Annotated in this window: 97 protein-coding genes, 1 tRNA gene and 1 pseudogene (1 of these 99 only partly in view); 41 read left to right on the top strand and 58 right to left on the bottom strand. The window is 58.0% G+C overall.

Going from position 1 to position 115,343, the window contains the following annotated elements; genetic code table 11:
• Positions 1–286: the 3' portion of a response regulator gene (locus U6037_RS26665; protein WP_322845058.1), read on the top strand. Its footprint begins 161 nt before the window's first position; only the last 286 of its 447 coding nucleotides appear in the window; its start codon lies off the left edge, out of view; its stop codon occupies positions 284–286.
• Between the two features lie 323 nt (positions 287–609).
• On the opposite strand, the gene U6037_RS26660 is transcribed toward U6037_RS26665, so the two are convergent.
• Positions 610–2,787: a malate synthase G gene (locus tag U6037_RS26660; protein ID WP_322845057.1), complete on the bottom strand. Its 2,178-nt coding sequence runs from the start codon at positions 2,785–2,787 to the stop codon at positions 610–612.
• 453 nt (positions 2,788–3,240) lie between these two features.
• Here U6037_RS26660 and U6037_RS26655 point away from each other — a divergent pair, with 453 nt between their 5' ends.
• Positions 3,241–3,759 carry a glycine cleavage system protein R gene (locus tag U6037_RS26655; protein ID WP_322845056.1) on the top strand — a complete coding sequence of 173 codons (519 nt, stop codon included), beginning with the start codon at positions 3,241–3,243 and terminating at the stop codon, positions 3,757–3,759.
• A gap of 223 nt (positions 3,760–3,982) precedes the next feature.
• Here the strand turns inward: U6037_RS26655 and rarD are convergent, their stop codons facing one another.
• The 5 genes from rarD to U6037_RS26630 all read right to left on the bottom strand — a co-directional run bounded on the left by rarD (position 3,983) and on the right by U6037_RS26630 (position 9,877).
• Complete coding sequence (gene rarD / locus U6037_RS26650; RefSeq protein ID WP_093429936.1) at positions 3,983–4,870, bottom strand: EamA family transporter RarD; 888 nt, start codon at positions 4,868–4,870, stop codon at positions 3,983–3,985.
• A 206-nt stretch (positions 4,871–5,076) separates the two neighbouring features.
• Complete coding sequence (locus tag U6037_RS26645) at positions 5,077–6,051, bottom strand: serine/threonine protein kinase (protein WP_322845055.1); 975 nt, start codon at positions 6,049–6,051, stop codon at positions 5,077–5,079.
• Between the two features lie 166 nt (positions 6,052–6,217).
• The gene (locus U6037_RS26640) at positions 6,218–8,119 is read right to left on the bottom strand and encodes a PhoX family phosphatase (RefSeq protein WP_322845054.1); all 1,902 of its coding nucleotides are present in this window, start codon (positions 8,117–8,119) and stop codon (positions 6,218–6,220) included.
• Between the two features lie 70 nt (positions 8,120–8,189).
• Positions 8,190–8,954, bottom strand: a complete 765-nt coding sequence (locus U6037_RS26635) for a TOBE domain-containing protein (RefSeq protein WP_322845053.1) — start codon at positions 8,952–8,954, stop codon at positions 8,190–8,192.
• A gap of 188 nt (positions 8,955–9,142) precedes the next feature.
• On the bottom strand, positions 9,143–9,877 hold the full coding sequence (locus U6037_RS26630) for a ComF family protein (RefSeq protein WP_322845052.1): 735 nt from the start codon (positions 9,875–9,877) through the stop codon (positions 9,143–9,145).
• 91 nt (positions 9,878–9,968) lie between these two features.
• On the opposite strand from U6037_RS26630, the gene bioB reads away from it, so the two are divergent.
• The 11 genes from bioB (at position 9,969) to U6037_RS26575 (ending at position 24,803) form a co-directional block, all read left to right on the top strand.
• Complete coding sequence (bioB, locus tag U6037_RS26625; protein ID WP_180699336.1) at positions 9,969–11,024, top strand: biotin synthase BioB; 1,056 nt, start codon at positions 9,969–9,971, stop codon at positions 11,022–11,024.
• A gap of 171 nt (positions 11,025–11,195) precedes the next feature.
• Positions 11,196–12,374 (top strand): 8-amino-7-oxononanoate synthase, encoded by a 1,179-nt coding sequence (bioF, locus tag U6037_RS26620; protein ID WP_322845051.1) that lies wholly within the window; start codon positions 11,196–11,198, stop codon positions 12,372–12,374.
• The gene (locus tag U6037_RS26615) at positions 12,367–13,098 is read left to right on the top strand and encodes an alpha/beta fold hydrolase (protein WP_322845050.1); all 732 of its coding nucleotides are present in this window, start codon (positions 12,367–12,369) and stop codon (positions 13,096–13,098) included. The genes bioF and U6037_RS26615 overlap by 8 nt, the downstream gene beginning before the upstream one ends.
• Positions 13,091–13,900 (top strand): malonyl-ACP O-methyltransferase BioC, encoded by an 810-nt coding sequence (bioC, locus tag U6037_RS26610; protein ID WP_322845049.1) that lies wholly within the window; start codon positions 13,091–13,093, stop codon positions 13,898–13,900. The genes U6037_RS26615 and bioC overlap by 8 nt, the downstream gene beginning before the upstream one ends.
• A complete protein-coding gene (bioD, locus tag U6037_RS26605) occupies positions 13,897–14,577 on the top strand; it encodes a dethiobiotin synthase (protein WP_322845048.1) in 681 nt (226 codons plus the stop codon). Before bioC ends, bioD begins: the two co-directional genes overlap by 4 nt.
• 107 nt (positions 14,578–14,684) lie before the next feature.
• Positions 14,685–14,981 carry a pyrroloquinoline quinone biosynthesis protein PqqE gene (locus U6037_RS26600; RefSeq protein WP_242208972.1) on the top strand — a complete coding sequence of 99 codons (297 nt, stop codon included), beginning with the start codon at positions 14,685–14,687 and terminating at the stop codon, positions 14,979–14,981.
• A gap of 275 nt (positions 14,982–15,256) precedes the next feature.
• The gene (locus tag U6037_RS26595) at positions 15,257–17,062 is read left to right on the top strand and encodes a phenylacyl-CoA dehydrogenase (RefSeq protein WP_322845047.1); all 1,806 of its coding nucleotides are present in this window, start codon (positions 15,257–15,259) and stop codon (positions 17,060–17,062) included.
• 275 nt (positions 17,063–17,337) lie between these two features.
• A complete protein-coding gene (locus U6037_RS26590; RefSeq protein ID WP_322845046.1) occupies positions 17,338–19,440 on the top strand; it encodes a cytochrome-c peroxidase in 2,103 nt (700 codons plus the stop codon).
• A 197-nt stretch (positions 19,441–19,637) separates the two neighbouring features.
• The gene (locus tag U6037_RS26585) at positions 19,638–20,927 is read left to right on the top strand and encodes a GGDEF domain-containing protein (RefSeq protein ID WP_322845045.1); all 1,290 of its coding nucleotides are present in this window, start codon (positions 19,638–19,640) and stop codon (positions 20,925–20,927) included.
• Positions 20,928–21,017: 90 nt separating this feature from the next.
• On the top strand, positions 21,018–22,814 hold the full coding sequence (locus tag U6037_RS26580; protein ID WP_322845044.1) for an acyl-CoA dehydrogenase C-terminal domain-containing protein: 1,797 nt from the start codon (positions 21,018–21,020) through the stop codon (positions 22,812–22,814).
• 210 nt (positions 22,815–23,024) lie between these two features.
• Entirely contained in the window at positions 23,025–24,803 is a 1,779-nt protein-coding gene (locus U6037_RS26575; RefSeq protein ID WP_322845043.1) for an acyl-CoA dehydrogenase C-terminal domain-containing protein, read from the top strand.
• A gap of 227 nt (positions 24,804–25,030) precedes the next feature.
• Here the strand turns inward: U6037_RS26575 and U6037_RS26570 are convergent, their stop codons facing one another.
• On the bottom strand, positions 25,031–25,945 hold the full coding sequence (locus tag U6037_RS26570) for a LysR family transcriptional regulator (RefSeq protein ID WP_322845042.1): 915 nt from the start codon (positions 25,943–25,945) through the stop codon (positions 25,031–25,033).
• 169 nt (positions 25,946–26,114) lie between these two features.
• Here U6037_RS26570 and U6037_RS26565 point away from each other — a divergent pair, with 169 nt between their 5' ends.
• Together U6037_RS26565 and U6037_RS26560 are read left to right on the top strand one after the other, a co-directional pair.
• A complete protein-coding gene (locus U6037_RS26565) occupies positions 26,115–27,398 on the top strand; it encodes an aspartate aminotransferase family protein (protein WP_322845041.1) in 1,284 nt (427 codons plus the stop codon).
• Positions 27,399–27,592: 194 nt separating this feature from the next.
• On the top strand, positions 27,593–27,751 hold the full coding sequence (locus U6037_RS26560) for a YqaE/Pmp3 family membrane protein (protein WP_003228885.1): 159 nt from the start codon (positions 27,593–27,595) through the stop codon (positions 27,749–27,751).
• Positions 27,752–27,862: 111 nt separating this feature from the next.
• Here U6037_RS26560 and U6037_RS26555 read toward each other — a convergent pair whose 3' ends face one another.
• The 21 genes from U6037_RS26555 to U6037_RS26455 form a co-directional block, all read right to left on the bottom strand.
• Positions 27,863–29,674 carry a S9 family peptidase gene (locus tag U6037_RS26555; RefSeq protein ID WP_322845040.1) on the bottom strand — a complete coding sequence of 604 codons (1,812 nt, stop codon included), beginning with the start codon at positions 29,672–29,674 and terminating at the stop codon, positions 27,863–27,865.
• Positions 29,640–30,800 (bottom strand): pyrroloquinoline quinone biosynthesis protein PqqE, encoded by a 1,161-nt coding sequence (gene pqqE, locus U6037_RS26550; protein ID WP_416221693.1) that lies wholly within the window; start codon positions 30,798–30,800, stop codon positions 29,640–29,642. The genes U6037_RS26555 and pqqE overlap by 35 nt, the downstream gene beginning before the upstream one ends.
• Positions 30,772–31,047, bottom strand: a complete 276-nt coding sequence (gene pqqD, locus U6037_RS26545) for a pyrroloquinoline quinone biosynthesis peptide chaperone PqqD (protein WP_322845039.1) — start codon at positions 31,045–31,047, stop codon at positions 30,772–30,774. Before pqqD ends, pqqE begins: the two co-directional genes overlap by 29 nt.
• Positions 31,044–31,796 carry a pyrroloquinoline-quinone synthase PqqC gene (gene pqqC / locus U6037_RS26540; protein WP_322845038.1) on the bottom strand — a complete coding sequence of 251 codons (753 nt, stop codon included), beginning with the start codon at positions 31,794–31,796 and terminating at the stop codon, positions 31,044–31,046. The genes pqqD and pqqC overlap by 4 nt, the downstream gene beginning before the upstream one ends.
• Before the next feature lie 134 nt (positions 31,797–31,930).
• The gene (gene pqqB, locus U6037_RS26535; RefSeq protein WP_322845037.1) at positions 31,931–32,842 is read right to left on the bottom strand and encodes a pyrroloquinoline quinone biosynthesis protein PqqB; all 912 of its coding nucleotides are present in this window, start codon (positions 32,840–32,842) and stop codon (positions 31,931–31,933) included.
• Between the two features lie 81 nt (positions 32,843–32,923).
• A complete protein-coding gene (pqqA, locus tag U6037_RS26530; protein WP_003422658.1) occupies positions 32,924–32,998 on the bottom strand; it encodes a pyrroloquinoline quinone precursor peptide PqqA in 75 nt (24 codons plus the stop codon).
• 156 nt (positions 32,999–33,154) lie between these two features.
• Positions 33,155–35,569, bottom strand: coding sequence for a pyrroloquinoline quinone biosynthesis protein PqqF (gene pqqF / locus U6037_RS26525; RefSeq protein ID WP_322845036.1), 2,415 nt, complete (start codon positions 35,567–35,569; stop codon positions 33,155–33,157).
• Between the two features lie 38 nt (positions 35,570–35,607).
• Positions 35,608–36,402 carry a carbon-nitrogen hydrolase family protein gene (locus U6037_RS26520; protein WP_322845035.1) on the bottom strand — a complete coding sequence of 265 codons (795 nt, stop codon included), beginning with the start codon at positions 36,400–36,402 and terminating at the stop codon, positions 35,608–35,610.
• 12 nt (positions 36,403–36,414) lie between these two features.
• The gene (locus U6037_RS26515) at positions 36,415–38,097 is read right to left on the bottom strand and encodes a flavin monoamine oxidase family protein (protein ID WP_008085177.1); all 1,683 of its coding nucleotides are present in this window, start codon (positions 38,095–38,097) and stop codon (positions 36,415–36,417) included.
• A 224-nt stretch (positions 38,098–38,321) separates the two neighbouring features.
• Positions 38,322–38,783 (bottom strand): Lrp/AsnC family transcriptional regulator, encoded by a 462-nt coding sequence (locus U6037_RS26510; RefSeq protein WP_150651650.1) that lies wholly within the window; start codon positions 38,781–38,783, stop codon positions 38,322–38,324.
• Between the two features lie 144 nt (positions 38,784–38,927).
• Positions 38,928–39,737 carry a DUF3037 domain-containing protein gene (locus U6037_RS26505; protein ID WP_322845034.1) on the bottom strand — a complete coding sequence of 270 codons (810 nt, stop codon included), beginning with the start codon at positions 39,735–39,737 and terminating at the stop codon, positions 38,928–38,930.
• Positions 39,734–40,477 carry a HipA family kinase gene (locus tag U6037_RS26500; RefSeq protein ID WP_322845033.1) on the bottom strand — a complete coding sequence of 248 codons (744 nt, stop codon included), beginning with the start codon at positions 40,475–40,477 and terminating at the stop codon, positions 39,734–39,736. The genes U6037_RS26505 and U6037_RS26500 overlap by 4 nt, the downstream gene beginning before the upstream one ends.
• Positions 40,478–40,632: 155 nt before the next feature.
• The gene (locus tag U6037_RS26495) at positions 40,633–40,935 is read right to left on the bottom strand and encodes a DUF3077 domain-containing protein (RefSeq protein WP_322845032.1); all 303 of its coding nucleotides are present in this window, start codon (positions 40,933–40,935) and stop codon (positions 40,633–40,635) included.
• A 486-nt stretch (positions 40,936–41,421) separates the two neighbouring features.
• On the bottom strand, positions 41,422–42,510 hold the full coding sequence (locus tag U6037_RS26490; protein WP_322845031.1) for a DUF3396 domain-containing protein: 1,089 nt from the start codon (positions 42,508–42,510) through the stop codon (positions 41,422–41,424).
• A gap of 16 nt (positions 42,511–42,526) precedes the next feature.
• On the bottom strand, positions 42,527–43,225 hold the full coding sequence (locus U6037_RS26485) for a VRR-NUC domain-containing protein (protein WP_322845030.1): 699 nt from the start codon (positions 43,223–43,225) through the stop codon (positions 42,527–42,529).
• The gene (locus U6037_RS26480) at positions 43,218–43,730 is read right to left on the bottom strand and encodes a PAAR domain-containing protein (RefSeq protein WP_322845029.1); all 513 of its coding nucleotides are present in this window, start codon (positions 43,728–43,730) and stop codon (positions 43,218–43,220) included. The genes U6037_RS26485 and U6037_RS26480 overlap by 8 nt, the downstream gene beginning before the upstream one ends.
• A gap of 623 nt (positions 43,731–44,353) precedes the next feature.
• Complete coding sequence (locus U6037_RS26475; protein ID WP_322847365.1) at positions 44,354–44,572, bottom strand: restriction endonuclease; 219 nt, start codon at positions 44,570–44,572, stop codon at positions 44,354–44,356.
• Positions 44,573–44,699: 127 nt separating this feature from the next.
• The gene (locus U6037_RS26470; RefSeq protein WP_322845028.1) at positions 44,700–45,509 is read right to left on the bottom strand and encodes a hypothetical protein; all 810 of its coding nucleotides are present in this window, start codon (positions 45,507–45,509) and stop codon (positions 44,700–44,702) included.
• Entirely contained in the window at positions 45,509–47,092 is a 1,584-nt protein-coding gene (locus tag U6037_RS26465) for an AAA family ATPase (RefSeq protein WP_322845027.1), read from the bottom strand. Before U6037_RS26465 ends, U6037_RS26470 begins: the two co-directional genes overlap by 1 nt.
• A gap of 9 nt (positions 47,093–47,101) precedes the next feature.
• Positions 47,102–48,853, bottom strand: coding sequence for a restriction endonuclease subunit S (locus tag U6037_RS26460; RefSeq protein ID WP_322845026.1), 1,752 nt, complete (start codon positions 48,851–48,853; stop codon positions 47,102–47,104).
• The gene (locus U6037_RS26455; protein ID WP_322845025.1) at positions 48,846–50,393 is read right to left on the bottom strand and encodes an N-6 DNA methylase; all 1,548 of its coding nucleotides are present in this window, start codon (positions 50,391–50,393) and stop codon (positions 48,846–48,848) included. The genes U6037_RS26460 and U6037_RS26455 overlap by 8 nt, the downstream gene beginning before the upstream one ends.
• A gap of 835 nt (positions 50,394–51,228) precedes the next feature.
• Between U6037_RS26455 and U6037_RS26450 the strand changes: the two genes are divergently transcribed.
• Positions 51,229–51,594, top strand: a complete 366-nt coding sequence (locus U6037_RS26450) for a type IV secretion system protein (protein WP_322845024.1) — start codon at positions 51,229–51,231, stop codon at positions 51,592–51,594.
• 1,061 nt (positions 51,595–52,655) lie between these two features.
• The gene (locus tag U6037_RS26445) at positions 52,656–53,450 is read left to right on the top strand and encodes an HNH endonuclease signature motif containing protein (protein WP_322845023.1); all 795 of its coding nucleotides are present in this window, start codon (positions 52,656–52,658) and stop codon (positions 53,448–53,450) included.
• A 790-nt stretch (positions 53,451–54,240) separates the two neighbouring features.
• Here the strand turns inward: U6037_RS26445 and U6037_RS29590 are convergent.
• The 7 genes and pseudogenes from U6037_RS29590 to rpsU all read right to left on the bottom strand — a co-directional run bounded on the left by U6037_RS29590 (position 54,241) and on the right by rpsU (position 64,733).
• Entirely contained in the window at positions 54,241–54,534 is a 294-nt protein-coding gene (locus tag U6037_RS29590) for a helix-turn-helix domain-containing protein (RefSeq protein ID WP_416221692.1), read from the bottom strand.
• A 479-nt stretch (positions 54,535–55,013) separates the two neighbouring features.
• A pseudogene (locus U6037_RS26440) lies at positions 55,014–56,064 on the bottom strand (site-specific integrase).
• A 126-nt stretch (positions 56,065–56,190) separates the two neighbouring features.
• Positions 56,191–56,267: transfer RNA gene (locus tag U6037_RS26435), tRNA-Ile, on the bottom strand.
• A gap of 15 nt (positions 56,268–56,282) precedes the next feature.
• Complete coding sequence (locus tag U6037_RS26430; RefSeq protein WP_322845022.1) at positions 56,283–60,029, bottom strand: bifunctional diguanylate cyclase/phosphodiesterase; 3,747 nt, start codon at positions 60,027–60,029, stop codon at positions 56,283–56,285.
• Positions 60,030–60,155: 126 nt separating this feature from the next.
• Positions 60,156–62,000: an RNA polymerase sigma factor RpoD gene (gene rpoD / locus U6037_RS26425; protein WP_077574775.1), complete on the bottom strand. Its 1,845-nt coding sequence runs from the start codon at positions 61,998–62,000 to the stop codon at positions 60,156–60,158.
• Positions 62,001–62,067: 67 nt separating this feature from the next.
• Positions 62,068–64,032, bottom strand: a complete 1,965-nt coding sequence (gene dnaG, locus U6037_RS26420; RefSeq protein WP_322845021.1) for a DNA primase — start codon at positions 64,030–64,032, stop codon at positions 62,068–62,070.
• Positions 64,033–64,517: 485 nt separating this feature from the next.
• Positions 64,518–64,733 carry a 30S ribosomal protein S21 gene (gene rpsU, locus U6037_RS26415; protein ID WP_002551877.1) on the bottom strand — a complete coding sequence of 72 codons (216 nt, stop codon included), beginning with the start codon at positions 64,731–64,733 and terminating at the stop codon, positions 64,518–64,520.
• 199 nt (positions 64,734–64,932) lie between these two features.
• Here rpsU and tsaD point away from each other — a divergent pair, with 199 nt between their 5' ends.
• Positions 64,933–65,958, top strand: a complete 1,026-nt coding sequence (gene tsaD / locus U6037_RS26410) for a tRNA (adenosine(37)-N6)-threonylcarbamoyltransferase complex transferase subunit TsaD (RefSeq protein ID WP_322845020.1) — start codon at positions 64,933–64,935, stop codon at positions 65,956–65,958.
• Between the two features lie 23 nt (positions 65,959–65,981).
• On the opposite strand, the gene plsY is transcribed toward tsaD, so the two are convergent.
• Complete coding sequence (gene plsY, locus U6037_RS26405; RefSeq protein WP_016983146.1) at positions 65,982–66,551, bottom strand: glycerol-3-phosphate 1-O-acyltransferase PlsY; 570 nt, start codon at positions 66,549–66,551, stop codon at positions 65,982–65,984.
• A gap of 74 nt (positions 66,552–66,625) precedes the next feature.
• On the opposite strand from plsY, the gene folB reads away from it, so the two are divergent.
• Positions 66,626–66,982: a dihydroneopterin aldolase gene (folB, locus tag U6037_RS26400; RefSeq protein WP_064390789.1), complete on the top strand. Its 357-nt coding sequence runs from the start codon at positions 66,626–66,628 to the stop codon at positions 66,980–66,982.
• Positions 66,973–67,491: a 2-amino-4-hydroxy-6-hydroxymethyldihydropteridine diphosphokinase gene (gene folK, locus U6037_RS26395; protein WP_322845019.1), complete on the top strand. Its 519-nt coding sequence runs from the start codon at positions 66,973–66,975 to the stop codon at positions 67,489–67,491. The genes folB and folK overlap by 10 nt, the downstream gene beginning before the upstream one ends.
• Before the next feature lie 98 nt (positions 67,492–67,589).
• Here folK and U6037_RS26390 read toward each other — a convergent pair whose 3' ends face one another.
• The 11 genes from U6037_RS26390 to U6037_RS26340 all read right to left on the bottom strand — a co-directional run bounded on the left by U6037_RS26390 (position 67,590) and on the right by U6037_RS26340 (position 81,713).
• On the bottom strand, positions 67,590–68,819 hold the full coding sequence (locus U6037_RS26390) for a multifunctional CCA addition/repair protein (protein ID WP_322845018.1): 1,230 nt from the start codon (positions 68,817–68,819) through the stop codon (positions 67,590–67,592).
• Positions 68,820–68,882: 63 nt separating this feature from the next.
• Complete coding sequence (locus tag U6037_RS26385) at positions 68,883–70,445, bottom strand: SpoVR family protein (protein ID WP_322845017.1); 1,563 nt, start codon at positions 70,443–70,445, stop codon at positions 68,883–68,885.
• Positions 70,442–71,713 carry a YeaH/YhbH family protein gene (locus U6037_RS26380; protein WP_007910114.1) on the bottom strand — a complete coding sequence of 424 codons (1,272 nt, stop codon included), beginning with the start codon at positions 71,711–71,713 and terminating at the stop codon, positions 70,442–70,444. The genes U6037_RS26385 and U6037_RS26380 overlap by 4 nt, the downstream gene beginning before the upstream one ends.
• A gap of 121 nt (positions 71,714–71,834) precedes the next feature.
• The gene (locus U6037_RS26375; RefSeq protein WP_007910115.1) at positions 71,835–73,757 is read right to left on the bottom strand and encodes a PrkA family serine protein kinase; all 1,923 of its coding nucleotides are present in this window, start codon (positions 73,755–73,757) and stop codon (positions 71,835–71,837) included.
• Positions 73,758–74,054: 297 nt separating this feature from the next.
• Positions 74,055–74,384 carry a thiosulfate sulfurtransferase GlpE gene (glpE, locus tag U6037_RS26370; RefSeq protein ID WP_016983139.1) on the bottom strand — a complete coding sequence of 110 codons (330 nt, stop codon included), beginning with the start codon at positions 74,382–74,384 and terminating at the stop codon, positions 74,055–74,057.
• A gap of 33 nt (positions 74,385–74,417) precedes the next feature.
• Positions 74,418–75,299 (bottom strand): symmetrical bis(5'-nucleosyl)-tetraphosphatase, encoded by an 882-nt coding sequence (locus U6037_RS26365; RefSeq protein ID WP_322845016.1) that lies wholly within the window; start codon positions 75,297–75,299, stop codon positions 74,418–74,420.
• Positions 75,299–75,679 (bottom strand): Co2+/Mg2+ efflux protein ApaG, encoded by a 381-nt coding sequence (gene apaG / locus U6037_RS26360; protein ID WP_322845015.1) that lies wholly within the window; start codon positions 75,677–75,679, stop codon positions 75,299–75,301. Before apaG ends, U6037_RS26365 begins: the two co-directional genes overlap by 1 nt.
• A gap of 113 nt (positions 75,680–75,792) precedes the next feature.
• Positions 75,793–76,611: a 16S rRNA (adenine(1518)-N(6)/adenine(1519)-N(6))-dimethyltransferase RsmA gene (gene rsmA, locus U6037_RS26355; RefSeq protein ID WP_016983135.1), complete on the bottom strand. Its 819-nt coding sequence runs from the start codon at positions 76,609–76,611 to the stop codon at positions 75,793–75,795.
• Entirely contained in the window at positions 76,608–77,597 is a 990-nt protein-coding gene (pdxA, locus tag U6037_RS26350) for a 4-hydroxythreonine-4-phosphate dehydrogenase PdxA (RefSeq protein ID WP_322845014.1), read from the bottom strand. Before pdxA ends, rsmA begins: the two co-directional genes overlap by 4 nt.
• Positions 77,594–78,916: a peptidylprolyl isomerase SurA gene (gene surA / locus U6037_RS26345; RefSeq protein WP_322845013.1), complete on the bottom strand. Its 1,323-nt coding sequence runs from the start codon at positions 78,914–78,916 to the stop codon at positions 77,594–77,596. Before surA ends, pdxA begins: the two co-directional genes overlap by 4 nt.
• Positions 78,891–81,713, bottom strand: a complete 2,823-nt coding sequence (locus U6037_RS26340; RefSeq protein ID WP_322845012.1) for an LPS-assembly protein LptD — start codon at positions 81,711–81,713, stop codon at positions 78,891–78,893. Before U6037_RS26340 ends, surA begins: the two co-directional genes overlap by 26 nt.
• A gap of 130 nt (positions 81,714–81,843) precedes the next feature.
• On the opposite strand from U6037_RS26340, the gene U6037_RS26335 reads away from it, so the two are divergent.
• From U6037_RS26335 to U6037_RS26325, 3 genes are read left to right on the top strand one after another with little or no spacing between them, the layout of a single operon-like run.
• Entirely contained in the window at positions 81,844–82,863 is a 1,020-nt protein-coding gene (locus U6037_RS26335; protein WP_322845011.1) for an aminoglycoside phosphotransferase family protein, read from the top strand.
• The gene (gene murU / locus U6037_RS26330; RefSeq protein ID WP_322845010.1) at positions 82,860–83,531 is read left to right on the top strand and encodes an N-acetylmuramate alpha-1-phosphate uridylyltransferase MurU; all 672 of its coding nucleotides are present in this window, start codon (positions 82,860–82,862) and stop codon (positions 83,529–83,531) included. Before U6037_RS26335 ends, murU begins: the two co-directional genes overlap by 4 nt.
• Before the next feature lies 1 nt (position 83,532).
• Entirely contained in the window at positions 83,533–84,300 is a 768-nt protein-coding gene (locus U6037_RS26325) for a TerB family tellurite resistance protein (protein ID WP_322845009.1), read from the top strand.
• Between the two features lie 123 nt (positions 84,301–84,423).
• Here U6037_RS26325 and U6037_RS26320 read toward each other — a convergent pair whose 3' ends face one another.
• Entirely contained in the window at positions 84,424–85,413 is a 990-nt protein-coding gene (locus U6037_RS26320) for an alpha/beta hydrolase family protein (RefSeq protein WP_322845008.1), read from the bottom strand.
• A gap of 73 nt (positions 85,414–85,486) precedes the next feature.
• Between U6037_RS26320 and U6037_RS26315 the strand changes: the two genes are divergently transcribed.
• The 10 genes from U6037_RS26315 to trpE all read left to right on the top strand — a co-directional run bounded on the left by U6037_RS26315 (position 85,487) and on the right by trpE (position 98,063).
• A complete protein-coding gene (locus tag U6037_RS26315; protein WP_322845007.1) occupies positions 85,487–87,880 on the top strand; it encodes a PAS domain S-box protein in 2,394 nt (797 codons plus the stop codon).
• A 103-nt stretch (positions 87,881–87,983) separates the two neighbouring features.
• Positions 87,984–88,613, top strand: a complete 630-nt coding sequence (locus tag U6037_RS26310) for a response regulator transcription factor (protein WP_064119301.1) — start codon at positions 87,984–87,986, stop codon at positions 88,611–88,613.
• Positions 88,614–88,965: 352 nt separating this feature from the next.
• Positions 88,966–90,090 (top strand): ABC transporter ATP-binding protein, encoded by a 1,125-nt coding sequence (locus tag U6037_RS26305; RefSeq protein ID WP_322845006.1) that lies wholly within the window; start codon positions 88,966–88,968, stop codon positions 90,088–90,090.
• 48 nt (positions 90,091–90,138) lie between these two features.
• Complete coding sequence (locus U6037_RS26300; protein WP_322845005.1) at positions 90,139–91,182, top strand: ABC transporter substrate-binding protein; 1,044 nt, start codon at positions 90,139–90,141, stop codon at positions 91,180–91,182.
• A 180-nt stretch (positions 91,183–91,362) separates the two neighbouring features.
• Entirely contained in the window at positions 91,363–92,610 is a 1,248-nt protein-coding gene (locus U6037_RS26295) for an ABC transporter permease (RefSeq protein ID WP_322845004.1), read from the top strand.
• A 12-nt stretch (positions 92,611–92,622) separates the two neighbouring features.
• Positions 92,623–93,447, top strand: coding sequence for an ABC transporter permease (locus tag U6037_RS26290; protein WP_194935297.1), 825 nt, complete (start codon positions 92,623–92,625; stop codon positions 93,445–93,447).
• Between the two features lie 310 nt (positions 93,448–93,757).
• Positions 93,758–94,906 (top strand): iron-containing alcohol dehydrogenase, encoded by a 1,149-nt coding sequence (locus tag U6037_RS26285; RefSeq protein ID WP_322845003.1) that lies wholly within the window; start codon positions 93,758–93,760, stop codon positions 94,904–94,906.
• 114 nt (positions 94,907–95,020) lie between these two features.
• The gene (gene rpe / locus U6037_RS26280; RefSeq protein ID WP_007918813.1) at positions 95,021–95,695 is read left to right on the top strand and encodes a ribulose-phosphate 3-epimerase; all 675 of its coding nucleotides are present in this window, start codon (positions 95,021–95,023) and stop codon (positions 95,693–95,695) included.
• Positions 95,692–96,510, top strand: a complete 819-nt coding sequence (locus tag U6037_RS26275) for a phosphoglycolate phosphatase (RefSeq protein ID WP_322845002.1) — start codon at positions 95,692–95,694, stop codon at positions 96,508–96,510. Before rpe ends, U6037_RS26275 begins: the two co-directional genes overlap by 4 nt.
• Before the next feature lie 71 nt (positions 96,511–96,581).
• Positions 96,582–98,063, top strand: coding sequence for an anthranilate synthase component I (gene trpE / locus U6037_RS26270; RefSeq protein ID WP_322845001.1), 1,482 nt, complete (start codon positions 96,582–96,584; stop codon positions 98,061–98,063).
• A gap of 172 nt (positions 98,064–98,235) precedes the next feature.
• Here trpE and estP read toward each other — a convergent pair whose 3' ends face one another.
• Positions 98,236–100,143, bottom strand: coding sequence for an esterase EstP (gene estP / locus U6037_RS26265; RefSeq protein ID WP_322845000.1), 1,908 nt, complete (start codon positions 100,141–100,143; stop codon positions 98,236–98,238).
• A 408-nt stretch (positions 100,144–100,551) separates the two neighbouring features.
• Here estP and U6037_RS26260 point away from each other — a divergent pair, with 408 nt between their 5' ends.
• The 4 genes from U6037_RS26260 (at position 100,552) to U6037_RS26245 (ending at position 103,874) form a co-directional block, all read left to right on the top strand.
• Positions 100,552–101,145 carry an aminodeoxychorismate/anthranilate synthase component II gene (locus U6037_RS26260; RefSeq protein ID WP_322844999.1) on the top strand — a complete coding sequence of 198 codons (594 nt, stop codon included), beginning with the start codon at positions 100,552–100,554 and terminating at the stop codon, positions 101,143–101,145.
• A gap of 9 nt (positions 101,146–101,154) precedes the next feature.
• Positions 101,155–102,204, top strand: coding sequence for an anthranilate phosphoribosyltransferase (gene trpD, locus U6037_RS26255; protein WP_150693827.1), 1,050 nt, complete (start codon positions 101,155–101,157; stop codon positions 102,202–102,204).
• Positions 102,201–103,037 (top strand): indole-3-glycerol phosphate synthase TrpC, encoded by an 837-nt coding sequence (gene trpC / locus U6037_RS26250; RefSeq protein ID WP_316917193.1) that lies wholly within the window; start codon positions 102,201–102,203, stop codon positions 103,035–103,037. The genes trpD and trpC overlap by 4 nt, the downstream gene beginning before the upstream one ends.
• A gap of 135 nt (positions 103,038–103,172) precedes the next feature.
• On the top strand, positions 103,173–103,874 hold the full coding sequence (locus tag U6037_RS26245) for a lipoate--protein ligase family protein (RefSeq protein WP_322844998.1): 702 nt from the start codon (positions 103,173–103,175) through the stop codon (positions 103,872–103,874).
• 9 nt (positions 103,875–103,883) lie between these two features.
• On the opposite strand, the gene crp is transcribed toward U6037_RS26245, so the two are convergent.
• The gene (gene crp / locus U6037_RS26240; protein ID WP_008088598.1) at positions 103,884–104,528 is read right to left on the bottom strand and encodes a cAMP-activated global transcriptional regulator CRP; all 645 of its coding nucleotides are present in this window, start codon (positions 104,526–104,528) and stop codon (positions 103,884–103,886) included.
• A 236-nt stretch (positions 104,529–104,764) separates the two neighbouring features.
• Here crp and U6037_RS26235 point away from each other — a divergent pair, with 236 nt between their 5' ends.
• Positions 104,765–105,187, top strand: a complete 423-nt coding sequence (locus U6037_RS26235; protein ID WP_003228794.1) for an OsmC family protein — start codon at positions 104,765–104,767, stop codon at positions 105,185–105,187.
• A gap of 237 nt (positions 105,188–105,424) precedes the next feature.
• Positions 105,425–106,219 (top strand): adenosylmethionine decarboxylase, encoded by a 795-nt coding sequence (speD, locus tag U6037_RS26230; RefSeq protein WP_322844997.1) that lies wholly within the window; start codon positions 105,425–105,427, stop codon positions 106,217–106,219.
• 118 nt (positions 106,220–106,337) lie between these two features.
• Here speD and coq7 read toward each other — a convergent pair whose 3' ends face one another.
• From coq7 to hemJ, 6 genes are all read right to left on the bottom strand, one after another.
• The gene (coq7, locus tag U6037_RS26225; RefSeq protein ID WP_008077993.1) at positions 106,338–106,985 is read right to left on the bottom strand and encodes a 2-polyprenyl-3-methyl-6-methoxy-1,4-benzoquinone monooxygenase; all 648 of its coding nucleotides are present in this window, start codon (positions 106,983–106,985) and stop codon (positions 106,338–106,340) included.
• Between the two features lie 200 nt (positions 106,986–107,185).
• Positions 107,186–107,524, bottom strand: a complete 339-nt coding sequence (locus tag U6037_RS26220) for a histidine triad nucleotide-binding protein (RefSeq protein ID WP_127647765.1) — start codon at positions 107,522–107,524, stop codon at positions 107,186–107,188.
• Positions 107,525–107,605: 81 nt separating this feature from the next.
• A complete protein-coding gene (locus U6037_RS26215; RefSeq protein ID WP_322844996.1) occupies positions 107,606–108,394 on the bottom strand; it encodes an SDR family oxidoreductase in 789 nt (262 codons plus the stop codon).
• Between the two features lie 61 nt (positions 108,395–108,455).
• Positions 108,456–109,406, bottom strand: a complete 951-nt coding sequence (locus U6037_RS26210) for a DUF805 domain-containing protein (RefSeq protein ID WP_322844995.1) — start codon at positions 109,404–109,406, stop codon at positions 108,456–108,458.
• 78 nt (positions 109,407–109,484) lie between these two features.
• Entirely contained in the window at positions 109,485–110,453 is a 969-nt protein-coding gene (locus tag U6037_RS26205; RefSeq protein ID WP_322844994.1) for a nitronate monooxygenase family protein, read from the bottom strand.
• A 33-nt stretch (positions 110,454–110,486) separates the two neighbouring features.
• Positions 110,487–110,915, bottom strand: coding sequence for a protoporphyrinogen oxidase HemJ (gene hemJ / locus U6037_RS26200; protein WP_034155111.1), 429 nt, complete (start codon positions 110,913–110,915; stop codon positions 110,487–110,489).
• 134 nt (positions 110,916–111,049) lie between these two features.
• Here hemJ and argC point away from each other — a divergent pair, with 134 nt between their 5' ends.
• Together argC and erpA are read left to right on the top strand one after the other, a co-directional pair.
• A complete protein-coding gene (gene argC / locus U6037_RS26195; RefSeq protein WP_322844993.1) occupies positions 111,050–112,084 on the top strand; it encodes an N-acetyl-gamma-glutamyl-phosphate reductase in 1,035 nt (344 codons plus the stop codon).
• 168 nt (positions 112,085–112,252) lie between these two features.
• Complete coding sequence (gene erpA / locus U6037_RS26190; protein WP_008077999.1) at positions 112,253–112,603, top strand: iron-sulfur cluster insertion protein ErpA; 351 nt, start codon at positions 112,253–112,255, stop codon at positions 112,601–112,603.
• 75 nt (positions 112,604–112,678) lie between these two features.
• Here the strand turns inward: erpA and U6037_RS26185 are convergent, their stop codons facing one another.
• Together U6037_RS26185 and U6037_RS26180 are read right to left on the bottom strand one after the other, a co-directional pair.
• Complete coding sequence (locus U6037_RS26185; protein WP_322844992.1) at positions 112,679–113,770, bottom strand: anhydro-N-acetylmuramic acid kinase; 1,092 nt, start codon at positions 113,768–113,770, stop codon at positions 112,679–112,681.
• Between the two features lie 3 nt (positions 113,771–113,773).
• Positions 113,774–115,198 carry a peptidoglycan DD-metalloendopeptidase family protein gene (locus tag U6037_RS26180; RefSeq protein ID WP_322844991.1) on the bottom strand — a complete coding sequence of 475 codons (1,425 nt, stop codon included), beginning with the start codon at positions 115,196–115,198 and terminating at the stop codon, positions 113,774–113,776.
• Positions 115,199–115,343: the final 145 nt, after the last annotated feature.

Raw genomic sequence — 115,343 nt, 5'->3', positions numbered from 1 at the left:
GACTGCTGCCAGTGGTGAAACGGCGCTGAAGATGCTTGAAGAAAAGCCTTCGATCGGGCTGGTCATTACCGATCTGCGCATGGGCAATATCGATGGTCTGGATCTGATCCGTCAGGTGCGTGAGTCGGTGCGGGCGGCGATGCCAATCATCATTGTTTCCGGCGATGCCGATGTGAAGGATGCGATCGCGGCGATGCATTTGAGTGTGGTGGATTTTCTGCTCAAGCCGATTGATACGGGCAAGTTGTTGGCGCTGGTGAAACATGAATTGGGGATAGAACCTTAAGAGCCCCTCACCCTAACCCTCTCCCAGAGGGAGAGGGGACTGACCGAGGTGGATGTGCAAGATACGCCGACCTGAAACTCCTCAGTCGAACTCAGGTTTTGAAAAGCACCAAGATCTGCTCCCTTGCCCCTCTACCCTTGGCAATTCCTGAGTCGAGCTCAGATGTTGAAAAGCATACAGATCTGCTCCCTTTCCCCCTCGCCCCCTTGGGGGAGAGGGCTGGGGTGAGGGGGATGGATCGCAAGCCGACCACAAAACCCGACCCCGCCACAAACAAAAAAGCCCTGATCTCTCGACCAGGGCTTTTTCACATCAGCGCAAATTTACAGGCCGTTGGCAGCCTTGAACTCGCGACGACGACGGTGCAGCACCGGCTCGGTGTAACCGTTCGGCTGCTGGGTGCCTTCAACCACCAGTTCGACCGCCGCCTGGAAGGCGATGTTGCTGTCGAAGTTCGGGGCCAGCGGACGGTACAGCGGGTCGTTGGCGTTCTGACGATCCACCACCGGCGCCATGCGCTTGAGGCTTTCCATCACTTGCGCTTCGGTGACCACACCGTGGCGCAGCCAGTTGGCGATGTGCTGGCTGGAGATACGCAGCGTGGCACGGTCTTCCATCAGGCCGACGTCATTGATGTCCGGCACTTTCGAGCAACCCACGCCCTGGTCGATCCAGCGCACCACGTAACCGAGAATGCCCTGGGCGTTGTTGTCCAGTTCGTTCTTGATCTGCTCTGGCGTCCAGTTCGGGTTGACGGCCAACGGGATAGTCAGGATGTCGTCGACGGACGCGCGAGCACGTTTGGCCAGTTCGGCCTGACGGGCGAACACGTCAACCTTGTGGTAGTGCAGCGCGTGCAGCGCAGCAGCTGTTGGCGACGGAACCCAAGCGGTGTTGGCGCCGGCCAGCGGGTGGGCGATTTTCTGCTCGAGCATCGCGGCCATCAGATCCGGCATGGCCCACATGCCTTTACCGATTTGCGCGCGACCTTGCAGGCCGGTGCTCAGACCGATATCGACGTTCCAGTTTTCGTAGGCGCCGATCCACTTCTCAGCTTTCATGTCGGCCTTGCGCACAACCGGGCCGGCTTCCATGGAGGTGTGGATTTCGTCGCCGGTACGGTCGAGGAAACCGGTGTTGATGAACACCACGCGCTCGCTGGCCGCCTTGATGCAGGCCTTGAGGTTGACCGTGGTACGGCGTTCCTCGTCCATGATCCCGACTTTCAGCGTATTGCGCTTCAGGCCCAACACGTCTTCGATGCGACCGAACAACTCGTTGGTGAACGCCGCTTCTTCCGGGCCATGCATCTTCGGTTTAACGATGTAGACGGAACCTGTGCGGGTGTTGCGACGCGAGGTGTTGCCGTTGAGGTTGTGCATCGCCGCGAGGCAAGTGACCAGACCGTCGAGGATGCCTTCCGGCACTTCGTTACCGTCTTTGTCGAGGATCGCGTCGATGGTCATCAGGTGACCAACGTTACGCACGAACAGCAGCGAACGACCGTGCAACGTCACTTCACCGCCATTCGGCGCGGCGTAGGTCCGATCCGGGTTCATGGTGCGGGTGAACGTCTGACCGCCCTTGGATACGGATTCCGCGAGGTCGCCCTTCATCAGGCCGAGCCAGTTGCGGTAGATCACCACTTTGTCGTCAGCATCGACGGCGGCGACGGAGTCCTCGCAGTCCATGATGGTGGTCAGTGCCGCTTCCATCAGGATGTCTTTGACGCCGGCAGCGTCGGTCTGGCCAACCGGGGTGGTGGCGTCGACCTGGATTTCGAAATGCAGACCGTTGTGTTTCAGCAGGATCGCGATTGGCGCATTGGCGTCGCCCTGGAAACCGATCAGTTGTGCATCGTCGCGCAGGCCAGTGTTGCTGCCGCCCTTGAGGGTGACCAGCAATTTGCCGTCAGCGATTTTGTAGGCGGTCGAATCGACATGGGAGCCAGCAGCCAATGGCGCAGCTTCGTCGAGGAAGGCACGGGCGAAGGCGATGACTTTGTCGCCACGCACCTTGTTGTAGCCTTTGCCTTTTTCCGCGCCACCTTCTTCGCTGATCGCGTCGGTGCCGTAGAGGGCGTCATACAGCGAACCCCAGCGGGCGTTCGAGGCATTGAGAGCGAAGCGGGCGTTCATCACCGGCACAACGAGTTGCGGACCGGCGGTACGGGCGATTTCATCATCGACATTTTGCGTCGTTGCCTGGAAATCAGCCGCTTCTGGCAGCAGATAACCGATTTCTTGCAGGAAGGCTTTATAGGCCACGGCGTCGTGCGCCTGACCGTTGCGTTCCTGGTGCCAGGCATCAATGCGCGCCTGGAAGTCATCGCGTTTGGCGAGTAGGGCTTTGTTCTTCGGCGCCAGGTCATGAATGACCTTGTCGGCACCTTCCCAGAATTTTTCGGCGGTGAGGCCGGTACCGGGAATGGCTTCGTTGTTCACGAAGTCGAACAGGACTTTGGCGACCTGCAGGCCACCGACTTGAACGTGTTCAGTCATTGCTTGCCTCACTCTGCTCAGCTATTTCGCTTTTCAGCTCTTCAATTTGACAATGAAGCCTCTGGCCATTTAAACCACAAACCTGCCGACCAGTACATGCCATTGCTGGCGGCTGGGCTGGGACCAATCAACGGCTTGGGGCCTTGCTGACGGGGCTTTCAGGGTTGCGAATGTGCCTTGGGCAGACATCGATCCAGCGTTATGTAGTGCGCGCTGCGGCATACTACATGATGAGTTGCGCTTGTGAAAATCAGACTAATAACGTCGTTCTGCGACCTCATGACGCATTGCAGTCACGTCGCGGAACGGGATGTTCTCAAAAAACAGCTGGATTGTTCCAGTTAAATATAAAAAGTTGTACACGATTTGTCGTTTCGGGCGTCAGAGGCGCCTGACCATCCCTTGCCTATACTTGCTCTTCTATAACAAAAGTCGTGACAAGAGGGCTGCGCCATGGACCATCTCGTACTCACTGTTTTCGCCCCGGACAAGCCCGGACAGGTCGAGCGCATCGCCCAATGCATTGCCGAGCATGGCGGCAACTGGCTGGAAAGCCGCATGTCGCGGATGGCCGGGCAGTTCGCCGGGATTCTTCGGGTGGGCGTGCCGGCAGAGGCTTACGATGAATTAGTCGATGCCTTACATGCACTGTCGACTCATGGCATCCGCGTGCTGATCGCCGAAAGTGGTATCGAGCAGTCTTGCACCTGGAAACCGATCGCCATGGACCTGGTGGGTAATGATCGTCCGGGAATCGTGCGCGATATCACACGGTTGTTGAGCGAGCAGGGTGTGAATCTGGAAAGGCTGGTCACGGAAGTGCGTCCGGCGCCGATGAGCAGCGAGCCGTTGTTTCACGCCGAGGCGATTCTCGCGGTGCCGCTGACCTTGTCGCTCGACGTCTTGCAGTCGCGTCTGGAAACCCTGGCCGATGATCTGATGGTGGAACTGGTGTTACGCACAGACGTTTAAGCGCCGATCAGGTTATCCAGTTTAAACGTGCACCTGCCTGTGGATAACCTGTAGAGACACCCCGCAACGCGAGGCCCGCCGTGGCTTTGCAGCAGGTGATCAAAAAACCGCCAATATTCAGTGACTTGCACACAAACGGCGGGGATCACGCTGTGGATAACCTTGGGAAGGAACGATGCAGGCCACGAGAATCGTGGCCTGTGAAGGTTTGTGCGTTTTTTGATCAGCTGCGCCGACGCAAACTGATCACCGCATCGACGCTATAAACGGCCAGACCGGCCCAGATGAAGATAAACGCCACCAGTGTGCTGGACGATAGATGCTCACCGAACAGCAACACCGCTTGCAACAGCACCAGGGTCGGCGCCAGGTATTGCAGGAAGCCGATCGTGGTGTACGGCAAGTGACGCGTGGCGGCGTTGAAGCACACCAGCGGCACCAACGTGACCGGTCCGGCGGCCACCAGCCACCAGGCTTGCGAAGTCGTCCAGAACTCAGGCTGAGCGCTGGTTGCGGTCTGGTTGAACAGCAGCCAGGCGATGGCAATCGGCACCAGCATCCAGGTCTCCACTACCAGCCCCGGCAACGCCTTGACTGGCGCCTGTTTGCGGATCAGACCGTAAAAGCCGAACGTCAACGCCAGCACCAGCGACACCCACGGCAGACTGCCGACCTGCCACACCTGTTGCGCGACACCAACCGCTGCCAGACCGACCGCGAGCCACTGCATCCGGCGCAGGCGTTCGCCGAGAATCAACATCCCCAACAGCACGTTTACCAACGGGTTGATGTAATAACCGAGGCTCGCTTCGAGCATGCGTCCATTGTTTACCGACCATACGTAAGTCAGCCAATTGGCTGCGATCAGCGTTCCGCTCAAGGCAAGAATCGCCAGTCGCTTGGGATTGTCGAGCAGCTCGCGCAGCCAGCCCGGGTGTTTCCACACCATCAGCAGCAGCGCACCAAACAGCGCCGACCACAACACCCGATGGATGATGATCTCGACGGCCGGCACTTCGGCGATGGCTTTGAAGTAGATCGGGAACAGGCCCCAGATGATGTAGGCACTCAGGCCCAGAATGTACCCGCGACGCGGGTTGGCGGCTTGCATGCAGAATCCTTGCTCAGGCAGCTAACAAAGGAGGGATTGTAAGGAGGTTTGTCTACGAATGCCTTAGAGGATAGGTCGGGAAATTGTGAACACCGAACAACTGTAGGAGTGAGCCTGCTCGCGATAGCACTCTGACATTCAACATTTTCGTTGACTGATAAAACGCTATCGCGAGCAGGCTCACTCCTACAGAGGATGGAGGTGGATCAGAAGAGTTTCAGTGGTTCTTCGTTAAGCGCGGACAGTTGCTCACGCAACGCCAACACCTGATCGCCCCAATAACGCTCGGTGCCGAACCACGGAAAGCTGTGCGGGAACGCCGGATCATCCCAGCGCCGCGCCAGCCAGGCGCTGTAGTGCATCAGGCGCAGGGCGCGCAGCGGTTCGATCAGCGCCAGCTCACGCGGGTCGAAATCGTGGAACTCGTTGTAGCCATCCATCAATTCCGACAACTGCCCCAGGCATTCCTGACGATCACCGGCGAGCATCATCCAGATGTCCTGTACCGCCGGGCCCATGCGGCAGTCGTCGAGGTCGACGATGTGGAACATCTCATCGCGGCACATCATGTTGCCGGGGTGGCAATCGCCGTGCATGCGGATGTTCTGGTGCGGCGTGTTGGCGTAGGCATCTTCCACACGCTTGAGCAGGTCGCGGGCGACCGACTCGTAGGCCGGCAGCAGGCTTTTCGGAATGAAATTGCCTTCGAGCAAAGTGTTCAGCGAGGCGTGGCCGAAGTTCTGCACGGCGAGGGCTTCACGGTGTTCGAACGGCTTGGTCGCGCCAACCGCGTGAATCCGCCCGAGCAACTGGCCGAGGCGATACAGCTGATCAAGATTGCCCGGCTCTGGCGCACGGCCGCCACGACGGGGGAACAGGGTGAAGCGGAAACCTGCGTGCTCGTGCAGGGTTTCGCCGTTGTGGATCAACGGCGCCACGACGGGGATTTCGACGCCGGCCAGTTCGAAGGTGAACTTGTGCTCTTCGAGGATGGCTTCGTTGGTCCAGCGCTGCGGGCGGTAGAACTTGGCGATCAGCGGTTCGGAGTCTTCGATGCCGACCTGATAGACGCGGTTTTCGTAGCTGTTGAGCGCCAGAATGCGCGCATCGCTCAGGAACCCGATGCTTTCAACGGCATCAAGGACGAGGTCGGGTGTGAGGGTTTCAAACGGGTGGGCCATGCTGACTCCTGCGCGCAGCAGGCTGCCGCGTCCGGCCCAGCATGGTAGCGCAGATGGCAGCGGGGGAGTTGGTTGGTGTCTGTGCTGACGCCATCGCTGGCAAGCCAGCTCCCACATTTGGAATGCCATCCCTTGTGGGAGCGAGCCTGCTCGCGAAAGCGCTTTATCAGGCGCCGACGATCCCGCCATCCTCACGGGTAATCGCCATCACCGAAGACCGCGGCTTGCCATTCGGCAAATGCTCGGGGAAGGTCGAACCACCGTTCTCCCCCGGATGCTGTATCCCGACAAACAGGGTTTTCTGATCCGGCGAGAAACTGATCCCGGTGACTTCACAACCAATCGGCCCGACCATGAACCGGCGAATCTCACCGGTCTTCGGATCGGCGCAGAGCATCTGGTTATTGCCCATCCCGGCAAAATCCCCGGCATTGCTCGAGTCACCATCGGTGAGAATCCACAAGCGCCCAGCCTTGTCGAAGCCCAAGCCATCCGGGCTGTTGAACATGTTCTGCGGGGTGATGTTCTTTGAGCCGCCCTTCGGCGTCCCGGCGTGCACGCCCGGGTTGCCAGCGACCACAAACAGATCCCAGGCAAACGTCTTCGAAGCGTGATCGTCGCGGTCGGTGCGCCAGCGCAGGATCTGCCCGTAGACGTTCTTCTCGCGCGGGTTCGGCCCACCGACTGGTTGCCCGTCTTCGCCGCGTTTGGCGTTGTTGGTCAGGGTGCAATAAACCTGGCCGTCCTTGGGGCTGACGACGATCCATTCCGGGCGGTCCATGCGCGTTGCGCCAACAACGCTGGCGGCGAGGCGCGCATGGATCAGCACTTCGGCCTGATCGGCGAAACCGCTGCTGGCGTCGATACCGTTTTTGCCGTGGGTCAGCTCGATCCACTGGCCTTGGCCTTTCGGGTGATCGGGGTTGCTGTCGCCGTTGTCGAATTTCGCCACGTACAAGGTGCCGTGATCGAGGATGTCGCGGTTGGCCTTGGCGTTGCGGTGGTTGATGCGGTCGCGGCTGACGAATTTGTAGATGAATTCGCCACGCTCGTCGTCGCCCATGTACACCACGGCGCGGCCGTCATCGGTCTCGGCCAGTGCGGCGTTTTCATGCTTGAAGCGGCCCAGCGCTGTGCGTTTGACCGGGGTCGATTGCGGATCGAACGGATCGATCTCGACCACCCAGCCGTGACGGTTGAGTTCGTTGGGGTTTTTCGCCATGTCGAAACGCGGGTCGTACGGGTGCCAGTTGATTTCGCGGCTGGCGGCCGAGACACCGTAGCGCTTTTGCGCCGGGTCGAATTGCTGCTGGGCATTGCTGCTGCCGAAGCAGTCGGTGAAGTTTTCTTCACAGGTCAGGTAAGTGCCCCACGGGGTTTTGCCGTTGGCGCAGTTCTGGAAGGTGCCGAGGACTTTTTTACCGTGCTTGTCGGCAGCGGTCTTCATCAGATCGTGACCGGCCGCCGGGCCGCTGATGCGCAGCGGCGAGTTGCCGTGAATGCGGCGGTTGTAGCGCGAACCCTGAACGAACTGCCACTGACCGTTCTTGCGTTGCACTTCAATCACCGAAACGCCTTCGCAGGCCAGTGCCTTGCGCACGTCTTCGGCCGATTGCGGCATGCCGCCGTGCGGGTAGAGGTAGCGGTAGTTGGTGTATTCGTTGTTGATCGCCATCAACGCGCGGTTGCGGTCGTCGGGGAAGGCGAACAGGCTCATGCCGTCGTTGTTGTCGCCGAACTGCACTTCCTGTGCGGCAGCGGTGCCGTTACCGCTCGGGTCGAAAGCCGGGCCGTTTTTCTGCAATGGCTGGCCCCAACTGATCAGCACCGAAGACTTGTAGCCCTTGGGTAGGCTGATGACGTCGGTGGTCGCAGCGGGAATGCTCTCGAAACCGAGCAAGCGACTGTTACCGGCGCTGACGCCGGTGGCCAGCGCGCTGCGGCTCAACAGGCTGCCGCCGAGGAACATTGCCGCACCGCACAGCGCACCGGCGCCGATGAAACCACGACGGCTGAGGCCGACCATTTTTTCCAGGTCAGTGGATTGGTTTTCTTCTAATAGGCTCACATCAGGCTCCCTGCTTGGTTTTGGCAGCCACCTTAATGAGCGTCGATGACGCTTTCGTTGCAGCGCCTGATTACAGCGGCGTGCCGATCAGCACATTGGACGGCGAAAACTGCACCTGCACCGGTTGGTCCACGCTCAGCCCGCGCGTGCGCAAGTCCAGTGGTTCCGCCAGGGCGCAGAGGGTATGGCCGTTGGGCAAAGTAATGCGCACTTCGCTCGGGCCGTCCTCGGCATCAAGAATCGCTTCGATAGTGCCTTTGAGAAGATTGTGTCCAGACGTTACAGATTGCTCGGTGCTCAGCAATTCCAGCCAGCCGGCCTTGATCAACGCGACCACTTCGGTGCCGGCTTGCAGCTCCAGATGCACGGTGCTGTCGTGGGTGATCTGCGCGTCGAGGCACAGCCCTTCGGCTAGTTCGAGGCGGATCAGATCGTTGCGGCCCTGCGCTTCGATCGCCACGACTTTGCCGTGCAATTGATTGCGCGCGCTGGTTCTGAGCATCAACCGACCGAGCAGGTCGAGGTCGCTGGCGTCTTCGGCCGCTTCCAATACCTGCGCCTGCAAGGCTTGCAGCTTTTGATAAAGACGCAGGACGCGTTTGCCTTCGCTGGAGAGTTTCGCGCCACCGCCGCCCTTGCCACCGACGGCACGCTCGACCAGCGGTTTATGTGCGAGGTTGTTCAGCTCATCGATGGCATCCCACGCCGCTTTGTAACTCAGACCTGCGCTTTTCGCCGCGCGGGTGATCGAGCCCTGTTCGGCGATGTGTTGCAGCAGCGCGATGCGCTGCGGACGGCGGACGATGTGCTGGGACAGCAGGGAGGGCATGGACATGGATGGGTGCTTTTTAGCTGTGGCGGTGGAGGGTGAAGTTGGCCGCTTGTAACGCGAGAGTCAAGCCGAACCCAAATCCCTTGTAGGAGTGAGCCTGCTCGCGATTGCGGTGGATCAGTCAGGATAAATGTTGGCAATGATGACGCTATCGCGAGCAGGCTCACTCCTACAGGGGGATTTTGTTGGATTCAGCTTCCGGGTTTCGGCGTGCGCGCCAGGCAATAGACATCGACCCGCGCAGCGCCAGCGTCCATCAATAGACGCGCAAGCGCCTGCGCAGTTGCACCCGTCGTCAGCACATCATCGACCAGCGCCAGATGCCGGCCTTTCACCTGCGCGTCCGGCATTAGGTCGAAGGCTTTACGCAGATTGCGTTTACGCGATTTGGCGTCGAGATCCTGCTGTGCGTCGGTCTCCTTGACCCGCCGCAGAACCTGTTCTTCGCACGGCAGATCCAGCGACTGACTCAACCAACGCGCCAACATCGCAGCCTGGTTGAATCCCCGTTGGCGCAGACGTTTACCCGCCAGCGGCACCGGCAACAACGCATCGGGTCTGGGTAAGCCTTCATCGAAGCGATGTTGCAGGTATTGCCCGAGAACGTCGGCGATCAGGTGGCCAAACGGCCATTTCGCGTTGTGTTTAAACCGCGTAATCAAACTGTCGACCGGGAAGCCATAAAGCCATGGCACCACTACCAGTTCGAACGCTGGCGGCTCTAGCTGGCACTCGCCGCAGGTCAGGCCCGCTGCAGCTAACGGCAAAGCGCAGGTGACGCATTGATCGCCGAGCCACGGCAAATCTGTTTCGCAAGCCACGCAGATTGGCATTTCTGCTTCTGCCGGCTCATCGCAAAGCAAGCAGGATTGTACGTTATTTAAACAGATGTAAACCTGACCTTCGTGTCGTGGTTGACAGTGCATGACTCTTCCTTAAATATGCCGAACATCCGTGTCGCGCCTGTGGGTATTCCGTTCCCGCAGCCGCCAGCCAAGCATAACCAAGGAATTACCCATGAGCGCGAGCACCACCGCCACCCTGCGTCACGATTGGTCTCTGGCCGAAGTCAAAGCACTCTTCGTACAGCCATTCAACGACTTGCTGTTTCAGGCGCAAACGGTGCACCGCGCACATTTCAACGCCAACCGCGTGCAGGTCTCGACTCTGCTGTCGATCAAGACCGGCGCCTGCCCGGAAGACTGCAAGTACTGCCCGCAGTCCGGTCACTACAACACCGGCCTGGAAAAAGAAAAGCTGATGGAAGTGCAGAAGGTCCTCGAAGAGGCGGCACGCGCCAAGGCCATCGGTTCGACGCGTTTCTGCATGGGCGCGGCGTGGAAACATCCGTCGGCCAAAGACATGCCGTACGTGCTGAAAATGGTCGAAGGTGTTAAAGCTCTGGGCCTGGAAACCTGCATGACCCTGGGGCGTCTCGATCAGGATCAGACCGAAGCGCTGGCCAAGGCCGGCCTCGATTACTACAACCACAACCTCGACACTTCGCCTGAGTTCTACGGCAGCATCATCACCACCCGCACTTACAGCGAGCGCCTGCAAACGCTGGCCTACGTGCGTGAATCGGGGATGAAGATCTGCTCCGGCGGCATCCTCGGCATGGGCGAGTCGCTGGATGATCGCGCCAATCTGCTGATCCAGTTGGCCAACCTGCCGGAGCATCCGGAATCGGTGCCGATCAACATGCTGGTGAAAGTCGCCGGCACGCCACTGGAAAACGCCGAAGACATCGACCCGTTCGACTTCATCCGCATGCTCGCCGTCGCCCGTATCCTCATGCCGCAATCCCACGTGCGCCTGTCCGCTGGCCGCGAAGCGATGAATGAGCAGATGCAGGCCCTCGCCTTCTTCGCCGGTGCCAACTCGATTTTCTATGGCGACAAGTTGCTGACCACCGCCAACCCGCAGGCCGACAAGGACATGCAGCTGTTCGCGCGTCTGGGCATCCAGCCGGAGGCTCGTGAAGAGCATTCCGATGAAGTGCATCAGGCTGCGATCGAGCAGGCATTGGTAGAGCAGAAGAGTAGCGAGCAGTTCTACAACGCCGCCGTTTAAACCTGCGCGGATTCCTCTGAAGGAATGCAAAACCCCTTGTGGGAGCGAGCCTGCTCGCGAAAGCGGTGTTCCAGTCGACATTGATGTCGGATGTGAAGGCCTCTTCGCGAGCAAGCTCGCTCCCACAGGGATCGCGTTCACTTTGATATTTGTGATCTCACCGAGGCCTGCATGTCTTTCGATCTCGCCGCACGCCTTGCTGCCCGTCGTGCCGAAAACCTCTATCGCCAGCGCCCATTGCTCGAGTCCCCGCAGGGGCCGGAAGTGGTGGTCGACGGCCAACCGTTGCTCGCCTTCTGCAACAACGACTACCTCGGCCTGGCCAATCATCCGCAAGTGATCGAAGCCTGGCGCGCCGGTGCTGAGCGCTGGGGCGTTGGTGGCGGCGCGTCGCATCTGGTGATCGGCCACAGCGGCCCGCATCACGCACTGGAAGAAGCATTGGCCGACCTCACCGGACGCCCGCGTGCTTTGTTGTTCACCACCGGTTACATGGCCAATCTTGGCGCCGTTACGGCGCTGGTCGGGCAGGGCGATACGGTGCTGGAAGATCGCCTCAATCATGCCTCGTTGCTGGATGCCGGATTGTTGTCCGGCGCGCGATTCAATCGCTATCTGCATAACGACGCGGAAAGTCTGGCCAAGCGCCTGGAGAAAGCCACCGGCAATACGCTGGTGGTCACCGACGGCGTGTTCAGCATGGACGGCGATCTCGCTGATCTGCCGGCACTCGCCCGTGAAGCCAAGGCCAAAGGCGCGTGGTTGATGGTTGATGACGCTCACGGTTTCGGGCCGCTCGGTGCGAACGGTGGTGGCATCGTCGAGCACTTCGGTTTGAGTCAGGAGGATGTGCCGGTGTTGGTCGGCACCCTCGGTAAAGCCTTCGGCACCGCTGGCGCTTTCGTTGCAGGCAGCGAAGAACTGATCGAAAGCCTGATCCAGTTCGCCCGCCCGTACATCTACACCACCAGCCAGCCACCGGCGCTGGCCTGCGCGACCCTGAAAAGTCTCGAACTGCTACGCACCGAGCATTGGCGTCGGGATCATCTGCAAACTCTGATCCGTCAGTTCCGCCATGGCGCCGAGCAGATCGGGCTGGAACTGATGGACAGCTTTACGCCGATCCAGCCGATCATGATCGGCGATGCCGGGCGTGCAGTGCGGTTGTCGCAGATGCTGCGCGAGCGCGGCCTGATGGTCACCGCGATTCGTCCGCCGACCGTGCCTGCCGGCAGCGCTCGTTTGCGCGTGACCCTGACCGCTGCCCACAGCGAGGCGCAGGTGCAGCTATTGTTAGAGGGACTGGCCGATTGCTTTGCCCAACTGTCGTCGGAGCCAAGCCATGCGTAATCGCCTGATTCTGCTGCCCGGCTGGGGCCTCGGTGTTTCGCCGATGGAGCCCTTGGCTGCGGCGTTGCACGGTCTCGATGAACACCTGAAAGTCGATATCGAGCCGTTGCCGGAACTGGATTCCAGCGATCTGCAAGACTGGCTCGACGAACTTGATGAAAGCATTCCCCAAGACGTGTGGCTCGGTGGCTGGTCGCTGGGCGGCATGCTTGCGTCCGAATTGGCGGCACGGCGTGGCGAGCATTGCTGCGGTTTGCTGACGCTGGCGAGCAATCCTTCCTTCGTTGCCCATGAACAGTGGCCGAACGCGATGCCCGGCGAGACCTTCGATGCGTTTCTCGCCGGTTGCCAAGCCGATCCGCGCACAACTCTCAAACGGTTCTCGCTGCTTTGTGCTCAAGGTGCGCAGGATCCGCGCGGCTTGTCGCGATTGCTGTTGGGTGGCGCGCCGAATACCGCGCCGTCGGCGTTGATGGCGGGACTGGAACTGCTCGCACAACTGGACACCCGTGAAGCATTGCAGGCGTTTCGTGGCCCGCAGTTTCATTTGTTCGGCGGGCAGGACGGTCTGGTCCCGGCGGAAGCGGCGGGGGCGTTGTTCGCCCTGTTGCCGGATATCGAAATAGGTCTGATCGAACAGGCCTGTCATGCGTTTCTTCTGGAAGACCCCCACGGACTGGCGGGCGCGATCCAGGCTTTTTTACATGAGTGCGGTGATGACTGATTTGTCTCTATTGCTGCCTGGCGGCTTGCCTGACAAGCGTCAGGTCGCGGCCTCTTTTTCCCGTGCTGCAGCCAGTTACGACAGCGTCGCCGAGTTGCAACGTGATGTCGGTACACAGTTGCTGCAGCGCTTGCCGTTGGAATTTGTACCAGAGCGCTGGTTGGATCTTGGCTGTGGCACGGGTTATTTCACCCGCGCGTTAGCTTCGCGGTTTGTCGAAGGCCAGGGTGTGGCACTGGACATTGCCGAGGGCATGCTTGATCACGCGCGCCCGCTGGGCGGCGCTGAGTATTTCATTGCTGGCGATGCCGAGCGCCTGCCGTTGCAGGATTCGACTTGCGATCTGATCTTCTCCAGCCTCGCGGTGCAGTGGTGTGCGGACTTCGAGACAGTGCTCAGCGAAGCGTTTCGCGTGTTGAAGCCGGGTGGGATTTTTGCGTTTGCTAGTCTTTGTGCAGGGACATTGTTCGAGTTGCGCGACAGCTGGCGCCAGGTCGACGGGCTGGTGCACGTCAATCGCTTCCGCGAGTTCGCCCGCTATGAGCAATTGTCTGCGGCCAGTGGTTTGCGCACGCTGAGTCTGGAGAATCAGCCTCATGTGCTGCATTACCCGGATGTACGCAGCCTGACCCATGAATTGAAAGCTTTGGGTGCGCACAATCTGAATCCGGGGCGGCCGGGCGGTTTGACTGGGCGGGCGCGGATTCTCGGGCTGGTCGAAGCTTACGAGCAATTCCGTGAGTCGTCGGGATTGCCGGCGACTTATCAGGTGGTCTACGCCGTGTTGGAGAAACCCGTATGAGCGCAGCCTATTTCATCACCGGAACCGACACCGATGTCGGCAAGACCACGGTTGCCGCCGGGTTGCTGCATGCGGCGCGTTCTGCCGGGTTGAGTACAGCGGCGGGCAAACCGGTGGCGTCCGGTTGCGAAGTCACGCCCAAAGGGTTGCGCAATGCCGATGCGTTGGCGCTGTTGGCCGAATGCTCGTTGCCGCTGAGATATCAACAAGTCAATCCCGTGGCGTTCGAGCCTGCGATTGCTCCGCACCTGGCGGCGCGTGAAGCGGGTGTGGCGTTGACTGTGCAGTCGTTGCTGGCGCCGATGCGCGAGATTCTGGCGATGAATGCCGATTTCACCCTGATCGAGGGGGCGGGTGGCTGGCGCGTACCATTGGCCGATCAGGACAATCTCTCGGATTTGGCAATTGCCCTGAAACTGCCGGTGATTCTGGTGGTGGGCGTGCGCCTGGGCTGTATAAGTCATGCCTTGCTGACGGCCGAGGCGATTGCCCGGGACGGGCTGCAACTGGCCGGGTGGGTGGCGAATATCATCGATCCGAAGACTTCGCGGCTGGAGGAAAACCTCGCGACATTGGCCGAGCGAATTCCGGCGCCGTGCCTGGGGCGCGTGCCGAAGCTCAAGGCTTTGAGCGCAGAAGCGGTGGCGGATCATTTGCAACTGGATCTGCTCGACTAAGCTTTTCTCTATGGGCAGGCACTGTGCCATTAGTGTTTTTGACGGGTGTTTTTCTGGCGCCTCTGCTTCAATGGCGTCATTGATCCTTCCCAAGGATGAGAACTGTTATGGAAATCTCCGGTAACACAGCTTTTTATGCGGGTTTGAGCACCATTCAAACCGGGCAGAACCGCGTCGATCAGGCGGCCAGTCAGATCGCCAACAACACGATCGAGCGTTCGGTCACCAGCCAGTCTTCGGAAGCGCAGATTGATCGTCTGCGTGGTGTGGATCGTAGCCAGCAGATGGACCTGGGCAGTGACATGGTCCAGATGGCCCAAGGTAAATTCCAAGTGGAGCTGGGCGTGAAAGTAGCCAAGGCTTCCGACGAAGTGCTCGGTACGATCATCGACACCTTTGCCTGATTTATCGCCATCGCATCCCTGAACGCCGCGCCGTGTCGCGGCGTTTTTCGTTGTAAGTCCTTCTCCCTCAACTAATCTTTTATTCAGCGCCCGTGGCTCGTTCGAGCACATGGCGGTTTGCTGTGCCCGGCGTTTGAAAGGTGCGATGACGAACGGCAAAAGATCGACGCTTGACAAGATTTCGGCGTAAACGTATGTTTCAAACAACTGTTTGACCGTCACAACAAATCAACACGGTCGTTCATTCCCGGTTACATCAGCAGAGGTTTATCGCTATGCCTGACTACAAGGCCCCCTTGCGTGATATTCGCTTCGTTCGTGACGAACTGCTCGGCTACGAAGCGCACTATCAGAGCCTTCCGGCTTGCGCAGACGCAACTCCGGACATGGTTGACGCCATTCTCGAAGAAGGCGCCAAGTTTTGTGAGCAGGTACTGGCACCGCTGAACCGCGTGGGCGACCTCGAAGGTTGCACCTGGAGCGAGTCCGGCGTGAAAACCCCGACGGGCTTCAAAGAGGCTTACAAGCAATTCGTTGAAGGCGGCTGGCCGAGCCTGGCGCACGACGTTGAGCACGGCGGCCAAGGCCTGCCGGAGTCGCTGGGTCTGGCGGTGAGCGAGATGGTTGGCGAAGCCAACTGGTCGTGGGGCATGTACCCGGGCCTGTCGCACGGCGCGATGAACACCATCTCCGAGCACGGCACGCCAGAGCAGCAAGAAGCCTATCTGACCAAACTGGTTTCCGGCGAATGGACCGGCACCATGTGCCTGACCGAACCGCACTGCGGCACCGACCTGGGCATGCTGCGCACCAAGGCCGAACCTCAGGCTGATGGTTCCTACAAAGTCTCCGGCACCAAGATCTTCATCTCGGCCGGTGAACACGACATGGCCGACAACATCGTCCACATCGTGCTGGCTCGTCTGCCGGACGCACCGGCTGGCACCAAAGGCATCTCGCTGTTCATCGTTCCGAAATTCATGCCGAATGCTGATGGCACCGTCGGTGCACGCAACGCTGTGACTTGCGGTTCGCTGGAACACAAGATGGGCATCCACGGCAACGCCACTTGCGTGATGAACTTCGACGGCGCCACCGGTTTCCTGATCGGCCCTGCGAACAAAGGCCTGAACTGCATGTTCACCTTTATGAACACCGCACGTCTGGGTACTGCGCTGCAAGGTCTGGCCCACGCCGAAATCGGTTTCCAGGGCGGCCTGAAATACGCTCGCGATCGTCTGCAAATGCGCTCCCTGACTGGCCCGAAAGCGCCGGAAAAAGCCGCTGACCCGATCATCGTGCATCCTGACGTACGCCGCATGCTGCTGACCATGAAGGCATTCGCCGAAGGCAACCGTGCGATGGTGTACTTCACCGCCAAACAGGTCGACATCGTCAAATACGGTGTTGACGAAGAAGAGAAGAAGAAAGCCGACGCACTGCTGGCTTTCATGACCCCGATCGCCAAAGCGTTCATGACCGAAGTCGGTTTCGAATCCGCTAACCACGGCGTACAGATCTACGGCGGCCACGGCTTCATCGCCGAGTGGGGCATGGAGCAGAACGTTCGCGACAGCCGCATTTCGATGCTGTACGAAGGCACCACCGGTATCCAGGCACTCGACCTGCTGGGCCGTAAAGTGCTGATGACTCAAGGCGAGGCTCTGAAAGGCTTCACCAAGATCGTCCACAAGTTCTGCCAGAACAACGAAGGCAACGAAGCTGTTCAAGAGTTCGTCGCACCGCTGGCGGCAATCAACAAGGAATGGGGCGAGCTGACCATGAAGGTCGGTATGGCTGCGATGAAAGATCGCGAAGAAGTCGGCGCGGCTTCGGTGGATTACCTGATGTACTCCGGTTATGCCTGCCTGGCTTACTTCTGGGCCGACATGGCGCGTCTGGCTGCCGAGAAGTTGGCAGAAGGCACCGGCGACGCGGCGTTCTACACCGCCAAGCTGCAAACCGCGCGTTTCTACTTCCAGCGCATCCTGCCGCGTACCCGTACTCACGTGGCTACCATGCTGTCGGGCGCCAACAACCTGATGGACATGAAAGAAGAAGACTTCGCACTGGGCTACTAAGCCTTAAAGCGGTCGCTTGAAAAAAACCGCTGCTCCCTTGGGGGCAGCGGTTTTTTTTTGCGTTGGATTCAACCCCCAACTCTGGGGGCGATTCCCCAGCAGAAACGGTGATCTGACACGGCGCACTTCCCGCGTTTATTGATTCAAAATGTTTCCCGGAGGGATGGCCAATTAATTGCACTGCGCTGATTAACCGGCGCTCACGAGAAATCCTGTGCTGTTTCACGACGCCTCTCGCCCGGCGAACTCATAACAACAACGTCAGGGTGAAGCATATGAACATCTGTCGACTTGTCGGATTAACCCTCACACTTAGTGCGTGCGGCGCCATGGCGGCTGATCCTGTGGAAGTGGATCCGCCGGTGCCGGAAGTGCCGAGCCTGCAATCACTGCGCGGCATGGTTCCCCCCGACCCCTCTGGAACAGAAGGCGGGCGCAAGGTCGACTTGATGACCGACTACGTGCTCAATCGCTCCGCCGCAATCCTGTTGGGAAAGGCGCTGTTCTGGGACATGGAAGTTGGCAGCGACGGCGCCACGGCCTGTGCGTCCTGCCACTACCACGCCGGCGTCGATCACCGCATCACCAACCAGCTCAACCCCGGCCAGGCGCATACCAACGCCAACGTCGCCTCGATCTTCAACAAGCCCTTTGTCGCGTCGGACATTCCCGGCGATGTGGCGTCCTACGCAACGCTGTCCGGCGGCAAGGGCGGCCCGAACTACACGCTGAAGAAAACCGATTTCCCGACCCACGTGCTGAGCAATCCGCTGGAGCGCAATTCACCGATCGTGTATTCGACCGATGACGTGGTCGGCTCTCAAGGTGTATTCGATGCCAATTTCGTCAAACCCAATCAGCCGCGTTTCGACAAATGCACCCAGCAGCCCGACGGCATTTTCCAGGTCGGCGGCATCAACGTGCGCCGCAGCACCGGGCGCAACGCGCCGTCGGTGATCAACGCCGCGTTCAATGTGCGTAACTTCTGGGATGGCCGGGCCAACAACGTGTTCAACGGCTTCTCGCCGTTCGGCAATCGTGATCCTGATGCCGGGATTTACGTGACCAGCGAGCGCAGCACCGTGGCAAGCAAAGTCAGGCTGGCGCTGAACGATGCGTCTGCCGCTTCGCAAGCCGTGGGCCCGCCCGGCAGCGCAGTGGAGATGTCCTGCGGCGGCCGCACTTTCGCCGACATCGGCCGGCGCATGCTCGATCAGTTGATGCTCAAGCAACAGCGGATTTCCTCCAACGATTCCGTGCTCGCCCCCGTATCCGGCGCGAGACGCCCAACTTATCGCGAATTGATCAAAAACGCCTTCCAGCCACGCCTGTGGAACGCCACGCAAAATGTGCTGGTGGGCGGTGCGCCGTATACGCAGATGGAGGCCAACTTCCCGCTGTTCTTCGGGTTGGCGATTCAGATGTACGAATCCACCCTGATCTCCGATCAAGCGCCGATAGATGCCTATCTGCAAGGCGATTCAACCGCCATGAACGCGCAACAAATTCAGGGCATGAATCTGTTTCTCGGCAAGGGTAAATGTGTCGCCTGCCATGGCGGCGCGGAGCTGACCAATGCGGCCAGTCGCTTGTTGATGCACCCGCGTGAGCGCATCGAGCGCATGATCATGGCCGACAACCTCACCACGCTCTACGACAACGGTTTTTACAACACCGGCGTGCGCCCGACATCCGAAGACCTGGCGCTTGGCGGGTCAGATGCCTGGGGTAATCCGTGGTCATTCAGCCGTCAGTACAACAAGCTGTTGCAGGGCGGCAGCATTCCCGACCCGCTGGACGTCGATGTCTGTACCTTCGAGGCGCCGCTGAGCGCGGCGATTCCGTGCGACGCCACGCTCAAACCCAATGTCAACTTTCGCGATTCGGTCGACGGCGCTTTCAAGACGCCGACCCTGCGCAACATCGCGCTGACCGGGCCGTACTTCCACAACGGCAGCCGCGCCACGCTCAAACAGGTGATGGAGTTCTACAACCGTGGCGGCGACCGTCGTGGCGAGGACGCCAACAACACCAGCGGTTTCGAGCACCCTTCGGCGAATCAGCACAACACGTCGAACCTCGATCCGGACATGACCAACCTCAACCTGACTCCCGATGAGATCGACGCGTTGGTGAAATTCATGGAAGTCGGCCTGACCGATCCACGTGTGGCCTGGGAACGGGCGCCGTTCGATCATCCGTCACTGGTCATCCCGCAAGGCCATATCGGTGATGAAAATGCCGTGACCCAACGTCCGGCCAGCCCGAAAGTCACCACCCGCCAGGCAGCGGACGCTGCACTCAATCTCAAGCCCTATGGCGCCGAAGGGCGAAGCACGGCGGAGGGGCCACTACTGCCGTTCTACAACGATTTGTGAGGAATATTTCCAGGCCTGGCCATCAGTGATGGTGGCCAGATGGCAAGCCGGGCAAAAAACTTGGCAAATCGCTCAGATAGTCAGGTTTTCTGCCGTTAAAGAGACTGCGTGTGATCTGGATCACATTGTGTGTGCTTAACTGGCCACATTGCAGGCACAATGCCATCTCTTTGATATGACGGGTCGGAGCTTTACCCTTGCCGCGTTCTTCCGCTGTACGTTTCAGCCATTTCCTACCTTCACTGCTGTTGTTACTCGCGGGGTTGGCGGCTGCGTACGTCAAAGACCTCAGCGTGTTCTTCACTTCCCTGTTTAACGTGTTGCCGACGTTGGTGTTGTTGTTGGGCGGCGCTTATTGCGCGGTTTACCGACGTCAGCGTGAACTGTTTCTGATGCTCACGGTGTACATCGCCTACTTCTTGCTCGATACACAGACCGATTATTATCGCGACAACGGCAAGGTCCGCGAGGATGCTGCGGTGGTCTTCCACCTCGTCTGTTTATTGCTGCCGTTGTTGTTTGGCCTGTTCGCGGCGTGGCAGGAGCGCACGCACCTGTTTCAGGACATGGTTGCGCGCTTCGCGGTTTTGCTGGCTTTTGGCAGTGTGGCATTGGGCCTGGAGCAAAGTTATCCCCAGGCGTTGCTGATCTGGCTGTCGGAAATCCGCTGGCCTGCGCTGCACGGCGCGTGGATGAGTCTGATCCAGCTGTCCTACCCGGTGTTTATCTCGGCGTTCCTGCTGCTGGCCTGGCAGTACTGGCGCAATCCGCGTCCGCTGCATGCGGCGCAACTGGTCGGCCTGCTCGGCGTGTTCTGGATGCTGCCGAAAACCTTCATCCTGCCGTTCACCCTGAACATCATGTGCAGTCAGGTGATGTTGATGATTGCCGCAGCGGTTGCGCACGAGGCTTATCAAATGGCCTTCCGCGATGAGCTTACGGGTCTGCCGGGGCGCCGCGCGCTCAATGAACGTATGCAACGCCTCGGCCGCAACTACGTGCTGGCGATGAGCGACGTCGACCACTTCAAGAAATTCAACGACACCCACGGCCACGATGTCGGTGACCAGGTGCTGCGATTAGTCGCGAGCAAGCTTTCGAAAATCAGCGGTGGCGGTAGGGCATATCGCTATGGTGGTGAGGAATTTGCCCTGGTGTTCGCAGGCAAAACCCTTGAAGAGTGCATGCCGCATCTTGAGGTGATCCGCGAATCGATTGCTTCCTACAGCATTCAATTGCGCAATCAGGAGAACCGCCCGCAGGATGACCAGCAGGGTCGTCAGCGTCGTGCCGGCTCGGGTGCTTCCAGCGTATCGGTGACGGTGAGCATCGGCGTCGCTGAACGAGTGGAGCAGCGCAACCCGGAACAAGTGCTGAAGTCCGCCGACGAGGCGCTCTACGCCGCTAAAGGCGCGGGGCGTAACTGCGTGGTTGCATTCGGCCAGAACCGCCGCGGCGCGGTGCGCATGGACGCGGCCGCAGGTTGAGTGATGACGGCGCATTCAGCGTCTGCACAGTGATTGTGGGGCGTGGTGGCCGGCAGTAGGTTGAAGCAATCTGCTGACGGAGAAGCCACCATGCCTGAGTACAAAGCTCCCCTGCGCGACATGCGCTTTCTGATCGACCACGTCTTCGACTTCCACGCCAACTACGCCGCCCTCGGTGCGCACGACGCCAGCCCGGACATGATCAACGCGATCCTTGAAGAGGGCGCGAAGTTCTGCGAGAACGTTCTGGCGCCGCTCAATCGCAGCGGTGACGAAGAGGGCTGCCATTTCGACAACGGTGTGGTGACAACGCCTACAGGCTTCAAGCAAGCCTTCGCACAATATGTCGAGGGCGGCTGGCACGGTCTGGCCGCAGACCCGACCTACGGCGGCCAGGGCCTGCCGAGTTCGCTGGGGCTGGTGATCAGCGAAATGGTCGGCTCCAGCAACACCTCCTGGGGCATGTACCCGGGCCTGACCCACGGCGCGATGTCGGCGATCCACGCTCACGGCAGCGCCGAGCAAAAAGACACATATCTGAGCAAGCTCACCGCCGGTCAGTGGACCGGCACGATGTGCCTGACTGAAGCCCATTGCGGCACTGATCTGGGCATCATCAAGACCCGCGCCGTGCCTCAGGCCGACGGCAGCTACGCGGTTACCGGAAGCAAGATTTTCATCTCCGCCGGCGAGCACGACATGAGCGACAACATCATCCATCTGGTGTTGGCCAAACTGCCGGACGCGCCGGCCGGGACCAAAGGGATTTCGCTGTTTATCGTGCCGAAGTTCTTGCCGGATGCGGCGGGTGAAGCAGGCGAGCGCAACGGCGTTTCCTGCGGTTCGATCGAGCACAAAATGGGCATCAAGGCCTCGGCCACCTGCGTGCTCAACTTCGATGGCGCCAAGGGCTACCTGATCGGCGAGCCGAACAAGGGCCTCAACTGCATGTTCACCATGATGAACCACGCGCGGCTTGGTACCGGCATGCAGGGATTGTGTCTGGGTGAAGCGAGTTTCCAGGGCGCGATCAAATACGCCAACGACCGCTTGCAGATGCGCTCCCTGACCGGCGCCAAAGCCCCGGACAAAGCGGCCGACCCGATCATCGTCCACCCGGATGTGCGGCGCATGCTGCTGACCATGAAGGCCTTCAACGAAGGCAATCGGGCGCTGACCTATTTCACCGCGCAGTTGCTCGATGTAGCGCACCTGAGCAGCGATGCCGAAGCGCGTCAGGAGGCCGAAGATTTGTTGGCGTTCCTCACACCGATCTGCAAAGCGTTCATGACCGACACCGGGCTGGAAGTGACTAATCACGGTATGCAGGTGTTTGGCGGCCACGGCTTTATTCGCGAGTGGGGCATGGAGCAATTGGTGCGTGATTGCCGGATTGCGCCGATCTACGAAGGCACCAACGGCATTCAAGCGCTGGATCTGCTCGGACGCAAAGTGCTGGGCAGTCAGGGCAAGTTGCTGCGTGGCTTCACCAAAATCGTCCACAAGTTCTGCGCGGCCAATGCCGAGCACCCGCAACTGGGCAGTTTCGTTGCGCAGCTCAATGAGCTGAATCAGCAGTGGGGCGACCTGACCATGAAGGTCGGCATGGCGGCGATGAAGAATCCGGATGAAGTGGGCGCGGCGTCGGTGGATTACCTGATGTACGGCGGTTACATCATTCTCGGTTATTTGTGGTTGCGCATGGCGTTGGTGGCGCAGGCGCAACTGGAGGCGGGCGAGGGCGAGGCGGATTACCTGCGCGGGAAAATCGCGACGTGCGAGTTTTACTTCAAGCGCTTGTTACCGCGAACGGCTGCACATCGGGCGGCGATTGAGGCGGGGAGTAATTGTTTGATGAGCTTGCCTGCCGAAATGTTTGCGCTTTAAGGAAGATCAAAAGATCGCAGCCTGCGGCAGCTCCTACATGGGATCGCGTTTTACCTGTAGGAGCTGGAGCAGGCTGCGATTTTTTATGGTGACTAAAAATAACAAATCGGTCACCGGTTGACCCTATGTGTCGCAAAAGTTGTTGGGGTACACTCAGGCCCAGAAAACATCATTCCACGAATCACCTGTTTAGATCTTGCGAGGTTTGCCATGGCTGACTACAAAGCGCCGCTGCGCGATATGCGCTTCGTCCTCAATGAAGTGTTCGAGGTCGCCAAACTCTGGGCCGAACTGCCGGCGCTGGCCGAGACCGTCGACGCCGAAACTGTTGAAGCCATTCTCGAAGAGGCCGGCAAGGTCACCAGCAAAAGCATCGCGCCGCTGAGCCGCGCTGCTGACGAAGAAGGTTGCCATTGGGCTGACGGTGCCGTCACCACCCCGGCCGGTTTCCCACAGGCTTATCAGACGTATGCCGAAGGTGGCTGGGTCGGCGTTGGCGGTGATCCGGCCTACGGCGGCATGGGCATGCCCAAAGCCGTGTCGGCGCAGGTCGAAGAAATGGTCAACTCCGCCAGCCTGTCCTTCGGCCTGTACCCGATGCTGACCGCTGGCGCCTGTCTGTCGATCAACGCCCACGCCAGTGAAGAGCTGAAAGCCGCGTACCTGCCGAACATGTACGCCGGCGTCTGGGCAGGTTCCATGTGCCTGACCGAGCCGCACGCCGGCACCGACCTGGGGATCATTCGCACTAAGGCAGAGCCTCAGGCCGATGGTTCCTATAAGGTCAGCGGCACCAAGATCTTCATCACCGGTGGCGAACACGACCTCACCGAAAACATCATTCACCTGGTGCTGGCGAAACTGCCGGACGCCCCAGCGGGCCCGAAGGGCATCTCGCTGTTCCTCGTGCCGAAGTTCATGGTCAATGCCGATGGCAGCCTGGGCGCACGCAACCCGGCGACCTGCGGTTCGATCGAACACAAGATGGGCATCCAGGCGTCCGCGACCTGCGTGATGAACTTCGACGAAGCCGTCGGTTATCTGGTCGGCGAGCCGAACAAAGGCCTGGCCGCGATGTTCACCATGATGAACTACGAGCGTCTGGGCGTCGGCATTCAAGGCCTGGCGACTGGCGAGCGCTCGTACCAGAACGCCGTTGAATACGCCCGCGACCGTCTGCAAAGCCGTTCGCCGACTGGGGCGCAGAACAAAGACAAGGTCGCTGACCCGATCATCGTCCACCCGGACGTGCGTCGCATGCTGCTGACCATGAAAGCCTCGAACGAAGGCGGCCGTGCATTCTCCACTTACGTGGCGATGCAACTCGACACCGCCAAGTTCAGCGAAGACGCCACCGCCCGTAAGCGTGCGGAAGATCTGGTTGCGTTGCTGACACCGGTGGCCAAGGCATTTCTCACCGATCTCGGTCTGGAAACCACTGTGCACGGCCAGCAGATTTTCGGCGGCCACGGCTATATCCGCGAGTGGGGCCAGGAGCAATTGGTGCGTGACGTGCGCATCACCCAGATCTACGAAGGCACCAACGGCATTCAGGCGCTGGACCTGGTCGGGCGCAAGATTGTTGGCAGCGGCGGCGCGTTCTACAAGCTGTTCGCCGACGAGATTCGCCACTTCACCGCTACCGCCAGTGCGGATCTGGGCGAATTCACCAAACCGCTGAACGATGCCGTCGACACCCTCGACGAGCTGACGTCGTGGCTGCTGGATCGGGCGAAAAACAACCCGAACGAAATCGGCGCGGCTTCGGTCGAATATCTGCAAGCGTTTGGATACGTTTCCTACGCCTACATGTGGGCATTGATGGCCAAAGCTTCACTGGGCAAAGAAGCGCAAGACGATTTCTATGCCAGCAAGCTAGGCACCGCGCGCTTCTACTTCGCCCGTCTGCTGCCGCGAATTCACTCGTTGAGCGCGTCAGTGAAGGCCGGTAGCGAGTCGCTGTTCCTGCTGGATGCGGCGCAATTCTGATGCGATAGCGTCATGTAAGCATTCTCTTACATGACGTGCTGCTGTTCTCCCATATGCGTAGATTGGATCCACGGCTAATCTACATTTCATGGACGTCGCGCAGGAAGCGCAAAGCAACAACACGGACACGTAGGATTCTGCCAGGGTGGCGGAGTGAAATGGATGTCAGGGAAACAGTCTGCAAAGCCCCGCTTCGGCGGGGTTTTCTTTTGCCTGCAGAAAAGTATTCAGGCCAACGGATCAAGCGCTGGTTTCACCTCACGCTCCATCACTTCCTCCAGCAAAGTCCGCAGTAGCGCCAAAGAGGCCTGTTGGCGTTGCACATCGCGACACACCAGGCCGACCTTCAGCGGCACCCGTGGTTCGCTCAGGGGTTTCCACAGCAGATCCTGATTGTCGTACTCCTTCTGTGATCGCCCCGGCAGCACCGTAGCCAGTCTGGTGTGCGGCAGACTGTCGAGAATCCCCACCATATTGTTCAGTTCTGCTTGTACCTGCGGACGTCGCCCGAGGGCTGTCAGTTGCGCCTGCCAGATCTGGCGGATCTGAAACTCTTCGCCCAACAGCAACATCGGTAACTCGGCGGCCTGACGCATCGAGACTTTCTTGAATTCGCGCAACGGATGATCGGCCGGAATCACCAGTGTCAGTTCATCTTCGTACAACATCACGCCATGTAGGCCCGGTTGGCGTGGCGGTAAATAGCTGATGCCAATATCCAGCGAACCGTTGAGCAGACGTCGCTCGATCTCCAGTCCGGTCAATTCATAAATCTGCACCACCAGATGCGGCTGCGCCTTGCGCACGCGCTCAAGCATTTGCGGTACCAGACTGGTATGAACCGTTTGCAGTACGCCGATTGCCAGCGTGCGCAAGGCCTGGCCCTTGAAGTTACCTAACGCCTCGCGCGCCCGTTGCAGTCCGTCAAGCAGCGGCACCGCGTGGTTGTACAACGTGTGTGCGGCCAGGGTTGGCAGCAAGCGCTTGCTGCTGCGCTCGAACAGGGTGACGTCGAGGTTCTGTTCGAGTTGGCGGATCTGCTGTGACAACGCCGGTTGCGAGATCGACAGGCGTTCCGCCGCCCGGCCGACATGGCCTTCTTCGTAGACCGCGACGAAATAACGCAGTTGTTTAAAATCCATAAGTAATGCTTATCGAAAATGCTGGTAAATCGAAATGGCCCGAAGCCGTCAGTGAGCCTAGTCTAACCGCATTCACAAGGCTTACAGGGCCAGAAAGCGCGATGAATAGCGTTCGCTTCGATGGTGTTTACATAGGCAGTTCAGAAAACCTCGAACGAGGTTTTTTCCAATGAATCTGTTCAGTTTGCGGCGCCAGACGCCGAGTCTTGATGACCTCACTTTCGAGGCCAATCCTTCTGACCACAACGAAAATCTCAGCGCCGGGCGCCTGATGCCCAGCGTCGAGCGGCCACAGCAGGTGTTTGTCCGCGGGCAAGGTTCATGGCTGTGGGACAGCCACGATCGTGCATACCTCGACTTTTCCCAAGCCGGCGGCGCCAACAGCCTCGGCCACAGCCCTTCGGCGCTGGTCAAAGCCATCAGCAGTCAGGCGCAGGCGCTGATCAATCCCGGTTTCAATCTGCATAATCGCGGCATGCTCAGCCTCGCCGAGCGTCTGTGCGCCGCCACTTCCAGCGATCAGGCGTACTTGCTCAACAGCGGCAGCGAAGCCTGTGAAGCGGCGATCAAACTGGCGCGCAAGTGGGGGCAACTGCATCGCGGCGGCGCGTCGCGGATTATTGTCGCGAAGCAGGGGTGCCATGGCCGCAGTCTGGCAACGATTTCCGCCTCGGACAGCTGCAACCTGCACAACCGTTTCGCGCCGCTGTTGCCGGGTTTCGATCTGGTGCCGTTCAGCGACTTGCCGGCGCTACATGCGGCGGTCGATGCGCAGACCGTGGCGATCATGCTGGAGCCGATCCAGAGCGATGCTGGCGTTATTCCCGCCACCGAGCATTACCTCAAGGGTGTCGAGCGCCTGTGCCGTGAACTCGGCATTCTGCTGATCCTCGACGAAGTGCAGACCGGGATCGGCCGCTGCGGTACTTTGCTCGCCGAACAGTCCTACGGCGTACGCGCCGATATCGTCGTGCTCGGCAAAGGGCTTGGCGGCGGTGTGCCGTTGGCGGCGCTGCTGGCACGGGGCAAGGCTTGTTGTTTCGAGCCTGGCGAACTCGGCGGCACCCATCACGGCAACGCACTGATGACGGCGGCCGGACTGGTGGTGCTGGACAGCGTACAAGACCGCAGTTTTCTCCAGCAGGTCAACGACAACGGCCAGCACCTGCGCGAAGGCCTGGCTCGATTGGCGCACCGCTACGACCACGGCGAGTTGCGCGGACAAGGCCTGTTCTACGGACTGACCCTGTCGGACGATTCCGCCGACGCTGTGGTCCTCGCCGCCCTGCACGAAGGCCTGCTGCTCAGCGCCCCGCAAGCCAACTGCCTGCGGTTCACCCCGGCGCTCACCGTGAGCAAAAGCAACATCGACGAAATGCTCCTGCGCCTGGGCCGCGCCTTCTCTCGAGTGCGCACCGCACAACTGCAATGCCGCAAAGGGATTGCCGTCTGAGCTGAAGTTTCCTACCCGATTTCCAGAACCGTCTCGCGGTATAACGCACGCCCCACGCCTGATTCTTTTGGCGTGGGGCGTTTTTTTGTGGGGTGGTGGCGATCAAATGGCAGTTGCACTGAACCCTGACGAACGGCGCGGGTCGATTAGCTTGTATGGCTCAAGTGAGCCAACCCCCATTCAGGAGCTGCCCCATGGATTTCATTCGCATCATCATCGCTATTCTGTTGCCACCACTGGGCGTGTTTCTGCAGGTCGGGTTTGGCGGGGCGTTCTGGTTGAACATTCTGCTGACGTTGTGCGGGTATATTCCGGGGATCGTGCATGCGGTGTATATCATCGCCAAGCGCTGAGTCAGCGGCATAAACCTGTAGGAGCTGCGGCACGCTGCGATCTTTTGATTTTAATTCGAGGATCAGGATCAAAAGATCGCAGCGTGCCGCAGCTCCTACAGGAAGAGGGTTTCAGTCTGTAAATCCCATCACCCGCCGATAGAACTTCCACTCCTGCTCCAGCGCATGCGCCTGATTGGCCGCGCGGCGGAAGCCGTGGCGTTCGTCGGGGTAGTAATGCGCTTCGACCGGGATGCTGTTCTGCTCGAGTGCCGTGACCATGTCGCGGGTCTGTTGCGGGACAACGACAGCGTCCAGTTCACCCTGAAAAAAGATTACCGGCACCCGGATATTGCCCGCGTGCAGCAAGGGTGTGCGGGCGGCGTAGCGTTCGGCGTCCTGTTCGGGATCGCCGATCAGCCAGTCCAGATAATCACCCTCAAATTTGTGCGTTGCTCGAGCCAACGCAACCGGATCGCTAACGCCGTACAAACTTGCTCCAGCGCGGAAAACTTGTTTGAACGCCAGCGCACATAACGTGGTGTAGCCGCCTGCGCTGCCACCCCGAATAAATGCGCGCTCACCGTCGATCAAACCCTGCTCGGCGAGATAGCTCACCACCGCGCAAGCATCCTCGACATCCACTTCACCCCAGCTCAGGTACAAGGCCTGGCGATATTCCCGGCCATATCCGCTGCTGCCGCGATAGTTGAGATCAGCGACGGCGAAGCCACGTTGCGTCCAGTACTGAATGCGCGGATCAAGCATTGGATAGCAGGCCGATGTCGGGCCGCCGTGGATGAACACCACCAGCGGCGGTTTCGTCTCGCCGCTCATGGATGGATAGAAGAAGCCGTGAGCTTGGCCTGAACCACTTGGGTAGCGCAGTGTTTGCGGACGACTGATGCGCTCAGCAGGCAAGGGCGCCACGCCACCCACCAGCACGTTCACTTCTCGCGTGGTTCGATCAATGGCGATGACCGCCGAAGGACTGATCGGTGAGGCGGCGATGCAGTAGATAAATCGCTCATCCACAGCGAGATGACGGAAGCGGCTGTAGTCACCAGTGAAATCTGCGTCACCGAGCGTCAGGCGACCAAAACCACCTTCGCTCCAGCTCGCCAAAAACGAATTATCAACAGGCAGCCACGTGCAGCCACCCAGTTGCCACGGTGCTGGCGCGTGATCGGCTTGCGCAGCAGGTAATGGCTCCAAACCGTCGCAAGTCTCGGCCCACGGCTGCCAGAATCCACCACGATCGGTCAGGCAATAAAGGCGATTTTCGGCATCGAATCGTGGTTGTTGGATGGACTCTTCAAACTCGGCGCCGGCAACGCATCGCGGCGAACCAAAAGCGCCATTGGTCGAACGCTCAGCCACCATCATCCGTGTCGACGTCCACGGCTGATGTGGCCGGCTCCACTCGATCCAGGCCAAACGCTGGCGATCCACACTAAGGATTGGCGCCGCATAAAAATCCGCGCCTTCAGCCAATAAATGCCGCGTCCCGTCAGCCAGATCGATTGCTACGAGCCGATGCTGATCTTGCTGTTCTTCGACCGCCAGCACTTGGCCGAAAGCAAAATGCAGATCGCCATAACGGCACTCACCCGAGGTCAATGCTTCCGGCTCGCCACCGAGTTTCTGCCGATACAACTGCTGATCCGCCTCAGCGACGAAAACCACTCCATCCGGCGTCAGACAAAACGCGCCACCGCCATATTCGTAGACGCGACTGCGCACACTGAAACCATCCGGCGTCAGACATCTCGCCACCCCTTCGCGCCAATGCCAAATCCGGCACGCGGCATCTTCCGGGCGATATTCATTCCAGAACAGCCCATTGGCGCCGAGCTGCAACTCGGCGAAGTCCATGCCGGCAGCGACGGCTTGCGAGGCGCTGAAAGGCTCAGCCCTTGGCGATGAGGCGTGAGTTTCGTTCATTGCGAAAGGCCAATTGTTCGATGGTTTGAGTGGCTGTCTCGGCTTCTTCGCGGGCCTTGAGAATCACGCCGTGATGTTCGGATTTGCTGCACACCGGGTCAGCATTGCTCGCATCGCCGGTGAGCATGAACGCCTGGCAGCGGCAGCCGCCGAAGTCCTTTTCTTTTTCATCGCAGGAGCGGCACGGCTCGGGCATCCAGTCGTAACCGCGAAAGCGGTTGAAGCCGAACGAGTCATACCAGATGTGCTGCATGCTGTGATCGCGCACATTGGGAAACTGAACCGGCATCTGCCGGGCACCATGGCAGGGCAGGGCGGTGCCATCCGGCGTGACTGTCAGAAAGATACTGCCCCAGCCGTTCATGCAGGCTTTCGGGCGTTCTTCGTAATAATCCGGAGTAACGAAAATCAGCTTGCATGGATGCCCTTCGGCTTCCAGTTTCGCCCGATATTCGTTGGTGATGCGTTCGGCACGGACCAGTTGCTCTTTGGTCGGCAACAGGCCGACGCGATTGAGCTGGGCCCAACCGTAGAACTGGCAGGTGGCGAGTTCGACGAAGTCCGCCTCGAGCGCAATACACAGCTCAATGATGCGGTCGATCTTGTCGATGTTGTGCCGATGGGTGACGAAGTTCAGCACCATCGGATAACCGTGGGCTTTGACCGCACGGGCCATTTCCAGCTTCTGTGCGAAGGCCTTTTTCGAGCCGGCGAGCAGGTTGTTCACTTGCTCATCGCTGGCCTGGAAACTGATCTGGATGTGATCGAGGCCGGCTTTCTTGAAGTCGCTGATTTTCTGCTCGGTCAGGCCGATGCCGGAGGTGATCAGGTTGGTGTAGAAGCCCAACTGTCGTGCTTCATGAATCAGCTCGGCGAGATCCTGACGCACCAGCGGCTCGCCGCCGGAAAAACCCAGTTGCGCCGCGCCCATCTCCCGCGCCTCGCGGAACACCTTAATCCACTGCTCGGTGCTCAGCTCTTTGCCCTGCTCGGCGAAATCCAGTGGATTGGAGCAGTACGGGCATTGCAGCGGGCAGCGATACGTCAGCTCGGCGAGCAACCACAGCGGCAGGCCGACTTCAGGTTTTGCCGGCAGATCAGCCAAGGGTGATCCAGTGCTGTGCACGGGCAACCTCCATGAATTGCTCGATGTCGTCACCGAGCTCGGGCACGCCGGGGAACTGCTCGTCGAGTTTGGCGATGATCGCCGCGACATCGCGTTCGCCGTCGATCAAACCGCCGATCAACGCAGCGGTTTCGTTGAGTTTGATCATGCCTTCGGGGTAGAGCAGCACATGGCCTTTCTGCGCCGGCTCGTACTGGAAGCGGTAGCCGGGACGCCAGGTCGGGACTTGGCTGCGGTCGAAACTCATAAGGTGATTCCTTTATGCCAGACGCGTTGTTCGGTGACGCTGTGATACGGCGGGCGGTTCAATTCGTAGGCCATGCTCATGGCATCGAGCATGCTCCAAAGAATGTCCAGTTTGAACTGGAGAATTTCCAGCATGCGCTCCTGGCCTTCGCGCGTCTTGTAGTGCTCGAGCGTGATCGCCAGACCATGCTCGACATCACGCCGTGCCTGACCGAGGCGGGTGCGGAAGTATTCGTAACCGGCGGGGTCGATCCACGGGTAATGCTGCGGCCAGCTGTCGAGGCGCGATTGGTGGATCTGCGGCGCGAACAGTTCAGTCAGCGAGCTGCTGGCGGCTTCCTGCCAACTGGCGCGACGGGCGAAGTTGACGTAGGCGTCGACGGCGAAACGCACGCCGGGCAATACCAATTCCTGGGAGCGCAGTTGATCCGGATCGAGACCGACCGCTTGACCGAGACGCAGCCAGGCTTCGATGCCGCCGTCTTCGCCGGGAGCACCGTCGTGGTCGAGCAGGCGCTGAATCCATTCGCGGCGGATTTCGCGGTCCGGGCAGTTGGCGAGGATCGCCGCGTCTTTCAGGGGGATGTTCACCTGATAGTAGAAGCGGTTGGCGACCCAGCCCTGAATCTGCTCGCGAGTGGCGCGGCCTTCATACATCGTCACATGATAGGGGTGGTAGATGTGGTAGTAGGCGCCTTTGGCGCGCAGGGCCGCTTCGAATTCGGTGGGGGACATTGGCGTGTCAGTCATGTCTGTTCTCCGGGAACAACCGTTGGATTCTGTGGTGTCTGTCAGGACGTCATCGCTGGCAAGCCAGCTCCCACAGGTTTTGTGTACGCCACAGAACCTTGTGGGAGCTGCCTTGCCAGCGATGGGGCCATCCGCTACAGCACAATACTCATGCCATCGAACGCCACTTCAACATTACGCCGCGCCAGTTCGGCACGCTCCGGCGAATCCTCATCGAGAATCGGGTTGGTGTTGTTGATGTGGATAAGCACCTTGCGCTGCTCTGGCAGTTGTTCCAGCACTTCGAGCATGCCGCCAGGCCCGTTCTGCGCCAGATGGCCCATCTCACGACCGGTGCGAGTGCCGACGCCACGGCGCTGCATTTCATCGTCGTCCCACATCGTGCCGTCGACCAGCAGGCAATCGCTACCGGCCATGATCTCCAGCAGCGGCGCGTCAACCTTGCCCAGACCCGGCGCATAGAACAGCTTGCCGCCAGTCTTCAAGTCTTCAACGATCAAACCGATGTTGTCGCCCGGGTGCGGATCGAAGCGATGCGGCGAGTAGGGCGGCGCCGCGCTGCGCAATGGCAGCGGGGTGAAACGCAGGTTCGGGCACGCTGCCACAGTGAAGCTCTGATCGAGTTCGATGCGGTTCCAGTCCAGCCCGCCGTTCCAGTGGGTGAGCATCTTGAACAGCGGGAAACCGGTACTGAGGTCTTCATGAACCATGTCCGTGCACCAGACCTGATGCGGGCAGCCTTCGCGCAGGCTGAGCAGGCCGGTGGTGTGGTCGATCTGGCTGTCCATCAGAATGATCGCGCTGATGCCAGTGTCACGCAGGGCGCGGCCCGGTTGCATCGGGGCGAAGCTTTGCAACTGCGCGCGGATGTCCGGCGAGGCGTTGCACAGCACCCAGTTCACGCCGTCGTCGGAAATCGCGATGGACGATTGGGTGCGGGCCTTGGCATTCAGGCTGCCGTTGCGAAAGCCTGCGCAGTTGACGCAGTTGCAGTTCCACTGCGGAAAACCGCCGCCAGCGGCCGAACCCAGAATCTGGACGAACATGAACACTCCATCATTTCAACTCGGAAAATAAAACGCCCCGGCGAGCCGAGGCGTTGCACTGCAATTCTACGTAAGCAGAACTCAGCGGCTGGCGAAGTACATGGTGACTTCGAAGCCGATACGCAGGTCGGTGTAAGCAGGTTTTGTCCAGGACATGGTGTGTCTCCTCAGGGTGGGTGGGATAGCGCTGTCCATAGTTATAGTCCACGGCAGCGCAGAGATGTTCCAAGTAGTTAGGCTGCTATGTTACTCAAAATTTCCGGCTAAATGCCCGTGAATCTTTGAGAAAGCTCCTTGCAGCCTCGGTAATGATCAATTTGCCGCTTGCCACGGAGTTTCGGGCACCGGATCGCTTGCGAGACAGAGCCAGCCGCCGTCTGCGTTGATCAAACGCTGAGCAGCTGCGAGCAATGACTGGCGATCCAGTTTCAGGATGGCGGCGGGCAACTGCTCAAGATAATCCGACGAATGGCCCGCGAGTTTGGCCTGCCAGAGCAGTTCGGCGGCGTCTTTACTGGACAGATTGGCGTTGTCGAATTGATCGGCGAGGCTCTGGCGCTGTTGCTCGAAGCTCGACTCATTCATCTTTTCAATCAGCTTTGGCAGACTTTCGAAGAACTGCCGAATGTGGCCAAGCAGTTCCGCGGGTTGGGTGTTCGGGGATTGCACGCCGAACAGCATGGCCGTTTGGCCGTGAATCTGGCGCAGTGCGCTGAAGACCGCATAGCCCAATTGCAATTCGCCCCGCAGACGCTGATAGAACGGCGTCTGGCACACCTGCGCGAGCATTCGCCAAGCGGCTTCGTCGGCGATGTCGCGGTTGGCGGTCGGGCAGTACAGCAGGAAGGCGTGTTCGCTGGATGCGGTATCGATGTGGCTCCAGTGTTTTTGCGCAGCCACGGCTGTCGGCGCAGGCAACTGATTGTGCGGGCTCCCGGGAATACGGCTCAGGGCCAGGCCCATGGCGGATTGCGTTTGTGGGTTGAGCCCAAGGGCGAGGCCGTCCCAGCGTGAAGTTGTCCACAGGGGATTGGCTTCGCCGCCGGTTCTGGCTGATGGCAAAACATGTTCCGGCAACGCTTCGAGCAGTTGGCGAATGGGGATCAGAGGCGTTTGCGGCTCAGTAAGCGGTGAATCGGCGTCAACCTGTGTCAGACATTTCAGCGCGTGCTCGAGGACGCCGGGCATTGGCTCCTGCAGACCGGTGAGTTTCAGCAGCCATTGATTGCCAGTGGTGCTGAAAGTCAGCTCGACGCCGGCCTCATGCGCATCTTGCTGCGTTTGCCGAAGACTGCGCTGCAAGCGCAATTGCAGATCAGTGCTGGCGGCGGCCTGAACCTGCCAGCGCAGATAAATCGCACCTTCATCACTGTTGTCCGGCAACGCCGGGCTGAACTGCATCGGCGAACGCTCGCGACGACCGCGCGAACGATCCTGAGCGAACGTGCGCAAGCCACGGTGGGCGCTGGTCTGGCCGCGAATCAATCCGGCGTTTGCCAACGGTTCATTGGCTCGCAGGAACGGATTGGCTGTGGGCAGATGCCAGTGATCGCCGAAGTTATCCACAGTGCCGATTTCGCCGAGGATCTGTGTGAGGGCTGTTACGCCTGTCTCGGACAGGCCATTTTCCAATTGCTCACTGTCGAGCCGCGCCAGTTGCAGTGCGCCGCTGGCTTGCTGCTGGCGTTGCAGCAGGGCTGCGTATTCCTTGCGCAATGGCGTCCAATCTTGCTGAGCGAAGAAACTCAGCCAATCGAGCAGTTGTTCGCGAATGGCGTTAAACGATTCGGCAGGTGCGATGAATTCAAGATGCAGCAACGCTTGCCCGGCAAACTGATACACCGGTGTCGCTTTCAATTCATCCGCCAGATTTTGCACCTGTAACTGCGCCAGTAATCCACCGGGTTTGGCGCTGTTCAGCCAATGACAGAGAAACGCCAGAGCCTCGCTGGACGATTCAGGCAGGGCTTCAAACGCCAACAACAAATTGCCGCGTTGCTCATCGACCTGTTGATAACTTTTCACCGCTAACGGCAGGGGCATAGCCTGCGCAACGTTATCCCCAGCCGGTAAGGCTTGCGAAAATTGCTCAGCCAGTACTTTTAACTCTTCAAGACCCTGCGGCCCAACCAGGCTCAACGTCATTTGCCCGGTCCGATAAAACCGTTGGTGGAAATCTTTCAACGCCTGTTGAAACACGGGCTGCTCAATTTGCAGGCTGTCCCGATTCCCCGCATGAAACCCGCGCAACGGATGCTCAGCCGGTAACCCTCCAAACAAAGAAAACTGCTGTTGTGCAGCAGGATTCTGCGACCATGCGACAAATTCCGCCTGCAACACTTCCCGTTCCCGCAACTGATCCTCCAGATTCATGCGCGGTTTGGCGAGCATGTCTGACAGGCGCTCCAGCCCAGCACTGAACGAGCGTGTCGGCAGCTCAAAGAAAACTTCAGTGGTGCGTTCGCGGGTGCTGGCATTCACTTGGCCACCGTGACCTTGCACGTAAGCCATCAGCCCTTCATTCGTCGGAAAGCGCTCGGTGCCGAGAAACAGCAAATGCTCAAGAAAATGCGCCAGCCCCGGCCACGCCAGCGGCACGTCATGGCTACCGGCAGCCACCCGCAAGGCAGCGGCGCTGCGCTTCAGACCGGGCACATGACGCAGGGTCACGCGCAAGCCATTGGCCAGGGTTTCAGTGTGGGGACGGGGGTGAGTCGGCGCAGGCATGGGCACTTCCAGAACAGTGAAGTGCCAATGCTAGCGGATTAGCGCTGGTTGAGCGCGCCGTAAAGCTCCGGGCGGCGATCGCTGAGGTAGCGATTGGCGGCGCGGGAGTCGAGCATCAACTGTCGATCGAGTTCGCCGATGATCAGCGCTTCGTCGAGTCCGGCCTGGGCGATACGGCTGCCATCCGGCGCGGCGATGCTGCTTTGCCCGCAATAGTGGATGTCGCCTTCGCTGCCGCAATAGTTGGCGTAGGCTACGTAGCACTGGTTTTCGAAGGCGCGCGAACGCACGGTGACGTCAGCGACGAAATCAAACGGAATCATATTCGCCGTCGGCACCAGAATCAGCTCGGCGCCGGCGAGCGCCAGACGTCGGGTGTTTTCCGGAAACTCGAGGTCGTAGCAGATCAGGAAGCCGAGCTTCCAGCCGTTGAGTTCGACGATGGGGAAGTCATCATCACCCGGGCTGAACATCGAGCGATCCAGATCACCGAACAGATGCGTCTTGCGGTAATTGCACAGGCGCTCACCGTGCGAATCGATCAACTGCACGGCGTTGTAGATCTGCCCGTCGGCGGTGCGCTCAGGATAACCATACACAATCGCCAAACCGGCAGCCTTGGCGATCCGGCCGATCTGCTGCGCCCATTCTCCGTTGTAGACCTCGGCCAGTGTGCTGACCGCTTCGGCGCCAATGTTGTAGCCGGTCATGAACATCTCCGGCAGCACCAGCAGGTCGGCGCCCTTGGCCTCCATCGCCAATTGGTGCAGGCGTTGCAGGTTGGCGGCGGGGTCCAGGGGCAGTGGCGGACATTGGTAAAGGGCTACACGCATCAGGGATTCCTCTTACTCGGGCAGGGCGATAGGGCCGATGTCTTTGAACACATCACCCGGGCCCGGGTTCGCTTTATGTGTCGAACCACCGAAATGCTTCATGATTCCCCACACCGCGTTGAGCGAGGTCTGCACCGCACCTTCCACCCATGCCGGTGTCCACGAAACGTCGTCGCCGGCGATGAAAATCCCACGCTGCTCGGCGGGCATCTCGTCCTGCATGAAGTGCGCGTACATGCGCTGGTTGTAGCGGTAGTGGCCGGGCAGGGCGCCTTTGAAAGCACCGAGGAAGTATGGGTCAGCTTCCCACGACACGGTGATCGGGTCGCCGATGATTCGCGCGGCGATGTCGACTTTCGGGTAGATCTTTTTCAACGCATTCAACGCCAGCTCCACGCGTTTTTCCACCGGGTGCGGGAGCATCTTCAGCGCGTCGCTCATCCACGAGTAGGACAGGCAGATCACGCCCGGTTTGTCGTCGCCGTTGTCGAACAGATAGGTGCCACGGGTCAGGCGATCGGTGAGGGTCATGCTCATCAGGTCGCGGCCGGTCTCTGGATCTTTGTCCTTCCAGAACGGCCGGTCGACCATCACGAATGTTTTCGACGACTGCATGTAGCGCGTGCGGTCGAGGGCCATCCACATCTTCTGCGAGAACAGGGTTTCGTCGCATTCGATCTGCGTGGTCAGCAGCCAACTCTGGCATGTGGTCAGTACGGCAGCGTATTCGCGGGTGTCGCCGTTATTGTCGGTAACCGCGAAACGGCCATCCGGTGCGTGGGCAATTTTCTTCACGCCGGAACGCGGCGCGCCACGGTGCAGGGATTTCAGACTTGTGCCTTCAGGCCAATGCACGCAGCGCTCCGGCACATGCCGCCAGATGCCTTGCGGTACTTGCTCGACGCCGCCGACGACCAAGTGTTGGTGATCGTCGCAATTGGTCATCACCACGCGGAAGATTTCCAGCATCGAGTTAGGGAAATCCGAATCCCAGCCGCCGGTACCGAAACCGACCTGACCGAACACTTCGCGGTGATGGAACGACAGCTTGGCGAAGGCTTCCGAGGTGGCGACGAAATCGTAGAACGTGCGGTCGTCCCACAGCGGCACCAAGGTATTCCACAGCTCTTTCAGACGCGGCACATCGCGATCGCGAATGGCTTGCTGAATGTCGGCGAATTGCGATCCGGCCTCCAGCGCATCCGCCCAGGCGTCAGCCACCTCCTGGAACAGTGCAGGAAGATCCGCCAGTTTCTGTGCGTAATGGGTTTTGCCTTCCAGATCGATCACCGTGCTGCCGGAGGCTGGCGTCAGCGGGTTCGGGAAAGGTTTGGTTTCGAGGCCGAGCTTGTCGACATAGTGATAGAACGCGGTGGAAGACACCGGGAAACGCATGCCGCCCAGTTCCGCGACGATGCCGTCAGTGCCGTTGAAGGCCTGCGAGCGCAAACGACCGCCAAGCTTCGACGCCTCGTAAACCACCGGTTTCAGACCGAGCTTCATCAGCTCGTAAGCGGCCACCAGACCGGCGATGCCCGCGCCGACAATCGCCACTTCAGCGCCGTGGTTGTGCTCAGGAATTGTGCCGAGGCCGGCCGGATGTTCGATCCAGTCGTCAAAGGCGAACGGAAAGTCCGGGCCGAAAATGGTGACTGGTTTCTTGCCGTCTGCAGGATGGCGATTGTTCTTGTTCATGGCTGACCTTGCTGGCGACCCGACGCGGGATGCGCGTCTGAGTATAGGAAAAGATGCCAGCCATTCTAGGGAGCGTGGAACACGTTAATAAGACGCAAAGTGTCGTCGTTTTGCCAGATTAACGACCAATATGACGATTGGAGGCTGCACACCGACCAAAATTTGGGAGCGAGCCTGCTCGCTAAGAGGCCCTGAAAATTCACCCGAGAAGCCCGATCAAAATCTTAAACCGGCTGCCCCCGATCAATCTTGCTACTCAAAATGATCGATGTGGTCGTCTTCTCCACCCCATCCACACCACCAATCTGATCCAGCAACTGATCCAGTTGCTCCGGCGAATCGGTGCGCAGCCACGCCACATAATCAAACTCGCCACTCACCGCACACAACTGTTGCACCTGCGCCATCGCACTCAACCGCCGCACCACGTCCTTGCCGGAACGCGGTTGCACCTTGATCCCGACATAGGCTTGCAATCCGCCATCGACCACGCGTTGACCAAGTCGCACGCCATAACCGGTGATCACTTTGGCCTTCTCCAGACGTGCCAAACGTGAGGTCACGGTGGTGCGCGCAATGCCCAATTGCCGGGCGAGCATGGCCACACTTTCGCGGGCATTGATCTGCAGGGCGGCGATCAGCTGACGGTCGATTTCATCGAGCACGGGCGGGCGGATGTCGGGCAAGGGGCGGCTCCATGGGGCGCAGATCTTTGGGGGAGCATGTTACAGCGTCAACCACTTCGATATGAAAGCGGGTTTTCGTAATGTCGGTTGAACGCAGAACGAAAGAGCCGCGCAATCGCGCGGCTCATATATAGGGTAAAACGACTATTGAGCGTAGCGCTGTGCGAAGTCGGCAATTTTCTGTGTGGCCTCAAAGTCCACCAATTGTAGGCCGCGTGCCTCAATGCTTTGCTTGGCAATCTCGATAGCTTTGCGATGGCGAGATGACTCAGTCTCTGCAGGTGTAATGACGGGAATAAGCACATTTTTCAGCTGAATAATGCCTTCCTGCTCTGCTCGCACGAACTTCATCAGCCACTGGTCGCAGTGATCGAGTATCGCGCTGGGCTCTGATTGATCAAAAGCCAAAGGCTTGATAGCAGCCACGACCTTGTTGCGATGTACCAAGGGAAGATGCAGTTTGGTCAGGTCGCCGGTCAGCGTGTCATCCCGGAAACTACGAATTGATGCCTGCGAAAACATCTCCCGGATCTCTCTAACCATCACCTCCTCGCGACGCTCGCGGCCGATGCCTTGGCGATCAATGTAGCGGTTGAACAGCGTGGTGAGGGTGTCGTCGAGATTTTCCACAAGAATCGAGCGCATGGGGCTGAAGCGGATCATCGATTCCTTTGGCTCTGTCATGAATCGAAAGTGGTTAACGATCTGCGACTCTTGAGCGCCGGATGTCATGAGGCGAATGCTGTCCAATTCGGTTTGGGCTATTTCCATAGCCTTGGCGAAAAGGTTGCTGCACTCAAAGAAATGATTGACCCGTTTCAGGTTTTTACGAGCGAGCCTGTACTCCATACGGCCAATTGCGGGAGCCGAAAGAACAATGCCGACATTGGCAAACTCTTCGGTTTCCGCAAATGGCGCGAAGCGCACGATGCTGTAAAGACAGGTGTATTTCATTTCAGGACGCTCCAGAATTCGTCCGATTGGCAAAGCATCAGGTTGCTAAGTATTTCCTCAAGTAACTTTTCAAGTCCGGCTGCGCCGATGGAGTCACGCCACTCGGCAGGAATGTCTGAGCATAGGTCACTAAACCGTCCAGCAGTGTCATGCATACGCTGACCGTATTCAACTTTGTCGACCAGATCCAGTTGCCATGCTCGATTCTCGGGACCAAACACATGGCTCTCAGCGAACTTTTTAGCGTCCAGTGGCCATTTGAATGCCTGATTGTGATCGATCAGTTGTAGCTGGTTGTTGGTGCTACACATCAGAAGATTCGGACGCCCACCGAATGGCCCTAGCTGACGATCACCGTTACCTACCCAGTAATCAAAAATAAAGACTGCTTTTTGAAGGTTGCTCGGAACCTGCAGGGCCTGTGAGTAAAGCAAATCGGCGGCGTCGGCGATGTAGGCAAGCGCATAGCTGTCCCCAGGTCCGAGATCACTGCGAGCTTCCGGGTTGTAGCGCAACAACGCTGGATCGACATAGATACAGCCGTGCTCGGGGATTGGTAAACCGAATTGAGCAGCCAGGCGAGCACAGAGCAATTCGGCAATGCGTTCAGCGGGCGGCAGTTCCAATCCTTTGACCACATAGTGTCTGTCATTGTTTGCACGACACAGGAATGGGCGTGTGATGCCACCTTCCAGTCGACGAATGATCTCAACCGCTTCTATGTAGTTACCGACGGCCATTCATGGCTCCCTGATAAGTCCGCTTGTCAGACAATACTGGTCTGCCTATCGATGCACCATGCCTCGTTATTATTTCCGCGCGACATTGATTGGATAGCAATATTTGTAAACGTCGACGCCCCGATCTGTCGGGGCGCGTAATGAGGCAAGTGGCACTAATCCTTTGTTCGATCAGTGGTCGTAACGTCGTGATTGATGACCTTCACTACATCATCAATCACCGCTTTGCTCATTGCAGTCAGGAAATACGCGGCCCAGGCATGGCGGTCGGTGGCTTTGTCGTACGCTGCTTCTTCCGCGAAGGCTTTGACCAGAAACAGCAGGTCGGAAGCTTGGCTCAGTGCGCCGCCGATCGGGACGCCAGCACCGACGTGGAAGAGGGGTTGGTTGTTGCAATAAATGAAGGGGGTCAGGCCGATGGTTTTTAGATCTGAACTGGGCGGAGGTATTGCAGTCATGGTGTTACTCCTAATTTGATAGGACACCACATCCGTTTCCATGCGGATGGGTGACAGCTGTGCGCAGTTTGGAAACCGGGAAATTAGGAAACCGGCACGTCCGAAAACGTCCCGCGCACAGCCGTCATAACTCTGGATTGCAACGAGCAGACTTGCGATCACATAGGGCGATGTACTGTGGCGCTAATTTAACCGGGTTTCCAAGCCCGGCCGCTGATATGCAGCGACCTTAGGAGGGTAGCCCGGCTCAGAGCGGTGCAACACAATCACAAAGCACCCGAATGCGAGTTTCGGAGTTTGCCTACAAGGATTGCGGACGTCTTCTGATAAAACGATACCGTAAGTAAACAAAGCTAAACTTCGAATCGCCCAATCGAGCGCTCCTACTTGTTGCTTCTTACCCTTTAACCTCGGCAAACGCCTTTCGGAATTTGCGCATGTTTGTGTGTGTGCAGCGAGCGTCGGTTTTTCTCTGCGTGCAGACCGCTACAAGCGTTCTGCCAACGCATTCATAGAGTCCAGAGGCGGTTCGTCGCGCAGCAACTTGAGGCGCCAGTCTGTAATCGAACTGTCGTCAACATCCAGGCGTTTAAGCCACTGATCGGCTGACCATCCGACCAACCTCAACTCCCCCGCGTGACTGTTGCCATGCAGCGACTCGACAGACTCGTAGCGAACAGGTTTGAGCAGATGGTTTATCAGTACATATGGCGCTGGTCTCAGATCCTCGCCATCGCCGGCTATGTACGGGTGAGCGCCCGACTGGATGATCACACCTTCGTCGTAGGTATAAAACGCGAAATGGCTAGCGGGTAGCTGTGCTCGCAAAGCTTCCAGGCCGCCGGCTGACTCAAGGCGTTCATTATCTAAAAGTGTGAGCCAACTGACCGTTTTAATCTTGGCTTGCTTGAAGGTTTTACGACCCGACAGCAAGAATGCGGAGCCCACATCCAGACCCGGCATACGCGCGGCCATGAAAGCCTCAGTGGGCTGATTGTCATCCTGATTGCCGATCGACAGATTGAACGCATGGCCTGCGTAGCCTTGTTGTGGGTTCAGTCGTCGTGCGAATCCATGGAACAGCTTCAAGAAGCTCAGCGGATTTTGTTCCTGGAACAACAGCGGTACCGAAAACTCCAGTACACCGATATTGTTCCCCATGTTGGCTTGCCAGGCACGAGGTCCCAGAATGCTGAAAAGCCATGCGCTCGCATCTTTGGACTGTTTGCCGCTGGTGTAATGGAAGCTCAGGAAGTCGTTCTCTCCCATAGGTTCCATCATTTTGCGCAGCGTACGCGCCTGAGCGTAGGGCGTTACACGTTCTCCCTGAGGTGGGCTGTCACGTACGACCCACGTCAAATGATCCGCGGCCAATGCCTGGAACTCGTCGAAGCATTTGCACAGCGCCTCGCGAACCAAGGGAGTATGGGCATCCTTGATGTACAACGTTGCGCGTAAACAGAGAACAGCGCCGATATAGTCCCCGGGCCCGCCTTTCATCAGCAGACTGCCCGGTACTTCCAGTACATGGGGCTGCTTGATCAACTCTGCAGCCATGTCGAATGGTTGTTCCATTGTGTGCTCCATCAACTTAATACGCAGGCAGCATGGGTCGAGGGCTGCGTCCGCGGCTCACCACATACAAGATGGCGCTGGCGATCGCTGCTGCCCATCCCAGTTGCTCGACCGGGATTTTGGATGTCTGTTTTTTTTGACTGCAGTCACAGTCTTCAGGGCTCATTATCACGACCTTCTTTCCACTGCCTGCGATCCTTTCATAAGCTTGAGCTTGCTCGGGATCTTCCGGGTCCGGGGGGAACTTCATCTCCACCAGCACTTTGATATTGTCTTGGGTGGGTGCTCCCCTCGGGTTATTCAGGACGAGCACATCGGGTCGTCGAATCATGCCGCTGTTTTTCACGAACGGTGGATGCTTAGGATCTGCATCCCAGTACTTCTCGATCCAGCCCGGAATCCAGCCATGCGGGTTAGTGCCTGTCTGACTATCCAGAATCGGCACCGGAGGTTCTTTGGTCATGTCGTAACTGATTTCCGGTTTGTATGGACTTCTTCCTTGCAGAAGTTCGTCCAGCTCGCCCAAACGTTGCGCGACACAGGACTGCTTGAGGCTCTTGCCGTCCTTGCTGATGTTCGGCGTAGCGCTGCAGTGACACATCGCCGAGCAAAGTACTTCCCGGTCCTGCGGGTCGAGTTTGGGTTCCAGGACGCTGACAGGGTTCATCTGACCCTCTGGTTTCATGCCACCTTGGGATACGGACGGTTCAGTCATTGCTTTCACCCTGCACGAGGTCGATATGAAGGGTTTGCGGCGATTTGTCCTTGACCCAACGGGTCATACCCTCGGCATCCGTGGTGTCGAAGAAGCTGGTGCCGGAGGAGGACCAGACCTTGACCTTGCGGCCAGCCATGGGCTTGCCGGTTTCTTGGTTGATCAATTGAAAGCGCCCGGAGAATGGCGCGGGTAGCGACGGGATCGGGATGAAGGGTGCGGGAGTATGCGTGTTGCCGATGATGATCGTACTCGCGCCTTGAATGACCGGTGCACCGTGGTCGGTGACGCTGCCAAGCACAGCGGCGGGTTGGCCGTTGATCAAAACGGTGGAGCAGACCCCTGAAGCAATGTGGCCTCCGCAAGCGGTGGCGTCGTTCAGTCGTGCGGCCTGCAGGCCTTCGAACATCACGTCCGGGGAACCCGCAACGATTGGGTTGGTTGCATGTCCAGGCAAAGGGCAGGCGGTCGGATCTGTAACGCGTGCAGCAGGTTTACCACTCATTTTGCGAATCCTTGCAAAAGGGCGATTGCGGCGCAAAGCTCGGCAGGCCTCAAGTCCGGGTGCCGCTGGTGAGCCAGTCTCAGGTGTCGCGAAGCAACTACCGGTGCTGCGCGTTGGTTAAAGGCCGCCGTCATGTAAGCAGAAACCTTCGCCCTTTAGCAAATACCCTGGTCGATGGCCTTAGTGGATGGTGTTCGAAAGATGACTCGCCCAGGCAGGGATGAGGTGTCTGTCGCAGCAGCAGTGTCCAAGAGTGAACAGATTATGGACGGAACAAGCTATTCCGCGATTTGAGGATCCGCATTTTTTTCGCTTCAGATACGCAAAAGCCGCGCATTTGCGCGGCTTTCAGGTTTGGTGGGCCCACACGGACTTGAACCGTGGACCAAAGGATTATGAGTTGGCTTGTGAAGCTGCAAGCCTGGCGTAATCATACGTAAGCGAGGGGAAGTATAACAAGCTAAAAGTAGCGTGTTTATAGGGCTGAGCGTAGTTTTGCGAAAGTGGTGAAAACTGGGCACTGTACCGCTAGAGTACTTTTTTGTACCCGGCTGGGTAGCGAGAATGCTTCTGATAAAAGCCTGTCGACGACGAATTTCATTCACCATCAAAATAGTCACTATCTAGAGTAGCTTGATCTGTCTCGTGCTCATGCCGACCTCATGATCCATCATCAGGTTGACTAGGCGATTACCGTCAGCCAACACCATCCTTTCCACCGAGCGTGCGAAGCCGGTGGCTTGGCGGTGAAGTCCAAATAATACTCGTTTGGCCTTTTGACTTGCTAGCGCTCTATAGAACGCTTGCAGATCGGGGTGTCCTGCTGTGCCCCGTCTCTCCACTTTGTCCGCCGGCAGCACTGCCGGATTCTGGCAGATATAGGTAAAGCCTGCTTGTGTTAGCCTGCAGTATTTATGGTGGTCCTTCACCGATCTTCACAGTTAGAAAAAGAGCTTTATTGCTGCGATGTCAATCCAACTGCAAAATTTCTTTAACTTCGGTTAAATCGCGATGAGGTCTCAAATACACTACAGCTGCTCTTGATAACCTCTCGGTGTCACGGACCATCTTTCGTAAAGCCAATTTGGCTTGATGAACATTTTGGCCCTCTCGAATATTTGTAACTGCGCTTTCGACATCAATTCTTATTTTGTTTCTCGCCCTTACGATGCGGGTTTCATGCAGGTGGAAGATATCGATGGAGTTAAGGACCTTGCGAGTCTCATCGTCCGTGGCTTCTGGTTTTGGTTCTGGTTTTCCATCTCTGTCAAACCACAGAAGCTTCTCGTCGTCTGGATTGAAAGGATCTAGAAAATCTGGAATCTCATCGCGTAAGGCTTGGTCGTCAGCTGGAGTGAATGCTCTGCTCTCGGGATTGGCCAAGGGGAACATGCATGCTTTACCTCCTTTCGTTTCGTCAAATATGCGCCTGCTATTACAAAATGTGCAAGCGCATCGATAATTCTCCCAATCAAACGCCAACCACCAGTAGCCTTGGTGCTCCAGTTCGGTCTCTACCTTGTTTTTTGGGCGAAAGTGGTCCACAGGAATATCAGCACGGATATCTTCTGCTTCGCAGTACCAACATTTCCTTCTCAGTTTCTCTGGAAGTAGTTCGTAGAAAGAACGCCATATGTTGGAAGATGTTACTTTCTTTAGTATTTTCTTTCTTGTGGCTGAATCAGGCGCGTTGAGCAATTCATGCTTTGCCTGCTCAGCAGCATCTCGCCAAGATTGAGTTAAGCATTCTTCAATATCGTCTTTACAAATCCAACGCATTATTTTGCCTCGCTAGATTTATTATGATACTTTTTTCTTAGGTAATCCATGAAGTCAGGATCATCTGTAGATAGGTTAAAACCTAGTTCGGCTAATTCGGTATTCAGGCGTGCCAAGTACTCTAATTCTGTTTCGGCTGCTTGGCCTGGTTCTCGCTGAATGGATTCTTGAGATAGCGAGTCTTTGCTGGCAAGCTTATTGCGTGAGTCCAGTTTGCGTTGAGTTATGTCGTCAAGAGTTGTTTTAAGGCCGAACATGTCGCTGCGAAGAATTAGATTGATCCCCATTCCTCTAGGGCTTTCCTCTGGCTCTTTAGCATGAACTTGAGCATCTGCATCAGACCACATTACTTGTACTTGCTGTTTTTCAAGCTCGGCGATTGCTAGTGGGTGATGGGTCACCATCAACAAATGGCTAGTCTCGTGGTTAGGAACAAACTTGCGCAAGAAACTCAAATATTTTACCGCCCAAGATGGATTCAAATGGGTGTCAGGCTCGTCCAACAGGAAAAGGGAGTCTTTGCCGCCGGTAAATTTTAGTAGCCCTAGCACGGTTAATAACTGTTGCTCACCTTCGCTAAGTTCTCTGAAGGTAAGTGGTGTGTTACTGCGAGACACTTTAACACGAATGCTAACCTCCGAAATTATCTCTGACAGAAGAGTGCTTTCCAGCATCTTAAAAAGCTCGTCTGGAGTCAGATCTTTTGCAAACTCGCGCAGTGATTCAAGGTTTGGCAAAAACAGGTGAAGAAACTCATTGCGGATATTGTTTCCTGTTAGCGATGAGTTTTCCTGTCTTGTCACCTTTACTGGCGCTATTGTGAACTTAATAAGGTCATCTAAGAACCTACGAACTACACCTCTAGCTCCCCAAAACAGTTCACCCTTCTGCTTTGCCCATTCAGGTTGTCGCATGACAAAATGGATGCTGTCGAGGCCTTCAATACCTAAGTGTTCGCGTAAGAAATCTTTTTCGATACTGTCTTGTTGTGATAAAAAAAACGCCAATAATACAAATTGGCTGTGATGTGGTTTGGCGTAGAATAAAGGTCGAATTTCGCCTTTTAAATCTAACTCGTCCTTGAGTAACTTGCGGTAGAAATCGTTTCTATGCTTGCGGAAATACCTTTCTAAACGATCACTCGGGCCAGAATAATAGGCGAATACGTACTTTGGCAAGTAAGGGGCATTACTACTCTTGTCTCGTTTTACTTGGGAAAACGGTATGGACTCCCATTTGTTATTTGAGCCAAATATGTCGGCGGGTTCTTTGAGGTTTAACTCTCTGACTTGGATCTCGTATTGTTTGGCCAAACTTCCGCGAATAGGATCGGCGTCAATTTGGATTTCCTGCCAGCGTTCTGAGTTTTTCTGGCCCAATCGATAGGTAAGTATGTAAGAGAAAGGTGGACTTTCACCTAAGTCAAGGTTGCGAAAGATCGCGACTAGGGCTTCGAGTACATTGGATTTGCCCGAGCCATTGCATCCTACCACGACCGTCATCAGGTTGTGTTCATCAAAGTCCACAGTCACGTCTTCAAGGTTTTTGAATCGTGAGCGGATGTGAAGCTTGTCCACCTTCATCGGATTTCCTTATTTTTTATCACTTAAGATAAACCAGTCCTGATTGTTTTCATCTCGTGAAACTTTAACGATACTCTTCTGTTCAAGTGCGGCTCGGATATCGAGGAAAAACGATTCAAGCTGCTCTGTGGTGCTGTCGCTTGCATAGCCAGCGGCCGCCATTAACTGCTGCCCTGTTAATGGTTTTTTTGCGGTTTCAAGCGCTTTTGTTACGGTGATAGTTTCTTTGTTCATATGCCTTCCCGTGTTTTTGCCAGTGTTCAGCCTGCACTTTTTCGGTTTATTCGCATTTTCCTCGCGCGCAGTTTTTATACTTTTAAGTAGGGCGTCTAAAGAGTTGTTGCCGCTGATTAAGTCTGGGTTGGCGGTGCGCCAGTCGGCGGTGAGTTCACCACGGAACGCTTTACCTAAAGTGCTTTGGGTAAGTTTTTCTATATGGACCTGGGCGGCGGCGACCTTGTCTGCAATTTGATCCGAAAAAGCAATTAACTGTTCGACACGGCGTACGATTTCCTTTTGCTCTTTAAGTGGCGGTAAAGGGATGGGGAACCCTTTGAACATGGGGATATCGATTCGAAGTCGCGTTGCGCCAAAGGCTAATTTTTCAATTAGTTTTTTACATATTGGCGAATTGAAAAAGTACATCAAATATCTGGGTAAGGCAACGCGCTCGTCCACGTTCATTTTGATTACGTCGGGCGTAACCATAGCGGCACCAATACCATTTGGATAAAGGCAGGCCGTGCCCGGAGGATCGCCAAGTTTTGTGACAAGTAGCTCCCCGCCATAAACGCTATATTCTTGATGAAGCTTTTTCCAAACAGATTCATCCATAAATCCTGGCTTGTCTGTCTTGTAAAAACCTTCCCCTATATGTCGGAGAAATATTATCGGAACTCCCTCAGTTCGGAAGTCCTTAGCCTTGAAAATAGTACCAAACGGACCGGCACAAATAGCAGTACTAGAGTCTTCAGCAAGACGATGATTGTCTATCCAGCCCCAGCATTCCGGGATAGCATAGAGATCATCCCGCTCAAAAGAAAAATCAGCTTTCCGTATTTTCAGCTTGCCCTGCTTTAAGACCTCATTCACAGTAATCTGTTGTTCGGCGGTTTCATCGCTCGGATTTTGAACACGCCATTCTTCAGTCAGCCGCCCGGATATGGCAGCAGCGATGACGGATTGTCGAAAACGTTTGAGCAGTGTGGGGATGGCGCTGATGCGGGTTTTGATGGTGTCAATCTGGGTCAGCAGTTCGTCGAGCTTTTGGGCGATTTGGGTTTGTTCTCTTGCCGGTGCTAAGCGGAACGGCAGGGTTTTAGCTGTCGTCCCTGAAATCTCTTTGAACGTTGTTCCTGTGCCGAGGCTTTCGGCAATTTCCCGAATACTTTTTAAATAATAAAAAGCGTAACTAGGGTCGATACCTTCGGGGAAGGTAAAATTTTTGAACCCCTGATTTGTTGATACCTCATTGGCCGCTACTGCTACGTAGCCTATAGGTGCGCGGCTGCTGAACAGTAAGCTTCCTTTTGGTATTAGCTTGGCGGAGCAAGAGTCGTAACCTTTTTGCGATAGATCCCGAGAGCCTCTCGATATTTCTTTACGGTTATAACCACTTAGGTCCGCAGGCGTAAGCCAAGCAATTCCCTCGCCGGGAGGGGCAAAATTACTAGAATCATTTGCTCTAGGGGTGCCACCGGCAGTTACATCGGCGATTTCGCCGATTTCGAAATCGGCCCATCCGGATGGCAATTCACTCATCCCCATCACCCTGAACCACCACTAGGCCCATCACATCCGCCAACATGCGCTTCTGCGCCTCGACTTCCTCCGTAGCCCCGAGGGACTTCATCAACTTTTCCAGCTCATGCAGGGCCTCCGTTAGTTCGACCATGGCCTGGGCTGCCAGAACTTCTGGTGTATGGAGGTCGGCTGCATTGAGACTGTCGGCGCCCTTGAGCCAGCTGATATCCAACGAGTCGCCACGGGCAGCGATATCGGCGCGAGTAAAGACACGAAAGCGGCTGAGTTCGCCAATCCCTTCAACGTTCTCCGCACGCGGGCTGTTGCCGTTGGCATCGTCGCCGTAGCAGTCTTCGAAGGGTTTTAGGTGGTCAAGACCGAAAGGATTGCGCTTGCCAAAGCTAGGCATATTGCTGCGCAGGTCATAAACCCACACACGCTGTGTGCAACCTTCGTTTAGGCGTGGGTTTTTGGTGGTTCCCTTTTGGAAGAAAAGCACATTGGTCTTGACACCCTGGGCATAGAAAATGCCGGTTGGCAGGCGGAGAATCGTGTGCAGGTTGCATTTATCCATCAGATCGCGGCGTACATCGGCACCAACACCTGCTTCAAACAGTACGTTATCTGGTAGCACCACTGCAGCGCGGCCGCCGGGTTTTAGGCCTCGGTAAATATGCTGAAGAAAGGCTAGCTGCTTGTTGCTGGTTTTGTAGGTAAGGTCATCGCGGGTCGGGCCGCCACCCCCTTTGGCTGTGCCGAAGGGTGGGTTGGAGAGGATTACATCCACTTTAGGCAGGTTGGCGCCGGTCTGGCCAAGGGCGTTGCCTAAGAGCACCACGCCTTCCTTATCACCCTCCATACCGTGCAATAGGGTGTTCATCAACGCGAGGCGGCGGGTACCAGGAACCAACTCGACTCCCACAAATGCGCGGTTACGTTGAAAGGCTCGAGCTTTTTCGTCGAGGTTGCGGTGATCGTCGGTGTGGTTTTTGATATAGGCGTCGGATGCTATCAAGAAACCTGCGGTGCCAGCAGCTGGGTCTTGGATGATTTCACCGGGCTGGGGCTTGATGCAGTTGATGATGCTGTCTATCAACGGGCGCGGGGTGAAGTACTGACCGGCGCCGGACTTTGTTTCGCTGGCGTTCTTCTCCAGTAAGCCTTCGTAAAGATCGCCTAGGCCATCCTGGCGGGCACTGAACCAGTCAATGCTATCGAGACTCTTGATTAACTGCTCGAGGTGGCGCGGCTCTTTCAGGCGAGTCTGGGCATCTGCGTAGATCGCTGCGATTAGTGGATCAATATTTTTGCCCAAATCCAGCAGCATTTGCCTGTAATGGTTGAGTAGGGTAAGCCCCGATTTTCCAGATAAGTCCGGCCAGCGCGCTCCCTCTGGCAGCTTGTGGCAGAAGTCATCGTTGTTCTGAACTTGCTCGTATTCCATTTTGATAAACAGCAGCAGGACCAATTCGGTTACGTAGTCGCTGTAATTGATACCGTCGTCGCGTAGGACGTCGCAAAGATTCCAGAGTTTTTGGACGATGTCGCTGTTGTTCATGGTGACGCTCTAAAAAATGGAGGGGCGCCTCGGACGCGGTCGGGTTGCCCACCTAGATGAATTTTGTTGCCAGTCATGAGGAAGCTCATGGCAGCGATTATGTGCTCTGTGGCTCGCTCACTGGTGCCTTTAAAATGGTTGTCTGGATTGCGCCGGAATGTCTCGGGGCGACGTGTTCGAGTGGCTGTATAAAACGTTCAGAGTGTGCTGAGCTGCTGCTGTTGCCCTGGCGTAGCCTGGGTGTTGAGAGTTCGTTGGCTCTGTCGTGGTGAGCGGGGACAGCATTGTACTCCGGGTGCTTGGGCCATGGTCGCTCCTTTGAACTCTTGTCCCTTGATTGCGCCAAATCGAGCTTCTATTACGCAATTTTACGTTGAGCCTACCCAAGATGCGCTAGGTTTGACCATGGCGTAACGCTAAGAGAGCTGCTTGGCCCTGAACCATCGAGCTTTTCAATTAGGTTCCAAATGAATTTGACGATCCAGCTTGCTCTTCACAAGTGAATGGGCGCGGTTTTGCTCTCTGCCTATGTACAAATTCTTGAGTGAAGGTCGTCCAAACGCCATAGGGCGTTTGGAAAGCTGTGAAGCCAAGCCAATGTGTCACGCTGAATTTGCCCAGGTGGTTCGGCCCCATGTGGCTTGTGTCTGGTGTAGCTCACTCAAGATCCAAGCGTTCAAGGCTGGCACGGATAGCTGTACTCACGACATCCGTATGCCTGTCGATGATTGCGCTTAACCCCTTTATCAATTCTGTCTGAATAGGATCGGGAGTCACCTTCTTTTAACTTTCTCGCGATCTGATTCAAATTTCGACTTTCTTTCTCATCGCTTTGATGTGGCCCGCCACTACTCGTTTTTTCGATAGCTGGTTTGGCCAGGTTATGACCTATGTGTTGCGGATCGCCCTCATGGGGGCTGTCGTAGGGTTGGCGTTCAAAGGGTTCGATGCGCTGATAAACAGCGTTGATCTGGATAGTGAGCAAAATCCGCTGTTCACGTCTCTGGTTCTGGTTACCTTCACCATTGTTATGTTCTGGCTGCTGGGTGAGGCGAACTCAGTTGCAGGGCAGCTTGCCGGTGGGTTCAGCAGTGCGACAGTCACGCTTCGCGCGATGGCTCAGGGCGCTGCCTCGCCTATTCGAACTGCTGCTCGGATGATGAATGCTCCTAGCACGCGCGCGATATGGAGTCCGGCATGATGGTGACAGCTGGCCGTACAAATCATCTGGTGGCGGGTAATACCCTCTGGAATCCAGCTTGCCGGCAACACGTAATGCAAAACTTAGGTAAGAATTGGGGACATGCGAAAGGTGGAAGGATTGGACAAGGCTATTCGTCCTCCATTGACTTCTTCTGGCTGCATGTGTGTTTGCCCTGCGCGCCTTGGCGGGCTTACCCAAAGGGGCTCTGCCCCCTTTGGGCTTCCTGCCCCTTGCCGGGTGGAAGGGCCGCGGGCATAACGCCTCCCGCAACCCAGCCAATAGGGTCATCGTGAAAAGTGCGTCAAGGGTTCGCTTCGCCGGCATCCTCACCCGGTCCCGCTTCGCGGGCTGCGGCTTGTGGTGCCGCCCTTGACCCACTGAGTCCGCGCTGAATTTGTCTTGTTATTAATCTGTCGGTGTTTCGGAGTGATCGTATGAAGCTACGAAATACCATTACCGACGAAGAGCGGAAGCGCAGACAGGAAGCGGTCGATTATGCTCGAGCATCGACTGAGCTTTCGGGTTATAGCCTAAGCACTGAAGATGAAGCTCGTGCTCAGGCTTTTGTAAGCGGCGATCTGAGCTTTAGTGATTTTGTAAGCTCTAGAGCGCCGTCTCAGCTGGAAGATGTGTCAAGGGCATCATCGGACGCCCCAACGGAGCGGAGCCTATGAATGCTGTCAGTTGCGCTTGAGATCGCCTTTGAAGGTCTTACTCGGACTGCTGATGAATAGCAGTGTGCTCACGCTTTTATTTCATGGATTGCTTACGTCGGTAGACTTCGTATCTACAGCAGAGGGGAACCCTGCTACTCAGCTCTCCGCTGCAAGTGACCGTTGGTTGATCATTGAGGCTGAGGGAGCCCCAAAATCCGCATTGCAACGATTTCTGATTTTTCAGGACTCTGTTGTGTTGCTAGTAGCGCTGATTGCAAAATGCTATTACGCTGAGTAAAGCCAGGGCGGTGTCATTAATTCAATGCGTTGCCTCGAATTGGAAGCAGTTAACAGTGTGCTACGGCATTAATTTTGCTACAGATATTTTTCTAAGGGATTTAGATGAAAAGAAATAGAAATGTTGGCGGGGTTGTAATTGGCGGGCCTTCCAATGATCTCGTTTCAGCGGTCGAGCGTTTTGTTTATCGGAGACCTATTGACGAGGGTGAGAAGGTCGAGTTTGAGTTTATTGATTTAAAAAAAATTGCGCTTGAGTCAGTAAATATATCCGAAAACACGGCGCTGCATAAAGTTCTTGACGATATCGCGTACACGAATTTTTATATATATTCTTATGACGATCTAGACTGGATTGGCGAGTACTCCGACTTTGTGGATTATGTGGTTGGAATGTTCGGGCATATGCAGCTAGCTGTTCCGAGAGAGTTTTATAGGAAAACAGATGAGGGTATCATTGACGCTCGCAATAAATATCGAGATTATTTCATAGGAGGGCTTCGGGTTCTTGTAGGGTCCGCATTTTCTCATTTGTGGCAGCGGAAGCAGTTCTTATTCGATTTTAATGCAAGACTTGCAAAGGAGATTTCTCCACTTTTAAAATCAGAATTTCCATTTCTAGCTAAAGATGGACAGCTGCCAAGAGCGACATATTTCCCGGTGTGGGTTGATAATTTACTTGTTCATCGTGAGCGCGGGCTTTGTCATTATTGCGGTGGGCCTGCAGCGTTGGTTTCTTTGCCGAATCAAACCTATGATATTGATCATATGGTGCCCATCGCTAGTGGCGGTACTAATGATGCAACTAATTTGGTGCTTTCCTGCCCTGAATGTAATAATAAAAAACGAGCTAATTATCAAGTTGTTCCCGATACGTTTGCATGGCCTACAAGAAGCTAATTTTCAGAAAATAAGCTTGGTCTTTTGAGCGAGACACTTGTGCTAGTTAATTTACTAGTTCGTAGCTGAAAGCTGGGTCAAGGGCATCACCGGAGGCCGAAGCGGAGCGGAGCCCGTCAGGGCGAGCACCGAACGGGCGAGGATGATGGGCGCAGCCTTTACCCTTGATACAGCTGCAAGCGTCCAAGCCTAGCGCCAGGGGTAGTAACCGAAGCGGCAGGACGTGCCCCTGCCGCCAGTCCGGCAAGGATAGGACGCGGGGTGCAACCGAAGGGGTTGCCCAAGCGGAGCGCGGAGAGGCCTAAAGTTCTTAAAAAACGTCATCATGGCGTTCGCTGTGGCCGTAACTTGGCAAGGAATCTGTTCCCCACTCCTCGGTCCACTTTCACCTCGCTTGCCGGCGGCTTGTTTGGTGAAGGAAGGCTCGCCTGAGGTCTTCTGTTTTTTGCTATCTCCAAACCAAGGTTCGGTTTGAATTGCCAAGCCCGATATTTCATCGCTACCCCAGAGAGCCAGTATTCAGGTCCCTTTTTGATGAAATCTGCGGCCATAGCCCCGGCCAGTTCATCCAGAAGCGTCTGGGCGGCATCGGTGGGGATTCCATGCAGGATCCTGCCAACTGAATCCTTGGAATGCTTCGTCAACCCTTGTGGATAAACCAGATGCCTAGATGACGTGTCCGAAGGTAGTGGTGGCTTTGATTTGGTTTTATTTGGTAGTTCAAGGCCTGACATCTGCGTGGCGTCGGGCGGTGACACCCGGCTGACATCCCCCCCCTGTCAGTTGAATGTCATGGGGGGTGACATAGCTGTGACAACCCGCTCAACGTTAATAGTGTAGAAGTTACTGTTTGTGAGCCGTCAGCTCTAAACCGTTGGGTAGAGGAGACAAGTCCGGCTTCACAAAGCTTCTTCAAAGTCCTTTGTACTGTTCGGGCCGAAACGCCGCATTTAGCAGCTAATAGTTTTACGCTGGCATTACAGGGCTCCTGTTCGTTTTCGCATTTAGCGATATAAACGAGAATGAGCTTGTCTTGCGCAGGTAGCTGCAGGTTAAAAACCCAGTCTATAGTCCTGTAACTCATGTTCAAGCCTGGAGAACTGGAGTATCAACAGACAGTGCCTGGTTGACTTGCGGAGTGCGGAAGTAGACTCGACGCCCAACGCGAACAACCGCAGGCTTCAACTTTCTGGAGAGTTCTGAGTCGCTGTACATCGCTACTCTGAATCCGTCTGCAGAGCGGTCGCAACAAGCTTGCGACTTGAGCCATGCTCATCAACGGGCCAAACCGGTCCAAAAGGTATTGTTCGGAAGTCATATGTTTCTCCGTAGTTACGTTGGCTTACGTATCATTTGTAATATTCGGAGAAAGCTATCAATTAACTTTGGTGACAGTAAGGAAAGTGGGTTGCTGGGAAGTTGTCGCCAACAGTAGTGAGGCTGTCTTGAAAAACAAATTGGTAACAACTAAAAACACAGGATAACAAAACAAAATATAACAAAAGGAAAACAATAGAAGGCAGCAGCCAAACAGCTGCTACTTTCTTTTTTAAGTTCGGAAACTCAGCCAAACTGATCGAGCTTACGCACCAGATTCTCGGCACGTAGATGCGTATAGCGCTTGAGCATCTGCATCGATTTATGACCGCTGATCGCGGAAACCTCCTGATCAGAAAGTCCTCCCTCGACAAGCTGACAGCTTCGTGTCGAAGATCGTGGAAGCGGAAATCGGGTACGTTAGCCTTTTTCTTGATCGTGCCCCAGACTTTCGTGAACGCATAAGGGCGACGCTTTTGGTCCTTTCCTGGTTCGCCGAAGAAGACCAAATCACAATCGATAGGACGTACCGGATTCGCCAGGGCGGTACGAAATACCTCGGTAGCTAATTTGCTCAGAGGGACGGTACGAGCGCTATCGTTTTTCGTATCTGAGAGCCGCACTATCCGTTTTTGGATATCAATCTGTGAGCGATTTAGGCTCGCGATCTCAGAAGCGCGCATGCCCGTTGCCAGGGCAATCTGGACAATCCACCCCAGCATGGGGTTGCTGTGCTTGTTCACTGCTGCCAATAGGCGTTTTTCCTCATCAGCCATGAGACGTCTGTTTCGACCTTCGCATGGGCTCGGCATACGAATATTGAGCACTGGGTTAAAGGTCAATCCGAGCCCTCACTCTTGAATCGCAACCGTGAACAGATGGCTTAGCAAAGCCAGCTCCAGCCGCACGGTATTGTTACTCGTGGGATTGCCGCGGTTGGTGAGTGAGCCCAGGCGGGTGTCGCGATAGTTAGCGATCACCTCAGACAATAACGCCGCGAGGGAATACTTGCCCAGATGCTGTATCAACTGCTGCGCCTTGGTGGCCTCTGCTTGCTGTGTAGTCGGCTTCTCGGTAGGGCTCACTTCACGGAGATAGCGCTGGAGCGCCTTTTCGAGCGTCAGTCGCTCGGAGCCGCAGCGTTGGATATACACGCCGCGCACCATTTCGTCTTCGGTGCGTCGTGACCAGTCTTCGGCGTCGCGTTTGGTGCGGAAGGTTTTGGCGTTGGTCGGCCATCCGGTTTGCGGATGACGGCCTTCCAGGTGCCGGCAGGGGTTTTGACGATTGTGGCCATCTGAATGACTCCAAAGGCGTGCAAGCGAAGCCGCACTGTACCTAATTTGTACCTTTAGACCATAGGACTGTATCCGCGATGGTTCCGCCAGAAACGCGAAAGCCGCGCAATGCGCGGCTTTGGAGTTGGTGGGCCCACACGGACTTGAACCGTGGACCAAAGGATTATGAGTCCTCTGCTCTAACCAACTGAGCTATAGGCCCTCAGTAGGTCGCGGATTATAGCGACGGTTTCTCGGCTGTGCTATCCGAATAATCCGATACGGTTACACGAAGAAACGTCGCGGCGAATTCTTCTGGCGGTAGCGGCAAGCTGACGATGTAGCCCTGGATCTGCTCGCAACCTTCAGCGGCGAGGAATTGTTGTTGCGCCTGGGTTTCCACGCCTTCGGCGATGACGGTGAATTGCATGCTCCGGCCCAGCGCGATGATGGCCCGGACAATGGCCGCGTCGTGGGGGTCGTCGGGCAGTCCGCGAACGAATGACTGGTCGATTTTGAGGATGTCCAAGGGCAGTCGTTTGAGGTAACTGAGCGAAGAATATCCGGTGCCGAAGTCATCGATCGCCAGTTGTACACCGAGGTGTTTGAGCTGGTGCAACACCGCCAGCGCCTCTTCGGCCTGACTCATGATGAAATTCTCGGTAATTTCCAGTTGCAGTAAATCCGGCTGTAGGCGGTTGTCCTTGAGCAGTTGTTCGATGCGTCCGAGCAGATTCGGCTGACGCAGTTGCGCACCGGCGAGGTTTACCGAGAGTGGGCCGAGGCTGTCGTAGACCTGATTCCATTCGAACATCTGCCGGCACGCGGTCTCGAGCACCCAGTCACCGATCTGCAGGATCATGCCGTTCTCTTCGGCCAGCGGAATGAAGTGCTCTGGCGGTACGTCGCCGAAAGTCGGATGACGCCAGCGAATCAGCGCCTCTGCACCGACCAGGCGATGGTCGTCGAGGCTGATTTTCGGCTGGTAATAGAGGAATAGTTCGTCACGCTCGATGGCCCGACGCAGTTCGTGTTCCAGCGCGATGCGTTCACTGGCCTGGGCGGTGAGGTCGCGGGTGTAGCTCTCGACGCGGTTGCGGCCCTTGGCCTTGGAGCGGTACATCGCCGCGTCGGCGTTTTTCACCAGTGTGGCGACGTCGCAACCATCTCGTGGATAGAGGCTGGTACCGATGCTGGCGCTGATGAAGAACTCATGCTCGCCAGCCTGGAATGGCGCACCGAAGCAGTTGAGCAGTTTGGTAGCGATGTTGTCGGCGTCGCTGGCCTGTTGCAGACCGGGTAGCAGAATGATGAATTCGTCGCCGCCCAGACGCGCCACGGTATCGATGTCTCGCAGTTGCTCTTTCAGGCGCACGGCGATGCCCTTGAGCAGCAGGTCGCCGACCGGATGGCCGAGACTGTCGTTGATGTGTTTGAAACGGTCGAGATCGAGAAACAACACGGCGCCCTGGCCGCCGTTTTCCTGCTGACTGTTCAGTGCCATCAACAAGCGGTTTTCGAACAGTGTGCGGTTCGGCAGGCCGGTAAGCGGGTCGTGGTGCGCCTGATAGTCGAGTTTGGCTTGGGCATGCTTGAGGCTGGAGATGTCAGCAAACACCGCGACAAAGTGGGTAATGAACTTGTCGCGATTGCGTACCGCGCTGATGGTCAGCCAGCTCGGGTACAACTCGCCGTTCTTGCGCCGGTTGGAGATCTCGCCCTGCCAGTGACCTTCGTCGGTCAACTGGTGCCACATTGCCGCGTAGAACGCGCTGTCATGCAGGCCGGAGGCGAGCAAGCGCGGTGTATGCCCGAGCGCTTCGCTTTCGCTGTAACCGGTAATCTCGGTAAAGGCGCGGTTGACCGCGCTGATGTGCTGTTGGGTGTCAGTGATCAACACGCCTTCAGCGGTGCTTTCGAACACGGTGGCGGCCTGTTGCAGTTTTTCCTGCATCAGGTGACGTTCGGTGATGTCCCGGGCGATAGTCAGCATGCAGTCTTCTTCACCGATCGGCAGCGGACGGCTGGAGACCTCGCAGAGACGAATCTGCCCGTCACTGCGACGGATGTGGCAGGTGAAGTCACGGACGAAGCCGTCGCGATGCAACAGATCGAGCATCTGTTTGCGTTCATTGAGATTGACCCAGATCCCCAGGTCCAGCGCCGAGCGGTCCACCGACATGGCGCTGTTGAACCCGGTAATGCGGCTGAAACCTTCGTTGACCTCCAGTAGCAGGCCATCGCTCTGGCGCGACAACAACAAACCGTCCGGCGAGGCATGGAAGGCTTTGGCGAACTTCTCTTCGGAGGTTTGCAGTTGTTGTTGGGTTTCCTTGAGCTGGGTGATGTCACGTACCACGACGACAAGCGCAGGGGTCGTGTCGAGGTCAAACGGCTCGGCGGAAATCAGGCCGGTAAACAGCTGGCCGTTGTTGCGGCGAAACGGCATCTCCAGATTGCGAATACTGCCCGCCTGCAAACGCTGCAGCAGCCCCGGACCGACGCCGGGAATGCCCCAGATATTGAGGTCGGTCGCCGTTTGCCCCAGCACTTCCTCGGCTTTCAGCCCGATCTGTTCTTCAAACGCTTCGTTGACCTCCAGCAGGCAGCCATCCGACAGCCGTGCAATCACCAGAATGTCCGGGCATTGCTGGAAGACCGAGGCGAATTTCTGCTCCGAAAGCCGCAGCGCCTCTTCAGTGCGCTTGATTTCGCTGATGTCGATCATCAAGCCACGCATCACCGGCTCGTGGCCATGTTCGATCAGGCTGACGATGTCGCGTACCCACAGGCAGCGGCCATCAGCGGTGATCACGCGGTAATCGACGATGTGATCGCGCCCCTCACGCAGGGCTTCTTTGCAGTAACTTTGCGTGCGAGTCAGGTCGGCCGGATGAATGATGTTGTGCCAGAAACCGGGGATCAGCCAATGGGATTGTGGGTAGCCGAGCAAGTCTTCGGCGTGGGGCGACACATAGCTGTAGGTGAAGTCGCTCATCCGCGCTTCCCAGGCAATGGCCGACAGGCTCTCGACCAGGCCGCGATAGTGGTATTCGCTGCTGCGCAGTTCCTGTTCGAGGTCGATGCGTCGGGCGATTTCCGAACTCAGGCGGCGGTTGATGCGGATCACTACTGCCAGAATCGTTACCAGCAGCAACAGCCCCGGCAAGCCGTAGACCAGCAGATCCGACCAGAATGTCCGGTGATCAAGCACGTTGCCGACCCAATGCTCCTGAATGCTGCTGATTTCATCCGGGCTCATGTCGGCCAGTACTTTGTCGAGAATCCCCACCAGTACCTTGTTGTCACGGGGCACGGCCATTGCCAGTTGGTAGCGATACGGGGTTTCGCCGCTGACGTACAAACCGTCGAGCTTGAGCTGACGCAGACTCCAGACACTGGAAGCGAGATCGCCGACAACGGCGTCCACTTCGTCGGTCGCCAACGCTTGCAATGCCGAACTGACATTGGGCATGGCCACCAGATTCAGATCAGGGTGATGGGTGCGCAGGAGTTCGTGGGGCGCGTAGTTTTCCACCACGGCGATCTTCAAGCCGTACAGGTCGTCGAGTTTGCGCGGTTGTGCGCCGCCGATGTGGGCGAGGATGACGATCGGGAAGTCGAGATAAGGGCGGGTGAACGACAGATAGGTCTGGCGTTCAGGGGTGGACATGATGCCGGGTAGAAGGTCGATCTTGCCCGACTTCACTTGTTCCAGCACCACCGTCCAGCTCACCGGTTCGATGGGCGTCAATTTGATCGCCAGACGTTGGCGGATCACGTCGATATAGTCGGCAGCCAGGCCCTGATAGCGGCTCTGATCGTCGCGAAACTCAAAGGGCGGCCACGATGCATCGACACCCAGGCGCAAGTCCGGGTGAGCCGCCAGCCAGCTACGTTCTTCATCGGTCAGAGTCAGCGCGTCAGCCGTTGCGGTCCAGATCATCAATGACAGCAAAAAAAGCACGGACGCCAATCTGGGCATAACGCTCTCGTTATGGCTCGGGGATGATTGTTTCGAGTGTAGACGGGGTATGCGGGGGAGGGGCGTTGCGAAGGATTTAATCTGCCATATAAACAAACCCCCCGGCCTGGGCCGGGGGTTCTGGTATCACTCGTCGAGGAAGGAGCGCAGATGCTCGCTTCGCGTCGGGTGGCGCAGCTTGCGCAGCGCCTTGGCTTCGATCTGACGGATCCGCTCACGCGTTACGTCAAACTGTTTGCCCACTTCTTCGAGTGTGTGGTCGGTGTTCATGTCGATACCGAAACGCATGCGCAGTACCTTGGCTTCACGGGCAGTGAGGCCGGACAGTACTTCGCGAGTCGCTTCTTTCAGGCTCTCAACAGTGGCGACATCGATTGGCGACTGCATGGTCGAGTCTTCGATGAAGTCACCCAGATGGGAGTCTTCGTCATCACCGATCGGCGTTTCCATGGAGATCGGCTCTTTAGCGATCTTCAATACCTTGCGGATCTTGTCCTCAGGCATTTCCATACGTTCGCCCAGCTCTTCCGGGGTCGGTTCGCGACCCATTTCCTGCAACATCTGCCGGGAAATACGGTTGAGCTTGTTGATCGTCTCGATCATGTGCACCGGAATACGGATGGTGCGGGCCTGGTCGGCGATCGAGCGAGTGATCGCCTGACGGATCCACCAGGTGGCATAAGTCGAGAACTTGTAACCACGACGGTATTCGAACTTGTCCACCGCTTTCATCAAGCCGATGTTGCCTTCCTGGATCAGATCGAGGAATTGCAGGCCGCGGTTGGTGTACTTCTTGGCGATCGAGATCACCAGACGCAAGTTGGCTTCAACCATCTCTTTCTTCGCGCGGCGGGCCTTGGCCTCACCGATCGACATGCGACGGTTGATGTCCTTGATTTCTGCGATGGTCAGACCGGTTTCGGTTTCCAGCGCGATCAGTTTCTGCTGGCAACGAATGATATCCGGCTGTACGCGACCGATGGCCTCGGCGTACTTGCTCTTGCCTTTGGCCAGGGCGTCGGACCAGCTTTCGTCGACTTCGTTGCTCGGGAACTGACGCAGGAAATCAGCGCGTGGCATACGTGCATCACGTACGCACAGTTGCATGATCGCACGCTCTTGCTGACGCAGACGATCCAGGGCGCCGCGAACACGCTCGACCAGGCCTTCGAATTGCTTCGGTACCAGTTTGATCGGCATGAACAGCTCGGCCAGTGCGAGCAACTCGGCAATCGCTGCCTTGTTGTTGCGACCGTGCTTTTTCAGGGCCTTGCGGGTGATTTCCATCTGGTCAGCCACGGCGCCAAAGCGCTGGGCAGCGATGACCGGATCCGGACCGCTTTCGGCTTCTTCTTCGTCATCGGAAGATTCGGCTTCATCGTCGTCGGTCTCGTCGTCGGCTTTCGCCACTTTCGCTTCGACAGGCGGCGGCACTTCGGCAGGCGGCGCAATGCCGTCGTCCGGGTCGATATAACCGCTCAGAACGTCCGACAGGCGGCCGCCTTCGGTGGTGACGCGAGTGTACTCGGAGAGAATGTGGTCAACCGTGCCAGGGAAGTGCGCGATTGCGCTCATCACTTCACGGATACCCTCTTCGATACGCTTGGCGATTTCGATTTCGCCTTCACGAGTCAGAAGCTCGACCGTACCCATTTCACGCATGTACATGCGCACTGGGTCAGTGGTGCGACCGATATCGGTTTCCACCGCTGCCAACGCGGCGGCTGCTTCTTCCGCAGCGGCCTCGTCGGTATCGGCGTCGGCCAACATAAGGGCGTCCGCATCCGGAGCACTCTCGTGTACGGGGATCCCCATGTCGTTAATCATGCGGATGATGTCTTCCACCTGCTCAGGATCTGAAATATCCTCGGGCAGGTGGTCGTTGACCTCGGCGTAAGTCAGATACTTCTGCTCACGACCCAGTTTGATCAACTCAATAATACGAGACTGCTGTTGCGCTTTTCCGGACATAACACCCTATCCACTGAAGGTCTTGGCGGGCAAAAAACAAGCCGAGGATTATACCTGAGCTATGACCTCACGCGCCAGTTGAGGTCGGGTTTGATGCGGAAACATTGCGACTTAGTAGGTCGCGCAGTTGGTTTTTCTCTTCAATGCTCAGTTCGCTTTGACGCGCTTTCCTGAGCAACTGTTCCAGATTTCGCTCGCGTTGGCGGGCTGACAAGCTAGTAATGGTGTCGAAAAACTGTTGTTCAAGGTTATCTCCGTCAATCAGCCATTCCTTTTCTGCCAGTGCCTTGAGCAGGCGACCCTGTTCAGTGCCGTGCCATCGCGCGATCAACTGAAATGAGTTTAGCTTGGGATTCTTCTGTACCGCTTCGAGCAGCGCCACAAGTAACTGGGCGTTGGTCTGATTCTCGTCCGCAATGTGTCCGGCATCTTCGACGCGCTCGGCCAATTGCGGGTGATGGAGCAATGTGCGCAGGGCGGTCAGGGTCGGCGACTCGACGCCAATTGGTGTGCGCGGGCGTTGCTGATCGCGATCACCGCCACGCTTGCCGTTCTTGTCCCAGGGCTTCTTGTCCCATTTTTTGCCGCCAGCACCGGGTTTCTTCGGCGTCCACTCCTGCTGCGGCACATACATGTCCTGTGCCTGCGGCTGATGGTAGTCGCTGTAATCCGGCATTGCGTCGTAATCGATGCCCGGATCGTAGGCGGGCGGTGCTTCCTGCGGCGCGCTTTGTGCGAGCTGACTGACGGTCTCGCTGCTCAGACCGGTAATTTCGGTCAGGCGCTGACGCATCAGAATGCGCAGATTCGCGCCCGGCACCTTGTCGATCAACGGTGCGGCGAGGGTGGCCATGTGCGCCTTGCCCTCAAGCGAGCGCGGGTCGGCTTCTTCGGTCAGTTGCTGGAAGAAATAATCGGCCAGTGGCTGAGCGTGCTGATTGATCCGGGCCTTGAATGCGTCAGTGCCTTCGGCACGAACCAAGGTGTCCGGGTCTTCGCCTTCGGGCAGAAACAGAAAGCGTGCGCGACGTCCGTCCTGCAGGCTCGACAGCGTTGCTTCCAGTGCGCGCCAGGCGGCGTTGCGGCCGGCCTGGTCGCCGTCGAAACAGAACAATACGTTCGGTACCACACGGAACAGTCGCTTCAAGTGTTCTTCGCTGGTCGCGGTGCCCAGCGTTGCGACGGCATTCTTCAGGCCTTGCTGGGCGAGGGCGATGACGTCCATGTAGCCCTCGACGACGATGATTTCGTCGAGGTTGCGGTTGTTCTTGCGCGCTTCATAAAGGCCGTAGAGCTCTTGGCCTTTATGGAATACCGGGGTTTCCGGTGAGTTCAGGTATTTCGGCTTGTCGTCGCCGAGGACGCGGCCGCCGAAAGCGATGATGCGCCCTCGTGTGTCGCGGATCGGGAACATCACGCGATCGCGAAAGCGGTCATAGCGTTTGCCGGTTTCGGCGTTTTCGATCAGCAGGCCGGCGTCGATCATGGCCTTCTGCTGCAAAGTGTCGCTGCTCAAATGCTTGAACAGGTTGTCCCAGCCCGGCGGAGCAAAGCCGAGGCCGAAATCCCGGGCGATCTCGCCAGTCAGGCCGCGACCTTTGAGGTAATCCACTGCCGCTTTGCGCGATGGATGGCTCTTGAGTGCTTGCCGATAATAGTCGGCGGCAGCGGTGAGCAGCGGATACAGCGGCGAATCGGTCGGCTGGCGCGGCTTGTGTGGGCGGCCACTTTCTTCGCGAGGGATTTCCATGCCGGCGGCTTTGGCCAGATCTTCGACAGCCTGAGGAAAATCCAGGTTGTCGTGATCCATGAGAAAGCCGAGGGCATTGCCGCCCGCGCCGCAGCCGAAGCAGTAGTAGAACTGCTTGTCGGGGCTGACGCTGAAGGACGGGGTTTTCTCTTTGTGGAACGGGCAGCAGGCGGTGTAGTTCTTGCCGGCCTTCTTCAATTGCACGCGCGAGCTGACCACGTCGACGATGTCGGTGCGGTTCAGCAGGTCGTCAATGAAGCTCTGGGGTATCAGCCCGGCCATGGCGTTCTCATCGTCTGCGCTGTAAATAGTCCGATACGAAGGGCATTCGGACGCGGGTCGTTACTGTAGGCACGCAAAATATGCGGCTCGACCGGTGTCGTCTGCGTAATCGCTGTCGGGAAGTGTATCTGCCGAAAATCCACTGACGTTAGTACTCATCAGTCTTCGACTATTTGAAAGTGTTGCGCTGAATCCGCTGACGGCCGGTTGAGGGCCTCGGATAGCTCAATAAAGCGGGCACGCATGCAGGTGCCTTGGGCTGATCGTCGTGAGAGGAATCAGTGGGTGTGCTCGTCAGTAGCCTTGAAAGGCTCGTCAGAAAAGACGTGCACCGCTGGCAAAAGAGCCAGGTCTGACGCGTGAAGCAGATTTGTCTCGGTCGCGTGTGCGGCTTCGACGGTGAAGCATCAAGCGTTTTACGCAAATGCCATTAGCCCGGCTGAGAGCCGGGCTTAGGCAAGAAGCTTGCTACGAACGTCTGTGTATTAGTACAGACGAACGGCGCGGCGCTGTTCGCGCTGAACTTTCTTGGCGTGACGCTTAACAGCGGCTGCTGCTTTGCGCTTACGCTCAGAAGTTGGCTTCTCGTAAAATTCGCGGCTACGAACTTCAGCCAGTACACCGGCTTTTTCGCAGGAGCGCTTGAAACGACGCAGAGCTACGTCGAAGGGTTCGTTCTCTTTAACTTTGACGGCTGGCATCCAGAGCTACCTTCATTCATTACCGGGGTCAACATCCTCGCGGCAAAAGAGCACTTGAAGACGTCGGTTTTTAAGGGTTGCGGATGTTAACCCCTCATCGCTCGGAATGCAAAGCCTCTGATCGAAAACCGCTGGTCGGGGCATCACGCGGCGACTATTATGCGCGCCTTCGAAGTCAGCCTAAACAAGGCGCAAACCCATGCTAGTACTGGGATTAGAAACCTCCTGCGACGAAACCGGCGTCGCATTATATGACAGTGAACGCGGCCTGCTGGCCGACGCGCTGTTCAGCCAGATCGACCTGCACCGCGCCTATGGCGGCGTGGTGCCGGAGCTGGCCTCGCGAGACCACGTCAAGCGCATGCTGCCCTTGATCCGTCAGGTGTTGGCCGAGGCGGACTGCGTGCCGACCGAGATCGATGCGATCGCCTACACCGCGGGTCCTGGGCTGGTTGGTGCATTGCTCGTGGGGGCTTCCTGCGCCCAGGCGCTGGCGTTTGCCTGGGGCATTCCGGCACTCGGTGTGCACCACATGGAGGGCCACTTGCTGGCGCCGATGCTCGAGCCAAAACCGCCGGAATTCCCGTTCGTCGCTTTGTTGGTCTCCGGCGGTCATACGCAGCTGGTTCAGGTCGATGCCATCGGCCAATACAGTCTGCTCGGCGAGACCCTCGACGATGCCGCCGGCGAAGCGTTCGATAAAACCGCGAAGATGATGGGCCTAAATTATCCGGGCGGGCCGGAAATCGCCAAGTTGGCGGAGAAGGGCGTCGCAGGACGTTTCACCTTTCCGCGTCCGATGTGTGATCGTCCGGGCCTGCAATTCAGCTTCAGTGGTCTGAAAACCTCAGCGCTCAACGCCTGGCAGCAGTGCGTCAGCGCCGGGGACGACAACGAGCAAGCCCGTTGCGACATCGCGCTGGCGTTCCAGCAGGCCGTGGTGGAGACTTTGACCATCAAGTGCAAGCGTGCCCTGAAACAGGCCGGCATGAAACGTCTGGTGATCGCTGGTGGCGTCAGTGCCAACAAAGCCTTGCGCGTTTCGCTGGAAAAGATGCTTGGCGACATGAAGGGTGATGTGTTCTACGCCCGTCCCGAGTTCTGCACCGACAATGGCGCGATGATCGCGTTTGCCGGTTGCCAGCGCTTGCAGGCCGGTCAGCAGGAAAGCCTGGCCATCAGCGTGCAGGCGCGCTGGCCGATGGAGCAGTTGTCGGCGCTGTGATGAGTGTCGTTCATGGACGGTATTTAAAAATGCCGTTCGCGCCCGGCAAACAGGTCGCGTAGATTGCCGCGGTGGCGCCAGACGATAAGCAGTGTCAGCGCACTCATCGGCAACAGCGCTTCCGGTTCCTGCCAGGCCAGCAACGGCAGGGTCAGCGGCGTGGCGATCAGTGCCGCCAGCGAGCTGGTGCGGGTCAGGTAAAACGTCAGCAGCCAGGCGCATACTGCCAGCAGTGCTGCAGGCGGATACAGGCCCAGCAGCATGCCGGCAGCGGTGGCGACACCCTTGCCGCCGCGAAAGCGGAAATACAGCGGGAACAGGTGACCGATCACGGCGCATACGCCAATCCACGCCTGATCCTGCAGCGAAAGGCCCGCTGCCGAGGCGATCAGCACCGGCACCAGGCCTTTGCACAGATCACCGAGCAGGGTCAGGATCGCCAGTTTGCGACCGGCCAGGCGCAGCATGTTGGTGGCGCCGGCATTGCCCGAGCCACTCATTCGCGGGTCCGGATTTCCGGTCAGGCGGCTGAGCAAAATGGCGAAGGACAGCGAGCCGAGCAGGTAGGCGAGAGTCGCCAGTAACCAAAACATGCTAACTATTCCGGGCGAGGACGCCCTGATTCTAACGGCGCATTGCGCCCTTGTCGTGCAGTGGAGAGAAGTGCTTGGACAGAGTGTTTATCGAGGGCCTGGAAGTCGACACCGTGATCGGTGCCTACGACTGGGAGCGCGGCATCCGACAGTGCCTGCGACTTGATCTTAGCTTCGCCTGGGACAATCGCCCGGCCGCTGCCGGTGACGACCTGACCCTGGCGCTCGACTATGCCAGCGTATCCACGCGAATCCAGGCCTTTGCCGAGCAGGCGCAGTTTCAGCTGGTCGAGACGTTCGCCGAGCGTCTGGTCGAAGTCCTGATGAGCGAATTCAAGATCACTTGGGTTCGGCTAAAGCTGACCAAGCCTGGTGCGGTGCCAGCGGCCAAGGGCGGCGTGGGTGTGGAGATTGAGCGCGGATGTCGCTGACTCAGGTCTATCTCGGGCTCGGTAGCAATATCGAGCGCGAAACCCATTTGCGCGCCGGGCTGGATGCTTTGGCGACGTTTCTGGTGGATATCCGTTGTTCGGCGGTGTTCGAGAGCCAGCCAGTGGGTATCAAGAGCGGGCCGTTCTTCAATTTCGTGGTGTCGGCGTATACCGACCTGCCGTTGATGGAACTGGATCGACGCTTGAAATTCATCGAGGCTGATAACGGTCGTTACGCACCGGATCGCAAGGGCTTGCCGCTGGATATCGACGTGCTGCTGTATGGCGAACTGGCGGGTAATTTTGACGGTCTGGTTTTGCCGCGTGCGGAAATTCTGAAAAATGCCTTTGTGTTGTGGCCGTTGTCGCTGATTGCGCCGGATCGCATGCATCCGGGTGTGGGGAAAAGCTTCGCGACGTTGTGGGCCGAGGCGCAGATTGATCAGGTGCTGGCGCCGGTTGGGTTTGAGTGGCGCGGGCAGCAGCTTACGTCCTCAGATTTGTGTTGAATCGACTGACGTCTTCGCGAGCAGGCTCGCTCCCCTATTTTGGAATGCATTTCCCTGTGAGAGCGAGCCGGCTCCGGGCGGCGATCCGACGAAGCTCTTCAAGCGGACGCAGCGTCTTTGTAGATCTTCAACGCCTTCAGTCGCTCACGCTTCAGCGCTTCGCCCAGCTCCGGCCCTTTGAATCCCTTCTCCAGCAACGGCTGTACCGCGACTTCCCGCGCAACCCTGGCGGCGCCTCGCAAGTAATCCGCCTGTGGATAACTTCTCTGTTCCAGCCCTTTGCGTCCCCGCGCATCCATCTCGCACGCAGCAATAAATTCTTCGAAGCGCTGCGGTCGGCGATACACGTCAAAACTCTGCAGCAGTTCCAGCAATGTCGAAGCCTTTAACTCCAGCGCCCGGTGTCCATGGGTGTGGTACTTGCCAACCAGCAGCGCCAACTCCTGGCAGTCCTTCGGCGCCTTGAAGCGTTCATTGACCGCTTTGATCAGCTTCAGCCCGGTGTGCTCGTGGGCGATATGCCGTGGCCATTCTTCTTCCGGTGTCAGGCCTTTGCCGAGGTCATGCAGCAGACAAGCCCAGCGCACGGTCAGCGGTTGTTTGTGCAGCGCTGACTGCTCCAGCACGCTGAGTGTGTGCAGGCCGGTATCGATTTCCGGGTGATGCGCTTCCGGTTGCGGCACGCCAAAAAGCGCATCGACTTCCGGCATCAGCACCTTCAGCGCGCCGCAATCGCGAAGTACCTGAATGAATACCTGTGGCTGATCTTCCATCAGCGCGCGGGAGATTTCTTTCCAGCTGCGTTCGGCGGTCAGCGCTTCCAGTTCACCGGACTCGCTGAGCTGACGCATCAGTTCCAGGGTTTCTGGCGCGACCGTGAAACCGAGCCCGGCATAACGCGCGGCGAAGCGGGCAACACGCAGAACGCGGAGGGGATCTTCGGCGAACGCCGGAGAAACGTGGCGCAGGATTCGATCTTCAAGATCGCGCTGGCCATGATATGGATCAGTCAGATTTTGCTGATCGTCTTCGGCCATGGCATTGATGGTCAGGTCGCGACGAATCAGATCTTCCTCAAGCGTCACTTCGGGGCTGGCGTGAAACGTGAAGCCACCATAACCGCGACCGCTTTTGCGCTCGGTGCGGGCGAGGGCATATTCCTCGCCGCTTTTCGGATGAAGAAATACCGGGAAGTCCGCGCCGACCGGGCGATAACCCTTGGCGAGCATTTCTTCCGTGGTAGCGCCGACCACTACCCAATCGATGTCAGTAACCGGTTTGCCCAGCAAGCGATCACGTACGGCACCGCCAACCTTGAAAATCTGCATAAAAAACCTCCGTTAGCCCGACAGGATAACTCTTGCGTCGGACTTTCGGAGGCCGGAACCGTTTCAAAGATGAATGACGGCGAGGTCGAGCCGGCCGTAATCCCCTTCGCTGTGTTCACTGCGTGGCGGAACGTGATGGGTTTTCATGATCTGGTCGCCTTGCAGGGTTTCCAGGTGGATATCGAAGCCCCACAAGCGATGCAGATGTTTAAGCACCTCGTCAGTGGAGTCGCCCAGCGGTTTGCGATCGTGTTGCTGGTGACGCAAGGTCAGCGAGCGATCGCCGCGCCGATCGATGCTGTAGATCTGCACGTTCGGTTCGCGGTTACCGAGGTTGTACTGCGCGGCCAGGGTTTCGCGGATGATCCGGTAACCGGGTTCATCGTGGATGGCCGGCACCAGCAAGTCGTCCTTCTGATCGTCATCCATAATGCTGAACAGCTTCAGATCACGGATGACCTTGGGTGACAGGTACTGCAGGATGAAGCTCTCATCCTTGAAACTGCTCATGGCGAACTTGATGGTCGATAGCCAGTCGGTACCGGCGATTTCCGGGAACCAGTGACGATCTTCCTCGGTCGGTTCTTCGCACATGCGCCGAATGTCGCGGTACATGGCAAAACCCAACGCATACGGGTTGATGCCGCTGTAGTACGGACTGTCGAAGCCAGGCTGAAACACCACGCTGGTGTGTGACGTCAGAAACTCCATCATGAAGCCGTCGGTCACCAGGCCTTCGTCATACAGGTCGTTCATCAGCGTGTAATGCCAGAACGTTGCCCAGCCTTCATTCATCACTTGGGTCTGGCGCTGTGGATAAAAGTACTGGGCGATCTTGCGCACAATACGCACGATCTCGCGTTGCCACGGCTCCAGCAACGGCGCGTGTTTCTCGATGAAGTACAGGATGTTTTCCTGCGGCTCGGCGGGGAAGCGTGCGTTGTCCCTGTCGCTGTACTTGTCCGCGCCTTTGGGGATGGTGCGCCACAGATCATTGATCTGTTTTTGCATGTGCTCTTCGCGATCTTTCTGCCGCCGGCGTTCCTCTTCGGCGGAAATCGGATACGGCCGTTTGTAGCGATCGACGCCGTAGTTCATCAGGGCATGGCAGGAGTCGAGCAAGTCTTCCACCGCATCGATGCCGTGGCGTTCTTCGCACTGCATGATGTACTGCTTGGCGAACACCAGATAATCGATGATTGAGCTGGCATCAGTCCAGGTACGAAACAGGTAATTGCCCTTGAAGAAACTGTTGTGGCCGTAGCACGCGTGCGCCACCACCAGCGCCTGCATGCAGATGGTGTTTTCTTCCATCAGATAGGCAATGCAAGGATCGGAGTTGATCACAATTTCGTAGGCCAGGCCCATCTGCCCACGGCTGTAGGATTTTTCGGTGCTGAGGAAGTGTTTGCCGTAAGACCAGTGGTGATAACCCAGTGGCATGCCCACCGACGCGTACGCGTCCATCATCTGCTCGGCGGTGATCACTTCGATCTGGTTGGGATAGGTATCCAGGGCATAGCGGGCCGCGATCCGGGCGATTTCGCGGTCGTAGGTCTGGATCAGCTCGAACGTCCATTCGGAGCCGGTGGAAATGGGTTGGCGCTTCTGCTCTTTGGCGGTCATGTCACTAACCTGCGCTGGAAGAGTTCACGGAAGACCGGATAGATATCCCCGGCCGAGACCAGTTGCTGCTGGGCAAAAGTGTCAGAGAAGGCTTCGGCGATGCGTTCGTACTCGTACCACAGGGCTTGATGTTCGCGCGGGGTGATCTCCACGTAAGTGTAGTACTGCACAAACGGCATGATCTGGTTGATCAGGATGTCGCGGCAGATCGGCGAGTCGTCGTTCCAGTTATCACCGTCGGAAGCCTGCGCCGCGTAGATGTTCCACTCGTTGCTCGGGTAACGCTCGGCCATGATTTCCTGCATCAGCTTCAATGCGCTGGATACGATGGTGCCGCCGGTTTCCCGTGAATAGAAAAACTCTTCTTCGTCGACTTCCCGGGCACTGGTGTGGTGGCGGATGAACACCACGTCGATCTTGTCGTAGTTCCGTTTCAGGAACAGGTACAAGAGGATGAAAAAGCGTTTGGCGATGTCCTTGGTCGCCTGGGTCATGGAGCCGGAGACGTCCATCAGGCAGAACATCACCGCTTTTGAACTGGGATTGGGCTGCTTGATCAGCAGGTTGTACTTCAAGTCGAATGTATCGAGGAACGGCACGCGATGAATGCGCGCGCTGAGTTTTTCGATTTCGGCCTCGAGTTCCTGAATATCGCCGAAGTTGTCCGGCTCTTCGCGCCTCAGTCGCTCAAGTTCTTCTTTGACTTCACGCAGTTTCGCGCGACTGCTGCCGGACAGCGCGATGCGCCGTGCGTGGGCCGAGCGCAGGGTGCGGATGATGTTGATCCGTGACGGATTGCCCTCGTTGCTGATCCCGGCGCGTACGGTTTTGAAGGTGTCGGTGCCGCTCAGGTTGCGTTTGACCAGGTTCGGCAGTTCGAGATCTTCGAACATGAATTCGAGGAATTCTTCCTGAGTGATCTGGAAGACGAATTCGTCCATGCCCTCGCCGGAGTTTCCGGCCTTGCCCGGACCGCGTCCGCCGCCACCTCCAGGTGGCCGTGCGATATGTTCGCCAGCGGTAAATTCCTTGTTGCCGGGATGTACCACGGTCTGCTTGCCGCCGCGGCCGTGGTGAAGCACCGGTTCGTCGATGTCGCGACCGGGAATGCTGATCTGTTCGCCGTGTTCCATATCGGTAATGGAACGGCGGCTGACCGCCTCTTCGACGGCCTTTTTGATGTGGTCACGGTAACGCCGCAGAAAACGCTGGCGGTTCACCGTGCTCTTGTTCTTGCCATTCAGACGTCGGTCGATCACATAACTCATAGGAAGCCCTCCGGGCAGCTTCAAGTTGTGAGCCTCAAGCTGCAAGTAAAAGCAGGTTCCCGGGCATCAGTGGGTTACGCGCTTTGTTCTTGCAGCTCGTAGCTAGAAGCTTGCAGCTGCTTCACTGCGACTTCCGTACCCGCAGGTACCATTCGGAAAGAAGCCGTACCTGTTTGTCGGTGTAGCCGCGTTCGACCATTCGAGTGACGAAGTCGTTGTGCTTTTGCTGATCCTCCTTGCTGGCCTTGGCGTTGAAGCTGATGACTGGCAGCAGATCTTCGGTGTTGGAGAACATTTTCTTCTCGATGACCACCCGCAGTTTTTCGTAGCTGAGCCAGGTCGGGTTCTTGCCGTTGTTGTTGGCGCGGGCGCGCAACACGAAGTTGACGATCTCGTTGCGGAAATCCTTCGGATTACTGATGCCGGCTGGCTTCTCGATTTTCTCCAGTTCTTCGTTCAGTGCGACGCGGTTGAGAATCTCGCCAGTTTCCGGATCGCGGTACTCCTGGTCCTGAATCCAGAAATCCGCGTACAGCACGTAGCGGTCGAAGATGTTCTGGCCGTACTCGCTGTAAGACTCGAGGTAAGCGGTCTGGATCTCCTTGCCGATGAATTCGATATAACGTGGTGCCAGGTATTCCTTGAGGTAGCGCAGGTAGCGTTCGCGGGTTTCAGCCTGGAACTGTTCCTGTTCGATCTGCTGTTCCAGCACATAGAGCAGGTGTACCGGGTTGGCGGCGATTTCGTGCGGATCGAAGTTGAAGACCTTGGACAGGATCTTGAACGCGAAGCGGGTCGACAGACCGTTCATGCCCTCGTCGACGCCTGCCGAGTCGCGATATTCCTGAATCGACTTGGCTTTCGGATCGGTGTCCTTGAGGTTTTCGCCGTCGTAGACGCGCATCTTCGAATAAATGTTGGAGTTTTCCGGCTCCTTGAGGCGCGACAGCACGGTGAACTGCGCGAGCATCTTCAGGGTGTCAGGCGCGCAATGGGCTTTGGCCAGAGAACTGTTGAACAGCAACTTGTCGTAGATCTTCACTTCGTCGCTGACGCGCAGGCAGTACGGCACTTTGACGATGTAGATCCGGTCGATGAACGCTTCGTTGTTCTTGTTGTTGCGGAAGGTGTGCCATTCTGATTCGTTGGAGTGGGCGAGCAGGATACCGGTAAACGGAATCGCGCCAAGACCTTCGGTACTGTTGTAGTTGCCTTCCTGTGTGGCGGTCAGCAACGGGTGCAGCACCTTGATCGGTGCCTTGAACATTTCGACGAATTCCATCAGGCCCTGGTTGGCCCGGCACAGCGCACCGGAGTAGCTGTAGGCGTCGGCGTCGTTCTGTGGGTATTCCTCGAGTTTGCGGATGTCGACCTTACCGACCAGTGCGGAAATGTCCTGGTTGTTCTCGTCACCCGGTTCGGTCTTGGCCACGGCGATCTGATTGAGGATCGACGGATACAGTTTGACCACGCGGAACTGGCTGATGTCGCCGCCAAATTCGGCCAGGCGCTTGGTCGCCCATGGCGACATGATGGTGTTCAGATATCGCCGTGGGATACCGAAGTCTTCTTCGAGGATCGCGCCATCTTCGGTGGCGTTGAACAGACCCAGCGGCGATTCGAATACCGGCGAACCCTTGATCGCGTAGAAGGGCACTTTCTCGATCAGCTGTTTCAGCTTCTCGGCCAGGGACGATTTACCGCCGCCGACGGGGCCGAGCAGATAAAGGATTTGCTTCTTCTCCTCCAGGCCTTGGGCGGCGTGGCGGAAATACGAGACGATCTGGTCGATGCATTCTTCCATCCCGTGGAAGTCTTCAAAGGCCGGATAGCGACGGATCACCTTGTTGGAGAAGATGCGTGACAGCCTCGAGTTGGTCGAGGTGTCGAGCAGTTCCGGCTCACCGATGGCCAGCAATAGACGCTCGGCGGCGGAAACGTAGGCGCTACGGTCTTTCTTGCACAGCTCCAGGTACTCTTGCAGCGAGAGTTCTTCCTGGCGTGTGGACTCGAAGCGTTGTTGGAAGTGGCTAAAGATACTCATGACGTCACCTCGCTCGATACGTGGAGCCGACGCCGGATCACTCAGTCGATGCTGGCAAGCAGCCGCAGTAGCAGCCGATTGTTTACCCCCCAGAACACTTCCACGATCGACAATCGTGAAAGTCACTCCCGATGACCCGTGCGCCGGTGTACCGGCTCTCCCCTGTTTTGGATGGCCTGGGCTTAAGGATAGTTGGGAATTCGGGAGGTAAAGGCGAGATACGTAATTAGTTGTGGCAAGACCGTTCGTCTGCCCGCGCAGGCCCACGGCAGCCGGGGCCTGCGCGTGACAAAAAAATTATTCGGCGGTGCCTTGCGCGGTTTCTGCAGGATAAGTCGTACGCCATAACTCAAAGCCGCCGTCCATGCTGTAGACGTCGGAGAAGCCTTGGCTGATCAGATAGGCCGCAGCACCCTGGCTGGAATTACCGTGGTAGCAGACGACCACGGTCGGCGCATCAAGGTCAGCGCCTTGAATGAAGGCGTGCAGGGAATGGTTGTCCAGATGCTTCGAGCCGCTGATATGCAGGGCGGCAAAAGTCGCAGGATCACGGACGTCGACGACAACGGCACCTTGCTCACGCAGGGCCTGGGCCTGTTCCGGGGGGATTCGTTTGAATTCGCTCATGGCGGGTTCCTGTTGCTCGGCTGAAAGCGCAGTCTAACGCGGTGCGCTGACTGGCGAAGTTTCGGGGATAAGTGGTGCGACGGTCGGGGCAAGGCCGCCATGCTCATCGCATTTGCACGACAGGCGTTCGCCGCTGTCGACGTTCATCAGGGTCAGGCTGCCGCCCCAGACACAACCGGTGTCCAGCGCCGAGATACCTGGCTCATGGATATTGCCTTCGAGTGCCGCCCAATGGCCGAAGATGATGCGCAGGCCTTTGGTCTTGCGATCCTTATGCTGGAACCACGGTTTGTAACCCGGTGGCGCGGTGTCGAGGCCTTCCTTGCTCTTGAGGTCGAGCTTGCCGTCGGCGGTGCAGAAACGCATACGGGTGAAATAGTTGGTGATGACACGCAGACGGGCCACGCCCTTGAGGTCGTTGTCCCATTTCGCCGGCTCGTTACCGTACATGCCGTCGAGGTAGGCCGGAAAAAGGTTGTCGTCACGCAGGGCGGTTTCGACTTCGTCAGCGCATTTCAAGGCGCGACGCAGTGACCATTGCGGTGGAATGCCGGCATGGACCATGGCGACGTCACGCTGCTCGTCGTAGTGCATGAGCTTTTGCTGGCGCACCCATTCAAGCAATTCGGCGCAGTCCGGCGCTTCGAGAATCTCGCGCAGCGTGTCGGACTTCTTCAAACGCTCGATATTTTTAGCCGCAGCCAGCAGATGCAGGTCGTGGTTACCGAGCACGCAGACCAGCGATTCACGCATGCCATATAGAAAGCGCAGGGTTTCCAGCGACTGCGGGCCACGGTTGACCAGATCACCGACCAGCCATAGCCGGTCGAGTTTCGGATCGAACGCGACTTGCCTGAGCAGGCATTTGAGCGGCTCGAGGCAGCCTTGCAGGTCGCCGACGGCATACGTCGCCATCAGTGCAAGGCTCCGGGCACCGCCAGACGGAAAGGTTTGATAATCGCATCGAAATGTTTGCCGTCGTCGGCGACCATTTCATAAGTGCCCTGCATGGTGCCGACCTTGGTGGTCATCACCGTGCCGCTACTGTAGGTGTGGCTTTGCCCGGCATCGATCAACGGTTGCTGACCCACGACGCCGGCGCCGCGTACTTCCTCGACATGGCCATCACCGTCGGTGATCACCCAGTGCCGCGAAAGGAGCTTGGCCGGGATGGCGCCATTGTTCTGCACGGTGATGGTGTAGGCGAAGGCGAAGCGGTCGTGCTCGGGTTGCGATTGGTCTGCCAGATAGCGGGTAACGACGCTGACATCGACCTGGTAACGGGAATCGGACATGCAAGGGGCCTTAAACGAAGCGGAACGCGGGGCGTAGCTGATGGGGAATCAGTCTAGGCAAGTATCGGGCAGTAAACCAGAGTGGCGTCCTGCCCGATAGCGTTCATCGTTTGTCAGTCGGCGGCGGGGGAGGCCGGGACCTGGATGGCGAGCTGGTCGGCGAGGCGTACGAACGCGGCCAGATCCAGTTGCTCCGGACGCAGGCTGCCATCGACGCCGGCGGCTTCGATCTCGGCATTGCTGAGCAATTGCTTGAGAGTGTTGCGCAGGGTCTTGCGGCGTTGGTTGAAGGCTTCGCGGACGACGCGCTCGAGCAACTTGTGATCCTTGGCCGGGTGCGGCAGCACGGCGTGAGGTACCAGGCGAACGATGGCCGAGTCGACTTTCGGCGGCGGATTGAACGCGCCCGGGCCGACGTTGAACAGATGTTCCACGCGGCAGTGGTACTGAACCATGATCGACAGGCGACCCCAGTCACCGCCGCCAGGGCCTGCAGCCAGACGCTCGACCACTTCTTTCTGCAGCATGAAGTGCATGTCGCGAATGATGCCGGCGTTGTTCAGCAGGTGAAAAATCAGCGGTGTCGAGATGTTGTACGGCAGGTTGCCGACCACACGCAGGCTGTTCGGTGCGGCGTTGAGCGTGTTGAAGTCGAACTTCAGTGCATCGCCCTGATGCAGGTTGAAGTTGTTCTTGCCGGCAAACTGCTGGTTGAGGATCGGGATCAGATCCTTGTCCAGTTCCACGACATCGAGTTGCGCGCCGGAGTTGAGCAGGCCGGCGGTCAATGCGCCCTGGCCCGGGCCGATTTCCAGCAGGCGGTCTTCAGACTTGGCGCTGATGGAGCGCAGGATGCGGTCGATGACGCCGGCATCGTGCAGGAAGTTCTGGCCAAAGCGTTTGCGCGCCTTGTGTTGGTATTGCTCGGTCATAAACGGGTCTCGGCCATCTGGTAGGCGGTTTCCAGGGCGACTTGCAGGCTGCCGGTATCGATCTTGCCGCTGCCGGCCAGATCCAGAGCTGTGCCATGGTCAACCGACGTGCGGATGATCGGCAAGCCCAGGGTCACGTTGACGGCAGCGCCGAAGCCTTTGTACTTGAGCACAGGCAAACCCTGGTCGTGGTACATCGCCAGCACTGCGTCGCAGTGCTCCAGATATTTGGGGGTAAACAGAGTGTCGGCAGGCAGCGGGCCACGAAGGTCCATGCCCTCGCCGCGCAGGCGCTCTAATGTTGGTTCAATGATGTCGATTTCTTCATGGCCCAGATGGCCGCCTTCACCGGCATGCGGATTGAGTCCGCAGACCAGGATGCGTGGCTGGGCGATGCCGAATTTGTTTTGCAGGTCGCTGTGCAGAATCCGCGTCACTCGCTCCAGCCGCTCCGGTGTGATTGCGTCGGCAATCTCGCGAAGGGGCAGGTGAGTGGTGACCAGCGCCACGCGTAAACCACGAGTGGCGAGCATCATCACCACTTGGGCGGTGTGAGTCAGGTCGGCAAGGAATTCGGTGTGTCCGGAGAACGCGATACCCGACTCGTTGATCACGCCTTTGTGAACGGGCGCGGTGATCATCCCGGCAAAATCGCCGTTGAGGCAGCCGTTACCGGCGCGGGTCAGGGTTTCGAGGACGAAAGCGGCATTAGCCTTGTCCAGTTGCCCGGCAACTACGGGGGCGCTCAGTGGCGTATCCCAGACATACAGGCTGTTTGCGGGCGCCGGGGCGTCCGGCCAGTGATTCGGGCCGACCTCCAGCAGATTGACAGCCAGCCCCAGCTGCGCGGCCCGCTCTTTGAGCAGGTCGCGGCTGGTGATGGCAATCAGGGGATGTGGCTGGGCTTGCGAAGCGAGCAGCAGGCACAGGTCGGGACCGATGCCGGCTGGTTCGCCGGGTGTCAGCGCGAAACGCTTGGGTTTCACTGCGCTGCCTGGTCTGCACCAGGGAGTTTGATCTCTACGTACGCTTCGTCACGAATCTGACGCAGCCAGGTTTGCAGCTCTTCATCGTATTTGCGGTTACGCAGTACGGTCATGGCTTGCTGCTCGCGGGCCTGTTCGGTGCTGTCGGTGGCGCGACGGCCAAGGACTTCGAGAACGTGCCAGCCGTATTGGGTCTGGAATGGCTTGGACAGCTGACCTTGTGGGGTCTTGGCCATCACTTCGCGGAATTCCGGCACCAGTGCGTTCGGGTCGATCCAGTTGAGGTCGCCGCCGTTAAGGGCTGAACCCGGGTCTTCGGAGTAGTTTTTCGCCAGTTCGGCGAAATCTTCACCGGCCAGGATGCGGTCATACAGCGATTGCACCAAGGCTTTGGTTTTGGCTTCGTCGCGGATCGGACTTGGCTTGACCAGAATGTGGCGTACATGCACTTCGTCGCGCATCTGCGCTTCGCCGCCACGCTTGGCCAGCAGCTTGAGGATGATGAAGCCACCCGGAGTGCGCGCAGGCTGAGTGATGTCGCCAACGGCCATGCTGCTCAGCTCGCGGTCGAACGGCGGTGGCAATTGTGCGGCTTTACGCCAGCCCATGTCGCCGCCTTCCAGAGCATTGTCGCTGCCGGACTTGGCCACGGCCATCTGACCGAAGTCGGCGCCTTGCTTGAGCTGCTGGTAAACCTCCATGGCCTGACGGGCAGCACTCTGAATCGCGTCAGAGTTGGCGCTTTCCGGCGTCGGGATCAGGATGTTGGCCAGGTGCAGTTCTTCGGACAGTTGCATCTTGCCCAGGTCGGAGGCGAGGAAGTTTTTCACTTCCTGTTCGGAGACCTGAATGCGTTCTGCAACACGACGCTGACGTACACGGCTGATGATCATCTCGCGCTTGATCTGGTCACGGGCGTCGTCATAGTTCAGACCGTCGTGAGCCAGGGCTGCGCGGAATTGGTCAACCGTCATGTTGTTACGCTGAGCAATGGTGCCGACGGCCTGGTTCAGTTCTTCATCGGTGATACGGATGCCGGAACGTTCGCCAATCTGCAGTTGCAGGTTTTCGACGATCAGACGCTCCAGCACCTGTTGATCCAGTACGCCAGGCGGTGGCAGGCCACCGCCACGCTTGGCGATGGTCTGCTGCACTTCATGGACGCGCTGGTCCAGTTGGCTCTGCATGACCACGTCGTTGTCGACGATCGCTACCACTTTATCGATGGACTGTACGGCGGCGTTAGCCGCCGTACCCAGGAACAGCGCGCCCAGCATCAGCGGGCGCAGACAATCAGAAAGCTTGGTCTTCACGTTCACGATAACCTTGAATGCCTTTGTCGAGGAAGCTCTCTACCTTGGCGCCGGTGAGGCCGCCGAGTCCCTTCAGAACAATTTGGAGGAAGACGCCATGGTCGCCTTTTTCGTTTTGCGGAGCTTCCTGGCTGAACTCGTCATAGGAAACCCAGTAACGGTTGATCAGGCGCAGTTTCCAGCAGCAGTTGTCGTACTCGAAACCACCGAAGGCTTCCAGCGTACGGTTGCGGTTGTAGTCGTACTGCCAGCGGCTGATCGCGTTCCACTGTGGAACGATCGGCCAGATGACCGAGAAGTCATGCTGCTGGATCTTGTAGTAATCCTTCACGTAGCCAGGTTGGCCAGGAGTGCCGTAGTCACCACCGCCCACTGCCCATTTACCGGTGTTCTGGTCGTAGCGAATCTGGTCATTGCGATAGCGATAACCGGCGTTGATAACCTTGTTCGGGTTGTCTTCAGGCTGGTAGTGGAACATCGCACTGCCGGAACGCGGGCTGCGGCTGTCCGGATCCCAGTTGTAGTCGGCCGTGGTGCGCCAATCGCGGTTCCAGCGGTATTCGTATTCCAGTGCGTATGGCGAAACGTTGGATTTCGCGTCGTCACGGGTTTTGGCATCGATACCTGGCAGTTGAACTTCGCGATCCTTGAAGTACAGAGCCTGGCCGACACTGATGCGTTGACGCTCGAAGCCGTCGTCTTCGATCCAGCGGCTGGTCACGCCCAGCGACAGCTTGTTCTCGTCGCCGACACGGTCGGAGCCGGAGAAACGGTTGTCACGGAACAGCGACGAGTAGTTGAAGGTGTATTCGCTGGTGTCGAATACTGGAATATCTTCCTGATTCTCCTCAGGTACATAGAGGTAGAACAGTCGCGGTTCCAGTGTCTGGCGGTAGTTCTTGCCAAAGAAGGACGTATTGCGATCGAAGTACAGGCCGCTGTCGATGCTGGCAATTGGTACGCCGCGGTTCTGGTTACTGCTGAATGTTCCGTAAAGTTTCTGGTTTTCCGGCGACAGGGCATTGATGTCGGATTTGCCTTTGCTGTCCAAGTCCAATTGATACTGAGTGTATTGGTACTTGAGCGATGGCTTGAGGAAGCCATAGGTCCAGTTCATCGGTAGGCTGACGCCTGGTTTCAGATTCAGTCGATCACCGTTGGCGCGAGCCAGGCCAGCAACATTGGTATCCAATCTTGGTGTACCGATGGTTCCATCAGCGTTGACTGGACCACCGTTCTCGTCCAGGAAATTACCGGTCTTCAAGTCACGATCAAACCGAACAAGCTCCGTCTCGTAATCGAAGTTCAGGCCTTCCGGGTGATACGGCAGCTGACCATTGAAGGTGATCTGCGGCAAACGGCCGTACGGCGTGATGTTCGAAACGGTTGCGAGTTGATACTGCTGAGCGTTCAGCGTGGCGGTATACGAATCACCACGGTAGGACACCAGTCCCTGCTGATTGACGAAGTCGCTGGACTTCACACCAATCTGATCGGTCTGCAGATCCTGGAAGTAGTACGGGTCGCTGATCTTCGTGTAGTCAACCTGCGTAAACACACGGGAGTCGAGACCGCCCTTGTGCTGCCAGTTGTACATGTAGCGGGTTTTTTCGTAGTCGGTCTGCTTGCTGCGCTCGGTATCGTCATCGTTCAGATACGCCGCGCCAAACTGACCTTCACTCGACTTGGTCAGGTAACGGAACTCACCTTCCACCAACATGCCGCGCTTGCTCATGTAGCGCGGGTACAACGTGGCATCGTAGTTCGGCGCCAGGTTGAAGTAGTACGGTGTAACCAGCATGAAGCCAGTATCGGTGCCGCTGCCAATGGTCGGCGGCAGGAAGCCCGACTGACGACGGTCGTCGATCGGGAAGTAGATGTACGGCGTGTACAGAATCGGAATGTCTTTTACGCGCAACGTCACGTTGGTCGCGGTACCGAAACCGGTGGCCGGGTTCAAGGTGATGTTGTTGCCCTTGAGCTGCCAGGCATTGCTGTTCGGTTCGCACGTGGTGTACGTGCCGTCCTTCAAACGGATGATCGCGTTCTCGGCACGCTTGGCGTACAGCGCGTTACCGCGGATACGCGATTTGTGCATCACGTATTCGGCGTTGTCGACCTTGGCTTCACCGGTGTCGAGCTGGACGTCGGCGTGATCGCCAACGATCAGCGCGCCGTTGTCGCGGATACGTACATCGCCGTTGAGTTCGGCGCGGCTCTCGGCCTGATACAGGCTGGCCTCGTCGGATTCGACCTGCATACTGCCCTGACGCAGGACAACATCACCGGCCAGCGTACCGACTTGATCATCGGTGTTATAGCGCGAGGCTTTTGCGCCGATAAAGGTCGGAGCATCGCTTTTGTTCGTCTTGTCATTCATGCCAGGACGAATCGGTTCGATATAGGCACCAGAGCAGTAAGGCCCGGTCTCGGCCAGTTGAGCGGCGGTGAGCTTCTCGCGCGGAACCCAGTCGAGGTGACTGAAGTCTTCGCTACGGGATTTCAGACCGCGGCCCTTGGCTTCGGTGACCAGCGCCGTTTTAGGCGCTGCGTCGGCAACCGAACCGTTCTCGGTCGCAGCTTCGCCGGTAGCGCTGACGGCACTGCCGTCATGCACCGGACGCGGCGGCAACGCAGCAGCGGTTGATTTGGGCGCACAGGCCCAACCACCCGAAGCCGAGACGGAGCAGTCATACTGCTCGGCGGCTACAACGAATTGACTGGCCAGAGGTTGCATAGCCAGCAGACTGCCGGTTACCAACAACGGAAATTTTTTACGAAACGCGGGGGATTTCAATGCCATCTTATTAGTCCGGGCTTCCTGCGTGCCATCTGCCCGCGGTGTGGGCCGCACGCCTCTCGATGGTCTGAAAAAGATGCTGGATAATAAAGCATGACCCGCTTGACGGCTAGCGCCGTCGGAGACCCTTGCAATGCCTGATCAAGATGTACGCTTGCAACACCTGAAAGTTTGGCTCGATGAGCAGTTGGCAATCCTGTTTGCAGATCAGGGCTGGGGCACCGTGCCCCCGGCCACGTTGACCGCGGCCAGCAGTGACGCGAGTTTCCGCCGTTACTTCCGCTGGGAGGGCGAGGGTCGCAGCTTCGTTGTGATGGACGCGCCGCCACCCCAGGAAAACTGCAAACCGTTCGTGGATATCGCCTTTTTGCTGGCGAAATCCGGAATAAATGTGCCGAAAATTTTTGCCGAAGACCTCGATCGCGGATTTCTTTTGCTCAATGACCTGGGTAACAAGACCTATCTCGACGTGATCGATGGCGAGAACGCCGATCAATTGTTCGACGATGCCCTGCAGGCACTGCTGGCTTTTCAGCAATTGCCGATGGTGGCGCCGCTGCCGAGTTATGACGTTGCACTGCTTCGTCGTGAGCTGGAATTATTCCCTGAGTGGTATGTGAAGCGTGAACTCGGCGTCGAATTCGATTCGACTCAGCAACAGCAGTGGCAGCATGTCAGCGATCTGTTGATCGACAGCGCCCTGGCCCAACCCAAAGTCCTCGTGCACCGCGACTACATGCCGCGCAACCTGATGCTCAGCGAACCGAACCCCGGCGTGCTGGATTTCCAGGATGCGGTCTACGGCCCGGTGACCTACGACGTGACGTGCCTGTTCAAGGACGCCTTCCTCAGTTGGCCTGAAGCGCGTGTACGCGACTGGCTGGAAAGCTACTGGCAACAAGCCTCGGCGCTGAACATCCCGGTGCAGCCGGACTTCGAAGACTTCCTGCGCGCCAGCGACCTGATGGGCGTACAGCGTCACCTGAAAGTCATCGGCATCTTTGCGCGCATTTGTCATCGTGATGGCAAACCGCGCTATCTGGCCGACGTGCCGCGCTTCTTCTCTTATATAGAAGCAGTGATCGCGCGTCGTCCTGAACTGGCGGAACTGCAAGCGCTGTTCACCAGCCTGCGGGGTGGAGCAACAGCATGAAGGCAATGATTCTGGCGGCAGGCAAAGGCGAGCGCATGCGCCCGCTGACCCTGACCACGCCGAAACCCTTGGTGCGTGCCGGCGGTGTGCCGTTGATCGAGTACCACCTGCGCGCCCTCGCGGCAGCGGGTTTCAACGAGATCGTGATCAATCACGCCTGGCTCGGTCAACAGATCGAAGATTATCTGGGCGACGGTGCGCAGTTTGGCGTAAGCATTCAGTACTCGCCGGAAGGTGAGCCACTGGAAACCGGCGGCGGGATTTTCCGTGCGCTGCCGATGCTCGGCGATGATGCGTTCCTGGTGGTGAACGGTGATATCTGGACCGATTACGACTTCAGCGTGTTGCATCAGCCGATCAACGGGCTCGCACATCTGGTGCTGGCGGACAATCCGGCGCATCACCCGACTGGCGACTTTTCCCTGGTCGATGGTCGGGTAATCGATGGCCAAGCCGACGCTGCGACCCTGACTTACAGCGGTATCGCCGTACTCCATCCGCAGCTGTTCGACGGCTGTGCGGACGGCGCTTTCAAGCTCGCACCGCTGCTGCGTAAAGCCATGGCAGAAGGCGAAGTCACCGGCGAACGGCTGAAAGGTCACTGGGTCGATGTCGGCACACACGAGCGTCTGGCAGAAGCTGAAACCCTGATAGAAGCGAGTCGCTGACATGTTGTGGCCAGGGACTCTGATTGGAGCCGGAGCGGGTTTTGCGATCGCCAGCATTCCGGGGGCCATGCTTGGGGCGTTGTTGGGGCAGGCGCTGGATCGGCGTCTGCACTTGCAGAGCTGGGGGCATTTGCGGGAAAAACTCGGCGGTCGGTCGATGCTGCGCAACGATGAGTTGCTGTTTGTGCTGCTCGGGCGTCTGGCCAAGAGCGACGGTCGGGTCACCGACGGGCACATCCAGCAGGCGCGTAACGAGATGCGTGCGCTGGAAATGGGTGAGCCGGCAACTCGTCGGGCGATTGCCGCGTTCAACCGCGGCAAGTCCGGCAGTGACAGTCTGCGGGGTTATCTGAAGCGTCTGAGTGCGCAACCGCATGCTGCCGAAGGCGTATTGCGCGCCTGCTGGCGGATGGTCTGGGCCGATGGTCGCGCGGGCGTCAGCGAGCGTGAGTTGTTGGCGCAGTGGGGTAAGTGGCTGGGCTGGACGACGCATCAGGTGCAGGCATTGGCCAGCGATTACGAACCGGGCAAGCGGCCGATTGTCAGTGCAGCGGTGAGTTATCAGGAGGCGATGCGTTTATTGGGCGTGTCGGCGTCCAGTGAACCGGCGCAGATCAAGCGCGCCTATCGGCGCCTGCTCAGTCGTCATCACCCGGACAAGATTGCCGGCACGGGGGCGACGCCAGTGCAGGTGCGTGAAGCGACCGAGCGCACGCGCGAACTGCACAATGCCTACACATTGATTCGTGAGCGGCGGGATTTTCGCTAACCGTTGGATGTGTAGCGACTGCGCTGGCCCCTTCGCGAGCAGGCTCGCTCCCACAATGGATTGTGTACGCAGATCCAATGTGGGAGCGAGCCTGCTCGCGAAGGGGGCGACGCGGTTTACCGGTCAGTCCGGGTTCTGTGGATTCAGCCAGCCCCGCACCCGGCGGAACAATTGCTCTTGTTCAGCCTTGTTGTCCGGCAAAGCCTTGAGCGCAACCTGGCTGAACGCCGAAGTCTTCAAACGTTTGCTCGCCTGCATGCGCTCCAGCGCCGCATTGCGATCCAGCGGCTTGTCCATGTAGAAAATATCCGCCGTCGGCAGCTTCAGCGTTGGCGTCAGTTCGGCCAGGGGCGGCTTGGCCTTGGTCGGCATCTGCGCATCGATCATGACGAATTTCTCCACCTGTGCCGTTTGTTTTTCGCTCAAGTAGCGCGCGGCCCAGTAGGCGCCGGTGCCGTGACCGAGGACGACAATGCTGCGCGCACTCTGTTGTTCGGCATAGGCAATCGCTGCATCGATGCGTGCGAAGATGCGTTCGGCGTCAGCCTTGGATTGCTCTTCAGTGGTTTCGGCGACCACTTGATCCGCCACTTCGGCTTCACCGCCAGCGGCTTGCTCGATCGGCTGCGCGGTGGTGGAGTCCTTGCTGCCGGACTCGGGGGCTTTCGGCACGGCCGGCGCTTCAACCACGCGAGGTGCAATGGCATCGCTTTGCAGGTCCGGAAGGGTGATGCTCAGACTGCTCCACTTTGCATCCGGCAATTTGCGCCGCAACGGGCCGATGGCTTGCGGCCAGTCAGCGGTTTCGCCAGCGCCGGGGATAATAATCACCGCACCTTTGGGTTCGGCGGTGTTGGCCGGTTTCCACAGCGCGAGGAAGGTATCGCCGCCAGCCTGCAGCTGTTGCTGTTCTTGCGCCGGGACCTTACGTTGCAGTGCGGCCGCCTCTTCCTGACTACGCTCAAGCAGTGGCTGGCGTTCGGCGGGTTTTTCTTCGACAGCTTTTTCCGCAGCGGCGGCAGGTGCCGGGTCGGCGGCTTCGACGGAAAACGCACAAGGCAGGATCAGCGACAGGCACAATGCTGGCATTGCCAGGCGGTAGACAGAGGGCATCGGTTATTCCAGGCCAGAAAGTATCCCGGCAGCCTAATGGGTTGGTCAGAATTTGTCAGTGTATGAGACTTCAATGAAGCGATTTTGCTGCCTGTGGGTTATCGGCTGTTTGTGGTTTCCCTTGATGGGCTGGGCGGCGCCTGCGCCGCCGTCTCATCTCGCGCAGTTGTCGCCGAGCCAGCAGCAATGGCTGGCGCAGCACAATGAATTGCGCGTCGGTCTGGTGTTGCAAGCGCCCTATGCACAATACGACCGGCGCTTGCAGCGGCTGTCCGGGGCCAATGTCGAACTGATGAAGTTGTTGGCCAAGGCGCTCAGTGTTGAACTGAGCTGGCGCAATTTTCAGGACCTCGCACAATTGGAAACCGCGGTGCGCGAGGGCGAGATCGATATCGCTCCGGGCCTCAGTCAAACGCCGAGTGCGCTGCGCCTGTGGCAGTTTTCCGATCCGTACATGCGCGTGCCGCAACTGGTGGTCAGCGATCAGAAGGCCAGTGGCGTGGTCGATCTGGAGAAACTCGACAGCCAGGTTCGTGTTGCTGTGCGCATGCCCAGTACCACCGCCGACTATCTGCGCGGCAACTATCCGCATCTGAACCTGCAAGGCGTGCCGCTCGAGCGTCAGGCCTTGCAGTTGCTGTTGAGTCAACAGGCCGCCTACGCCGTGGTCGATGAAGCGCAACTCGGACGCTTGTCGATAGAGCCGGAGTTCTCGGACCTGGTGGTGGTTGGCGATATTGGCTTGCCACAACTCCTGCGAATCGGCTCACGCCGCGATTGGCCCGAGTTGGCCGACATTGTGCAAAGTGCGCTGCGCGCGATCCCGGCCAAAGATCTCGAGCAATTGCACAACCAATGGCTGCAACCGAAATACCCACGCCTGTCGGAGTCACCGGGTTTTTGGCAGAACCTCAGCCTGTTGTTCGCGGTGATGCTGCTCAGTTGTGTCGCGATCGTGTTCTGGCAACGCCGCCAACAGCACAGCCTCGAACAGCGACTACTGGCGGCCCGGGAAGACATTGCCTTGCGCGCGGCCAGCGAAGAAGCCCTGCGCTTGACCCAATTCTCCATCGATCAAAGTACCGTCGGCATTCTCTGGGTCAATTGGGACAGCCACGTGCGTTACGCCAATCGCGCGGCAGAAATCATGCTCGGGTATCCCTCAGGCGGGTTGATCGAGCGACCGCTGATCGACTTCGAGCCGGGTCTGCACATGGATCGCTGGCTCAATCTGTGGAAGCGCGCGCGGGCCAGTGAAGAAGGGCCATTAAGTTTCGAAACCAGTTGCGTGCGCGCCGATGGCAGTGTTTTGCCGGCGGATGTATCGCTGAGTTTTCTGCGCTTTCGCGACAGCGAATACCTGGTGGTTTACCTCACCGATGTGACCGAGCGACGTCGCGCCTTGGCGGCGTTGCAGGAAAGCGAGGCACGTCTGCAAGGCATTGCGGCGAATGTGCCGGGGTTGGTGTTCCGTCTGGAGCGGGCACCGGTGACCGGGCAGATCGACTTTGCCTATATCAGTGAAGGCAGCGAAAGCCTGGTCGGCTATGCGCCAGCTGCTATCGCCCATCGCGACATGGGTTTGCGCAGCCTGGTGCATCCGGACGACAAGGTCAGTTATCACCGCACTCAAGATCAGGCGCTGGACACTGACAGCGACTGGTCGTGGCAGGGCCGAATCCTCACGCGTCAGGGCGAGCAGCGCTGGGCCGAGATCAAGGCAATCACCCGGCAGCTGGAGGATGGCGCCTACGTGTGGGACGGCATCGTCTGGGACATTACCGAGAGCAAGCGTATCGAGCTTGAGCTGGCGGCATCCCGTGAGCAACTGCGCGAACTGTCGGCTCATCTTGAGAGCGTGCGTGAGGAAGAAAAAGCGCGCATTGCCCGCGAGGTTCACGATGAATTGGGGCAGATGCTCACGGTGCTGAAGCTGGAAACCTCGATGTGCGAACTGGCCTACGCGCAACTCGATCCCGGTCTGAACGAACGGTTGAACAGCATGAAGCGTCTGATCGCCCAGTTGTTTCAGCTGGTGCGCGATGTGGCGACGGCGCTTCGCCCACCGATTCTCGATGCCGGGATTGCGTCGGCAATCGAGTGGCAGGCGCGGCGCTTCGAGGCGCGGACGCAGATTCCGTGTCTGGTGCAGGTGCCGGACAATCTGCCGGTGCTCAGTGATGCCAAGGCGATTGGTCTGTTCCGGATTTTGCAGGAGGCGCTGACCAACGTGATGCGCCATGCTCAGGCGCATACTGTCGAGCTGACGCTGGCGCTGGAGGGCGATGAATTGTGCCTGACGGTCAGTGATGATGGCGTAGGATTTGTCGCCGCTGCCGGTCGGCCGACTTCGTTCGGCTTGGTGGGCATGCGCGAACGGGTGTTGATCATGGGCGGGCGATTGGTGCTGGAGAGTGAGCCGGGGGAGGGCACCAGTCTTAAAGTGTGGGTGCCGCTGGATCGCTAAAAGATCGCAGCCTTCGGCAGCTCCTACAGGGGAATGCGTTCAATGTAGGAGCTGCCGCAGGCTGCGATCTTTTAGCGTCAATGCAAATATCGAGGAGAGGCAAGTGATCCGTGTACTGGTAGCCGAAGACCACACTATCGTCCGCGAGGGCATCAAGCAATTGATTGGCCTGGCCAAGGATCTGCAAGTGGTGGGCGAGGCGAGCAATGGCGAGCAACTGCTCGAAATCCTGCGCAGCCTGCCGTGTGAAGTGGTGCTGCTGGACATTTCCATGCCCGGCGTCAATGGCCTTGAAGCGATTCCACGCATCCGCGCACTGAACAACCCGCCAGCGATTCTGGTGTTGTCGATGCACGACGAAGCGCAGATGGCCGCGCGGGCGCTGAAGGTCGGCGCCGCCGGGTATGCGACCAAGGACAGCGATCCGGCGCTGTTGCTCACTGCCATTCGCAAGGTCGCGGCAGGAGGGCGTTATATCGATCCCGATCTGGCCGATCGCATGGTCTTTGAAGTTGGTCTGACCGATGCACGACCGCTGCATTCGTTGCTGTCGGAGCGCGAGTTCTCGGTGTTCGAGCGTCTGGCCCAAGGCGCCAATGTCAACGACATCGCCCAGCAACTGGCGCTGAGCAGCAAGACCATCAGCACCCACAAGGCGCGGCTGATGCAAAAGCTCAACATCACCTCGCTGGCCGAACTGGTCAAATACGCGATGGAACACAAACTCCTCTAAAGAGCACCGCGATCGAAATTGTAGGAGTGAGCCTGCTCGCGATAGCGGTGGATCATTCACTGCTTTGTTGGCTGATCCACCGCTATCGCGAGCAGGCTCACTCCTACAGGGGATCTCCATAGCGCCAGAAATTTCGGGCATATCTGTTAGCGACAGGCGCTTTTGTTTGTTCTTGCAGCTTGCAGCTCAACCCTCGCCACTGCTTTATCCATTAGCGCCATCCTTGTAGGGCAATCCCTACCCCCAACCTTCCATCCGGCTGAGGCGATTCTCTCCTGCGCCCCGATTTGCGCGCCTGTCAGCAACCACTAGGCTTAATCCACAAGCAGTCATCAACAACAAAGGTGTGGGTATGAGCCAGGTCGATACAAACGCAGGGGCCAGTGATGTGCTGGTCAGCTTTCGTGGAGTGCAGAAGAGCTACGACGGCGAGAACCTGATCGTCAAAGACCTCAACCTGGACATTCGCAAAGGCGAATTCCTCACCCTGCTCGGGCCATCCGGCTCCGGCAAGACCACCAGCCTGATGATGCTCGCCGGTTTCGAAACACCGACCGCTGGCGAGATTCTGCTGGCCGGGCGTTCGATCAACAACGTGCCGCCACACAAACGTGACATCGGCATGGTATTCCAGAACTACGCACTGTTCCCGCACATGACCGTGGCGGAAAACCTCGCGTTTCCGCTGACCGTGCGCGGTCTGAACAAAAGCGACGTCAGCGACCGCGTGAAGAAAGTCCTCAGCATGGTCCAGCTCGACGCGTTCGCTTCGCGCTACCCGGCGCAATTGTCTGGTGGTCAGCAGCAACGTGTGGCGCTGGCCCGCGCGCTGGTGTTCGAACCGCAACTGGTGCTGATGGACGAACCGCTCGGCGCCCTCGACAAACAGCTGCGTGAACACATGCAGATGGAAATCAAACACCTGCACCAGCGCCTCGGCGTGACCGTGGTCTACGTGACCCACGATCAGGGTGAAGCGCTGACCATGTCTGACCGCGTCGCCGTCTTCCACCAAGGCGAGATCCAGCAGATCGCCCCGCCGCGAACCCTTTACGAAGAACCAAAAAACACCTTCGTCGCCAACTTCATCGGTGAAAACAACCGCCTCAATGGCCGCCTGCTCAGCCAGAGCGGCGAGCGCTGTGTGGTCGAGTTGGGCCGCGGCGAGAAGGTCGAGGCGCTGGCGGTCAATGTCGGCCAGACCGGCGAACCGGTGACTTTGTCGATCCGTCCGGAGCGCGTCAGCCTCAACGGTTCGAGCCATCAATGCGTTAACCGCTTCTCAGGGAGGGTGGCGGAATTCATCTATCTGGGCGACCACGTCCGGGTGCGCCTGGAAGTCTGTGGCAAGACCGACTTCTTCGTGAAACAACCGATTGCCGAGCTCGATCCTGCGCTCGCCGTCGGTGACGTGGTTCCGCTTGGCTGGCAGGTCGAGCACGTACGCGCGCTTGATCCTCTTCTAGAGGCGAACTGATCGCCCCGGCAATACCAACACCAACCCTGCACGTGGAGAGAACAATAAATGTTGAGATCCCTGAAGTTCACCGCCCTGACCCTGGGCCTGATGGGTGCGGCAAGCGCAATGGCCGCTGGCCCGGATTTGACCGTGGTGTCGTTTGGCGGGGCGAACAAGGCGGCGCAAGTCAAAGCCTTCTACGCACCGTGGGAAGCGGCGGGCAACGGCAAGATCGTCGCTGGCGAGTACAACGGCGAGATGGCCAAGGTCAAAGCCATGGTCGATACCAAGAGCGTGTCGTGGGATCTGGTGGAAGTTGAATCGCCAGAGCTGTCCCGTGGTTGCGACGAAGACATGTTCGAACAACTCGACCCGGCGCTGTTCGGCAAAACCGAAGATTACGTCAAAGGCGCGATTCAGCCGTGCGGCGTGGGCTTCTTCGTTTGGTCGACCGTGCTGGCCTACAACGCCGACAAGCTGAAAACCGCGCCAACCAGCTGGGCCGATTTCTGGGACACCAAGAAATTCCCGGGCAAGCGTGGCCTGCGCAAAGGCGCCAAGTACACCCTCGAATTCGCTTTGATGGCCGATGGTGTGGCGCCGAAAGACGTCTACAAAGAACTGGCGAGCAAGGGTGGCCAGGATCGCGCGTTCAAGAAACTTGATGAGCTGAAGCCGAACATCCAGTGGTGGGAAGCCGGCGCACAACCGCCGCAATACCTCGCTTCCGGTGACGTGGTGATGAGCTCGGCCTACAACGGTCGGATCGCGGCGGTGCAGAAAGAATCCAATCTGAAAGTGGTGTGGAACGGCGGCATCTACGACTTCGACGCCTGGGCGATCCCGAAAGGTCTCGACGCCAAGCGTGCGGAAGCGGCGAAGAAGTTCATCGCCTTCTCGGTACAGCCGCAGCAGCAGAAGACCTACTCGGAAAACATCGCCTACGGCCCGGCCAACACCCAGGCCGTGCCGCTGCTGGCCAAGGATGTCCTCAAAGACATGCCAACCACCCCGGAAAACATCGCCAACCAGGTGCAGATTGACGTCAGCTTCTGGGCTGACAACGGCGAGCAACTGGAGCAGCGCTTCAACTCCTGGGCTGCGAAGTAATCCTTCGCCCGGTAGGAGCTGCCGCAGGCTGCGATCTTTTGACTTTGCCTTTCAAGATCAAGAGATCGCAGCCTCGTTGCACTCGACAGCTCCTACAGGTGCGATGTGTTTTTTGTGTGTTGATGTAATGCGGTATCGCTATGTGTGATGCCGCCCATCCAAAGATTTGCGGAGTACGTCATGGCCATCGCCGTTCCCCTGAACGAGGGCAACAGCCCCACCTTGAAGCAGAAGCTCAAGCGCGCCGAGCGGGTCAACCGCTGGAAGGCTCAAGCGCTGATTGCGCCGCTGGTGCTGTTTCTGCTGCTGGTGTTTCTGGTGCCGATCGTGGCGCTGCTCTACAAAAGCGTCGGCAACCCCGAAGTGGTCGGCGGCATGCCGCGCACCGTGGCGGCCATCGCCAGTTGGGACGGCCGTGGCCTGCCCGCTGAACCGGTCTACAAAGCGGCCGGCGAAGACCTCGCCGAAGCGCGCAAAAACCAAACGCTGGGCGATCTGTCCAAACGCTTGAACATGGAGTTGGCCGGCTATCGCAGCCTGTTGACCAAAACCGCCCGGGCGCTGCCTTTCTCCAGCGAACCGGCCTCCTATAAAGAAGCCCTGGAAGGTCTCGACGAACGTTGGGGCGACCCGGCCTACTGGCAAGCGGTCAAACGCAACACCAGCAGCATCACCCCGTATTACCTGCTGGCGGCCGTCGATCACCGCATCGACGACCTCGGCGAAATCGCCCCGGCCACCCCGGATCAAGCGATCTACCTCGACATCTTCGCCCGCACGTTCTGGATGGGCCTGGTCATCACCGTGATCTGCCTGCTGCTGGCTTATCCGTTGGCCTACCTGCTGGCGAACCTGCCATCGCGGCAAAGCAACCTGCTGATGATTCTGGTACTGCTGCCGTTCTGGACCTCGATTCTGGTGCGCGTCGCCGCATGGATCGTGCTGCTGCAATCGGGCGGGCTGATCAACAGTGGTCTGATGGCCATGGGCGTCATCGATAAACCGCTGGAGCTGGTGTTCAACCGCACCGGCGTGTACATCTCGATGGTGCACATCCTGCTGCCGTTCATGATCCTGCCGATCTACAGCGTGATGAAAGGCATCTCGCCGACCTATATGCGCGCCGCAATTTCCCTCGGCTGCCACCCGTTCGCCAGTTTCTGGCGGGTGTACTTCCCGCAGACCTACGCCGGTGTCGGCGCCGGTTGCCTGTTGGTGTTCATCCTCGCCATCGGCTACTACATCACCCCGGCGCTGCTCGGCAGCCCGAACGATCAAATGGTCAGCTACTTCGTCGCCTTCTACACCAACACCAGCATCAACTGGGGCATGGCCACCGCACTCGGCGGGCTATTGCTGCTGGCGACCGTGGTGCTTTATCTGATTTACAGCTGGCTGGTGGGCGCCAGTCGCCTGCGCCTGAGCTAAGGGGAATTCGAGATGCTGAGTCCTTATATGTCGCCCATCGAACGGGTGTGGTTCTACAGCCTGCGGATTCTCTGCGGCCTGATTCTGTTGTTCCTGATTCTGCCGGTGCTGGTGATCATCCCGCTGTCGTTCAACTCGGGCAGTTTTCTGGTCTATCCGCTGCAAGGCTTCTCGCTGCACTGGTATCAGGATTTCTTCGCCTCGGCGGAATGGATGCGTGCGCTGAAGAACAGCATCATCGTTGCTCCGGCGGCGACGGTGCTGGCGATGGTCTTCGGTACGCTGGCGGCGATTGGCCTGACCCGTGGCGACTTCCCTGGCAAATCGCTGGTGATGGCGCTGGTGATTTCGCCGATGGTGGTGCCGGTGGTGATCATCGGTGTGGCGAGTTATCTGTTCTTCGCGCCGTTGGGTTTGGGCAACAGCTTCTTCTCGCTGATCGTCGTGCATGCGGTGTTGGGTGTGCCGTTTGTGATCATCACCGTGTCGGCAACATTGCAGGGCTTTAACCACAACCTGGTGCGGGCGGCGGCGAGTCTCGGTGCATCGCCACTGACGGCGTTCCGCCGGGTGACCTTGCCGCTGATTGCGCCGGGGGTGATTTCCGGGGCGCTGTTTGCCTTTGCGACTTCGTTTGATGAGGTGGTGGTGACGTTGTTTCTCGCCGGGCCTGAGCAGGCGACGTTGCCTCGGCAGATGTTCAGCGGGATTCGCGAGAACTTGAGTCCGACGATTGCTGCTGCGGCTACTTTGCTGATTGCCTTCTCCGTGATCCTGCTGCTGACCCTGGAATGGTTGCGCGGACGCAGCGAAAAACTGCGGACTGCTCAGGTTTAAGGGCCAGATCAAAAGCTTACCCCCTCACCCCAGCCCTCTCCCCCAAGGGGGCGAGGGGGAAGGGAGCAGATCGTTGTGCTTTTCAAAACCTGAGTTCGACTCGGTATCGCATGTCGGTGTACCTCTTCCATCCACCGCGGTCAGTCCCCTCTCCCTCTGGGAGAGGGCTAGGGTCAGTCCCCTCTCCCTCCGGGAGAGGGCTAGGGTGAGGGGCTTTTGCTTTTGATCATTCATGACCTGAATAGCAGACAACCCCAAATCCCCAGCTAATCTTGTGCCCAGCTCCCACATCTATAAGAGGCTGCGCACGATGAGTCTGTCCCAGTTCAAAATCGCTCACAAACTGATCACCGGCGCCGCCGCCATCGAGCAACTGGCCGCCGAACTCTCGCGCCTGGACATCGACAACCCCCTGATCGTCACCGACGCCGCGCTGGTCAAGTCCGGCACTGTCGAGTTGGCGCTGTGCCAATTGGGCGGGCGCGAGTACGAAATTTTCGATCGCGTGCTGCCCGACCCGGAAATCGCCATCGTCGAGGACTGCATGCGCGTCTACCGCGAGGGCGGGCATGACGGCTTGATCGGCCTCGGTGGCGGCAGTGCCATCGACATCGCCAAAAGTGTCGCTGCCTACGCTGGCTACCACGGCGCGCTGGAAGATCTGTTCGGTGTCGACCAAGTGCCGCGCAAGGGCCCGCCGCTGATCGCCATCCCGACCACCGCCGGCACCGGTTCCGAAGTGACCAACGTAGCGATCCTCTCGGACAAAGTCGCGCAGTTGAAGAAAGGCATCGTCAGCGACTTTCTATTACCGGACGTGGCGCTGGTCAGCCCGCAAATGACCCTGACCTGCCCGCGCAGTGTCACCGCCGCCAGTGGCGTCGACGCGCTGGTGCACGCCATCGAATCCTATCTGTCGGTCAACGCCTCGCCGATCACCGACTCGCTGGCGCTCGGCGCGATCAGATTGATCGCCAAGGCCCTGCCCAAGGCCTATGCCAACGGCGCCAACCTGCAAGCGCGCGAAGACATGGCCACCGCCAGCCTGATGGCCGGCATGGCGTTCGGTAATGCCGGGGTCGGCGCAGTGCATGCGCTGGCGTATCCGCTGGGCGGGCGCTTCAATATTGCCCATGGTGTGAGCAATGCGTTGCTGCTGCCGTATGTCATGACCTGGAACAAGATGGCCTGCGTCGAACGCATGCAGGATATCGCCGAAGCCATGGGGGTGCAGACCGCTCATCTAAGTGCAACCGAGGCGGCGGACAAAGCCGTGCAGGCGATGACCGACTTATGCGCGGCTGTGGAAATTCCTGCCGGCCTGCGCAGTTTCGGTGTCCCGGAAGAGGCGATCCCGGCGATGGCCGTGGAAGCGGCGGGCATCGAGCGGCTGATGCGTAATAACCCGCGCAAACTCAGTGCCGTCGATATCGAGAAGATCTACCGCGCGGCTTACTGAGTCAGCGCCGGTCATCGGTCATGGCACAACCCAATCATCGCGGTCACGGTGCGCGCTTGGAAACTTGAGGTATACAATGCGCGCCATCGTGATTTAGCTCAGAAAAGGTGCGTCATGCAGCCCTTCGTAATTGCTCCGTCGATTCTCTCCGCCGACTTCGCCCGCCTCGGCGAGGAAGTAGACAACGTTCTCGCCGCTGGCGCCGACTTCGTCCACTTCGACGTCATGGACAACCACTATGTGCCAAACCTGACCATCGGCCCGATGGTCTGCGCCGCGTTGCGCAAGTACGGCGTCACCGCGCCGATCGACGCGCACCTGATGGTCAGCCCGGTGGATCGTATCGTCGGCGACTTCATCGAAGCCGGCGCGACCTACATCACCTTCCACCCGGAAGCCACACTGCACGTTGATCGCTCACTGCAACTGATCCGTGAAGGCGGCTGCAAATCCGGTCTGGTGTTCAACCCGGCGACCCCGCTGGACGTGCTCAAGTACGTGATCGACAAGGTCGACATGGTCTTGCTGATGAGCGTCAACCCGGGCTTCGGCGGGCAGAAGTTCATCCCCGGCACCCTCGACAAACTGCGTGAAGCGCGGGCGATCATTGATGCTTCGGGCCGTGACATCCGTCTGGAAATCGACGGCGGCGTCAACGTCAACAACATCCGTGAAATTGCGGCTGCTGGCGCGGACACCTTTGTTGCCGGCTCGGCAATCTTCAATGCGCCTAACTATCAGGAAGTCATCGACAAGATGCGTTCCGAACTGGCGCTGGCGCGCCCATGAGCGGGTTTGAGCAGCTGTTCCCGGGAAAACTGCCACGGCTGGTGATGTTCGATCTGGATGGCACGCTGATCGACTCGGTTCCGGACCTGGCAGCAGCGGTGGACAACATGCTGCTCTCCCTCGGTCGCCAGCCTGCCGGTGTCGAATCGGTACGCGAGTGGGTCGGCAACGGCGCGCCAGTTCTGGTGCGCCGCGCTTTGGCCGGTGGTATCGATCATGCGGCGGTGGATGACGTCGAGGCCGAGCATGCGCTGGAAGTGTTCATGGAGGCTTACGGCGCCAGCCATGAGCTGACCGTGGTCTACCCTGGCGTGCGCGACACCCTCAAGTGGCTGCACAAGCAAGGCGTGGCCATGGCGCTGATCACCAACAAGCCGGAGCGCTTCGTCGCGCCGCTGCTGGATCAGATGAAGATCGGCCGCTACTTCAAGTGGATCATCGGCGGCGATACCTTGCCGCAGAAGAAGCCTGACCCGGCCGCGCTGTTTTTCGTAATGAAAATGGCCAACATCCCGGCCTCGCAATCGCTGTTCGTCGGCGACTCGCGCAGCGACGTGCTGGCGGCGAAAGCGGCGGGGGTCAAGTGCGTGGCCCTGAGTTACGGCTACAACCACGGCCGACCGATTGCAGAAGAATCGCCGGCCTTGGTGATCGACGATCTGCGCAAGCTAATTCCCGGTTGCCTCGGTACGGCCGCTGGGATAACGTTGCCCGACGCTGTTCAATCCCATTCTGGAAACGCCATCGTGGTGGTCACTCGCAAACTCTGGATGAAAGTCATCAAGGCCCTGGCCCGCTGGCGTTGGCGCGCCTGACTTGTTCCTGGCCGGCCTGCCGGCGCGTTTGCATACCTGACTGATTTGCCCCTCACACCACGAGGCACCTTATGATCCGCGAAGAATTCCTGCGCTTGGCTGCTGACGGCTACAACCGCATTCCGTTGGCCTGTGAAACCTTGGCCGACTTCGACACGCCGCTGTCGATCTACCTGAAACTGGCCGACCAGCCAAACTCCTACCTGCTCGAATCGGTGCAGGGCGGCGAGAAGTGGGGCCGTTACTCGATCATCGGTCTGCCATGCCGCACGGTCATGCGCGTTCACGATCATCACGTCAGCGTCACCGTTGATGGCGTTGAAACCGAAAGCCACGATGTTGAAGACCCGTTGGCCTTCGTCGAAACCTTCAAGGCTCGCTATAACGTGCCGACCATTGCCGGTCTGCCGCGTTTCAACGGTGGTCTGGTCGGTTACTTCGGTTACGACTGCGTGCGTTATGTCGAGAAGCGCTTGGGCAAGTGCCCGAACCCGGATCCACTGGGCGTGCCGGACATTTTGCTGATGGTTTCTGACGCCGTTGTGGTGTTCGACAACCTCGCCGGCAAGATGCACGCGATCGTGCTGGCCGACCCCGCGCAGGCGGATGCCTTCGAACAAGGTCAGGCGCAATTGCAGGCGTTGCTCGAGAAACTACGCCAGCCGATCACTCCGCGCCGAGGCTTGGATTTCAGCAAACAGCAAGCGGCTGATCCGGTGTTCCGTTCCAGTTTCACTCAGGACGATTACGAAAAAGCCGTCGACACCATCAAGGAATACATCCTTGCCGGTGACTGCATGCAGGTTGTGCCGTCGCAGCGCATGTCGATCGACTTCAAGGCTGCACCGATCGATCTGTATCGCGCGCTGCGTTGCTTCAACCCGACGCCGTACATGTATTTCTTCAACTTCGGCGACTTCCACGTCGTCGGCAGTTCGCCGGAAGTGCTGGTGCGGGTTGAAGACAACCTGATCACCGTGCGCCCGATTGCCGGCACTCGCCCTCGTGGCGCGACCGAAGAAGCGGACGTGGCGCTGGAAGAAGACCTGCTGTCGGACGACAAGGAGATTGCCGAGCACTTGATGCTGATTGACCTCGGTCGTAACGACACCGGTCGCGTTTCGGAAATCGGTTCGGTGAAGCTCACCGAGAAAATGGTCATCGAGCGTTATTCCAACGTGATGCACATCGTCTCCAACGTCACCGGCCAGTTGAAACAAGGGCTGACGGCGATGGACGCACTGCGGGCGATTCTGCCGGCGGGCACCTTGTCCGGTGCGCCGAAGATTCGCGCGATGGAAATCATCGACGAACTGGAACCGGTCAAGCGTGGCGTCTACGGCGGTGCGGTCGGTTACTTTGCCTGGAACGGCAACATGGACACCGCGATTGCCATTCGCACCGCGGTGATCAAGAACGGCGAACTGCACGTGCAGGCCGGTGGTGGCATCGTTGCCGACTCAGTGCCGGCGCTGGAATGGGAAGAAACCCTGAACAAGCGCCGCGCGATGTTCCGCGCCGTGGCCCTGGCCGAACAAACCCCGGAAAGCTGAGCCAACACAAAACCCTGTGGGAGCGAGCCTGCTCGCGATTGCGGATTAACATTCAACAGATTTGTTGACTGACCCACCGCTATCGCGAGCAGGCTCACTCCTACATTTTGATCTGTGTTCGGCAATAAAAAAGCGGCGCCTGTGAGGGCGCCGCTTTTTTTGTGCCTGCGGTTTAGAAGTCCAGCACAACCCCGACATTCACACCCTGCTGGGTAAAATCATCATCCTTGCGCAACGAATACCCGCCGCGCAGCGCCAGATCAGCCGTCAGTTTGTGGCTCACGCCCAGACTCAAACGGTTCAAATGACTTTGCGGGGTATAGCCCTCAAGCTTGAAGTCATTGGCCGGCAAGGTATTGAGCGCGATGCGGACCTTCTGCACGTCATCTTCGTACTCACGCTCGTGAGCGTACTCGCCGAACACCTGAGTTTGCGGGGTAATGTTGTACTTGCCCTGCAAGCCCAGACCCAGGCGTTTCGAGTCGCGGGTCTGATCATCGAAGGTCAACGCTGTGGCACGGTTGCTTTTCTCTGAATAACCATCGACATCAACGCTGGCGTAATCGGCACTGACGAACGGTGACAGATGCCACTCGCTGCCCGGCTGGGCAATGTCGTAACCGACACGGGTGCTGAAAGCCCACAGGCTGCCGTCGGTATCGCCTTTTTCCGCACCTTCGCTGACGCCCAGATCAAACTTGCGCTTGAGGTTGTCGTAGTCGAGTTTGCCGCCGGTCAACGCCGCGTCAGCCCACCAGCGGTTCTGCTGAAACTGGGCAAATGCCGTGGCCATGTAGCTGTTGAGTTTGTAGTCCGAGTCGTTGTGCCCGGCCTCCAGGTTCTGCCGGTAGAAACCGCCAGCGACACCGACGCGCCAAGCCTCATTCAAGCGATAGCTGCCACCGACGTTGAGGTTGTAACCGCTGCCATCGGCGCTGACGCCGCTGCTTTGGCTGTCGACATCCAGATGCTGGCCGCCAGCCGAAACAATGGCGCGCCATTGGCCGACCGCTTGCCAGTTCTCCCAGTCTGCCTGCCATTGGTTGCGCAGTTCGTCTTGGTGCGCGCGCACGGTGGCGTGGGCCATTTCCGGCAACAGCGTCAGTTCCCAAGGTGCGGCGAGGAGGGAGTAGGCGTAGTCGGAGATCAGCTTTTGTCCGGCTTCGGTCGGGTGTACACCGTCGTTGTATATCAGCTTGGTCGGGTCGGGTGTCGCACTGTTGATCCCGTAACGAGCGTTCTCGGTGCAACCGCTGCCACTGAAGCAGGTCGCGGTCAGGTTCTGATCGGTGGCGAGGCCAAAGCGCCCAGGATCGGCAAACACTTCCGAGAGCAGCACCGGAATGTTCAGCGGAATGACTTCGGCGTTGATGCCTTGCAGGCGTGTGACCAACTGGCTGTTGAACTGGGTGGCGAGCTGGCTGCTGAAGGCTTGCAGGGGCGTACCGTTGATGGCTGGCGTCAGGCCGACATCAGGCAACAGCCAGACCATCACGTATTTGGCGCCGGCGGTTTGCAGGGTTTGCACGCTGTCGGCCAGTCGATCGGCGGCGGCGTTGGCCTGCGGCAGGCTGAGAATGCGCCCTTGCAGGAAGTCGTTACCGCCGCCAGAGATGTAATACAGCGCATTCGGGTCAGCGCGAAAGCCGTTCGATGGCAGGTAACCGGCACGGGTGCGCTCGCCGGTGGCGGATTGCGTCGTGATCGAGTCAAGAATCTGGTCGGTACGATAACCGCCCACGGCCCAGTTGTTGCCGTCGGCCTGGCCGTTTTCGGCACGCACTGCCGAGCTGGAAGAGGCTGTCTGGTCTGGCGAAAAGCCAAGGCGTCCGCCGAGCAACTGCGTGGAATTCAATGAATACAGTTCACCGCTGCCATCCTGATAAACCGGCCCGGTCCGGTTGGTGTATCGCTCGGTGGAGCCGGCCGGTCCGCCAGTGTCGGCGAAGGTTCCGGCGTCATTCAGACTGTCGCCGAAAACTATGAAATTCGAATAGGGATTGGGTGCAGCATTGGCCTGAGCACAAGCCAGTGCGAGCAGGCAGCCAGCCAGCGGTACAAACAACGTCTGTTTGATCATGAGCAAGTCCGTTTATTTATTGTTGTAGGTGAACGAAACGACAGTACCAAAAACTCCCGGCGTTTTGCCATCGGTCGCGAATCCTCCCCAGCTTTTATCTCCCGCAGCCCCGGCCATATTGCACGCTCCGCCCAGCTAAGTTACTGTGCCGGAACGTATGAACGAGACCTTCCCCGTGTTGATCACCAGCAAACTTCTGGATCAAGTCATCAAGGCACACGCCCGCTGGCGTTGGCGCGCCTGAATCTTTTCTGCCGGCCCCGCCGGATCTGTATCGCTTTGCCTTCCTTGCCTGTTTGAAATGCCGCTGTGCCGACGTATCTTCCTGCGTCCGACATCGTGCAGCGCCCTGCGGGCAAGTGATCTGAAGGCTGTTTTCAAATCAGAATTCAAGAGGTTCGACACGCCATGTTGCTGATGATCGACAACTACGACTCCTTTACTTACAACGTTGTGCAATACCTCGGCGAGCTGGGTGCCGACGTAAAAGTCGTGCGCAACGACGAACTGACCATCGCTGAAATCGAAGCGCTCAAGCCTGAGCGCATCGTCGTATCGCCAGGTCCTTGCACGCCGACCGAAGCTGGCATCTCCATCGAAGCCATCAAACACTTCGCCGGCAAGCTGCCGATCCTCGGTGTCTGCCTTGGCCACCAGTCCATCGGCCAGGCTTTTGGCGGCGATGTAGTCCGCGCCCGCCAAGTGATGCACGGTAAGACTAGTCCGGTATTCCACGAGGACAAGGGCGTTTTCGCCGGCCTCAATCATCCGCTGACCGTCACCCGCTACCACTCGCTGATCGTCAAGCACGCGACGTTGCCTGATTGCCTGGAGCTGACCGCGTGGACGCAACACGATGACGGCTCGGTCGACGAAATCATGGGCCTGCGGCACAAGACCCTGAACATTGAGGGCGTACAGTTCCACCCCGAGTCGATCCTGACTGAACAGGGCCATGAGCTGTTTGCCAACTTCCTCAAACAAACCGGCGGCACGCGCTAAGGACTTCCCATGAATATCAAGACAGCCCTGAGCCGTATCGTCGAACACCTCGACCTCAGCACCGATGAAATGCGCGACGTGATGCGCGAAATCATGACCGGCCAATGCACCGACGCGCAGATCGGCGCGTTCATGATGGCCATGCGCATGAAGAGCGAAAGCATCGACGAGATCGTCGGCGCCGTGTCGGTGATGCGTGAGCTGGCCGATCAGGTTGAACTGAAGACCCTTGATGGCGTGGTCGATGTGGTCGGTACCGGCGGTGACGGTGCAAACATCTTCAACGTGTCGACCGCTTCTTCGTTCGTCGTCGCGGCAGCCGGTTGCACCGTGGCCAAACACGGCAACCGTGCGGTCTCGGGCAAGAGCGGCAGCGCCGATTTGCTCGAAGCCGCCGGTATCTATTTGAACCTGACGCCGGTGCAGGTCGCGCGTTGCATCGACAACGTCGGCATCGGTTTCATGTTTGCCCAGACCCACCACAAAGCCATGAAGTACGCCGCCGGCCCGCGCCGCGATCTTGGCTTGCGTACGCTGTTCAACATGCTCGGCCCGCTTACGAATCCGGCCGGTGTGAAGCATCAGGTAGTGGGCGTATTCAACAAGGCGCTGTGCCGGCCACTGGCCGAAGTCTTGCAGCGTCTGGGCAGCAAGCATGTGCTGGTGGTGCATTCGAAGGACGGTCTGGACGAGTTCAGTCTCGCTGCGCCGACTTTTGTCGCCGAGCTGAAAAACAACGAGATCAGCGAATATTGGGTCGAGCCCGAAGATCTGGGCATGAAGAGCCAGAGTTTGCACGGTCTGTCGGTCGACGGCCCGGAAGCCTCGCTGGCGCTGATCCGCGATGCTCTCGGCAAGCGCAAAACCGAAAACGGCCAGAAAGCCGCCGAAATGATTGTGCTCAATGCCGGTGCAGCGCTGTATGCCGCTGACGTGGCCAGCAGTTTGAAACAGGGCGTCGAGCTTGCGCACGACGCGCTGCACACCGGTCTCGCTCGGGAAAAACTCGAGGAGCTGGGTGCCTTTACCGCGGTATTCAGAGTGGAGAATGAGGGATGAGTGTACCGACGGTTCTGGAAAACATTCTGGCGCGCAAAGTTCAGGAAGTCGCCGAGCGTAGTGCTCGCGTCAGCCTGAGCGAGCTGGAAAGTCTGGCCAAGGCGGCCGATGCACCCCGTGGCTTTGCCCAGGCATTGCTGGCGCAGGCGAAGAAGAAACAGCCTGCGGTGATTGCCGAAATCAAAAAGGCTTCGCCAAGCAAAGGCGTGATCCGCGAGAACTTCGTTCCCGCCGACATCGCCAAAAGCTATGAGAAGGGTGGGGCGACTTGTCTTTCCGTACTGACCGACATCGATTACTTCCAGGGCGCCGATGCGTACCTGCAACAGGCTCGTGCCGCGTGCAGCCTGCCGGTGATCCGCAAGGACTTCATGATTGATCCTTACCAGATCGTTGAAGCCCGTGCGCTGGGCGCCGACTGTGTGCTGTTGATCGTCTCCGCACTCGATGACGTGAAAATGGCCGAGCTGGCCGCCGTCGCCAAAAGCGTCGGTCTCGATGTGCTGGTCGAAGTACACGATGGCGATGAGCTGGAGCGTGCATTGAAAACCCTCGACACACCGCTGGTCGGGGTCAACAACCGCAATCTGCACACCTTCGACGTCAGCCTGGAAACCACCCTCGACCTGCTGCCGCGCATTCCGCGCGATCGTCTGGTAATTACCGAGAGCGGTATCCTCAATCGTGCTGATGTCGAACTGATGGAAATCAGCGACGTGTACTCGTTCCTCGTCGGTGAAGCGTTCATGCGTGCGGAAAATCCGGGCACTGAACTGCAGCGTCTGTTCTTCCCGGAGCGTGGCGTGTCGATCAGCGGTTCGACCCTCGACTGATTCGCTCCAGACCGAGTCGACGCCATCGCGAGCAGGCTCACTCCTACAGGGGAACGCGTTCCAATTGTAGGAGTGAGCCTGCTCGCGATGAGGTACTAGAAATCCCCAAAGATTCCAGATCTGCCGGAGCCTTCCATGTCGCTGCCAACCCCCCTGACCATCGAAGCCGGCCTGCAAGCCGAACAGGATTTGCTGGCCTCGGTCTGCGCCGGCGACTCAGAATTCGGCCTCCTATTCTGGCAACCCAGCGATCGCGCCCTGGTCATGCCGCGCCGCCTCAATCGTCTGCCCGGTTTCGAGCATGCCTGCGAAGTCTCCGCCGCTGCCGGTTGGCCGGTCCTGTTACGTGAAACCGGTGGCGAACCCGTCCCGCAATCTGCCGCGACAATCAATATCGCTCTGGTCTACGCGCCACCACGCAGCGAAGGCGACCTGAACCGTATCGAAACCGGCTACCGTCGTCTCTGCGATCCGATCTGCCAATTACTGGATGAGTTGGGCGGTGTCTCGTCGTTGGGTGAAATCGACGGTGCGTTCTGCGACGGTCGCTTCAACGTCAATCTCGACGGCCGCAAAATGGTCGGTACCGCTCAGCGCTGGCGACAGAGTCAGGGCGGACAGCGTCCGGTCGGTCTGGTGCACGGGGCGATGCTGATGGATGACGAGCGCGAATCGATGGTTGCAGCGGTCAATCGCTTCAACGAAGCGTGCGGCCTGGAGCAGCGGGTGCGGGCGCAGAGCCACATTGCCCTGCACGAGAAATTCAACGCGCCACAAGCCTTGGCGCGTCTCGATGAGCTGTTTCGTCTGATGCTGGCGCAGATGTACAGCGCCTGAGTTTCGGCTTTAACGGGTACCGAAGACCACCATGGTCTTGCCTTTCACATCGACCAGATTGCGTTCCTCAAGATCCTTGAGCACGCGACCGACCATTTCCCGCGAACAACCAACAATCCGACCGATTTCCTGACGGGTCACCTTGATCTGCATGCCGTCCGGGTGAGTCATAGCGTCGGGCTGCTTGCACAACTCCAGCAGGCAGCGGGCAACACGACCGGTCACATCGAAGAACGCCAGATCGCCAACCTTGCGCGTGGTGTTGCGCAGACGTTGTGCGATTTGTCCGCTGAGTACGTAAAGAATGTCCGGATCCTGTTGCGACAATTCGCGGAACTTGGCGTAGCTGATTTCCGCGGTTTCACATTCGACCTTGGCCCGCACCCAGGCGCTGCGCTCTTGCTCTTGGCCGGCTTGTTCGAACAGGCCCAGTTCGCCAAAGAAATCCCCGGCATTGAGGTAAGCGATGATCATCTCGCGGCCGTCGTCATCTTCGATCAGGATCGTCACCGAGCCCTTGATGATGAAGTACAGCGTGTCGGAGCGATCACCCGCACAGATGATGTTGCTCTTGGCCGCATGGCGACGGCGCTGACAATGCATCAACAGCTTGTCGAGGTTCTTGATTTTGGGTGTGGGGGTAATAGCAACCATGGTTGTATCCCGAAAAGACTGCACGGTGATGTTTGATTTTTTTATGAGGCGCTGAAGGCGGTCGCTACACAGCTGGCATGGGCGCCAGCGAATTGGCGCCAGCTTAACAGACACTTCGTCGAAAATTCGAGAAATTACCTACGCCGCAGAGGCATCCGTCCTAGGAACGCCGCCGCTGCCCGAACAAAGCCCTGTGCTAAGCTGGCGACCCTTTTTTCTACAGTGGAGTCTTGGCGATGAAGGCACGCATCCAATGGGCTGGCGAAGCCATGTTCCTCGGCGAATCCGGCAGCGGTCATGTTGTGGTCATGGACGGTCCGCCGGACGCCGGTGGTCGCAATCTGGGTGTTCGCCCAATGGAAATGCTCCTGCTCGGTGTTGGCGGTTGCAGCAACTTCGACGTGGTCAGCATTCTGAAAAAGTCCCGCCAGGCCGTTGAAAGCTGCGAAGCCTTCCTCGAAGCCGAGCGCGCGACCGAAGATCCAAAGGTATTCACCAAGATCCACATGCACTTTGTGGTCAAGGGCCGTGGCTTGAAAGAAGCTCAGGTCAAACGTGCCATCGAGTTGTCTGCAGAGAAGTATTGCTCGGCCTCGATCATGCTCGGCGCGGCTGGCGTGGCGATCACTCACGATTACGAAATCGTCGAACTCGGTTGAACCGACATTCAACTATCATAAAAGCAGTGCAGACTCTGGCGATCCCCCGCTGACGTCTGCATAATGCGCCACTTTTTTCAGGGCAGTGATCGGTCAGCCGACGGATCAGCCGCCTGAACAGATAACCAAAATCGCCATCGCGAAGAGGTGTTAACCGTCCTACGCAGGTGCGTTGTTCGCACTTGACGGGCATGCTTGATCACGCGGCTGCGCCGCATACATAGAGAGTTTTTAACGGTGAAAAGCAAACTCAAGCTCCACGGGTTCAATAACCTGACAAAGACCTTGAGCTTCAACATCTATGACATCTGCTACGCGGAAACCCCGCAAGACCAGCAGGCTTACGTCGAGTACATCAATCAAGAGTACAACGCGAAACGCCTGACGCAGATTCTCACAGAAGTTGTCGAGATCATTGGTGCCAACATCCTGAACATTGCCAGTCAGGACTACGAGCCTCAGGGTGCCAGCGTCACGATTCTGATTTCTGAAGAGCCGGTGACCCCGACTGAAAGTCAGATCGAAGAATCCCCGGGTCCATTGCCCGAAATCATCCTGGCCCACCTCGACAAGAGTCACATCACGGTGCACACCTATCCGGAGATCCATCCGGACGCTGGTATTGCGACTTTCCGTGTGGACATCGACGTGTCGACCTGTGGCGTAATTTCACCGTTGAAAGCGCTCAACTTCCTCATTCACCAGTTCGATTCGGACATTGTGACTGTGGATTACCGTGTGCGCGGCTTCACCCGTGACGTTGAAGGCAACAAGCACTTCATCGACCACGAGATCAATTCGATCCAGAACTACCTTTCCGAAGACACTCGCGACGCGTACCAGATGACCGACGTGAACGTGTATCAGGAAAACCTGTTCCACACCAAAATGTTGCTGAAGAACTTCGAACTGGACAACTACCTGTTCGGCGACGCCACCAGCAATCTGTCACCTGAGCAACGGGCTCAGGTGACCGACCGGGTGAAACATGAAATGCTCGAAATCTTCTACGCGCGCAACATGCCGACCTAAGATTCCCGGGTACAAAAAAGGCGACTGTCTCAGGGCAGTCGCCTTTTTTATTGCTGGAAAAGATAATCCTGTGGGAGCGAGCCTGCTCGCGAAGGGGGACCCAGCGTCAAAACGGATCTCAGATCCGATAAGTACTCTTGGTCATCACCTTCGCCAAAATACTCATCCCGAACTTCACCGGCGCCGGAAAACGGAAGCCGCCCGCCTCCAGCGCGCTTTCCGCGTGATGTTCTTCATCAATGCGCATCTGCTCCAGAATCGCTCGGGACTTTTCATCTTCGGCCGGCAACTGTTCCAGGTGCTCATTCAAATGTTTGCACACCTGATGCTCGGTTGCCGCGACAAACCCGAGGCTGACCTTATCGCTGATCAGCCCGGCCACTGCGCCAATCCCGAACGACATCCCGTAAAACAATGGGTTGAGCACACTGGTGTGGCTACCCAACTGATGGATGCGCTGTTCGCACCAGACCAGATGATCAATCTCTTCTTCGGCTGCGTGCTCCATGGCTTCGCGAACCTGGGGCAGCTTGGCGGTCAGCGCCTGTCCCTGATACAGCGCCTGGGCGCAGACTTCACCGGTATGGTTGATGCGCATCAGGCCGGCGACATGGCGGGTGTCTTCATCGCTCATCTGCGTGTCCGGCTGCAAAATCGCTGGCGACGGACGGTACGGCTGGCCACTGAAAGGCAGCAGGGTACGCATCGCGGCATCGGCTTGCAGCAGAAGACGGTCAATCGGCGAGTAGTGACGTTGGGTAGTCATGCTGACCTCCGGAAAGAATCTCGGCGGCCAGTTTAACTGAATCGGCCGGGGAAGGTTTGCGCTGGGTCATCAGTCACACTGGATGTGCTTTTTGCTTTATGTAGGAGCCGCCGAAGGCTGCGATCTTTTGATCTTGTTTTTGATACTCGAAGATCAAAAGATCGCAGCCTTCGGCGGCTCCTACACAGGTTTGCTGGATATTAGCCCGGTGGCCAGTTCATCTGCCGTTGACCGAGTACGTGCATATGAATGTGGTAGACAGTTTGCCCACCCTGCTCATTGCAGTTCATCACCACGCGGAAACCTTCCTCGCAGCCCAGTTCCAGCGCCAGACGCTGCGCAGTGAACAGGATATGCCCGGCCAAAGCCTTGTCGTCTTCGGTCAAATCATTGAGGGTGCGCACCGGTTTTTTCGGAATCACCAAAAAATGTACGGGTGCCTGAGGGGCGATATCGTGGAACGCCAGGACCTGATCGTCCTCGTAAATGATCTTGGCCGGGATTTCCCGGTTGATGATCTTGGTGAACAGAGTATCCACTGCTGTTTTCTCCGTTGTTTGGGCTGGTCTGAGTGTACTCAGGGCGGCTAATCCCGCCCAGTGTTTTACCTGTAGGACAATTCAGCGCGGGCAGTAAGCCTTGTTGACCATGCCGACAATGGTGCGGTTGAGCCAGCGCGAACCGAGTCGAGGCAAAAAGGCGAACCAGCGGTTGCGCCGCCCTGGAATGATGATCGCCCGGTTCTTGTCGAGGGCGCGCACGGTGTACAGCGCGACTTCCTCAGGGCTCATCAGCAATTTGCTGTCTTTGAATTTGTCGCTGTTCAGTTGCGCCGTACGGAAAAATGCCGTTCGCGTCGGGCCGGGGCAGAGCACCGAAACCTTTACAGCACTTTGTTTCAGCTCAACTCGCAAGGCTTCGGAGAAGTGCAGCACATACGCCTTGCTGGCGTAGTAGGTGCTCATCCATGGGCCGGGATTGAACGCGGCCACCGAGGCGACATTGAGAATCTGCCCGCCGCCTTGCAGCGCCATGCTGTTGCCGATGGCGTGGCAAAGGCGGGTGAGGGCGAGAATGTTTACTTCGATCAGATCCTGCTCGGTCATCCAGTCTTGCGCAAGGAACGGGCCGCAGGTGCCGATACCGGCGCAATTGACCAGCAAGTCGATTTGCCGATCACCTTCTTCGAGCTCCAGCAGGAAGCCGGACAGACGCAACGGCTCGCCCAGATCGCAGGCGCGGAACAGCACTTCAACACCGAAGCGTTGGGTCAACTCGATCGCAATACTTTCCAGCTGATCACGCTGTCGAGCCACCAGAATCAGGCTGCGGCCGCGCCGGGCCAGTGCTTCGGCCATGGCCAGGCCGATGCCGCTCGAGGCGCCAGTGATCAGAGCGTAACGGGTCATGCAATTCTCCATCGCAACAGCTCCGCGCCAGCGACGCGGGTGTCACGGCGGGGAGCGCTGTTCATTCTTTTGCAGAGTCTACAGGGGCCTGCGCCGCTTCGGCTGCTTCGTCGGCGGAATCCACGGGTGATTCGACCTCTACTTCGACTTCATCAGTCGTCACCGAGCCACTTTCGTAGCGGCTTTCCAGGTTGCTTTCGTATTCCTGCTGAATGGCCGAGATCCCGCCGAGCATTCCACCGGCAAAGATCAGCGCGAAAAACACGATCCACAGTGAGCACAAGACTTTTACTGCGGTGCTGTTGGGCGGCGGCGGTGGGCCGTAGCGGTTGGCGCCGTTGTTGCCCGGCACGACCATGATGACCAGCGGGAAGAAGCTGCCCACGAACGGCACCAGGTTCAGCAGCCAGAGCCAACCCGACCAGCCGATGTCGTGCAGGCGTTGAACGCTGAACAGAATGCTGACGATCAGGAAGGCGATAAACAGGAAGAAGGCGAAGATCCCGCCGATGATCAGACCAGTGGTGGAGTCGCCACTGACCAACCCCAGCGCCAGCAGAGCGAACACGCCGATGATGGGCAGGGTCACCAGGCTCAGCACCATTGTCCACGCCAGAAAACGCAGACGTCCGATTCGTCCTTCGACACTGAACGGCTTGAGTTCGGCAAACTCCGGCAGACGTTCGCCAACGCTGGCGCGAGGTGGTGCATAAGGGGAATCAGGTTCCGCCGCAGCCGAAGCATGCTCATGAACATCGGCCAGGTTCAGCTCGATGGCTGTTTCTGCTTCGATCCTTGCGTCGATTCCGGTTTTGCTCAGCGCTTGCAGGTAAGCCTGCGCATCGCTGTGGGACAAATCGCGTTTAAGTGCGACGGCGCGACCATTGAACAGGCGCTCGATCGCGGCGACTTCGCTTTTGAACAGATCCGCCAGATTGAGTTTGGCGGTTGTGATATCGACACCGGGCTGCAGAGCACCGTCGAATACGATCTTGTAACGGGGTTCGCTCATGGCCGAGGCATCCTTGTCGCGAAGAGATTGAAAGGTCAGCAGTGTAAGGCCAGTCCGACGGGGCTGGCCTGGTTTTTCTTAGCGTGGCCAGTGTTTCGTCAGCTGCGCCGCGTTTTCCTGTGCCTGACGATATTCCGCGTCCAGTCGCGCGATCAATTGATCCACGTTCGGCAGGTCATCGATCTGCCCTACGCCTTGACCGGCAGACCACACGGTTTTCCAGGCTTTGGCTTCATCGCTGATCGGCTTGAGCTTGTCGCCGAAGTTCACTTCGCCTTTGCCTTGCAGAGCGGCCATATCGAAACCGGCGGACTCAAGGCTCTGGCGCATAAAACTCGCCGGCACTCCCGACACCGCTGGAGTATGAATGATGTCCGCAGCCTTGGCTGTCAGCAGCATCTCCTTGTACGCGTCAGGCGCATGACTTTCCGTGGTGCCGATAAATCGCGTACCGAAGTAGGCCAAATCCGCGCCAAGCAGTTGAGCTGCGAGAATCTCATGGCCATGGTTCAAACATCCTGCAAGCAACAGCGTCTTGTCGAAGAACTGCCGAATCTCGGCGATCAGCGCAAACGGGCTCCAGGTCCCGGCATGACCGCCGGCGCCGGCCGCGACGGCGATCAAGCCGTCGACACCGGCCTCAGCCGCTTTCTCGGCGTGGCGGCGAGTGGTCACGTCATGGAATACCAGACCACCATAGCTGTGCACCGCGTCGACCAACTCCTTCACCGCGCCGAGACTGGTGATGACGATCGGCACTTTGTGTTCGACGCAGATGTTCAGGTCCGCCTGCAGGCGCGGGTTGCTGTTGTGCACGATCAGGTTCACCGCATACGGCGCCGGGTTATCCAGTGTCGCCAGTCCCGCTTCGATCTGTTCCAGCCAGGCTTTGAAGCCGCTGCTTTCGCGCTGGTTCAGTGCCGGAAAACTGCCGACCACGCCATTGCGGCAGCAGGCGAGCACCAGCTCAGGATTGGAAATCAGAAACATCGGCGCGGCCACCACAGGCAGGCGCAGGCGTTGTTCGAGCAAAGCGGGCAGCGACATGATGAATACCCCAAAGATCTGTTCTTGTTGAAGTTAGAACGGCTTGACCACGACCAGAATTACGATAGCCAGCAATATCAGAACCGGAACTTCATTGAACCAGCGATAAAAGACATGGCTGCGGGTGTTTTCGCCACGGGCAAAACGTTTTACCTGTGCGCCGCACATGTGGTGGTAGCCGATCAGTAATACGACGAGAGTCAGTTTTGCGTGTATCCAGCCACCCATGCTGAAGATGCTTGGGTTGAGGTAGATCAGCCAGCCGCCGAAGATCAGCGTGGCGATCATTGCCGGGCCCATGATGCCGCGATACAACTTGCGCTCCATGACGCTGAAGCGTTCCTTGCTGATCGTGTCTTCGCTTTGCGCGTGATAAACAAACAGTCGCGGCAAGTAGAACAGCCCGGCAAACCAGCAAACGATGCTGACAATGTGAAAAGCTTTGATCCATAGATAGAGCATTTTTAGTTATTTCCTTAATCACGGTAGGCCAGATAGTAGAGGCTTGAGCGTCCGCACGTCACCTTGACGGTTGTCGCAGGCGCGCGCGGCCCCTATTATCGACGGCTTTCCAGTGGGTTCTTTGAGGGCAGGTCATGGTCAAGGTCGGTATCGTCGGCGGCACGGGTTACACCGGTGTCGAATTGCTGCGTCTGTTGGCACAGCATCCGCAGGCAGAAGTGGTGGTGATCACTTCCCGATCCGAGGCCGGTCTGGCCGTGGCTGACATGTACCCGAACCTGCGCGGCCACTACGACGGCCTGGCGTTCAGCGTGCCCGACATCAAAACCCTCGGCGCTTGCGATGTGGTGTTCTTCGCCACGCCGCATGGTGTGGCTCACGCATTGGCGGGCGAACTGCTGGCGGCAGGCACCAAGGTCATCGACCTGTCGGCAGACTTCCGCCTGCAAGACGCTGAAGAATGGGCCAAATGGTACGGCCAGCCACACGGCGCGCCTGAGTTGCTGGACGAAGCGGTTTACGGTCTGCCGGAAGTCAATCGCGAGCAGATCAAGAAAGCCCGTCTGATCGCGGTGCCAGGTTGCTATCCGACCGCAACCCAGCTGGGTTTCCTGCCTTTGCTGGAGGCGGGTCTGGCTGATACTGCGCGTCTGATCGCCGACTGCAAGTCCGGCGTCAGCGGTGCCGGTCGTGGTGCGGCTGTAGGCTCCCTGTACTCCGAAACGTCGGAAAGCATGAAAGCTTACGCGGTGAAAGGTCATCGTCACCTGCCGGAAATTCGCCAGGGCCTGCGTCGTGCGGCGGGTAAGGATGTCGGTCTGACCTTCGTTCCGCACCTGACGCCGATGATCCGTGGCATTCACTCCACACTCTACGCGACCGTGGTGGATCGTTCGGTGGATCTGCAGGCACTGTTCGAAAAGCGTTATGCCAACGAACCGTTCGTCGACGTAATGCCGGCCGGTAGCCACCCGGAAACCCGTAGCGTGCGCGGCGCCAACGTTTGCCGCGTAGCCGTTCACCGTCCTCAGGATGGCGATCTGGTGGTGGTGTTGTCGGTGATCGACAATCTGGTCAAAGGCGCGTCGGGCCAAGCGGTACAGAACATGAACATCCTGTTCGGTCTGGATGAGCGCTTCGGCCTGTCCCATGCCGGTATGCTGCCGTAACACTTTAAGTCGCATAGCAAAAAGGCCCGTCAAACGGGCCTTTTTGCATTCTGAACAGTTGATCGGGTTTATTGATATACCGTAACAATAGTTGACCGATTTTCTAGGAGAAGCGGATAATGCGCGTCATCACGCATTATGGCGGCGTAACGCCGGGAGATAGTCAGCATGAGCGTCGAATCCTTCACCCCCACGGCTTTGCAATTCACCCACGGTGCCGCGCACAAGGTGAAGAGCCTGGTCGATGAAGAGGGGAATGATCGCTTGAAGCTGCGCGTATTCGTTACGGGCGGCGGTTGTTCAGGGTTTCAATACGGTTTCACCTTCGATGAAGATGTGGCCGAGGACGACACCATCGTCGAGCGCGAAGGCGTGAGTCTGGTGGTTGATCCTATGAGCTTTCAGTACCTGGCCGGTGCTGAAGTGGATTACCAGGAAGGTCTGGAAGGTTCGCGCTTCGTGATCAAGAACCCGAACGCCACCACGACGTGTGGTTGCGGGTCTTCGTTCTCGATCTGATCGTCCTTCGCTGCAGACAACAAAACGCCGCAGAACCTTACGGTTCTGCGGCGTTTTTTGTTGCCCGTGTTTTGGTCAGTTGGGGTAGATCGCGCCGAGTACGCGCAGACCTTTGGCGCCGGTGACGCTCGGGCGGTTGGCGGCGATACCTTCGAGGCAGCAATGGGCGAGCCAGGCGAAGGCCATGGCCTCAACCCAGTCCGGATCAACACCGTGGGTCGCAGTGCTGGCGACCGTGGTGGTCGGCAGCAACTCGGCCATACGCTTCATCAGCGTGGCGTTGTGCGCGCCACCGCCGCAGACCAACAATTCTTGAGTCGCGGATTGAGCGCTTTGCAGCGACTCGACGATGGTCAGTGCGGTAAGTTCGAGCAGCGTAGCCTGCACGTTTTCAGGCGCGAAGCTCGGTAGTCGCGCAAGGTGCTGTTCCAGCCATGCAAGGTTGAACACTTCGCGGCCGGTGCTTTTCGGGCCTTTAGTCATGAAGAACGGATCGCTGAGCAGGGCTTTCAGCAAGGTTGGCTCGATTGTGCCGCTGGCAGCCCATTGTCCGTTGCGATCGTAGTTTTCACCGCGCTGCTGCTGGATCCACGCGTCCATCAGAACATTCCCCGGGCCGCAGTCGAAACCGGCTACAGGCTTGGTCGGCTCTATCAGACTCAGGTTGCTGAAACCGCCGACATTCAAGACCGCCTGATTACCGGTACGCTCTTCAAACAACGCCTCATGGAAAGCGGGTACCAAGGGTGCGCCCTGGCCCCCGGCAGCGACATCGCGGCTGCGGAAGTCGCTGACGACAGTGATGCCGGTCAATTCGGTCAGCAGGGCAGGGTTGCCGATCTGCACGGTAAAGCCGCGCGCCGGTTCATGGCGAATGGTCTGGCCGTGGCTGCCGATCGCACGAATGCTTTCGGCTTTGAGCCGCTGCTGATCGAGAAGAGTGTAAATACCCTGCGCGGCGAGCTTCACCCAGTTTTGCTGGGCAATTGCCGAGCGGGCAATTTCGTCAGGGCCGCTGGCGCACAAGCCAAGCAGCTCGGCGCGCAGTGATTCAGGCATGGGAATGTAGTGCGTGGCGATCAGCTTGATCGCCGAAGTCTGTTCGATCAGGGCAATGTCCAGACCGTCGAGGCTGGTTCCAGACATTACACCGATATACAGGGCCATGGCTTAACGCTTGCTCGAAGCCAGCATGGTGGCCTTCTCTTGATCCATGCGCGCCATCAGCGGTTGGCTCTGGGCCAGGAAACGAGCGCGCTCGGCTTTGGCAATCGGGTCAGCCATTGGCAGCTTCTGCCCCAGCGGGTCTACGTGAACGCCATTGACCTGGAACTCATAGTGCAAGTGCGGGCCGGTGGACAGGCCGGTAGTGCCGATGTAACCAATCACTTGGCCCTGTTTCACGGTACCGCCAGTCTTCACGCCTTTGGCGAACCCTTGCATGTGGCCATACAGCGTACGGTAAGTGTTGCCGTGCTGGATGATCACGGTGTTGCCGTAGCCACCGCGACGCCCGGCGAGCAAGACTTTACCGTCGCCGGCAGCCTTGATCGGCGTACCGCGTGGCGCAGCATAATCGACGCCTTTGTGGGCGCGGATCTTGTTGAGGATCGGGTGCTTGCGGCCCATGGAGAACTTCGAGCTGATGCGGGCGAAGTCCACCGGCGTACGGATGAACGCCTTGCGCATGCTATTGCCGTCAGCCGTGTAGTAGCTGCTGTTGCCTTGTTTGTTGGTGTAACGCACGGCGGTGTAGGTTTTGCCGCGGTTGGTAAAGCGTGCGGACAGGATCGGGCCGTTGCCGACTGACTTGCCGTTGACCACTTTCTGCTCGTAGATCACGTCGAATTCGTCACCCTGGCGGATGTCCTGAGCGAAGTCCACGTCATAGCCAAAGACGCTGGCCATATCCATGGTCAGGCTGTGGGACAGGCCTGCACGCGCGGCAGATTGGGAGAGCGAGCTATTGATTACGCCGTGGACATAAGCGGTGCGAACGGTAGGTTTTGCAGTGACCCGGTTGAAGGCATAACCCTTGTCATTCTTGGTCAGGGTAATGGTTTCGACGTCGCTGACCTTGCTGTGCAGGCTGGTCAGTTGGCCTTCCGGGTTCAATTCGAATTCGAGTTTTTGGCCATGTTTGAGTTGGCTGAACTGTTTGGCTTGTTTATCGCTGGCCAGAACTTCATGTACGGAAGCAGCTGGCAGGCCGACTTTTTCGAACAGCGTGGACAGCGTGTCGCCTTTGGCGACAACGACTTCGCGGTGGCCGGGAGCTTTTGTTTTCTCCGCAGCAGGCGCCGGCACAGGTGCAGCTTCAGCGGTTTGTGGGGTGTTTTCGTCACTGTTTTCGATTTGAGCAAACGGTGAAGCGACCGGCTCATTTGTGGCTTGAGCCGCATCAGCAGCGTCTTGATCCTGTGTCAGTTGTTCAGCGGGACTTTCCAGTTCAAGGCTCAGGGTCGTCTTTTTGGCTTCAACATCACTGGAAGGGAATACCAGGAGAGCCAGGCTAAGAAGGGCGGCGATTCCACTTGCGGCGAGCAGGTGGGTCTTCGGGTAAAGCGGAGGCGCTTTAGACGGTTCTGTGGTCATAGGTAATTTTGACTTTGAAAAATGATGAATTGGAAAAGATGAATGACATGATGAAGATGAAATAACTGTATAAAATATAACCAAATCATCTCTGAAGCAAGTCTACAGACAGCGCGTTTGTGGATTGGTGTCCGTGCGCCGGGCA

The organism is Pseudomonas sp. B33.4 (genome assembly GCF_034555375.1).
GTDB lineage: Bacteria > Pseudomonadota > Gammaproteobacteria > Pseudomonadales > Pseudomonadaceae > Aquipseudomonas.
Note: the sequence above shows the minus strand (reverse complement) of the source record. Positions and strands in the feature narration are given on the sequence as shown.

Coding starts and splice junctions, on each gene's coding strand:
- folK (WP_322845019.1), top strand. CDS start 66,973: ATGTCGCTGACTCAGGTCTATCTCGGGCTCGGTAGCAATATCGAGCGC.
- rarD (WP_093429936.1), bottom strand. CDS start 4,870: ATGCAAGCCGCCAACCCGCGTCGCGGGTACATTCTGGGCCTGAGTGCC.
- U6037_RS26580 (WP_322845044.1), top strand. CDS start 21,018: ATGCCTGAGTACAAAGCTCCCCTGCGCGACATGCGCTTTCTGATCGAC.
- U6037_RS26340 (WP_322845012.1), bottom strand. CDS start 81,713: ATGGCATTGAAATCCCCCGCGTTTCGTAAAAAATTTCCGTTGTTGGTA.
- U6037_RS26430 (WP_322845022.1), bottom strand. CDS start 60,029: ATGCCCAGATTGGCGTCCGTGCTTTTTTTGCTGTCATTGATGATCTGG.
- U6037_RS26285 (WP_322845003.1), top strand. CDS start 93,758: ATGAGTCTGTCCCAGTTCAAAATCGCTCACAAACTGATCACCGGCGCC.
- U6037_RS26320 (WP_322845008.1), bottom strand. CDS start 85,413: ATGCCCTCTGTCTACCGCCTGGCAATGCCAGCATTGTGCCTGTCGCTG.
- U6037_RS26300 (WP_322845005.1), top strand. CDS start 90,139: ATGTTGAGATCCCTGAAGTTCACCGCCCTGACCCTGGGCCTGATGGGT.
- U6037_RS26325 (WP_322845009.1), top strand. CDS start 83,533: ATGTTGTGGCCAGGGACTCTGATTGGAGCCGGAGCGGGTTTTGCGATC.
- rpoD (WP_077574775.1), bottom strand. CDS start 62,000: ATGTCCGGAAAAGCGCAACAGCAGTCTCGTATTATTGAGTTGATCAAA.
- U6037_RS26595 (WP_322845047.1), top strand. CDS start 15,257: ATGCCTGACTACAAGGCCCCCTTGCGTGATATTCGCTTCGTTCGTGAC.
- rpsU (WP_002551877.1), bottom strand. CDS start 64,733: ATGCCAGCCGTCAAAGTTAAAGAGAACGAACCCTTCGACGTAGCTCTG.
- pqqC (WP_322845038.1), bottom strand. CDS start 31,796: ATGACTGACACGCCAATGTCCCCCACCGAATTCGAAGCGGCCCTGCGC.
- U6037_RS26645 (WP_322845055.1), bottom strand. CDS start 6,051: ATGGCCCACCCGTTTGAAACCCTCACACCCGACCTCGTCCTTGATGCC.
- U6037_RS26560 (WP_003228885.1), top strand. CDS start 27,593: ATGGATTTCATTCGCATCATCATCGCTATTCTGTTGCCACCACTGGGC.
- glpE (WP_016983139.1), bottom strand. CDS start 74,384: ATGAGCGAATTCAAACGAATCCCCCCGGAACAGGCCCAGGCCCTGCGT.
- murU (WP_322845010.1), top strand. CDS start 82,860: ATGAAGGCAATGATTCTGGCGGCAGGCAAAGGCGAGCGCATGCGCCCG.
- dnaG (WP_322845021.1), bottom strand. CDS start 64,032: ATGGCCGGGCTGATACCCCAGAGCTTCATTGACGACCTGCTGAACCGC.
- plsY (WP_016983146.1), bottom strand. CDS start 66,551: ATGTTTTGGTTACTGGCGACTCTCGCCTACCTGCTCGGCTCGCTGTCC.
- U6037_RS26590 (WP_322845046.1), top strand. CDS start 17,338: ATGAACATCTGTCGACTTGTCGGATTAACCCTCACACTTAGTGCGTGC.
- U6037_RS26385 (WP_322845017.1), bottom strand. CDS start 70,445: ATGACCGCCAAAGAGCAGAAGCGCCAACCCATTTCCACCGGCTCCGAA.
- U6037_RS26455 (WP_322845025.1), bottom strand. CDS start 50,393: ATGAACAACAGCGACATCGTCCAAAAACTCTGGAATCTTTGCGACGTC.
- trpC (WP_316917193.1), top strand. CDS start 102,201: ATGAGTGTACCGACGGTTCTGGAAAACATTCTGGCGCGCAAAGTTCAG.
- pqqD (WP_322845039.1), bottom strand. CDS start 31,047: ATGAGTTTCGACCGCAGCCAAGTCCCGACCTGGCGTCCCGGCTACCGC.
- U6037_RS26445 (WP_322845023.1), top strand. CDS start 52,656: ATGAAAAGAAATAGAAATGTTGGCGGGGTTGTAATTGGCGGGCCTTCC.
- U6037_RS26490 (WP_322845031.1), bottom strand. CDS start 42,510: ATGGAACAACCATTCGACATGGCTGCAGAGTTGATCAAGCAGCCCCAT.
- U6037_RS26500 (WP_322845033.1), bottom strand. CDS start 40,477: ATGGCCGTCGGTAACTACATAGAAGCGGTTGAGATCATTCGTCGACTG.
- U6037_RS26335 (WP_322845011.1), top strand. CDS start 81,844: ATGCCTGATCAAGATGTACGCTTGCAACACCTGAAAGTTTGGCTCGAT.
- rsmA (WP_016983135.1), bottom strand. CDS start 76,611: ATGACCGAGCAATACCAACACAAGGCGCGCAAACGCTTTGGCCAGAAC.
- U6037_RS26570 (WP_322845042.1), bottom strand. CDS start 25,945: ATGGATTTTAAACAACTGCGTTATTTCGTCGCGGTCTACGAAGAAGGC.
- U6037_RS26485 (WP_322845030.1), bottom strand. CDS start 43,225: ATGACTGAACCGTCCGTATCCCAAGGTGGCATGAAACCAGAGGGTCAG.
- bioF (WP_322845051.1), top strand. CDS start 11,196: ATGTCTTTCGATCTCGCCGCACGCCTTGCTGCCCGTCGTGCCGAAAAC.
- coq7 (WP_008077993.1), bottom strand. CDS start 106,985: ATGACTACCCAACGTCACTACTCGCCGATTGACCGTCTTCTGCTGCAA.
- rpe (WP_007918813.1), top strand. CDS start 95,021: ATGCAGCCCTTCGTAATTGCTCCGTCGATTCTCTCCGCCGACTTCGCC.
- U6037_RS26210 (WP_322844995.1), bottom strand. CDS start 109,406: ATGAGCGAACCCCGTTACAAGATCGTATTCGACGGTGCTCTGCAGCCC.
- U6037_RS26575 (WP_322845043.1), top strand. CDS start 23,025: ATGGCTGACTACAAAGCGCCGCTGCGCGATATGCGCTTCGTCCTCAAT.
- U6037_RS26260 (WP_322844999.1), top strand. CDS start 100,552: ATGTTGCTGATGATCGACAACTACGACTCCTTTACTTACAACGTTGTG.
- U6037_RS26245 (WP_322844998.1), top strand. CDS start 103,173: ATGTCGCTGCCAACCCCCCTGACCATCGAAGCCGGCCTGCAAGCCGAA.
- U6037_RS26315 (WP_322845007.1), top strand. CDS start 85,487: ATGAAGCGATTTTGCTGCCTGTGGGTTATCGGCTGTTTGTGGTTTCCC.
- U6037_RS26235 (WP_003228794.1), top strand. CDS start 104,765: ATGAAGGCACGCATCCAATGGGCTGGCGAAGCCATGTTCCTCGGCGAA.
- U6037_RS26515 (WP_008085177.1), bottom strand. CDS start 38,097: ATGAACAAGAACAATCGCCATCCTGCAGACGGCAAGAAACCAGTCACC.
- apaG (WP_322845015.1), bottom strand. CDS start 75,679: ATGTCCGATTCCCGTTACCAGGTCGATGTCAGCGTCGTTACCCGCTAT.
- U6037_RS26380 (WP_007910114.1), bottom strand. CDS start 71,713: ATGAGTTATGTGATCGACCGACGTCTGAATGGCAAGAACAAGAGCACG.
- trpD (WP_150693827.1), top strand. CDS start 101,155: ATGAATATCAAGACAGCCCTGAGCCGTATCGTCGAACACCTCGACCTC.
- U6037_RS26215 (WP_322844996.1), bottom strand. CDS start 108,394: ATGACCCGTTACGCTCTGATCACTGGCGCCTCGAGCGGCATCGGCCTG.
- U6037_RS26180 (WP_322844991.1), bottom strand. CDS start 115,198: ATGACCACAGAACCGTCTAAAGCGCCTCCGCTTTACCCGAAGACCCAC.
- tsaD (WP_322845020.1), top strand. CDS start 64,933: ATGCTAGTACTGGGATTAGAAACCTCCTGCGACGAAACCGGCGTCGCA.
- hemJ (WP_034155111.1), bottom strand. CDS start 110,915: ATGCTCTATCTATGGATCAAAGCTTTTCACATTGTCAGCATCGTTTGC.
- U6037_RS26465 (WP_322845027.1), bottom strand. CDS start 47,092: ATGAAGGTGGACAAGCTTCACATCCGCTCACGATTCAAAAACCTTGAA.
- bioB (WP_180699336.1), top strand. CDS start 9,969: ATGAGCGCGAGCACCACCGCCACCCTGCGTCACGATTGGTCTCTGGCC.
- U6037_RS26635 (WP_322845053.1), bottom strand. CDS start 8,954: ATGTCCATGCCCTCCCTGCTGTCCCAGCACATCGTCCGCCGTCCGCAG.
- U6037_RS26295 (WP_322845004.1), top strand. CDS start 91,363: ATGGCCATCGCCGTTCCCCTGAACGAGGGCAACAGCCCCACCTTGAAG.
- U6037_RS26480 (WP_322845029.1), bottom strand. CDS start 43,730: ATGAGTGGTAAACCTGCTGCACGCGTTACAGATCCGACCGCCTGCCCT.
- pqqF (WP_322845036.1), bottom strand. CDS start 35,569: ATGCCTGCGCCGACTCACCCCCGTCCCCACACTGAAACCCTGGCCAAT.
- trpE (WP_322845001.1), top strand. CDS start 96,582: ATGATCCGCGAAGAATTCCTGCGCTTGGCTGCTGACGGCTACAACCGC.
- bioC (WP_322845049.1), top strand. CDS start 13,091: ATGACTGATTTGTCTCTATTGCTGCCTGGCGGCTTGCCTGACAAGCGT.
- U6037_RS26615 (WP_322845050.1), top strand. CDS start 12,367: ATGCGTAATCGCCTGATTCTGCTGCCCGGCTGGGGCCTCGGTGTTTCG.
- U6037_RS26600 (WP_242208972.1), top strand. CDS start 14,685: ATGGAAATCTCCGGTAACACAGCTTTTTATGCGGGTTTGAGCACCATT.
- U6037_RS26565 (WP_322845041.1), top strand. CDS start 26,115: ATGAATCTGTTCAGTTTGCGGCGCCAGACGCCGAGTCTTGATGACCTC.
- U6037_RS26450 (WP_322845024.1), top strand. CDS start 51,229: ATGTGGCCCGCCACTACTCGTTTTTTCGATAGCTGGTTTGGCCAGGTT.
- U6037_RS26470 (WP_322845028.1), bottom strand. CDS start 45,509: ATGCGTTGGATTTGTAAAGACGATATTGAAGAATGCTTAACTCAATCT.
- U6037_RS26655 (WP_322845056.1), top strand. CDS start 3,241: ATGGACCATCTCGTACTCACTGTTTTCGCCCCGGACAAGCCCGGACAG.
- U6037_RS26275 (WP_322845002.1), top strand. CDS start 95,692: ATGAGCGGGTTTGAGCAGCTGTTCCCGGGAAAACTGCCACGGCTGGTG.
- U6037_RS29590 (WP_416221692.1), bottom strand. CDS start 54,534: ATGAGTTACAGGACTATAGACTGGGTTTTTAACCTGCAGCTACCTGCG.
- U6037_RS26660 (WP_322845057.1), bottom strand. CDS start 2,787: ATGACTGAACACGTTCAAGTCGGTGGCCTGCAGGTCGCCAAAGTCCTG.
- argC (WP_322844993.1), top strand. CDS start 111,050: ATGGTCAAGGTCGGTATCGTCGGCGGCACGGGTTACACCGGTGTCGAA.
- U6037_RS26305 (WP_322845006.1), top strand. CDS start 88,966: ATGAGCCAGGTCGATACAAACGCAGGGGCCAGTGATGTGCTGGTCAGC.
- U6037_RS26205 (WP_322844994.1), bottom strand. CDS start 110,453: ATGTCGCTGCCCGCTTTGCTCGAACAACGCCTGCGCCTGCCTGTGGTG.
- U6037_RS26630 (WP_322845052.1), bottom strand. CDS start 9,877: ATGCACTGTCAACCACGACACGAAGGTCAGGTTTACATCTGTTTAAAT.
- U6037_RS26290 (WP_194935297.1), top strand. CDS start 92,623: ATGCTGAGTCCTTATATGTCGCCCATCGAACGGGTGTGGTTCTACAGC.
- U6037_RS26555 (WP_322845040.1), bottom strand. CDS start 29,674: ATGAACGAAACTCACGCCTCATCGCCAAGGGCTGAGCCTTTCAGCGCC.
- crp (WP_008088598.1), bottom strand. CDS start 104,528: ATGGTTGCTATTACCCCCACACCCAAAATCAAGAACCTCGACAAGCTG.
- pqqB (WP_322845037.1), bottom strand. CDS start 32,842: ATGTTCGTCCAGATTCTGGGTTCGGCCGCTGGCGGCGGTTTTCCGCAG.
- erpA (WP_008077999.1), top strand. CDS start 112,253: ATGAGCGTCGAATCCTTCACCCCCACGGCTTTGCAATTCACCCACGGT.
- U6037_RS26520 (WP_322845035.1), bottom strand. CDS start 36,402: ATGCGTGTAGCCCTTTACCAATGTCCGCCACTGCCCCTGGACCCCGCC.
- U6037_RS26495 (WP_322845032.1), bottom strand. CDS start 40,935: ATGACTGCAATACCTCCGCCCAGTTCAGATCTAAAAACCATCGGCCTG.
- U6037_RS26390 (WP_322845018.1), bottom strand. CDS start 68,819: ATGCAGATTTTCAAGGTTGGCGGTGCCGTACGTGATCGCTTGCTGGGC.
- U6037_RS26365 (WP_322845016.1), bottom strand. CDS start 75,299: ATGGCGACGTATGCCGTCGGCGACCTGCAAGGCTGCCTCGAGCCGCTC.
- bioD (WP_322845048.1), top strand. CDS start 13,897: ATGAGCGCAGCCTATTTCATCACCGGAACCGACACCGATGTCGGCAAG.
- U6037_RS26375 (WP_007910115.1), bottom strand. CDS start 73,757: ATGAGTATCTTTAGCCACTTCCAACAACGCTTCGAGTCCACACGCCAG.
- U6037_RS26460 (WP_322845026.1), bottom strand. CDS start 48,853: ATGAGTGAATTGCCATCCGGATGGGCCGATTTCGAAATCGGCGAAATC.
- estP (WP_322845000.1), bottom strand. CDS start 100,143: ATGATCAAACAGACGTTGTTTGTACCGCTGGCTGGCTGCCTGCTCGCA.
- U6037_RS26505 (WP_322845034.1), bottom strand. CDS start 39,737: ATGAAATACACCTGTCTTTACAGCATCGTGCGCTTCGCGCCATTTGCG.
- U6037_RS26185 (WP_322844992.1), bottom strand. CDS start 113,770: ATGGCCCTGTATATCGGTGTAATGTCTGGAACCAGCCTCGACGGTCTG.